Annotated in this window: 84 protein-coding genes and 1 tRNA gene (2 of these 85 cut by a window edge); 4 read left to right on the forward strand and 81 right to left on the reverse strand. The window is 46.2% G+C overall.

Going from position 1 to position 115,343, the window contains the following annotated elements:
* The 16 genes from T456_RS0113695 to ilvN (T456_RS0113770) all read right to left on the reverse strand — a co-directional run.
* Positions 1–6,333, reverse strand: partial view of a type II secretion system protein gene (locus T456_RS0113695; RefSeq protein WP_024866586.1) — the 5' portion only. Its footprint begins 1,953 nt before the window's first position; only the first 6,333 of its 8,286 coding nucleotides appear in the window; the start codon lies at positions 6,331–6,333; the stop codon falls past the left edge of the window.
* Positions 6,334–6,399: 66 nt separating this feature from the next.
* Entirely contained in the window at positions 6,400–8,391 is a 1,992-nt protein-coding gene (locus T456_RS0113700; protein ID WP_024866587.1) for a hypothetical protein, read from the reverse strand.
* 48 nt (positions 8,392–8,439) lie between these two features.
* Positions 8,440–9,096, reverse strand: a complete 657-nt coding sequence (gspM, locus tag T456_RS0113705) for a type II secretion system protein GspM (protein ID WP_024866588.1) — start codon at positions 9,094–9,096, stop codon at positions 8,440–8,442.
* Positions 9,096–10,736, reverse strand: coding sequence for a pilus assembly protein PilM (pilM, locus tag T456_RS0113710; protein ID WP_024866589.1), 1,641 nt, complete (start codon positions 10,734–10,736; stop codon positions 9,096–9,098). The genes gspM and pilM overlap by 1 nt, the downstream gene beginning before the upstream one ends.
* A gap of 32 nt (positions 10,737–10,768) precedes the next feature.
* On the reverse strand, positions 10,769–11,569 hold the full coding sequence (locus tag T456_RS0113715; protein ID WP_024866590.1) for a prepilin peptidase: 801 nt from the start codon (positions 11,567–11,569) through the stop codon (positions 10,769–10,771).
* 49 nt (positions 11,570–11,618) lie between these two features.
* Positions 11,619–12,839 (reverse strand): type II secretion system F family protein, encoded by a 1,221-nt coding sequence (locus T456_RS0113720; protein ID WP_024866591.1) that lies wholly within the window; start codon positions 12,837–12,839, stop codon positions 11,619–11,621.
* Positions 12,840–12,854: 15 nt separating this feature from the next.
* Positions 12,855–13,907 carry a type IV pilus twitching motility protein PilT gene (locus tag T456_RS0113725; RefSeq protein WP_024866592.1) on the reverse strand — a complete coding sequence of 351 codons (1,053 nt, stop codon included), beginning with the start codon at positions 13,905–13,907 and terminating at the stop codon, positions 12,855–12,857.
* A gap of 20 nt (positions 13,908–13,927) precedes the next feature.
* A complete protein-coding gene (locus tag T456_RS0113730; RefSeq protein ID WP_024866593.1) occupies positions 13,928–15,646 on the reverse strand; it encodes a GspE/PulE family protein in 1,719 nt (572 codons plus the stop codon).
* 218 nt (positions 15,647–15,864) lie between these two features.
* Positions 15,865–16,218 carry a type II secretion system protein gene (locus T456_RS0113735; protein ID WP_024866594.1) on the reverse strand — a complete coding sequence of 118 codons (354 nt, stop codon included), beginning with the start codon at positions 16,216–16,218 and terminating at the stop codon, positions 15,865–15,867.
* Positions 16,219–16,418: 200 nt separating this feature from the next.
* Complete coding sequence (locus tag T456_RS0113740; protein ID WP_024866595.1) at positions 16,419–19,091, reverse strand: YfhO family protein; 2,673 nt, start codon at positions 19,089–19,091, stop codon at positions 16,419–16,421.
* A 106-nt stretch (positions 19,092–19,197) separates the two neighbouring features.
* Complete coding sequence (locus tag T456_RS21540; protein WP_024866596.1) at positions 19,198–20,499, reverse strand: hypothetical protein; 1,302 nt, start codon at positions 20,497–20,499, stop codon at positions 19,198–19,200.
* A gap of 121 nt (positions 20,500–20,620) precedes the next feature.
* On the reverse strand, positions 20,621–21,112 hold the full coding sequence (gene leuD, locus T456_RS0113750; protein WP_024866597.1) for a 3-isopropylmalate dehydratase small subunit: 492 nt from the start codon (positions 21,110–21,112) through the stop codon (positions 20,621–20,623).
* A 15-nt stretch (positions 21,113–21,127) separates the two neighbouring features.
* Entirely contained in the window at positions 21,128–22,399 is a 1,272-nt protein-coding gene (gene leuC / locus T456_RS0113755; RefSeq protein WP_024866598.1) for a 3-isopropylmalate dehydratase large subunit, read from the reverse strand.
* Positions 22,400–22,495: 96 nt separating this feature from the next.
* Positions 22,496–24,973, reverse strand: a complete 2,478-nt coding sequence (locus T456_RS0113760) for a YfhO family protein (protein ID WP_197026902.1) — start codon at positions 24,971–24,973, stop codon at positions 22,496–22,498.
* Positions 24,974–25,073: 100 nt separating this feature from the next.
* Complete coding sequence (gene ilvC, locus T456_RS0113765) at positions 25,074–26,102, reverse strand: ketol-acid reductoisomerase (RefSeq protein WP_024866600.1); 1,029 nt, start codon at positions 26,100–26,102, stop codon at positions 25,074–25,076.
* Between the two features lie 26 nt (positions 26,103–26,128).
* A complete protein-coding gene (gene ilvN, locus T456_RS0113770; protein ID WP_024866601.1) occupies positions 26,129–26,632 on the reverse strand; it encodes an acetolactate synthase small subunit in 504 nt (167 codons plus the stop codon).
* Positions 26,633–26,981: 349 nt separating this feature from the next.
* On the opposite strand from ilvN (T456_RS0113770), the gene T456_RS22570 reads away from it, so the two are divergent.
* On the forward strand, positions 26,982–27,146 hold the full coding sequence (locus T456_RS22570) for a hypothetical protein (RefSeq protein WP_155838113.1): 165 nt from the start codon (positions 26,982–26,984) through the stop codon (positions 27,144–27,146).
* Between the two features lie 20 nt (positions 27,147–27,166).
* Here the strand turns inward: T456_RS22570 and ilvN (T456_RS0113780) are convergent, their stop codons facing one another.
* From ilvN (T456_RS0113780) to T456_RS21545, 25 genes are all read right to left on the reverse strand, one after another.
* Positions 27,167–27,649 (reverse strand): acetolactate synthase small subunit, encoded by a 483-nt coding sequence (gene ilvN / locus T456_RS0113780; protein WP_024866602.1) that lies wholly within the window; start codon positions 27,647–27,649, stop codon positions 27,167–27,169.
* Positions 27,650–27,664: 15 nt separating this feature from the next.
* A complete protein-coding gene (ilvB, locus tag T456_RS0113785; RefSeq protein WP_024866603.1) occupies positions 27,665–29,290 on the reverse strand; it encodes a biosynthetic-type acetolactate synthase large subunit in 1,626 nt (541 codons plus the stop codon).
* A gap of 25 nt (positions 29,291–29,315) precedes the next feature.
* Complete coding sequence (locus T456_RS0113790; protein WP_024866604.1) at positions 29,316–31,847, reverse strand: homocysteine S-methyltransferase family protein; 2,532 nt, start codon at positions 31,845–31,847, stop codon at positions 29,316–29,318.
* Entirely contained in the window at positions 31,825–32,919 is a 1,095-nt protein-coding gene (locus T456_RS0113795) for an acyltransferase family protein (RefSeq protein WP_024866605.1), read from the reverse strand. The genes T456_RS0113790 and T456_RS0113795 overlap by 23 nt, the downstream gene beginning before the upstream one ends.
* Positions 32,909–33,382 carry a hypothetical protein gene (locus T456_RS0113800; RefSeq protein ID WP_024866606.1) on the reverse strand — a complete coding sequence of 158 codons (474 nt, stop codon included), beginning with the start codon at positions 33,380–33,382 and terminating at the stop codon, positions 32,909–32,911. Before T456_RS0113800 ends, T456_RS0113795 begins: the two co-directional genes overlap by 11 nt.
* Positions 33,379–33,810 carry an ATP synthase F1 subunit epsilon gene (atpC, locus tag T456_RS0113805; RefSeq protein WP_024866607.1) on the reverse strand — a complete coding sequence of 144 codons (432 nt, stop codon included), beginning with the start codon at positions 33,808–33,810 and terminating at the stop codon, positions 33,379–33,381. The genes T456_RS0113800 and atpC overlap by 4 nt, the downstream gene beginning before the upstream one ends.
* 3 nt (positions 33,811–33,813) lie before the next feature.
* Positions 33,814–35,205 carry a F0F1 ATP synthase subunit beta gene (gene atpD, locus T456_RS0113810; RefSeq protein ID WP_024866608.1) on the reverse strand — a complete coding sequence of 464 codons (1,392 nt, stop codon included), beginning with the start codon at positions 35,203–35,205 and terminating at the stop codon, positions 33,814–33,816.
* A gap of 21 nt (positions 35,206–35,226) precedes the next feature.
* The gene (atpG, locus tag T456_RS0113815; protein WP_024866609.1) at positions 35,227–36,162 is read right to left on the reverse strand and encodes an ATP synthase F1 subunit gamma; all 936 of its coding nucleotides are present in this window, start codon (positions 36,160–36,162) and stop codon (positions 35,227–35,229) included.
* Between the two features lies 1 nt (position 36,163).
* Positions 36,164–37,921: a F0F1 ATP synthase subunit alpha gene (gene atpA, locus T456_RS0113820; protein WP_024866610.1), complete on the reverse strand. Its 1,758-nt coding sequence runs from the start codon at positions 37,919–37,921 to the stop codon at positions 36,164–36,166.
* On the reverse strand, positions 37,914–38,405 hold the full coding sequence (locus T456_RS0113825; RefSeq protein ID WP_024866611.1) for a F0F1 ATP synthase subunit B family protein: 492 nt from the start codon (positions 38,403–38,405) through the stop codon (positions 37,914–37,916). Before T456_RS0113825 ends, atpA begins: the two co-directional genes overlap by 8 nt.
* Before the next feature lie 26 nt (positions 38,406–38,431).
* Positions 38,432–38,650, reverse strand: coding sequence for an ATP synthase F0 subunit C (gene atpE / locus T456_RS0113830; RefSeq protein ID WP_024866612.1), 219 nt, complete (start codon positions 38,648–38,650; stop codon positions 38,432–38,434).
* Between the two features lie 24 nt (positions 38,651–38,674).
* Entirely contained in the window at positions 38,675–39,358 is a 684-nt protein-coding gene (locus T456_RS0113835; protein ID WP_024866613.1) for a F0F1 ATP synthase subunit A, read from the reverse strand.
* A gap of 98 nt (positions 39,359–39,456) precedes the next feature.
* Positions 39,457–43,497, reverse strand: coding sequence for a hypothetical protein (locus T456_RS0113840; protein ID WP_024866614.1), 4,041 nt, complete (start codon positions 43,495–43,497; stop codon positions 39,457–39,459).
* A gap of 1 nt (position 43,498) precedes the next feature.
* Positions 43,499–45,970: an MMPL family transporter gene (locus T456_RS0113845; protein ID WP_024866615.1), complete on the reverse strand. Its 2,472-nt coding sequence runs from the start codon at positions 45,968–45,970 to the stop codon at positions 43,499–43,501.
* 242 nt (positions 45,971–46,212) lie between these two features.
* On the reverse strand, positions 46,213–51,276 hold the full coding sequence (locus T456_RS0113850; protein WP_024866616.1) for a hypothetical protein: 5,064 nt from the start codon (positions 51,274–51,276) through the stop codon (positions 46,213–46,215).
* A 47-nt stretch (positions 51,277–51,323) separates the two neighbouring features.
* Positions 51,324–51,641, reverse strand: a complete 318-nt coding sequence (locus tag T456_RS0113855; RefSeq protein ID WP_024866617.1) for a PilZ domain-containing protein — start codon at positions 51,639–51,641, stop codon at positions 51,324–51,326.
* A 238-nt stretch (positions 51,642–51,879) separates the two neighbouring features.
* Entirely contained in the window at positions 51,880–53,244 is a 1,365-nt protein-coding gene (locus tag T456_RS0113860; protein WP_024866618.1) for a PFL family protein, read from the reverse strand.
* A 14-nt stretch (positions 53,245–53,258) separates the two neighbouring features.
* Positions 53,259–53,531, reverse strand: a complete 273-nt coding sequence (locus T456_RS0113865; RefSeq protein ID WP_024866619.1) for an ACT domain-containing protein — start codon at positions 53,529–53,531, stop codon at positions 53,259–53,261.
* A gap of 69 nt (positions 53,532–53,600) precedes the next feature.
* Positions 53,601–54,629, reverse strand: coding sequence for an HD-GYP domain-containing protein (locus T456_RS0113870; RefSeq protein WP_024866620.1), 1,029 nt, complete (start codon positions 54,627–54,629; stop codon positions 53,601–53,603).
* Positions 54,630–54,721: 92 nt separating this feature from the next.
* Complete coding sequence (locus T456_RS0113875) at positions 54,722–55,519, reverse strand: MBL fold metallo-hydrolase (RefSeq protein WP_024866621.1); 798 nt, start codon at positions 55,517–55,519, stop codon at positions 54,722–54,724.
* 25 nt (positions 55,520–55,544) lie between these two features.
* Positions 55,545–57,725, reverse strand: coding sequence for a cell division protein FtsA (locus T456_RS0113880; RefSeq protein WP_024866622.1), 2,181 nt, complete (start codon positions 57,723–57,725; stop codon positions 55,545–55,547).
* A 1-nt stretch (position 57,726) separates the two neighbouring features.
* Entirely contained in the window at positions 57,727–58,356 is a 630-nt protein-coding gene (coaE, locus tag T456_RS0113885; RefSeq protein ID WP_024866623.1) for a dephospho-CoA kinase, read from the reverse strand.
* Positions 58,343–60,505 (reverse strand): DNA polymerase I, encoded by a 2,163-nt coding sequence (polA, locus tag T456_RS0113890; RefSeq protein WP_024866624.1) that lies wholly within the window; start codon positions 60,503–60,505, stop codon positions 58,343–58,345. The genes coaE and polA overlap by 14 nt, the downstream gene beginning before the upstream one ends.
* Positions 60,506–60,627: 122 nt before the next feature.
* Positions 60,628–60,954, reverse strand: coding sequence for a zf-HC2 domain-containing protein (locus T456_RS0113895; protein ID WP_024866625.1), 327 nt, complete (start codon positions 60,952–60,954; stop codon positions 60,628–60,630).
* 671 nt (positions 60,955–61,625) lie between these two features.
* A complete protein-coding gene (locus T456_RS21545) occupies positions 61,626–65,516 on the reverse strand; it encodes a carbohydrate binding domain-containing protein (RefSeq protein ID WP_024866626.1) in 3,891 nt (1,296 codons plus the stop codon).
* A 220-nt stretch (positions 65,517–65,736) separates the two neighbouring features.
* Between T456_RS21545 and T456_RS0113905 the strand changes: the two genes are divergently transcribed.
* Positions 65,737–66,516 (forward strand): helix-turn-helix domain-containing protein, encoded by a 780-nt coding sequence (locus T456_RS0113905; protein WP_024866627.1) that lies wholly within the window; start codon positions 65,737–65,739, stop codon positions 66,514–66,516.
* Here T456_RS0113905 and T456_RS0113910 read toward each other — a convergent pair.
* From T456_RS0113910 to T456_RS21550, 4 genes are all read right to left on the reverse strand, one after another.
* Positions 66,504–67,112, reverse strand: a complete 609-nt coding sequence (locus tag T456_RS0113910) for a hypothetical protein (RefSeq protein WP_024866628.1) — start codon at positions 67,110–67,112, stop codon at positions 66,504–66,506. The genes T456_RS0113905 and T456_RS0113910 overlap by 13 nt on opposite strands.
* Positions 67,113–67,169: 57 nt before the next feature.
* Positions 67,170–68,609: a glycoside-pentoside-hexuronide (GPH):cation symporter gene (locus tag T456_RS0113915; RefSeq protein WP_024866629.1), complete on the reverse strand. Its 1,440-nt coding sequence runs from the start codon at positions 68,607–68,609 to the stop codon at positions 67,170–67,172.
* Positions 68,610–68,620: 11 nt separating this feature from the next.
* Positions 68,621–70,099 carry a DUF6937 domain-containing protein gene (locus T456_RS0113920; RefSeq protein ID WP_024866630.1) on the reverse strand — a complete coding sequence of 493 codons (1,479 nt, stop codon included), beginning with the start codon at positions 70,097–70,099 and terminating at the stop codon, positions 68,621–68,623.
* 176 nt (positions 70,100–70,275) lie between these two features.
* Positions 70,276–71,367: an HD-GYP domain-containing protein gene (locus T456_RS21550; protein ID WP_024866631.1), complete on the reverse strand. Its 1,092-nt coding sequence runs from the start codon at positions 71,365–71,367 to the stop codon at positions 70,276–70,278.
* A 97-nt stretch (positions 71,368–71,464) separates the two neighbouring features.
* On the opposite strand from T456_RS21550, the gene T456_RS0113930 reads away from it, so the two are divergent.
* Positions 71,465–72,076, forward strand: coding sequence for an NUDIX hydrolase (locus T456_RS0113930; RefSeq protein ID WP_035802197.1), 612 nt, complete (start codon positions 71,465–71,467; stop codon positions 72,074–72,076).
* A gap of 65 nt (positions 72,077–72,141) precedes the next feature.
* Here the strand turns inward: T456_RS0113930 and T456_RS21555 are convergent, their stop codons facing one another.
* The 19 genes from T456_RS21555 to T456_RS0114030 all read right to left on the reverse strand — a co-directional run bounded on the left by T456_RS21555 (position 72,142) and on the right by T456_RS0114030 (position 94,702).
* Complete coding sequence (locus T456_RS21555; protein ID WP_024866633.1) at positions 72,142–73,674, reverse strand: PP2C family protein-serine/threonine phosphatase; 1,533 nt, start codon at positions 73,672–73,674, stop codon at positions 72,142–72,144.
* A gap of 77 nt (positions 73,675–73,751) precedes the next feature.
* Positions 73,752–73,834 (reverse strand) — tRNA-Leu (locus tag T456_RS0113940).
* Between the two features lie 543 nt (positions 73,835–74,377).
* Positions 74,378–76,120, reverse strand: a complete 1,743-nt coding sequence (locus T456_RS0113945; protein WP_024866634.1) for a glycoside hydrolase — start codon at positions 76,118–76,120, stop codon at positions 74,378–74,380.
* A 391-nt stretch (positions 76,121–76,511) separates the two neighbouring features.
* Positions 76,512–77,102: a xanthine phosphoribosyltransferase gene (locus T456_RS0113950; protein WP_024866635.1), complete on the reverse strand. Its 591-nt coding sequence runs from the start codon at positions 77,100–77,102 to the stop codon at positions 76,512–76,514.
* Positions 77,103–77,156: 54 nt separating this feature from the next.
* Positions 77,157–77,891, reverse strand: a complete 735-nt coding sequence (locus T456_RS0113955; RefSeq protein ID WP_024866636.1) for a tRNA threonylcarbamoyladenosine dehydratase — start codon at positions 77,889–77,891, stop codon at positions 77,157–77,159.
* Between the two features lie 18 nt (positions 77,892–77,909).
* Positions 77,910–78,206, reverse strand: coding sequence for a hypothetical protein (locus T456_RS0113960; protein ID WP_024866637.1), 297 nt, complete (start codon positions 78,204–78,206; stop codon positions 77,910–77,912).
* A 71-nt stretch (positions 78,207–78,277) separates the two neighbouring features.
* Positions 78,278–79,933 carry a putative manganese-dependent inorganic diphosphatase gene (locus tag T456_RS0113965; RefSeq protein ID WP_024866638.1) on the reverse strand — a complete coding sequence of 552 codons (1,656 nt, stop codon included), beginning with the start codon at positions 79,931–79,933 and terminating at the stop codon, positions 78,278–78,280.
* 109 nt (positions 79,934–80,042) lie between these two features.
* Positions 80,043–81,773, reverse strand: coding sequence for an ABC transporter ATP-binding protein (locus tag T456_RS0113970; protein ID WP_024866639.1), 1,731 nt, complete (start codon positions 81,771–81,773; stop codon positions 80,043–80,045).
* Positions 81,770–83,494 carry an ABC transporter ATP-binding protein gene (locus tag T456_RS0113975; protein WP_024866640.1) on the reverse strand — a complete coding sequence of 575 codons (1,725 nt, stop codon included), beginning with the start codon at positions 83,492–83,494 and terminating at the stop codon, positions 81,770–81,772. Before T456_RS0113975 ends, T456_RS0113970 begins: the two co-directional genes overlap by 4 nt.
* Positions 83,495–84,076: 582 nt before the next feature.
* Positions 84,077–85,645 (reverse strand): RsmF rRNA methyltransferase first C-terminal domain-containing protein, encoded by a 1,569-nt coding sequence (locus tag T456_RS0113985; protein ID WP_024866641.1) that lies wholly within the window; start codon positions 85,643–85,645, stop codon positions 84,077–84,079.
* Between the two features lie 58 nt (positions 85,646–85,703).
* On the reverse strand, positions 85,704–86,078 hold the full coding sequence (locus tag T456_RS0113990) for a metal-dependent transcriptional regulator (RefSeq protein WP_024866642.1): 375 nt from the start codon (positions 86,076–86,078) through the stop codon (positions 85,704–85,706).
* A gap of 47 nt (positions 86,079–86,125) precedes the next feature.
* The gene (feoB, locus tag T456_RS0113995) at positions 86,126–88,477 is read right to left on the reverse strand and encodes a ferrous iron transport protein B (protein ID WP_024866643.1); all 2,352 of its coding nucleotides are present in this window, start codon (positions 88,475–88,477) and stop codon (positions 86,126–86,128) included.
* Between the two features lie 125 nt (positions 88,478–88,602).
* Positions 88,603–90,150 (reverse strand): ribonuclease Y, encoded by a 1,548-nt coding sequence (rny, locus tag T456_RS0114000; protein ID WP_024866644.1) that lies wholly within the window; start codon positions 90,148–90,150, stop codon positions 88,603–88,605.
* A 174-nt stretch (positions 90,151–90,324) separates the two neighbouring features.
* Positions 90,325–90,936, reverse strand: coding sequence for a regulatory protein RecX (locus tag T456_RS0114005; RefSeq protein WP_024866645.1), 612 nt, complete (start codon positions 90,934–90,936; stop codon positions 90,325–90,327).
* 115 nt (positions 90,937–91,051) lie between these two features.
* Positions 91,052–92,122, reverse strand: coding sequence for a recombinase RecA (recA, locus tag T456_RS0114010; RefSeq protein ID WP_024866646.1), 1,071 nt, complete (start codon positions 92,120–92,122; stop codon positions 91,052–91,054).
* Between the two features lie 252 nt (positions 92,123–92,374).
* The gene (locus T456_RS0114015) at positions 92,375–92,911 is read right to left on the reverse strand and encodes a J domain-containing protein (protein WP_024866647.1); all 537 of its coding nucleotides are present in this window, start codon (positions 92,909–92,911) and stop codon (positions 92,375–92,377) included.
* A 30-nt stretch (positions 92,912–92,941) separates the two neighbouring features.
* Positions 92,942–93,340 (reverse strand): GerW family sporulation protein, encoded by a 399-nt coding sequence (locus T456_RS0114020; protein WP_024866648.1) that lies wholly within the window; start codon positions 93,338–93,340, stop codon positions 92,942–92,944.
* Positions 93,341–93,359: 19 nt separating this feature from the next.
* The gene (locus T456_RS0114025) at positions 93,360–94,349 is read right to left on the reverse strand and encodes a DUF2953 domain-containing protein (protein ID WP_081749110.1); all 990 of its coding nucleotides are present in this window, start codon (positions 94,347–94,349) and stop codon (positions 93,360–93,362) included.
* A gap of 20 nt (positions 94,350–94,369) precedes the next feature.
* Positions 94,370–94,702 carry a hypothetical protein gene (locus tag T456_RS0114030; RefSeq protein ID WP_024866650.1) on the reverse strand — a complete coding sequence of 111 codons (333 nt, stop codon included), beginning with the start codon at positions 94,700–94,702 and terminating at the stop codon, positions 94,370–94,372.
* A gap of 133 nt (positions 94,703–94,835) precedes the next feature.
* Between T456_RS0114030 and T456_RS20300 the strand changes: the two genes are divergently transcribed.
* Positions 94,836–95,900 carry an HD-GYP domain-containing protein gene (locus T456_RS20300; RefSeq protein WP_024866651.1) on the forward strand — a complete coding sequence of 355 codons (1,065 nt, stop codon included), beginning with the start codon at positions 94,836–94,838 and terminating at the stop codon, positions 95,898–95,900.
* On the opposite strand, the gene T456_RS0114040 is transcribed toward T456_RS20300, so the two are convergent.
* The 17 genes from T456_RS0114040 to trpS form a co-directional block, all read right to left on the reverse strand.
* Complete coding sequence (locus T456_RS0114040) at positions 95,901–97,355, reverse strand: peptidoglycan D,D-transpeptidase FtsI family protein (protein ID WP_024866652.1); 1,455 nt, start codon at positions 97,353–97,355, stop codon at positions 95,901–95,903. It lies immediately after the preceding gene.
* Positions 97,318–98,724: an FtsW/RodA/SpoVE family cell cycle protein gene (locus T456_RS0114045; protein WP_024866653.1), complete on the reverse strand. Its 1,407-nt coding sequence runs from the start codon at positions 98,722–98,724 to the stop codon at positions 97,318–97,320. Before T456_RS0114045 ends, T456_RS0114040 begins: the two co-directional genes overlap by 38 nt.
* Positions 98,725–98,727: 3 nt before the next feature.
* Positions 98,728–101,016 carry a peptidase U32 family protein gene (locus T456_RS0114050; protein ID WP_024866654.1) on the reverse strand — a complete coding sequence of 763 codons (2,289 nt, stop codon included), beginning with the start codon at positions 101,014–101,016 and terminating at the stop codon, positions 98,728–98,730.
* A gap of 44 nt (positions 101,017–101,060) precedes the next feature.
* Positions 101,061–101,468: a cell division protein ZapA gene (gene zapA, locus T456_RS0114055; RefSeq protein ID WP_024866655.1), complete on the reverse strand. Its 408-nt coding sequence runs from the start codon at positions 101,466–101,468 to the stop codon at positions 101,061–101,063.
* A 47-nt stretch (positions 101,469–101,515) separates the two neighbouring features.
* Positions 101,516–102,547, reverse strand: coding sequence for a Holliday junction branch migration DNA helicase RuvB (gene ruvB / locus T456_RS0114060; RefSeq protein WP_024866656.1), 1,032 nt, complete (start codon positions 102,545–102,547; stop codon positions 101,516–101,518).
* Positions 102,547–103,170: a Holliday junction branch migration protein RuvA gene (ruvA, locus tag T456_RS0114065; RefSeq protein WP_024866657.1), complete on the reverse strand. Its 624-nt coding sequence runs from the start codon at positions 103,168–103,170 to the stop codon at positions 102,547–102,549. The genes ruvB and ruvA overlap by 1 nt, the downstream gene beginning before the upstream one ends.
* 21 nt (positions 103,171–103,191) lie before the next feature.
* Positions 103,192–105,309 (reverse strand): hypothetical protein, encoded by a 2,118-nt coding sequence (locus T456_RS0114070; protein WP_024866658.1) that lies wholly within the window; start codon positions 105,307–105,309, stop codon positions 103,192–103,194.
* Between the two features lie 71 nt (positions 105,310–105,380).
* Positions 105,381–106,238, reverse strand: a complete 858-nt coding sequence (locus T456_RS0114075; RefSeq protein WP_035802223.1) for an HAD-IIA family hydrolase — start codon at positions 106,236–106,238, stop codon at positions 105,381–105,383.
* Between the two features lie 4 nt (positions 106,239–106,242).
* Complete coding sequence (locus tag T456_RS0114080; protein ID WP_024866660.1) at positions 106,243–107,475, reverse strand: ion transporter; 1,233 nt, start codon at positions 107,473–107,475, stop codon at positions 106,243–106,245.
* The gene (locus T456_RS20305) at positions 107,472–109,424 is read right to left on the reverse strand and encodes a DEAD/DEAH box helicase (protein WP_024866661.1); all 1,953 of its coding nucleotides are present in this window, start codon (positions 109,422–109,424) and stop codon (positions 107,472–107,474) included. Before T456_RS20305 ends, T456_RS0114080 begins: the two co-directional genes overlap by 4 nt.
* A 15-nt stretch (positions 109,425–109,439) precedes the next feature.
* The gene (gene pgsA, locus T456_RS0114090) at positions 109,440–109,982 is read right to left on the reverse strand and encodes a CDP-diacylglycerol--glycerol-3-phosphate 3-phosphatidyltransferase (RefSeq protein ID WP_024866662.1); all 543 of its coding nucleotides are present in this window, start codon (positions 109,980–109,982) and stop codon (positions 109,440–109,442) included.
* The gene (rimO, locus tag T456_RS0114095) at positions 109,966–111,333 is read right to left on the reverse strand and encodes a 30S ribosomal protein S12 methylthiotransferase RimO (RefSeq protein ID WP_024866663.1); all 1,368 of its coding nucleotides are present in this window, start codon (positions 111,331–111,333) and stop codon (positions 109,966–109,968) included. Before rimO ends, pgsA begins: the two co-directional genes overlap by 17 nt.
* A gap of 4 nt (positions 111,334–111,337) precedes the next feature.
* Complete coding sequence (rpoZ, locus tag T456_RS0114100; RefSeq protein WP_024866664.1) at positions 111,338–111,646, reverse strand: DNA-directed RNA polymerase subunit omega; 309 nt, start codon at positions 111,644–111,646, stop codon at positions 111,338–111,340.
* A 45-nt stretch (positions 111,647–111,691) separates the two neighbouring features.
* Positions 111,692–112,315 carry a guanylate kinase gene (gene gmk / locus T456_RS0114105; protein ID WP_024866665.1) on the reverse strand — a complete coding sequence of 208 codons (624 nt, stop codon included), beginning with the start codon at positions 112,313–112,315 and terminating at the stop codon, positions 111,692–111,694.
* A 94-nt stretch (positions 112,316–112,409) separates the two neighbouring features.
* Entirely contained in the window at positions 112,410–113,297 is an 888-nt protein-coding gene (locus T456_RS0114110; RefSeq protein ID WP_024866666.1) for a YicC/YloC family endoribonuclease, read from the reverse strand.
* Positions 113,298–113,605: 308 nt separating this feature from the next.
* Complete coding sequence (locus T456_RS0114115) at positions 113,606–115,105, reverse strand: tagaturonate reductase (RefSeq protein WP_024866667.1); 1,500 nt, start codon at positions 115,103–115,105, stop codon at positions 113,606–113,608.
* A 161-nt stretch (positions 115,106–115,266) separates the two neighbouring features.
* Positions 115,267–115,343, reverse strand: the 3' portion of a protein-coding gene (gene trpS / locus T456_RS0114120; RefSeq protein ID WP_024866668.1) for a tryptophan--tRNA ligase. The gene runs 931 nt beyond the window's last position; 77 of the gene's 1,008 nt are visible here — the last part of the coding sequence; its start codon lies off the right edge, out of view; it ends in the stop codon at positions 115,267–115,269.

Here is a 115,343-nt window from a genome sequence, read left to right on the forward strand (position 1 = left end):
AAAGTTTGAATCTGTCAGCTCTGCATCAACAAAGTTGATATTGTAAGTATTCCTTTTAAGATAAATATGAATATCTTTCCAATCACCTCCATCCCCCGTCTTTGGTATATTCGTTGTGTAGTTATCATCGTTATTTTGCGAATATCCAAAAGTAGAATATCCGTCAACAAACTTTCGCCAATCTCCATTTGTCCAGAAAACTACGTTGCCGGATTTACCAACAGTCTCAATATCAGCCCTTCTTCTGTTAAACATATTGATGTTTGCATTCTGCGAAGGTAATGTCCTGTAATTGGTCCATGTAGAAGTGGGAAGATTATTCGGATCCACTTCCAGATAGAAATAGTAAGTTCCTGCATTTCTGCCTGGATAGTTAGGGTACAAATCTTTCTCGCGTGCAGCTGTGGCTGTAGTTACATCGCCAAAATACTTCAAACTATAATCATTGAAAATAGTAGTCGTTCCGGAACTGGAACCACCAATAACATATTGCTGTAGAGGTGTAGGTGTACCTGTTGAGCTCTTATATAAATACCACCATGGAATCAGACTATCACCATCGGAAGAGAATATCGCAGGTGCACCGTAAAGAGCCTTATAGTATACAGTAACTCCGTATTTAATAGTATTACCGTTCCTTACACTTCCGGTGTCATATTCATATCTATTATTTGAGTTTAATCCGCCATAAGTAACCTCAGTGCTTCCTGCAGCATTGTCATTCCTGTTGATTTCAGCTTTGACCATAGCATGAAGTCCGACTTTCACGTAATCATCATCATCGGTTTCACCTTCTGTTGCAACATTATGAGGATCTTGTAAAATCTGTTTTAGCTTTGTATGATCGTCTAAATCGCCCGAGTAGTTATACAGATTACTATTGGTCTTAAAGTCGTCCCACTGTGAGCGGATCTTATAGCTGGTATTATTCGGAACACTATAAGCATCATTATTGGTGCCACGGGTAATAAAGTGGAATCTGTATTCTACGGTAGTCAGATCATAGTACAGTGCAACAATCATTGTATCGCTGCCGGCAAAGTGATGAGTACCAAACTGCTTTGTATTTGCAGCATTTGGAACATATGGATTAAAGTTTTGCCCTTTTCCGTCTACCGAACCATTAAGATTATGAATGGCTTTCTTAAAGAAAATATTATTCCTATAATAGGGCTCAAGATAATTAATCAGATTGGCACCGGTGCTTTCCTTCGTAAGAAGTTCAGATATCGGGATTGGATTAGCAAGGCTTACCAACTGATTCTGTGCATTATACATCTGATTGGCTATACCATTATTAACTTTAAGCGTTGTGCCTTTATAAAGCTCGTACTGCTTATCAGATTCCCTAGCCGGGGCAATATCATCATATGGACTCTGGTAATAAATCTCAACTCTGAGGTATTTGGGATTTACAACCCACTGTGGTTCTACACGAACATCGCAATCCGGCATACTCAGTAAATCTTCTATACTTTCTGATTCAAGATCCGATTGCTCTACATACTGTCCATCAACCTTATAAAATATCTTAAATCCGGACAGCACAAATCCTTCCCGGGTGAACGCATAGGAAGTGTCGCCTCCGGTTTTTGACCAGTGGGACCAAGCGGCATAATGTTGTCTGTTAACATAAAACTCCAGGATAAAATCACCCGAAGATGCTATTTTAGGATTAAGAATATATGATACCAGGCCATTATAACCATTAACATAGGTTTCATAGTCATCTCTGTAATAATCATTCTCATTGAAATAAATATATATAGTACCTGTAAAAGTCTTAAGGTAATCACTATAACCGCCTGTTATACTATAATCAACTTCATGAGATGCTATTTCCCACAGTAAATCCTGATAAGACTGACCATAATACATCATCCAGCTGGGTTCTGTAGTACTGGACTTATATTGTTCATGAGGAATTAAGCTTCCGTCAAATTTGGCAGAAAGTGTATACCTATTCCTGTCATAGTATAGAGTAACTATGTCTCTGTCCGGTGTCAGATCGTAGTTCTTATCCGTCAATGTAAATCCTTCAAAAGTAGGATGGCCTTCCGGTTTCATCAGATAAGACAATCTGCCTGCAGAAGTTTCAATATCCTTAAATCCATCAGCACTTACTTTTACCTGATATACATGAGAAGCATCTTTATCAAGCGGTCTCTGCGCAAGATCCCGGCAAAAGTCTCTATAGTTGTCTATATAAGGAATATTGTTATCTTCATTGGGCGCAGTATTCCTGAATATCAGGTTAAGGATCTGACCTGATTTATTAGTGTTGTACAGAATAACATAGTCAAATGTTTTATTAGTCGAAATGGTAATCTTGCCATCATTATCTTTATCAACGTTTTTGATTACTCTGTCCTTAAATTCGACTGTATTTCCGTCAGCATCTTTTGCAGGATCTATCCTGACAATAGAGTAAATAGGACGCGTCTCTGTAACATTTTGATAGTACTTACCAGATATCAGTTCTTTGCCTAATAATTTGTCAAAGTCAAGCAGCTCATATCCGGCATCAGTAAAGTCATCAACTTTTCTGGTAATCTGATTCTTATCAGAAGCCGCAATTATAGTGCCATCATCAAGGGTTACTTTTTTACCCGCTCTTATGTCATCAAGAACAGCGAGCTTTTCTTTATAAGTATTGGCATTAGGAAATCTTTCTGCCAAAACCATCTCCGCAATATAATCTTCCGTCAGTTCCTCATCAGATGCCAGCTTGCTATGCGAAGCACCTACCTTATCTCTTATTGCAGTCTGGTCAGCATAAATAAACTTATAAGCATCAACAGGTGATGTATAAGTAACTTCAAAAAGATCGTCAGATGCTAGTTTTGAAGATTTTGTATAGATGTCTTCAAGTGAACTTTCTTCCTTCTCAGCGTCAGCCTTGGGAAGCTTATACTCACGATGGGAAAGAGTAACTATGTATGGCTTATTAAGCCTATAAACAGCGTATATCCTTCTGGTCTTCTTGTAGGTGTTTGCCTCATCCTCATCAAAAATACTGTTATGGCTGGCGCACTGATATCCATAGACATTCTTATCAGATATAGATGTCTGCACAACTATATCTCCGTTTATATTATTAGATACATAATCAAATTTCTTAGATCTGTCAAAAGCAGACGAAGAAGTAAGCGGAGCTGAAGCTGTATCAGGATCAAAATATCCAACAAACTTGTATCCACTGAATACTTCGCGGGATCCAACGTTAATCTGGTATTCGTTTGATGCCCCATTTCTAACAGCCTTTACTTTCCTGTGCAGCTTAATGCCCGTGTTTCCGATGCCGGCGACCTTTGTCTCAAGTCCGGTCATATTATCGTTGTACATCATATACCAAACTTCAATGTCAGTTTTGTCACTATCAATTATGAGCCAATCATTATGGTGTTTAAGAACAGTCTCGACAGAGCCGGCTCCCACTTCCATAATCTTGTTGACTTTAAGAGCAGGGAACGGATAGCTCTGCAGTATTGATGTAGCACCAAAGAAAGATGACAGAGAATAAGGAACCGTGTTTCCAACGCCCTGCCCCTTATTAAAGCTTCCGGACAACAGAGATGCTGTCTCATTCTCTTTCTTATTATTGGCAAGTTCTGAAGCAGTTATACTTACAGCATTATCTGTCGCTTCAAATGTAGTTTCAGAATATACATAGTATGCGACGCCACCGGAAACAGGTGCTACAGGATAATAGCTATGTTGAGTTACGGTTGGATAATTGGATATTGTGCCATTACTGTTTATTTGATGATCTTCATCCTGCTGCGCAGTACCAGCAAAAAGACTTGTGTCAGCAACGTTATCAAAGTTAAATACAGTGTAGGAATTTGTTACAGTACCGATTGTAACGGGTGCAAAACCTCCTGCATTATCAGCATTTCCTACAAGGAATCCTGCTGTGTAACAGGAATTAAAGTTAGATGTTGAACCGCAGCCTGCTGCAAATCCACCAACATTTTTACCGGAGATATAGAAATCAGTATATGATCCTGTCACAGAAAGAACGCCGGTTGTATTTCCGACAAATCCGCCTGAATAGCCCGTTGAAGAAAGCACACCTGTAGCAAAGGTATTGGATACGGTTATGTTTTTGTTGGACGCTCCAACAAGACCACCGGCATTACCACCACCGTTGATCCATCCCAGACTAAATACCAGTGAAGGTTTAAGCTCATGAACATACTTAAACTCTACAAGGCGTTTCAGATCATTATAAGTAACTGTTACTCCTGAATTGCCAATAACGCCGGCAAATTCCAGACTGACCACACCTGCCGTATCACCACTTTCAGATGAAGCAGGCATATAATATTCCGAATCAGATATATTGATAATACTGCTTGAATATCCTATAAATCCGCCGGCATCTCCGGATGAAGCTCTTACTGTGCTTCCGGCCACTGCTGAGTCTGTACCGATTGTAGCCAGAGTATTATTACTGTTTCCGACAAGTCCTCCGGCATTACCTGAAGATGAAGTTATCTCCGCTCCCGATACCCTGCATCCGTTGAGAGTAAGATTTGCTGATGCATGCGAGTAACCGATAATACCGCCTGCCTCTGTGGAAGCATCAATCTTGCCTCCGAAGACATAAAGATGTCTACCGGAAAATTGACCAGTCACCAGACCGGCAAATGCACCCGCATATCCGGCTGATGAAGTATTGCCGACATCAACCGAAAGTACGCCACAGTCTGTAACTGAAGCTGTTGATGCAATCTCACCTAAAAAGCCGCCGAGATTTGCAGATGATGCGCCGTCCACGCTGACATTATTCAAGTAGCAGTTTTCTATAGCAACAGTAAAACCACTCGATATTTTTGCGGCAAACATTCCGGCAGTTGCGGCACCGGAGTCCACTTTACTATCAGTGATTATGACATTCTTAATACTGCTTACACCGGTCAGTTCTCCGAATATTCCGGAGCCTGTTCCTGCAAGCTGATTAATATCCAGATTCCTGATTATATGATTTTGTCCGTCATAAGAACTAAGGTTAGTCGAATTCTTAGGAAGGAAATTGGTATAGCTACTAACATCAGGATATACGGAGAGCCAGTATTTATTAAACTCATCCAGATTAGCAGCTCTTGTAACTGCGGTTTCCGAATTAAAATCAATGTCTGCTATCTGTACCGCATTCAGTCCTGTAACCTGCGTATTACCAATATTCTGAAGGTGTCTTCCATACTCAATGTATGCTTTACCATCTGAATATGCAGCAAAAAGACTGTTATCCACGTCATAATCCTGCACCTCAGGTACTACACCTTCATTACTTACCAGTTTAGCAATTAGATAGAAATTATCACCGGGAGTTACAGAAGATGCATGTCCATTAACAGTCTTAACCGTGTTGTCGCTGCCTGTGAAGGCATTATCATAAAGAGTGTCAAGCAATATATCCCAGGATGCGCTTAAATACTTGTTATCTAAATAATCGTCACCGTCATCAGCATCTGACTTACCGTTGTAAAAACCGTTCGCTTTTGAATTAAGTCCCGGACCTGAGATCAACTGACTGGCAGGTATGGTATATGTGGGTGTAACCGGAATTGCCCCACCGGTTGTTGCATCCATAATAGTAAGGTTTATTGATACTTTATTCAGGAAGTTTACAACTTCAGTCTGGTTAGAGAGATTATCTTCCCATCCTACTGAAACCCTTACATGGGCGTAAAGATTTTCTTCATTTACGATATCAACATCAACTGAAGTATTTCCTACCTGCTTATCTTCTTGCTGCAGATCTGCAAGTACTTTATCACCGTACCAGCCGAATTTATTCTTTCTTCCATCAAATGATCTGTCTATTAGGGCTTGTATAATGGATTCCAAAGTGGTGGTTCCATTAATACCACGGCCAAAACTTCCAATTCCCTGATCATTTTCTTCAGCATATACCACATTAAGAACACGGCAGGTAGACGCCTGATATTCTATAGCCCACATATTACTGAGTATATCTGAGCTGACGGTATTATCCTCCATGATGGCAAGATAAGCATCATTTCCCACGTCACTGCTGCTTATATACATAAGCTTTTTGCTTGCATCAATGGTATTGCCTTTTTCTAAGACATCCTCTTTTCCGTAAGCATAAAGTTCACTGAGTCTGTTCTGAGCTGCGTGGAAAATTGTCTCAGCGGTTTTATCAAGCTGAGTCTGCTTCACGTTCCTGTACATAGAAACGGCACTGACACCCACAAAGCCGGCTAAGATGGCAATAATCGCCGCAACCAGCAGTACTTCAGCAAACGTGAAGCCTGCTCTTTGTCGTCTTTTTTTAGTACTTGTTCCCATGTATTTGCTCATAATATTACCCTCCTGAAAGATAAAAACGAAATCATTCTTTCAGTTAATACCCTGCTGCTTACGGGATCATTCTCCCTCTTCCTGCGTCTTTGGAACGTCCGCGTCCATATTCGCAGGCTCGCCGTTACCGTTGCCGTTGTCGCCTCCGTCGCCGGTATTATCATCTTTATCCAAAGGATCTACTACATCTGAAGGCTTAGCTGTCTCGTCAACGTTATCACCATCATCGGTCTTTTTGTCGTCGTTATTTCCTTCGCCACCATCTCCTGTCTGCGAAGGGTCAGCTGAAGGCTGGCCATCAGAAGGCTGCCCGTCCGAAGGCTTAATATCAGAAGAATCTTTATCGGAAGGATCCTTGTCTGAAGATTCCTCTTCATCCTCGCCATCCTCTTCCTCGTCGGTCTCTTCCTGTTCAGTCTCTTCGTCTTTATCCTCTTCCTCTATTTCCTCTTCGTCTTCGGTTATCTCATCAGCATCATCTGAAATCTCAACCTCGCCATCATCCCAGATGGTGACTGTATACCAATTCTGATAAATTCCCATATCACCGTCAAATGCAGGCGCACTGCCGGGATCAAATACAATATTTCCGTCTCTGTCAGCAAACTTAATCTTATTGATCTCTACATTTGAAGGATCAAAGCCCTCTTCTTCGTATTCGGAGAGCAGTATCTCCCTTTCAGAAGAATCCGTATCCTCTTCATCCCAGAAATCGGAAGCAAAGTAATATCCGATGAAATAGCGGTTTACTACGCCGTCCATATCCTTTTCATCGCTGTGGATTTCCTCAGTGGTATCCTCAGGGATTCCACCTGTAACCTCTGAAATATTGGAAATCGAAGATAGGAGCTCCGGATCGCTGTAGGCCTGTCCGTCAGAGAAATAAATATTGGCACCGCCATCGCTTCCGTCAGCTGTAAGTACATGATAGAAGCGGGCTCCATACTCCTTGTTTCCGCCCAAAACACCAATGCTATCCGGAATAAGATTTCCACCTTCATCGATAAACCTGACTAATGAGCCTTCTTCATAGTAGTAACCAGCAAAGTGTCCTCTTGCTCCATTACTATCTTCATCGTATGCAAGCTGACCGAGAATATCACCTATATTGTCAAATACTTCTGTCTTCTGATAATCGCTGTAAAGTGTTCCATCATCAATATCTGAATAAACATCAATGGTGTCAGCCCCTTCAGCTGCCAAAGAAAGGACATAAACATAGTCAGCTTCTATACTTGCTCCGCTGATCATGTTTATATAGTCTCCGGCAGACAAAACTATGGAACCATCGATATCAATAAACTGTCTTCGATCATCTCCATTTTTAATATAAAAACCGGTAAACATGGGTGAACTATCATCTCCTGCTTCCGGTACCAGAGATGCCATACTTGTTAACTGATTCAGATTTTCATCGTAGAAGTAATTTGAGTCATATACAAAAGCTACTTCATTTGTGCCATCAGAAACACTGCCTCTTTCGAGATAACCGATATCGCCATCTGAAGAAATCGTGAAAGCCGGTAATTGAGAATGAATTCCGCCCACTTTTGCAACGTAAACAGATTCTCCGTTCACATCCAAAGGATTTATAAAAATGGTTCCCGAATCAGCTTCCATCGTGTATCCCGATTCAATTGTTCCATACTTGAAAATTGCGGGCATTACGTCAGACAAATCTGAAAGTTCGTCATTTCCCGAATCATCAAGATATAGCTTGCCATCGATCAGGAAAAACTCCCTCTCTTTGGCTGAAAGATGATTGTTACCATTCTCATCCGAATGACTCTTTAAATACTCCTTAACATCATCATTGTAGGCAAGAAGATTTCCCTTTTCGTCAAAGAGCTGGATGTATTTGCCGTTAGAGTCGGTGGCATATTCACCATCCTCATCGATCATAAGATATGTGGAAAATTTAACCGGCCCTGAAGCATTTACATGACAAACAGCCCGGGGGGAACATATCACCACCAGGCTGCCAAGGGCAGACACAGAAACAACCTTAAGTCCCTTAATAATTCTGCGACTTAAAATCCTTCCATAATCTTTTTTCATAAAATCACCCCTCATAAAGTAAAAACTAAAACTAAAGAAAAACTGCTTTTAATTACCGAGAGATCCCGGCTCATACTCGTAGGTTCCAACGACCTCCTGTTGCTGCTCCTTTGCTGAGTCTTCAGGAAGCTCTGCATCAGCCACACCGCCGAACATGGTTTCATAGAAAGTTGCAACGCAGCTGGCTTCTACTTTACCGTTTTCAAAGGTTTCCTTCTGCTCTACAGGCTTGACGGTAAGGTCGCTGATAAGGCACCGAAGGTCACTGTGCTCAAGTATATTTAGGATGTTCTCTGCTTCGCTATAATGATCCACAGTAAACTTCAAGGAAAACTCTCTTCTTATCTGGTTTCCCTCCCTTGTAATACTGGTAAATCCAACATAATAATCCTCAGAAGCTGCCAATGTACTGTTCAGGAAAACAAGCTCCTGCTTACCTGCACTGTAGCTTGGCATAATGCTGATAATATGTCCGTTCTGTGCATATTCCTCTACGGATTTCTGCATTCTCTGAATCTGCGCCACTTTCGCATCCAGAGTCGCCAGCTGAATTTCAAGTGAAGCCGCATTTTCCTTGGATCTGTTTATCCTGTCGGTTACAGGCTGAAAGATAAACAGATAATACAGAGCCGCCAGAATGATCAGAACAAGAATTACCAGCAATGTTTTTTCTCTGGATGACAGTTTTCTTGATAAAATGTTCATTACTCGCCCCCCTGCTCATCAGCTTTAAGTGTTGTCAGATAAATATTGATCTCTGCATTTACTATGGTGCCTGCATTGGAAGTATCGACAATCTCTCCTTCCAGCTCCCCTGTTTCATCAAAGGATGGAGCCTCCTGAGTCGATGTCGTACTTACTTCCGACGTTTCCTTCTGAGCCATGGCCAGCGAACAACTCTCAACTATTTCCTGATCCGAAAGGGCTGCGGTAAGTTTGCTCATGGTGTTAAGGGAATCACCTGTCACTCCCACCACCAGTGTTGTACCCTGGAGGTTCATGGACTTGACTGATACTCCCTGACTTGCTATAAAATCAGCAAGTTTTGCTACATCCGTTCTGCTGACTCTTCCCCTCTCTTCCTCTGTCATGTCATCCCAGGTGTAATGGTAATACTCAACGGAGAGTTCCTCCGATTTTTTTATAAATGCAGTATCTGCATCCACCCTGGTCTGTAGTTCAGCTTCATATGCCCTTGCCCTGTTAAGCTCGGCATATTTGTCTACTATTCCTACCTTTACTGCAAGAACCAGTAATGCTATGGCAGCTACTATACCAAGAGCAATCAGTTTCCAGTCAGTCTTCTTAACATCGGCATAGGCCTCGCTTTCAAGAATACCCACATCCTGTAATACGCTCTTGAGAACTGTCGCTGAAGCAAAACTTACGCTCAGTTCAGGTCTGTCCGCTTCTTGCGGGAACATGTCATTCATGGTATAGACCGACTTGTCTATTCTCTCTTTTAGAAGTGCTACAAGGGGCTCCGTCAAAGCACCGGGGCCACAGATAACCACATCCCTGAGCTTCGCTGTCATATCGGACATATCATAGTAGTTAAGACCTTTTATTACTTCCAGTGATATATCTTTATACGAATTAACTGCGCTTCTGGAATCCTGACAATTTTGGAAGTTATTTCTTAAATATGTTTCGGCAATATTCACGTCAACATTTAGTTCATCCGCAACAGACTGAATTATTTTATTTTCACCTATATCTATGATGTGGCTGAGCCTGTATGCCTCGTCCCTGAACATGCGCATGGTAATGCGATTACTTCCTATATCCAGGAAGCACATATCCTTTTTGGCCTCTTCCTGATCTTCAACATCAGCCAAGAGCGCCTCATATACAAGTGTCTCAGGTACAGCTCTCACAAGCTTAAGTCCTGCGAGCCTCAAGATTTCACCAATCTTTCTGATATATTCAACAGGAACCGCATAGGCAAAGATGCTCACATTTCCTGAAGCCTTTTCGTCTTCGGGACCTCTTTTTATGAAATCAAAGATGAAATCCTTCGCATCTCCAAGAATGTAATCATTGAACTCGTAGGGTATGTTGAGTTGAAGCTGCTCATCGGACATGTTGGGCATCTCAAAGCTTCTGATAAGGAGGTCAGTATCAGGAATGATAAAGTTAGCCTTCTTGGCCGATATTTTGTTTTCCTTCATCTTCTCCTTGAGAAACTCAGCAAAGAGATTCTCCGAAAGGATCTTGTAGTCATCCACAATGTTGTTTGGAACGTCAGTCCAGACAGTCTTCTGGATTTTGCCTCCTTTCATGATCGAGAGTGAAAGCTTTCCGTGCCTTACGTCGATACCGAGAATTCCATCATTTTTTGCCATTTGTGTACCCCTTTTATATACTTATGTTTTCATTACATAAAAAAGCCAAGATACCAGTTTGTGAGCATATCCCCAAATATCATAAGAAGATACCCGCTAAGTGCTATTGAAGGCCCGAAAGGGAATTCCTTCGAAGCAGTTTTAATAAATATCTTCCTTGCTCCAGCAAACAAAAGTCCTATTATACAGGACAAAAGAACCAGCTCATAACTGCCTGCATATCCAAGATAAAGTCCCAGCAGGGAAAAGAGCTTTATATCTCCACCACCCATGCTGTCTCTTCCAAGGACCTTGTCCATCACTACGCTTATAAGAAGCATCACCGCGCCGATGATAACACCTGCCAGCAGATGGTGAAGAACCCATTTTATATCGTGTATTCCAAGCAAAAACTCCGCTGCTGTAAATATTATCCAGGAGACAGCTCCCGTTATAAGTGTTCCGTCCGGGATCTCAAAGGTCTCCAGGTCTGTGAGGGCTATCACGAAAAGACATCCCGTCAAAAACCAGTATTTGAAAAAAGAAATTGCAGCTCCGAGGTTTAAGTCAAATATCCCTATGTACAGTCCAAGGCTAAGGGTCATAAAGAAAAGTTCCGTTATGGGGTATCTTACAGATACCTTCGCTCCGCAGTATTTGCACCTGCCCTTGTGGATCAGGTAACTAAAAACCGGAATAAGGTCCGTGGCAGCCAACTCATGGGAACAGCTCATACAGTGGCTTCTCCCCTTTACAAAATCTTCTCCTCTTGCAATGCGCATCGCTGTGCAGTTAAGGAATGATCCAAAGACCAGTCCGAAAACAGCCGTTAATACGCCGTAATAGATCAGCAATTGTATTTATCCCCCACTCTCTAGTAGTAATTATCTGTAAGCCCGGGTATCACATACTTCCGTACATTGTGAACATAGCCATGTAAATTGCGATAACAATAAATCCGGCGATACCTGCGATAAAGATAAGAAGCGTAGGCTCGAGCTTTGATATGGCGCTTTGAACCGCCGTTTCAAGCTCATTGTCATAATATTCTGCGGTAACATCCAGCGTGTGCTTCATCTCACCGGTCTCTTCACCCACACCCACCATATCGGTAAGAATGTCAGGCATGATCTCGGTCTCTCTCATGGAATCCACAACAGTGCGGCCTTCCTCAATCCTAAGTACCATTCCTTCCACTTTTTCTTTGAAAAGGTCATTGGTCATTACCTGGCTTGTAATGTGTATTGCTTTTGTTATAGGAAGTCCCGCTCCTATCATGGTAGCCATGGTATTGGCAAAAAGACTTGCTGCGTTGAGCTCTGCTATATTTCCAAGGACCGGAAGTTTAAGCTGAAGTCTTGCCAGATTCATCTTGCCGCTTGGAGTCCTCTTATAGAGGATAAAAGCTACAATGATAGCTGCAATGATTATTATCATGTAAAGAAAATACTTACTAAAGAAATTGGAAGTTCCGATAAGAATCCTGGTCATAAGAGGAAGCTCGGTCCCAAGATCTTTAAAGATTGCCGTAAATGTGGGAACAACCTTCACCATAAGCACCATTACAACTACTACCGCTACAGCAAGAACGAACAGAGGATAGCCCATGGCAGCTCTTACCTTGGCTCCCATCTTGGTCTGCTTGTCAAAGTGCCTTGCCATGGAATCAAAAGCTCCGGCAAGATCACCTGCAGCCTCTCCCGCTCTTATGGTCTCTATGAAAGTAACCGGGAAAAGATTCCCTCCGTGATCCTCAAAGGATGAAGAAACCGAACGGCCCGCCTCAACATCATCTCCTACCATCTGAAGGATCTTCTTAAGCTTTTTGTCGGAGATCTTGTTTGTTATCAGCCTGATGGCTCTTGAAATAGGAATACCTGCCGAAAGGATGGTTGACAACTGGTTGCACATAAGTGTGAATTCCTTGTTGTTGAGCTTGGAGCTTCCTATCTCAACATTAAGGAAATCAGGAAGTCCAAGGGCTCCCTTTAATTCTTTGATATCAAGGACCATATCATATTGCTGTCTCACCTTGGATGTGGCATCAACCTGATTAACGGCCTCTATCAAACCGGTAACTTTTTCGCCTGTGGCTGAAAGTGCTGTGTACTTATAGCTGTTCACCTACGTTACCCCCGTTTAGTTCATGTTTCTGGTTACATAGTCCTTATTCACACAATAATGAAGAGCATTTTCTCTTGTTATCAGGCCCTTTCTAACCAGCATGACAATAGCCTGATCCATGGTTTGTCCGCCAATCTCTGCACTGGTGGCAACCGCATTGGCAATCTGAGGTGTATTGCCTGTACGGATAAGATTTCTTATGGCATCCGTAACGATCATATATTCCGCAGCCAGGGCTCGTCCTCCGCCCTTTTTCTGTATAAGCTGCTGGGTAAGTACTGCCTGAAGAACCATTGAAAGCTGAAGTCTTATCTGCTGCTGGGCTGCCTCAGGAAAAACCTGTACCATACGGTCTATGGAATCCGATGCAGATCCCGTATGCAGTGTTCCGAATACCAGATGACCGGTCTCAGCAGCTGTAATGGCTGTTTCTATGGTATCCCTGTCACGCATCTCACCGATAAGTATTACGTTGGGGTCCTCACGAAGAGAGGCCCTAAGCCCCATGGCAAAGCTCTGGGTATCCTTACCTACTTCTCGCTGGTTAATAGCGCATAAGTCAGGCGTGTACATATACTCAATAGGATCTTCCAGTGTAACGATGTGTCGCTTATAGTTGTGGTTGATATTGTCCAATATTGCAGCAAGAGTTGTGGATTTACCGGATCCTGTTTCTCCGGTTACCAGAACGATCCCCTTGTGGAGCTTAGGAAGATCCATTACTGCGGGAGGAAGTCCAAGAGTATCAAGTTCAGGGATGCGCTCCGAAAGAATACGAAGAGCAAGGCTTGGAACTCCCTGCTGTTTAAACAGATGAATACGGCAACGATTCCCCGCAAAACTATCTGCTGCGTCCAGCTCTCCTGTTGTCATCAGTTCATTGAAGTATTTTTCGGTCTTAGCAAGCTTTTTAGCAAGAGAAATACAGTCTTCCTCTGTTACAGGAGTATCCTCCATATTTTCGAGATCTCCACTCTTTCTGTATTTTGGCGGAAGTCCACAAACAATATGGATATCCGATGCCCCTTCTTCTTTGGCTCTTTTTACCAGCTGTTCAATATCGGTCATGATTTCGCCCACCTTTATCTTTAATCGTTTTCGTTGGTTATCCTCATAACTTCATAAGCTGTTGTAATTCCCTCAAGTACAAGTCTTGCACCTGCATCCTTAAGAGAAACAAAGTTATTCTCGGGCTTCAAAAGTTCCGCTTCAATAGCTTTTCTGCCTGCATTTCTGTAGATAAGCTCCCTTACCTCGGGAGTTATAAGCATGATCTCGAATACCGCGATTCGTCCGGAATAACCGGTGTTGTAGCAGTGCTGGCATCCCCTGCCGTATCTGAACTTAAGGCCCGGCTGCATTTTTAAGTTGAGTCTTTCAACTTCGTCCCTTTGGGGTTCATACTCCTCGCCGCAATAAGGGCAGATACGTCTTATAAGTCTCTGGGAAATTACACCTCGCAGGGTTGCGGATACAAGGTAGGGTTCAACTCCGATATCAATAAGACGGTCTACTGCACCTACAGCGTCATTGGTATGAATGGTACTGATAACGAAACGTCCTGTAAGGGCAGCCCTCATACAAATCTCAGCAGTCTCACCATCACGGATCTCACCTACCGACACGATATCCGGGTCCTGACGAAGGATAGCACGGAGACCGTTAGCAAAAGTCATGTTGGTCTTGGGATTGATCTGTACCTGATTAAGGCCGTCCAGGTTATACTCGATAGGATCCTCCAAGGTAACAAGGTTTACGTCCCTGGTATTAAGTTCGTTGAGCATTGCGTACATGGTAGTGGTTTTACCGGAACCGGTAGGACCAACCAGGAGCATAACGCCGTTCTTGTAATGGATAAGCTTCTCATACTTCTCCATATCGTCCGGCCTAAGTCCCAGCATTTCTTTATCAATGTTAGTGTTGGATTTGTCCAGAAGACGACATACTATCTTCTCTCCCCAGGCAATAGGAAGAGTGGACACACGCATGTCGATACTTTTATTTAAGACGCTTGCAGCAAATCGCCCATCCTGAGGAACTCTCTTTTCAGCAACATCCATTCCGGACATTGTCTTTACTCTGGCGATTACTGAAGCAGTGATGTTCTTTGGTACCGTAAGGATATCCCTCATGATACCGTCAATTCGCATACGAACATCCATGTCGTTCTCTCTGGGCTCGAAATGGATATCCGATGCACGCTCCTGAACGGCGCGCTCTATGATAGAATTCACCAGACGGATTGTAGGAGCGCTCTCGGCGTCTCCCGTTATCACGTTTGATGAGATGATAAAGTCAAAGTTAGAAAGCGAAGCTTCGGATGGATTTTCTTCATCTCCCTGTTCCTTCGCGTAATCAGCGATAGCTTTGTTGGCAGTCTCATTGCCATACAGCGAGTTGATGGCATGTTCAACCGCAGCCTTGGTAGCAATAAGGGGAACAACCTTTAAACTGGTTGCCTTCCTTACTTCGTCCATGGCGAAATAGTTTAAGGGATCTTCCATTGCAACAAACAGGGTATCCCCCTGCTTCTGCAGCGGAACCAGATGGTTCTGTCTGGCGGTGTTCCTTCTGACAATACGCGTCATCTCCCCGGAGATATTCCTCTTGTTGAGATCCACGTAGTCAACTTCAAGCTGAGTAGCCAGAGCCTGGGCTATATTCTCCGGTGTAACAATCTTGTTGCTGATAAGGACTTCCCCAAGCTTCTCGTGGGTGAGCTTTTGCATGTCCAATGCAAAGTCAAGTTCGTTGTCAGTGATAAGCCCCCTCTCGATCAAAAGCTCGCCAATTCTCCTCTTAGCCATCTTATCCCCCTTCGCTGATTCGATTAATCTGAGTTTTAGGTCGTTGTTTAACTGACAGTTCCTTATATACAAAATATCCTCAGCGCATCTGAACGGTTTCCGGCTTGAAACCAGACAGTTTCGCTAAGGTCTAATCTCAATATGTTAATCGCCCCTCCTCGGCTCCTATGACGAGGAGGGGCATAAAGCATACTGCGCAATCAATATACTATTTTTTATCAGTTAATGTCACCATCTATGGAGAAACTTACAGGTGAATTACCTGCTCCGCTAAGGGACACTTGGACTGTATGTGATGACGCAGTAACTGTAGCTGTAGCTCCCTGCAAATCAGCTGCGTTTACAGCTGATTGAACTCCTGAAGCGGTAGGTGTTGTTCCAGATCCTAAACAATCTGCTACATATTCTGCATACGCTGATCTTGCATTAGCAGTTCCAGTTGCCAACTTAGCATTATTAAGCTGAGCAGTAAATACAGGTATAGCAACCGCTACCAAAACTGCGATAATAGCTACAACAATAAGTAATTCAGCAAGTGTGAAACCTTTTCTGTCTCTGATTTTTTTCATCATGTCTTCTTTCTCCCTTCATTATTTAGGTATTTTTGTGCACTCCCCCTAATAATTTGGGAGTACCTAAGCAGCTTCGAAAGTCCAGCACCTTTCCAAGCATATCTCAAGTTAATTTTATATCTTACGCATAGGTACTGCAAGGCTAAAATTCGTTATTTAGACATATTTTATATCAAATAATGTAATATTATCTGATTATTTCACACAAATTTTTGGATTTTAATATTTCTTTCATAAAAGAACACCTGAAACGCAAAAACAAGGACAGATATTATGCTAAGAATCTTCCCCACAAGAAGGCCTGGAACAACATATTCTAGCCTAAACGAATGCTCTCCCGCAGGAACCTTTGCTGAAAGGAAAATATCTGCAGTTCTAAATGTTTCTTCCTTAATACCATCTACAGTCAATTTCCAGCCCGTATCATATGGGATGGTAAACATGATAAGCTGTGTATCATCTACTGTAGCATCACCTACTAAACTAGTATCACTTATTTTCGTTATTGAAGATTGCCTATTTCTAAGTGTTTCTGAACATTTTTCAAGAACCGAATCATCCGAATAGTAGATCTGCAATCCCTCAAGCGTTATCGCCAAAAATGCTCTTGTCACATTTTCATTAAAGTAAAGCCTTCCAGACACCTCTTCTCCTTTTCGATAAGTTCCGATGTACTTTAATGCATCTTCCATAGTCCCGAATCCATCGATAATAGCTGCAGAATCATACATATACACTGATCCATCCCTTGCTGCTTGAAAACTGATCTCTATATAGGAGGTATTTGGATAAATTACATTTCCATTCTCATCAGTCACAGATTTGTTACTCTTATTTTTAGAATTCTCATTTTCATCTTCGTCTGTAAATATACTCATCTCTTCTGAGAACAACTTTGCTTCTTCGCTATTCATCGCAAATGATTCTATAGAGTTATGTATTGCGACATTATAATTATTTTCTCTGATAAATATATTTTCATCAGATCCCGTCATTGCCTTCCAAATACAATTCTGTATATCAAAAATATCTTTATTTGATTCTAAATCAATATCCTTGACTTCATCATTGCTAACTACTAGTAAATCCAAAGCAAATGGATTTTCATAAATGCTGTTTCCCTCAATCGCATTCATTTTTTTTATATAATTTTTCTCTTTCTCCAGGTCTCTTTTTGAAATAACATACTTAATTCCTAAAAGAGAATCCGTTGCAGCCGTCACGCCACTCCCGTAACTGTTTGCTTTTTGCCCGGTCCAATTAATGCCAAGCTTCTGAAGATTACTTGTAACTACATAGGATGAATAGGTAGCATGTCCCACTCCGTTGTAATGGAACAAAAACGGATCCTGCCCCATTCCCTTCGTCATTTGATCTTCGATTTCCAGCCTGTAAAAATCTTTATCGCTTTCCAAAAGTCCATAAACCGGAGGTTGTCTTATAAAAATATCATTTCTAAATTCTGTTTCCCCACTCCCCCACTCATCCAATATCTTTTTCTCTGAGGTGTAATAATTTATATACAACTGCAGACTGACACATAAAAGCATTATAAGAATAAGGCTTCTTTTGTCCGATCTTTCCGGTCTGAATCTGTAAAATGCATAACATGACAGAATAAGAGAAAGAATCAGAAGATCCGCAACTACATTTCCTCCGGAAATAAACTCGTATGAGACAGAAAAAATAACAAGTACAGATAGCACAAGAATAATAAGTGCCTTCTTAAGGTCCTTCAGATCGAGTTCATAGATATACTGCATTTCTTTTGCCGCAATGAGTAGTAAGAAGAAAGAGAAAACAAATGACTGCCTGTGATTGAACCAGGTATTACTGGAGAACCCCTGAAATATTGCTTTAAATGTCTTTATGTAAAAGCTAAGCCCATAGGCAACCAGAATAGCTGAAACCGCTATCTTCTCTCTTTTTGAGATCTCTTTATTCAAAAAATACAGTATTACCAGCAAGATCGTGAGTACTCCGCAAAATATAACAGGATATCCGTTTATTATCTGTGATGTGCTGTCGGCACCAGAAAAGAGTTTTGCTGCCATTTGCAAAATAGGTCCGTTATCCTCAAAAGCAAAATCACTGATATTAGTTGTTTTAATCCTGTCCGTGCATGACAATAACGCCGGAAGCCAAACAATGCTCCCAAGGAATCCTCCGGTTACCGATGCTATGGTATATCTTACAAAAATCTCTTTTCTTTTCCCTATAAGCTTGCTATTCATAACATAGAGATATGCAGCAAATACAAATACCGATGCCATGCAGACAATAAATCCCATTTGGAAACCTGATAGCACTGTATAAGCGATACTTATCGTATATAACGCCGTCCTCTTCTCTTCTATAAGTTTGACAAGTCCAAGAACCATCAGAGGAAGAAATACTACACCCATATGAAAAAGCGGATTGTAATTATATACAACCATATATCCCATCAGAGCATAGGAAGTAGAGAAAATAATATTTGACGCGTGCTTTCCAAGTATTCCAGAAAGGCAAAGAAACATAGTAAGGCCACACAAAGAAGTATCAAAGATAATTGCCGCACTGAAAGCTTGAGGCATATAATCCCAGCCGGCAATAAGATAGAATAATGAAATTGGATGAAAAAGCTGTGTACTGTTCAGAAGAGCAATATTAGATCCTATGCCATCAGAAAAAGAATAATACATACTATGTTCACCCTTTAACACAGTAGTAAAATAGCTGAGCCAGGGTGTGTAATAGTAGTATGAATCGCCAAACAAAAGCGTGTTATTCCCAAATGGAGTAACCTTAAGTGCAGCAAGAGCTGCTATGGTAATAAGAGCTGGCAGAAAAAAGGATGCCACTACCAATAGAATATACTTTTTACGACTCATTAATCATCTCCCCCGAACAAATAATAAGTGAAAACCCACTCCCCATAACCGGGAAGCGGGTTTAGTATTCTAAATGCATTTTTATCGTAACATAGTTAAATAGCCATTAGGTTTTCGCTGCTCTCTTCAGCAGCGCAATATATGCCTTGTACTTGATCCTGAATCTAGCATCCGAAGTAACCTTCTCAAGAGCTTCATCGCTGATCCCGGGATTCTTGGTCACAAGCTTTGCTACGCGCCAGTCATTGTCGTTCTTAAGATTCATAAGAGCTTCTTCCGGAGCGTTGGGATTCCTTACAACATTCTCTCTTACGATCCACTCTTCGTCCTGGGAAAGGCGAAGCAGAGCTTCCTTGGGAGCGCTCTTGTTGCTGGCAACGGCCTTTCTGATATAGGCATCGTTGTAGCCGGAAAGATATTCAAGAACATTTTCGGGAGCGCTGACATTCATGGCCACGTTCTCGCATACTCTCCAGTCCTCATCTTTTGCAAGCTTTGAAAGTACCTGATCAGGGGTCTTCTCATTTCTGGCAACAGCCTTTCTTACGTAGCCGTCATCGTCCTCTGCCAGATATCTTAATATTTCATCTGAAGCTTTTTTGTTTCCTGCAACGGAAGTACGAATGGACTGCTTAACATCTTTTGCAAGCTTATCAAGGATATCCAGAGAAGTATTGGGATTCTCCGCAACAGCTCCTCTTACGCTGGTCTCCGGGTCATTCAAAAGAGCATTCAAAACGTTTAAAGGTGCCTTGTCGTTTTTGGCAACATTCTCACGAACCGCACTCGAGATGTCACGGGCAAGAACCGTGAAGGTTGCCTCGGAGTTTCCGCTGTTCTTTGCTACCGCTGCTCTTACATCTTCTTCCTTGTCTTTGGCAAGCTTCTCCAGGACAGAGGCTAAAACACTGGGATTCTCTGCAACTGAAAGTCTTACGGAATCCTCTTTATCCTCTGAAAGCTTCTCCAGTATAGTCACAGATGTTCCGGGATTGCCGGCAACTCCGCTTCTTACCACATCGCTGGCATCTGCTGCAAGCTTCTCCAGGGCACTTGCGGGAGTATTCTTATTCTGAGCTACTCTGTATCTGATAACATCGCTCTCATCATTAGCGAGAGCTTCCAGAATCTTCACAGGTGTATTGGCATTTTCTGCAACTCCCCAGCGAACAGCATCATTAAGATCCTTGGCAAGGAACTCAAGAGTCTCCAGGGAAGCATTGGGATGAGCTGCTATTCCTCGAAGAACGGCAAGATTGGTCTTATCAAGTTCGTAGAGTTTATCAAGGACCTCAGTGGGGGTATCTTCGTCTCTTATGATATCCTCGCTTACAACAGCCCACTCTGCATACTTGTAATCATGGTCAAAAAGCTCCAGTACATCACTAATAAGTTTGCCGTACTCCATAGTTATCCTCCAATTAAGCGAAACAATGATGAACAGTCCCCAATAAAACAACGATATATACTATCATAATACATTTGAAAAAAGAACGCCACAGCAATAACGCTGTGACGTTCAAATAAATTCAATTTTTAGAATTGATGTAGTTGATGAGCCCTTCAGAATCTATGATCTTCTGCATGAATGGCGGGAAGGCCTGGCCCTGGAAGCTCTTGCCTGTGGTCTCGTCCGTGATAACGCCTGTATCAAAGTCGATGCTGACCACATCTCCTGCATTTATATTCTCTGCAGCCTCCTCACACTCAATGATGGGAAGACCGATGTTGATGCTGTTGCGATAAAAGATCCTTGCAAAGCTCTTTGCGATAACACAGCTTACACCCGAAGTCTTGATGACCAGCGGTGCATGCTCTCTTGAGGATCCGCAGCCGAAGTTCCTGTCAGCCACGATCACGTCACCTTCCTTGACCTTGTTTACGAAATCCTTGTCGATATCTTCCATGCAATGCTTAGACAGCTCTTTTGCATCGGTAATTGCCAGATAACGGGCGGGAATGATAACGTCCGTATCTACATTGTCTCCATATTTAAAAACTGTTCCCTTAGCGGCTTTCATAATTCTCCTCCTTTATCAAAGTCCAAGCTCGGACGGCTGTGAGAGTTTGCCTGTTGCTGCACTGGCTGCGGCAACCGCAGGTGAAGCCAGGTAAATCTCAGAGTCAATGGCGCCCATTCTGCCGACGAAGTTACGGTTTGTGGTGGAAACGCATCTCTCTTTGGAGGCGAGAACACCCATGTGTCCGCCAAGGCAGGGACCGCAGGTAGGTGTGGATACGATGGCTCCGGCCTCGATGAAGGTTCTAAGAAGCCCCTCTTCCATAGCCTGAAGATATATGTTCTGAGTTCCGGGGATCACGATGCAGCGAACACCGGGAGCTACCTTTCTTCCCTTAAGAACCTCTGCTGCAGCACGAAGATCTCCGATTCTTCCGTTGGTGCAGGATCCGATAACCACCTGGTCGATCTTGATGTCTTCTATTTCATCGAAGGTCTTTGTATTCTCAGGAAGGTGAGGATAAGCAACCGTGGACTTAAGTGTAGACAGGTCTATGGTGTACTCCTCATCGTACTGGGCATCGGTATCAGCCTCGAACACCTTGTACTCCTTGCCGGGAGCGTGCTCCTTTAGATACTCTATGGTGATGTCATCCACCGGGAATATTCCGTTTTTGCCGCCGGCTTCAATAGCCATGTTTGCAATGGTAAGTCTGTCATCCATAGTGAGGTTCTTAATGCCCTCTCCCACAAACTCCATGGACTTGTAAAGAGCTCCGTCAACGCCGATCATTCCGATGATATGAAGGATGACGTCCTTGCCGCTCACCCACTTTGAAGGCTTGCCTACGATATTGAACTTAATGGCGGAAGGAACCTTGAACCAGGCCTTGCCTGTTGCCATTCCGGCTGCCATATCCGTAGATCCGATACCTGTTGAGAAAGCACCAACTGCGCCGTAGGTGCAGGTATGTGAATCAGCACCGATAATGAGGTTTCCGGGAAGTGTCAGTCCCTGCTCCGGTAAAAGAGCATGCTCAATACCCATCTGTCCCACTTCAAAATAGTTGGTGATGTTGTTCTTAATAGCGAATTCTCTTACGCACTTGCAGTTCTCCGCAGACTTGATGTCCTTGTTGGGAACGAAGTGATCGGGAACCAGCGCGATCTTATCCTTGTCAAAAACGCCGCTCTTAGTGAACTTAGCCATTTCATTGATAGCCACAGGACTGGTTATGTCGTTACCAAGCACCAGGTCCAGATCAGCCTCGATAAGCTGTCCTGCCTCCACATGGTCAAGTCCTGCATGGGCTGCCAGAATCTTCTGGCTCATTGTCATACCGCTCATAGCAATAATCTCCTTAGGCCTTAATTTTTATCAATACATTTCTACTAAATATAACATACTATTTTCAACAGCAACACATAACAAATTTAATCGTTTTTATTGACCTTTTTTAACATTCTGTCTGTGCAACGCAACATAGATTCCCAGCATACAAAAGCCTATAACACTCATAAACAGGCCCTCGAAGAATCCTTCCGGCGAATAGGTCACTCTTATGTCATGTACTCCTCCGGAAACCGGAATCGCCATTAGTCCGTAGTCCGCCTTATATACCGGCGTCCTCTCGCCATCCACCTGACAGCGGAAGCCCTCGGTTGCAGGAACCGAGAAGAACACCAGCGTGTTATCCTTAAGCATCGACGTCTTAGCCGAGAATCCGTGGGTATCCGTCTCAAACTCGGTGCAGGCGCTGCCCGCCCTGGCGATGCAGTCCCCGGTGAACCTGAAGTAGCTCATCTCATCCTCAAGGATATCTGACGCCGTAAGCTCCCTCATATTGATGGTCCCCGCAAGTTCATCCACGGTTTCATCGGGAAGGATCAGAGCCCTTACAAGGTCATAGTCATGCTCCTTGGCCTCAAGCTTCTCCCACTCCGACTCTCTAATATAGAAATCAAAGGTAAATCCCATAGGGATGAAATTGCTGTTCTCAAAAATGTCGAAGCCGTTCTGGGTATCCACATAGTTGTACCCCTCGGTCCCCTCACCGTCGTTAAACACACGGTTCTTGCTGATCTCGGCATTCTCAAAGTAATACCTTCCGGACAAAAGAGCTCTCACTCCCGCCCTGCTCACCGGAATATTGGTCTCCACGGTCCTTGTGATGTCCGCCGTTCCTTTAAGGAAATCGAAGATCTCCGAGGGCACCGTGCTAAGGAAGCAGTGAATGGAAGGGATCCCCCAGACCATGTCGTAGTTGGTGGATGTGCTGTCAACCTCGCCCCTCGCAAACTTCCTCTGATCCACCTCTACAGTATTAAACAGCATCTGCTCCTGCCACTTCTCTTTTCCCCGGTCACTTATGATGGAGCTTCCGTTCCGAACCGGAATATAGGTGGCAACGATGCAGCTTACAACCACCAGGAAAAGAACCATCACATCCCGATAGGTAATGGCACTGCGCTTGATGCCGCTGCCCATTCTCCTTGCAATACCCTTGGTCTTAGGAAGCACAAAGTTCGCAATATACAAAAGTATGCACAGGAACAGCGTTCCGAACATATCCCACAGGAAGATCCTGTTATTATCCGACATCTTAAGGAACACGATATCTCCGGCTTCATCCCTTGAAGGAAGCAGATATACCACAACAAAGAACAGGAACAGCAATATGGCCGCCACCGTGCCCTTCTTCATCTGGGGTGTCTTGCCCCGCTCGGCTGCCCTTGCGGTGAAAAGACACATCATTAGAATCGGCATATAGAACCAGCGGGCGTAATAGGCGCTGTTGAAAAGCGAAAACGAGGAATTAAGGACCGGGATCATTGCCATAGCAAAGCAAACCAGCAGCAGTCTCTTTTCCCAGGTTCTCTTCTTCCTGTTCATGAGGAAGAACGCCACGACGCCGGATATTCCGTACATGGGAAGGTAAGCCGCCAAAGATGCGTTCTTGACGGTCTTGGTATAGAAAAGAGTTCCCTTGCCTATGATATCAGGGAGCATGGCCAGGGATTTGATAATATCCCAGATAAGCTTCTCGCTGGGGTAGATGAGCATATCGTAGCCGGTGACGAAATTGTCCAGCCTTGTATTTCCTCTGATGCCGGCAAAGGCCTGCATGAGGAAAAAGCCTGCGATAAGAACTCCCGTTATCCCGCCAAAAAGTGCCCTTCCAAAGCGCAAGAGCGACAACGAAAGGTCGGTTTTGTCAAAGTATCTAAGGAAATAATAGATAACCAGGAACAGTACCTGTCCAAAGAAGAAATAGTAATTCACTATGGACATGAAGGCCGTCATCAGGGCAAAAAAGATAAAGGGTCTGCCGGATATTCTGATGAAAGAACCGCTCTCTCCGGCTTCTGCTTCCATGAGGTTTTCAAAGCACAGGAGAAAAATCGGGAAGAAACATACCGCATCCGTAAAGTGGTTGAACACTATATTGCAGGCGTTGAATCCCGAGAAGGCATATAAAAAGCCGCCGATCATGGCATAGGTATATTTGCGAACATATCTTCGTATGTAAAGATATGCCGCAGCAGCCGCAATGCCGTATTTGATGGCCATAAGCCCCGGCATAAGATATGGGATTGCAGTTTCGGGAAACAGCGTGGTTATCCAGAAAAAGGGACTGCCCCACAGATAGAAGGAGAAATCTCCCGACATGGTTCCGCCAAGATCAATGTTCCAGTTCCAGAAAAACTCTCCGTTTCTGACTGCCCTGTGGGCAAGGATATAAAAAGGGATCTGCTGAATATTGTAGTCGCCGTAATAAAAGAAGGGTAAACCTCTCCTAATGAGGATCGGCAGAATAGCCAGAAGGTACATAAGGAAGCCGGCCGCGAACATGGTCGCGGGAACATACCAGCTCTTTTCCCCAACATTATCCTTGATGTAATCCTGCCGCAATGCTTTCACAGGCATACTCTCCCCTTGTTACAAATAAATTAAGAGTGCCACCGATAATGAAGGGGCACTCTTAAAGTTTAGTCCAATTTCAGTGCTTTTTCAATTAGGCTTAGTTGTTGATAAGCTTGTCAGACTCGTTGTTCCAGCTGTAGAGCTTTCTGATCTCAGCGCCGATCTTCTCTGAAGGATGCTCAGCGTGGAGCTTTCTCATAGCCTGGAAGTGAACCTGTCCGCCTGCCTCTGACATGTCAAGGAGGAATTCCTTAGCGAAGGTGCCGTCCTGGATATCTGAAAGGATCTTCTTCATGGTCTTCTTGGTCTCATCAGTGATGAGCTTGGGACCTGTTACATAGTCGCCGTACTCAGCTGTGTTGGAGATTGAATATCTCATTCCTGCAAAGCCTGACTGATAGATAAGGTCTACGATGAGCTTCATCTCGTGAACGCACTCGAAGTATGCGTTTCTGGGATCATAGCCTGCCTCAACAAGAGTATCGAAACCTGCCTGCATAAGTGCGCAAACACCGCCGCAAAGAACAGCCTGCTCACCGAAGAGGTCAGTCTCTGTCTCTGTTCTGAAGGTTGTCTCAAGAAGGCCTGCTCTTGCGCCGCCGATTCCTGCGCCATAAGCCAGAGCCATATCAAGAGCCTTGCCTGTTGCATCCTGCTCTACAGCTACAAGGCAAGGAGTTCCCTTGCCAGCCTGGTACTCACTTCTAACTGTGTGTCCGGGAGCCTTGGGAGCGATCATGGCAACGTCAACATCCTTGGGAGCCTTGATAAGGCCGAAGTGTACGTTGAAACCGTGTGCAAACATAAGCATGTTGCCGGGCTGAAGGTTGGGCTCGATGTCCTCTTTGTACATCTTGGCCTGCTTCTCATCGTTGATCAGAATCATGATGATATCAGCCATCTTGGCAGCCTCTGCTGTGTTGTAAACCTTAAGTCCCTGAGCCTCAGCCTTAGCTTTGCTCTTGGAGCCTTCATAAAGTCCAACGATTACGTTGCATCCTGACTCCTTGAGGTTAAGGGCATGTGCGTGTCCCTGTGAGCCATAGCCGATGATGGCAATTGTCTTGCCCTCCAGCAGTGAAAGGTTACAATCTTCCTGATAAAAAATACGTGCTTCCTGTGACATAATATTCTCCTCCATATCGTTATTATTTATTCATCTATGTAGATGACTTTATCAGTTCCGCGTCCGAGACCTGCAATTCCGGTCCTTGCCAGTTCAAGGATCTCATATCCTTCAAGGAGCTTAAGGAAGGCGTCCACCTTGGACTGATTGCCGGTGATCTCGATGATAAGTGAATCAGGGCTTACATCTACGATGTTGCCTCTGAAGATATTGGCTGTTGCGAGAATGCTCTGTCTCTTGTCCGCTTCAGCCCTGACCTTCACCATGGCCAGTTCTCTGTAAACACTGTCCTCCGGGAGCAGTTCATGGATATCTCTGACATCCACCAGCTTGGCCACCTGCTTCTCGATCTGATCGAGGATCACATCGTCTCCTGTGGCAACAATTGTAATTCTGGTGAACCTGGGATCAGCCGTAACTCCCGCAGTAATGCTCTCAATGTTGTATCCGCGTCTTGAAAAGAGGCCGGATATCCTGGACAGAACACCTGAGGTGTTGTCTACGATCAATTGGAACACTTTTTTCTGCATCTGCTGCATTTTCAGCTCTCCTTTAAGCCAATTCAATCCCTGTATTCATCGGCATCCTTTTGCACTTTAAAGTGTAAAGTTTCGCATCTGTTTACACCGGTGATTTTACTGCTTTTCAGTATTGTTTTTGGCTGTTTTTGAATCAATTAAGTCAAATTATAGCACTCTTAACACCAAAGTCAACAACTTTTTCTTCTGCACTTTACATTGTTAATATTTTATAGCGTTAAAGTATAATCCTCGAAACAATAAAACATAAATAATTATTAAATAATTGCCACCGGCATTCTATCCCTCGTATAAAGAGATATAATAAAAACAGCAACCCCGATTTGAAAGGAGAGGCAACATGGAAAAGGATATCAAAGCAATGGAGAACAAAGACCTTGAGAAGGAACTTAAAGATCAGAAGGTTTCTAAGGAAAATCTATCTGACGATGAGCTTGATCAGGTAAACGGCGGCCTGGATGTTCTTCAGACCATACAGACAATAAAGGATATTATCCTCAAATAAAAAACAGTAAAGCTTTCGCCTTACTGTTCCTTACATTTAGTCAGGGCCACTGTTCCGGTCCTGGCTATTTCTACTATGCTTACGCTCTTTAGCATCTCGATAAAGAGCTCTATTCTCTCTGAGGTATCGCAGATCTGGATCACCATCATGTTCTTGGACATGTCGACGATCTCAGCTTTCATGATGGTGCAATTCTCCATGATGTCCCTGCGGTTCTCTTTGTTATATTTGACCTTTATGAGCATGAGTTCCCTATTGATACTCATGCTCTCTTTAAATGTCTTGACCTTGATGACATCAATCTTCTTGTTGAGCTGCTTCTCAATCTGCTCAATGGTCCTCTCATCTCCCGTGGAGACAATGGTCATGCAGGAAACGCTGTGATCTGCGGTCTCACCTACAACCAGTGAATCGATATTGAAATTTCTTCTTGAGAAAAGACCTGCCACTTTAGAAAGTACACCGGCTCTGTTTTCTACAAGTACTGAGTAAATTCTCTTCATTGGAAAACCTCCTGGTTATTTAACAAGTGCCATGGGATCCACATCAACCTCCATGAGGCATGAACTGTCATCCGCAAGAAACTCTTTAAGCTTACTATCAACGTCACTGCTTCCGTCAACTTTGATAAAGCCCATTCCGTAGGCCTCGGCAATCTTGGAAAGCTCCGGATCGCCTTTTAGCTCTACCATGGAATAATGATCATTGTAGGCAAAGTGCTGGTGCTCTCTTACCATTCCAAGGAATCCGTTCTTCATAACAACGATCTTAACGTTTATGCCGTACTGTCTCATGGTGGCCAGTTCCATCATGGACATCTGGAAAGCGCCGTCGCCTATTACCGCAACAACCTGCTTGTTTTTGTCCGCCATCTTGGCGCCCATGGCCGCAGGGATGGAATATCCCATGGTTCCCATACCGCCGGAAGTAAGAAATCTTCCGTTTCTGACAATATGATAAGTGCAGGACCAGATCTGGTTCTGTCCAACATCCGCAACGTAAATACCATCGTCCTTCATGGCATCCGAAAGCTTTGTGATAAAGCGCCCGGGATCCACAAACTCTTTTGACGAAAAGTCTCTGTCAGAGGACATCTCTTTCTTGTACTGATTCAGAAGTTCCACCCATTCCTTGTGATCATCGGAGTGATCGTCATAGGTAAGGAACTCATTAAAAATATTCTTGATATCGCCAACCAGCGGGATTGTAGGGCCGACGTTCTTGCCGATCTCCGCAGGGTCAACATCTATGTGCACCATGACCTTGTTCTCGGTGATAAGGTCAGGCCTGTTCACAGCTCTGTCCGCAACTCTCGCACCGACCATCAGCAGCAGATCCGACTCATTCATGGCTCTGTTGGCATAGGAACGGCCGTTATTGCCCACCATTCCAAAGTACAGAGGATGCTCAGAGGGCATAACACCGATTCCCATCATTGTGGAAACCACCGGCACATCATTAAGCTCTGCAAACTTTAAGAGCTCATTGGTGGCGCCGCTTAAGTGAACACCGCCGCCCACACAGATAATGGGCCTTTTCGCCTTCTCCACTTCCTTGATGACTTTTTTGATCTGGACTGTATTGCCCTTGACTGTAGGCTTGTAGGACCTCATGGAGATGGTCTCGGGGTATGAGAACTTGGTCTCCAGCTCCGCAGTCTGAACATCAAAGGGAATATCAATGAGCACCGGGCCTCTTCTTCCGGTTCCCGCAATATAGAAAGCTTCCTTGAACACTCTGGGGATATCATTTACATCCCTGATAAGATAGCTGTATTTGACAAAAGACTCTACGGCTCCGGTGATATCAGCTTCCTGGAACACATCACTTCCAATCATGTCGCTGTTAACCTGACCGGTAATGCACACAAGAGGAATGCTGTCAGCATAGGCTGTAGCTATACCTGTTATGAGGTTTGTGGCGCCGGGGCCCGATGTGACGGCACAGACTCCCACCTTGCCGCTGATCCTGGCATATCCGCTGGCACAGTGTGCGGCGTTCTGCTCTGTCCTAATCAGCACAGTCTTAATATCCGTGTCCAGAATCTTATTCCAGAACGGATCGATGGCAACTCCCGAATATCCAAAGATAACCTCGGTATTTTCCTTTTCCAGGCATTTTACAATGGCCTCTGCTCCTGTCATTGCATCTCCTCCAATCAGTTACAGTTTATCCAATTCTTAAGATCTTCTTGATAACTCTTACTGCCTCGGCAGCATCCGCTGAATAGCCGTCCGCGCCGATCTCCTGTGAATACTCCTCGGTAACGACCGCTCCGCCCACCATTATCCTAGCCTTCACCTGCTCCTTGCGGGCAAGTTCGATGACATTCTTCATCTCCTTCATGGTGGTGGTCATCAGGGCTGACAGCGCGATAACGCACGCGTCGTTGTCCTTGGCGGCCTTTATGATAACCTCTGCAGGTACATCCTTGCCAAGGTCGATCACGTTAAATCCGTAGTTCTTGAGCATCAGTGCCACAAGGTTCTTGCCGATATCGTGAATGTCTCCGTGAACCGTGGCAATGATCACCGTGGGAAGCTTCTTATCCGGGTCCGCATCCTTCTGAAGAAGCGGTTCCAGAATCCCAATGGAAATCTTCATGGCCTCAGCCCCTGCTATGAGCTGCGGCAGGAAGAATTTACCCTTATCGAAGTAATCTCCCACTTCGTTGATGGCGGGCATCAGCGCCTCATCCAGAATAGCCTTGGGCTCAACCCCCATTTCTACGGCCTTTTTGGTGTCCTTTTCTATCTTGCGCCTTGCTCCGTCGATAACATCTTGTTTTATTATATCAATAATATTGTCCCCGGGAAAAGAAACATCTTCTTTCGCAGGGGCTGTTCCTAGCATCTGAGTGGCAACCGAGACCGAAGCTACAGGGTTGTTTGCAGCCTCCCTGGCTGCTTCTTTGGCCGCTTCCCTGGCCGCTGCATAGAGCTGCATTCTCTGGATATACCTAAGATCTGCACCTTCCTTGTTCATGAGAAGGTCTGAAGCAAATGCGGCATTCACCAGCATCTCCTGGGCAGGGTTCGCAATGGCCATGGTAAGCCCCTTCTCAATGGCCATGGTGAGGAACGCAGTGTTCACGTTGCTTCTCTCAGGCAGGCCAAAAGAAATATTGGACAGTCCACCCACAGTGGCAAAGCCGTTTTCATGACAGTACTCTATAGTGTCAAGGGTGTTAAGGGCAGCCTTAGGGTCAGCGCCCACTGTGGCTACAAGCCCGTCAACAATGATGTCTTCTATGGTAAGGCCCATATCATAGGCTTTCTGCGACAGCTCTTTTATATTGGATATCTTCTCATCTGTGTCCTTGGGAAGTCCCTCGGGGCTTAAAGGAAGCAGGATGAACATTGCACCATACTTTCTTGCCAGGGGAAGGAACGCCTCGGCCTTGCCCTTCTCCAGTGAGATTGAATTGATAAGAGCACGTCCCGGATAAATACGAAGGGCTGCCTCCATAACCTCGGCACTTGAGGAATCTATGCAAAGGGGAAGGTCCGTGATGGTCATTACTTCTTCCAGAACCTTCAGCATCATGTCTTTCTCATCGATGCCGCCCATACCTACGTTGATATCAAGGATTGAAGCCCCTTCCTGTTCCTGGCTTCTGGCAAACTCAGATACCATATCAAGGCTTCCTTCAAGAAGTTCCTTCTGAAGCTTCTTCTTACCCGTAGGATTTATGCGCTCTCCCACGATCATGAACAGATCATCCAGGTCAAAAGACAAAGCTCTTCTCTCGGAACACAGGTACCTGTGCCCGTTTATCTTCCTTGCAAGAGGACGGCCTTCTTCATCAACAGGCTCGATCTTCATTTCGCCTTTATATCTTGCGCTGAGTCCTGCTATAAACTCAGGGGTTGTTCCGCAGCATCCGCCGATAATGGACGCTCCGGCCTTTATAAGCCTCTCCATCTCCTCAACAAAGACTTCAGGAGCCATGTCATATTCCGTTGAACCATCGGGAGTAACCTTGGGAAGTCCCGCATTGGGCTTGGCAATTATGGGAATATTGGTAACCCTTGCCATATCCCTTATGATCTCTTCCATCTTGTCAGGGCCGGTTGAGCAGTTGGCACCAACAGCGCAGGCTCCAAGTGACTCAAGGCAGATAGCTCCCGCTTCCGCAGTACTTCCAAAGAGAGTTCTTCCGTCAGCTTCAAAGGTCATGGTCACCATAACGGCCATATCGGAAATTTCCTTGGCAGCAATAAGTGCAGCTCTGCATTCCTGAAGACTCATCATGGTCTCCACAACGATAATGTCGCAGCCTGCCTTTTGAAGAATGCTTATCTGCTGCTTGTAAACCTCGATAAGTTCTTCAAAGTCCAGATCTCCCACAGGCTTAAGCTGCCTTCCTGTCATGGTGACGTCTCCTGCCACCAGAACATCCGGGCCGACAGCCTCTCTTGCCAGTTTCACAAGCTCTGTATTTATCTTCTCTATATCTTTTTCCAGACCGAATTCTGCAAGCTTTATCCTGTTACCTGTAAAGGTTGGCGCATAGACGATGTTGGCGCCGCTTCCTGCATATCTTCTCTGGAGATCCATCATAACGTCCTTATGCTCCAGTATCCAGGCTTCGGGGCACACTCCCGAGGGAAGTCCCGCCTTCATAAGGTTGGTGCCGGTAGCTCCGTCCAGGATCAGCACTTTGCCTTTGGCAAATTCAAGAAACTGTTGTCTGTTCATTCAAATATCCTTTCTTAACAACAAAGGGTATGATCGCAAATAATATAAGGCTGACAGCCATCACTATAAGGGGCTTCTGCCACATGGCATACATGGGAATGATCCCGTTTTGTGACAGAAGATCCAATACCGCTATAACAAGCACATGGTAAAAGTATATGTTGGAAGACCCCATTTTGCCAAGCTTCCAGAGAAACTTTCCGCAATAAGGCCTTAATTCCGCCACTAAAAGGATTCCGATAACAATGACCACCGAGCCGATGAAGATCTCCTGGCTCCCGAATATCCTGTCCTCGATAGCGCTCATGACCATACCGGCTATGATGAGAAAGGCTCCGGCTTTTCCGCGGTTCTTTGCTCTTATCGCCGGCTCTTTTCCCGAATCGGCATTATCTGTGGCCTCAAGCAGTTCCCCCATGACAACTCCAAGAAGCACAAAGGGCATTCCGAACAGGAGCCAGTTCCTTAGCATAAAAGGCGTGTGGATACTGATGTCAAAGGGCCTTATGGGATAATAGATCCTAAGCCACTGCCCGAAGAACAAAAGTCCTAAAAGCAGCGCCATGACCAGTGCCTTAAAGCGCTTCATCAGCGGCGCGAAGATGATGATCAGGACATATACATAAATAAGGGCAAACAGATACCACATATGGTCGAAAACATAGGATCCGTCATAAATGAATCTTCCGGAATTAAACAGGAAAAAGATAAACGCTTCATAGGCGTTGTACTTCATCGAGAACCATTCACCGATACTCATGCCCTGCAGCATATTTACGATCAGGGAAAAGAGCGTGTGGATGAAATAAACGATAGCGGTAACCTTAAGGAGTTTAAGGAGCCTTTTGGTCACAGCAGCCCTGATCCCGGGGACATCACCGCTTCTTAGCACAGTGCTGCCGGAAAAAAGAAATCTGCCTGTAACCGCAAAAAAGAAAGGAACCGCAAATCTTGAAAGGCTCCCAATCCCGTTGCCAAAAAAGCCGGGAATGGGAGCATGGATTGTGATTACAAAAAGACATGCTATTAACTTGATCAGGTAAAGAAATTCGTTGTCTTTTTTATTCGTCAACGCTGACCCCCTCTACAGAGGGAACTTCCCCGTGTAATACCTGAAGAATGACCATGGCTCTGTTGTTGGCTCTCTCATAGTACTGGGAAGCCAGGGCCTCATTGTCCTCGTCGAAATCTCCGTCATAGGCCATGTGATAGAACTCAGCGGCCTTCTCCATATAATCCGAAGCTTCACCGGGAAGATCGGAAATACCGGAAAACTCCTCCGGAACCTCTAGAGAAGCCATTTCCTTGTAGCTCTCGTTCATCTGGTCCAGCATATAAAGAAGCTCTTCCTTGGAGCCTTCTGCCTCAGGATCAAGGGCATTTATAGCCTGGTCATAATATGTAAGACTTGAATAGAACTCCTCCATCTTTTCCCTGTAGTTTTCAAGCGCAGGGTCGCTCTTCTTGCCGCAGGCCGTAAGAACTGTAAGTCCAATGGCAATGATCGCTATTTTACAAAACTTTTTTAATTTCAATTTTTCTCCCCATATTTAGAAGCAGCGTATAGTCTTGCCTTGGCTCTCGCAAGTCCGTCCCGGGACTTCTTAAGCTCTTTGGGCGACTGCTTCTGACGAAGGTGATCCATGGCAAAGTCGTAGGCTTCCCTGGCCCTTGCAATGTCGATCTCCTCCGGCCTTTCTACTGTATTTACTATAACTATGCACCTGTTGTCAACGGTAAACTGAACGCTTCCCAAACTGACAACACCGTACAGCCACTCCCCGTCAGGTTTTTTGATCTGAATGACTCCGTCATAAATTGCCAGTATCATCTCCTCATGTCCCGGCAGTATTGCCAGTTCACCATCGTCGCAGGGAAGGATTATCTCCTGCGCTTCATCCTGATAGAAGATACCGTTTACGGAAATAACCTGAAGGGTGAAGGTTTTTACCATATCACTCATGTGTTACGCCTCTATCTGTCTGGCTTTCTCAACGACCTCATCAATGGTGCCTACATTGAAGAATGCAGACTCCGGATACTTGTCCATTTCTCCGCCGATGATTGCCATAAAGCCTTTAATGGTCTCGGAAAGCGGAACATACTTGCCCGGAAGGTTGGTAAAGGTCTCTGCCACATGGAAAGGCTGAGACATGAACCTCTGAATCTTCCTTGCTCTGTGGACAGTGGCTTTGTCCTCATCGCTGAGCTCCTCCATTCCCAGGATGGCGATGATGTCCTGAAGTTCCTTGTACTTCTGAAGGATCTCCTGAACCTTCATTGCAGTGGAGTAATGAGCCTTGCCAACAACGCTCTCCTCCAGGATCCTGCTGGTGGAAGCCAAAGGATCAACCGCAGGGTAAATACCCTGTTCCACGATCTTACGTGAAAGAACCGTGGTGGCATCAAGGTGAGCAAAGGTCGTTGCAGGGGCAGGATCGGTAAGGTCATCCGCAGGCACGTAAACAGCCTGTACGCTGGTAACACTTCCAAGTCTTGTGGAAGTGATCCTCTCCTGAAGTGTTCCAAGGTCTGTAGCCAGGGTGGGCTGGTAGCCAACCGCTGAAGGCATTCTTCCCAGAAGTGAAGAAACCTCGGATCCCGCCTGTACAAATCTGAAAATATTATCGATGAAAAGAAGCACATCCTGGTGCTTTACATCTCTGAAATACTCCGCCATGGTAAGTCCCGTCTCTGCTACTCTCATACGGGCTCCCGGAGGCTCGTTCATCTGTCCGAAAACAAGGGCTGTCTTCTCAATAACTCCCGACTCGGTCATCTCGGACCAAAGGTCGTTACCCTCTCTTGAACGCTCTCCTACTCCGGTAAAGATAGAGTAACCGCCGTGCTCTGTGGCGATGTTCTGGATAAGCTCCTGAATAAGTACCGTCTTACCTACACCGGCGCCGCCAAAAAGTCCTATCTTACCGCCCTTGGCATAAGGGGCCATAAGGTCGATTACCTTGATTCCTGTTTCAAGGATCTCAACAACAGGGCTCTGATCTGTCATAGCAGGAGGCTCTCTGTGGATCGACCACCTCTCCTGTGTTGCGACTTCACCTTTCTTGTCTATCGGGTCTCCAAGAACATTAAAGAGTCTTCCAAGAACTTCATCTCCAACGGGAACCTTGATAGGACCGCCTGTAACTTCAACCTCCATGTCCTTATGAAGGCCTTCACTTGGGGATAGCATGATACATCTTGCTGTATTCTCCCCGACATGCTGGGCGACTTCCATGACTCTTTTCTCATCTCCCACAGTAACCCGCAGTGCATCACTGATGTATGGAAGATGGCCGTCATTAAACTGTACATCCACAACAGGGCCCATGACCCTGATTATCTTGCCGTTTTCCAAATCCGTTTCCTCTTCGAAAAATTATTTGTTTTGGGCTTCGGCCATTTTCCTGGCCTTTATTTCCTTGGCTCTCTTAAGAGCCTTGGCTCCGCTGACAACCTCGGTGATCTCCTGGGTTATCATGGCCTGCCTTTGGGTATTGTAGTTCCTTGTCAGAGTTCCCAGCATCTTATCCGCATTTTTGTTGGCGGAATCCATGGCCATCATCCTGGAGTTATGGGCACTGCAGAAGGATTCCACCAATGCGCCGTAGATAAATCCGGTGATGTAATTGGGAACTATATTATCAAGAACCGCTGACGGGCTTGGATCCATGCGAAACTCCTCAAGCATCATACCGGCAGGTGGTGCTTCTTTTCTCACATCCTCGATGATGTCCAGGGGAAGGAGTTTCTCGAACCTTGCCTCACTTGTTACGCCCTTCATGGTCGTAAATACGATATAGAACTCGTCTATCTTGCGCTCGTAGTAATAGTCAAGGATCTCCGCCGCAATCTTCCTAGCTCTGTGCAAAGTGGGATTCTGCGGTGTGAAGGAAAAGAACTCCTCAATCTCGATATTCTGAGAATTGAAATGATATCTTCCTATCTCTCCTATGACAAAGAGCTTCCACTCTCCCTTGAAGGCAGCGATACTCTCCTCTACGGTGCGAACCACGTTGTGGTTGTAGGAACCGGCAAGGCCTTTATCATCGGTGATGATGATGTAGCCTCTCTTTTTCTTCTCCTCGGGGATATCGCCCCTGGTCTCAAGAAAGATGTTATCAACGCCATCGGGAAGGTGCATGGCAACACTCTTTATCATATCCTGAGAGGCGTAGAAAAAGGGCTCTGTCTCAGAGAGCATTTTCTTGGCCTTCCGAAGCTTGGTCGAAGAGATCAGATACATCGCATTTGTAATTTTCCTGGTCTGATTGACACTGTCAATCCTGTCTCTTATCTCTTTGATATTAGCCAAATCACTGTACCTCTATCTCGCTGTTGAACTTATCCACAGCCTCCAGTATCTGCCTTCTGAGGGTCTCGGGAAGATCTCCTCCCTTGGTGATCTCCTTGCAGATATCTAAATGCTCGGTGTTAAAGTATGTGATCAGCTTCTCCTTATATTCCTGGATCTTCCTTACCGGAGTGTCGTCCATTCTGCCTGCTCCCACAGCCACAAGAATGATGACCATCTCATGCATGGCAAGAGGGTGCTCCAAGGGCTGCTTTAGCAGTTCCATAAGGATATCGCCGTGATTGAGCTGTTTCCTGGTTGTCTCATCAAGGTCAGAGCTGAACTGGGTAAACACAGCCATCTCTCTGTACTGAGCAAGGTCCACTCTTATGCTTCCGGTGGCCTTCTTCATGGCCTTAGTCTGAGCCGCACTTCCTACACGGGATACGGAAAGTCCAACGTTCACCGCAGGTCTTATTCCCGCGAAGAACAGGTCACTCTCAAGGAATATCTGTCCATCGGTAATGGAGATAACGTTGGTGGGTATATATGCAGCAACGTCTCCTGCCTGGGTCTCAATAATAGGCAGCGCAGTTATGGAGCCGCCTCCCAGGTCTGAAGAAAGCTTACTCGATCTCTCCAGAAGCCTTGAGTGGAGGTAGAATACGTCTCCGGGATAAGCCTCACGTCCCGGAGGACGCTCAAGCAAAAGAGACAGCGCTCTGTAAGCCACTGCGTGCTTGGAAAGATCATCATAAACTATGAGAACATCCTTGCCCTGATACATGAAGTACTCAGCCATAGCTGTTCCCGCATAAGGCGCAATATACTGAAGAGGCGCTGTATCTGCGGCGGTAGCGCATACTACTGTCGTATACTTAAGCGCGTCGTTCTTCTTAAGAGTCTGGATTATCTTGGAAACAGTGGATGCCTTCTGTCCTATGGCGACATAGATACAGATAACACCCTTTCCCTTCTGATTGATGATGGTATCAAGAGCGATGGAGGTCTTACCGGTCTGTCTGTCACCGATGATAAGCTCTCTCTGGCCTCTTCCTATAGGGAACATGGTGTCAATGGAAAGGATTCCCGTCTCCATGGGTTCATTGACGGACTGCCTTTCAAGGATTCCCGGAGAGCGCTCTTCAACCGCTCTGTAACCTGATTCCTTGATCTCTCCAAGACCGTCTATGGGAGTTCCCAGGGCATCAACAACTCTGCCGATAAAGCCCTCTCCCACGGGAACACCGGCTTCCTTGTAGGTTCTTACTGCACGGCTTCCCTCTCTTATACCTTTATCACTGCCCAAAAGGATACAGCCCACGTGATCTTCTCTGATATCCTGAGCCATTCCTCTTGTACCGTCTTCAAATTCAATTATCTCACCGTAAAAAGCGTGGTCTATTCCCTCCACGTTGGCGATGCCGTCACCAACCCAGGATACGGTTCCCACCTCTCTGTCTTTGACAGACAGTTCGAAGTTCTCAACCTTATCTCTTATCATGGAGATGATCCTGCCGGTATCGGTAGTACCAAGACCCGTCTTTATGGTATTGAGTTCTGCGCGAAGCTGTTTTGCTCTGCCCTTGTCACTCCAGTCATACTCGAAGTTGCCGCAGGTGACAATAAAGCCGCCTCCCACCTCGGGATCCTGAATGCACTGTATGTCTATCGGTGCACCTTCAAACTTATCCGAAAGGAGTTTCTTTATGCCCTCAAGCTGCTGCGGGTTCGGAGCGGTTACTGCATAGCGCAGTGTTGCGTTCATAGTATTATCCATTATGTGCTCCGGCTTCACTTATAAATTTGTCATACAGCTGGCTGTCGTCCTCAGCACTGTGCTTGGTTGCGGCAATCTTGGAAGCTGCATCGATAACCATATCCTTGAGCTCGCCCGCATACTCTTCTCTAGCCTTCTCAGCCTCAGCCTCGGCATTATGCTTTGCCTCGGTGATGATGCGGTCTCCCTTCTTCCTGGCATCAAGGACAATCTTCTCATACTCGTCGTATCCCTGCTTCTTGATGGATGCAAGAATAGTTTCCTTCTCTTCCTCTGCCTGAGATATCTTGCGCTCGTACTCTCTCTTGGTGCTCTTGGCTTCCTCAAGGGCGATGTCAGCAGCCTTGGTGGCGCTGTCCACTTCCTCCTGGCGCTTCTTAAGTATCTCATCGATCCTGCCAAACAGGAATTTCCTGACCACAAAATAGAGAATGAGAAGGTTTATGATTGTACATGCTATATTGAAGATACTGATATTTAACATGTTCTTCCCCTTTTCTTATTTTTTGATCATGAGAAAAGAATGATCATAATAGCTACTACGAATCCGTAAATAGCTGTTGCCTCTGCAAGAGCGCAGCCAAGAAGCAAAAGCTTCATGATCTTACTCTCAGCCTCAGGCTGACGTGCCACAGCATCTGTTGCCTTGGATGTGGCAATACCGATTCCAAGTCCTGCGCCAATTCCGGTAAATGCGGCGATAGCTGCTCCGATTGCTGTTAAGTTCATATTGATTTCCTCCTTAAATGATCTTTATTCCACAGCCTCTTTAATATAAAGGGACGTCAAAAATACAAAAACATAAGCCTGGATGCACCCGTCAAAGATATCAAAGTATACGCTCAAAGCTGCCGGCAGGATAACAGGAACCACGTGCTTTAAAAGTTCCATGATAACCGTAGCTCCCAGAATATTACCGAAAAGTCGCATGCACAAAGACAAAGGTCTGATACCCAGCTCCAAAACATTCATGAATGCGATGGCTGCCATGGGCTGTCCGAAACTCTTAAGCCATCCCTTGGGGCCTTTCTTGGCTATTCCGGCAATCTGAACGAGAATGATACTCATCAGGGCCAATGCAATTGTTACGTTGAGATCCATCGTGGGCGGTGTAAGCCCAAACAGTCCGACCATATTGGAGCAGGCTATAAATATAAGTACCGTGACGATATAAGTACTGTACCCTTCAGCCTCCTCTCCAAGCATTCCCACGGCTACTCCCCGAAGCCACAAAACTGCGGTCTCCAAAGCTGCCTGTCTCTTGGATATGTTGTGGACCTTAAGATTCCAGGTCATTACCAGGATCAGAATAATGAGGAAAGCAAGAACTATCCAGGAAACAAACACTGACTTATATATGTCAAAAAAGCCGTTTCCGAAAGGTACGTGGATAAACGTCTTGTCCTCCATCAATAACTCGTTGAGCATTTCTTTCATATCAGGTACCCCCTGAGAAAAAACTTACTTTCTATTATAGAAAGAAGGGACAGTTTCTGCAATGATAAACTGTCCCTTATATATTATCATATTATGCGTTATCGGTTTCCGTCTTCATCGGATTCATCGTCCAGATCAAGCACGTCATCCTCTTTGGAGGTGCGCCTTACTTCATCATTGGAGTCATCATAGAAGATCTGTTCCTTGTTCTCAATCTTCTGGGAAAGCTTATTGAGAACTCTGCTGATAAGTCCCGGAAGCTTGCCTCCGTTCTTCCTGATGTTATTCAGGACAATGAGAAGAATGATGATCAGTATGAGGAGTACAACAGCTGCCACAATAACAATGGTCCATGCTGCATCCTTGGCACCCTGAATGCTTACTGAAAGTGTAAGGTCGTTGCCTTCTACTTCATAAGTTGAGTACTCTCCGACAGTTCCCGTCTTCTTAAGAGCAACTCTGTCCTTACCTTCTCCAAGATAAAGAACCGGTGTTCCGCCAAGATATCCGCCCATGGCATTGGCAAGATCAGCAAATCTGTTGATAGCCTTGAATCTGATCTGGTGGGTCTTCTGGCCGTCATCAGGAATAGTAACCTTCAATACCTCATAATTATCAAGGTGAGCGGATACTTCCTCATCCGTAACATTGATGGTCTTCTCTACAACGAGCTTGTCATCCTGATGGAAAAGGCCATCTACAAGAAGCTCGGACTGATTAACGTCTCCTGAAGAATTGTTCTCAGCCAGTGTGGTCTTGTAGCGCTTATACTCAGCTGTAATTGTCACGTCACTTGTGAGCTTGTCTATTCCGTCAATATCCCAGTCTGCGTAGAATCCGTCTTTGGTATCAACGTTTGGATACTCGGAAACCTTGAGCTCATCGCCGTATTTCTTTACAAGTCTTGCAACCTTTTCTCTTCCGCCGTCAAGGTCTTCATCTTCCACTACGAAGTTAACGGTAAGATTACCAAACTCTCCGGGAAGGCTTCTGTAAGAAGTTTCAGAAGATGCTGTGTCTTTGCCTTCTGTACTGACAGCAATAACCTTGGATCCATCACCGGTAAGCTTCTCATCGGCAGGGTTTTCGGAGTTCTCACTCTCTGCTGCATTTGACTCCTCTGTTTTAGGAGCTTCTGCCTGAGTCTCTTTCTTCTCCTTCTGTACAAATACTCTGTTATTGATAACATCCGTATAGGAAACAGGCTCAGCCTTAAGCTTGTAGCTTACACGATCAAGACCTGCAAGGTCGTCACTTACAAAGAAGTTATTTCTGACCTCGGCCCCTTCAGCCACATGTCCGGCTATGGCACCTGACCAGTCGGTTGTATTGTCAATGTTTACAATGGTAAGACAATCCTTGATGTGCTTACCGTCTCCGGCGATTCCTCCAACATAGGAATTACCCTGCATTTCACCCTTTGCATAGCCTTCAACGATATAAGAAATTGAAGCGCCTGCTACACCGCCGACATACTGTCCGTCAGAAGCCTCTACTCTTGCATAGCTTCCGCAGTTAAGGATCGTACCCATATCCTGACGTCCGCAAACGCCGCCGGCATAATCCTTCTGAGACTTTACATCGCCGTAGTTACGGTTTCCTCTAAGTACGCACTTTGTAAGATAGGATCCGTTAAGACCTGAATCCTTAAGTCCTGTTACATCGCTCTCCTTATCGAAGTCGTACTCAATAGCCATTGTTCCGGCAATACCGGAAATATCAATATCGCCCTTTACATATCCGAAATTGAAGCAGGAATCAACGGTTGCATCCGTTGTTTTCTCAGCATCCTCAAGGGAATCATCGCTAAATATGTTGGTGTAATCCTTCTCAAGAACTCCGTCAAGAGCATCGGTATAGAGGTTAAGGATGTTGTTGAACTGATCGTTTACAGCAGAAAGATCGGTTACGATAACACCTGTAGCTCCGTTTACCTCCTGGTTGAGGAGTCCGAAGTTGTCGTTCATGGAAGCGAGGTTATCGGCAAGGCTTGTGGTATGCGCTCTGTACTCATCAGAGAACTGAGGATATACAATGTCTTCTCTGCCTGATACATTGCTAAGGATCGACTTGGTCTGCTGGCCGGCTTTTTCAAGGCTGTCGGAAGCGGATTCCAGATTGGCCATCGCTTCTGAGGTGTCTTTTCTGGTATCGGCACTCATCTCCTCTGCGTGATTAGCGTAAATACCAGCAAGAGTCTGAGAAGAAGTCTGAAGATCATCCTTATAAGCGTCCTTACCAATTTCTCCGGTTTTAGGACTCTGATAGTACTTCATAGCATGCTCATTAGCTTCTTCCTGAGCACGCTTAGTTGCATACTGATCCAGTTTGCTATCTGTCTCCTGCCTTGCATCTTCGCTGTTGGTTACAGGGAACTTATCTTTTTCACCTGTCGTAGGATTGGGGTTTGAATGTATCCAGGTTCCTTTAATAGCGGGACCGGTTCCATTTTTAATGTGCTCCTGTATGTGGTTGTCCAAATGATCCCAACCGCTCTCGTCAACCACATTGCCGTTCTCATCGTAATATTTAAGATCTGATGTAGAAGCAGAATAATCGAGGTCATTCTTTTCTGAAGAGACATATGTGTTGTAGTAAACATTATATGAATTATTGTAATTCTCTTCATATTGCTGCGCAGCACTTACAAGAGTAGCCTTAGATTCTTCGTACTGCCTGCGCTCATCAGGATCTGTAATATAGTTATCAATATTCAGATCCCCTGCAGCATCCTTCATCTTGTGTGCTGCTGCTTTGCCGCTTCCTGCAGCGTTTGTAACATTGTCGATAGGTCCGCCGTTCTTGGAAGATTCCTCAAGAACGTAATCTACTCTTGAGATAGCCTCTGTTGTTGCTGCAGAAGCATCATTTACGAAATCAACGGTACCGTTTGCAAGATATCTGGTATCCTCAACAGCCTTTCCTGTAAACTGCTGGATCACAGCAAGTCTTGCTGTTATGGTGTCTGACTGATTCTTGGTATCATTCAGAGTTGCTGCAACGGTGTCGTGAAGCTGAGCCACAGCCTCCTGAAGCTGATAAGCGATGTCGGTTGCAAAGTCTACAGTGATATAGGGTTCTGCCTGTCCGACAATTCCTCCGATATCCTTTCTGCCCTTAACGTTTCCGTTGTTGGTGCAGTTGTAGAGATATCCGGACTGTCTTCCTGCGATTCCGCCGATGTTATATCCAACGTGATCGTATCCAATCTCTCCGTTGTTGATGCAGCGTGAAATGATTCCGATTGACACGCCTGCGATTCCACCGATGTCTGTAACTGTTACGTCTGCATCTGCCTCGTCGTCTTCCTTATCAACACCGTTCTTAAGTACATTCAGAACAGTATTAAGCTTTTCCATGGAGTCGATGGTTATCTCTGTATCTGTATTGGTTGTATTTACAAGGGCTTCGTTCTTGCAGTTTGCGATATTACCGTCGTTCTTGCCGGCGATTCCACCTGTGAAATGAGTTCCGCTGATAAAGCCTTCAGCCGTACAGAATCTGATGTCTCCGGAAAGCTGGTTGATACCTGCAATTCCTCCTATATAGTCCTTGCCGTTAACAACTCCCTTGAAGCTGCACTCATTTATATATCCGGCATTCTCACCGCAGAAACCACCGATAATGGTGGTATCTCCGGTAGGCATAATTGAACCTGTAACATTAAGGTTCATAACTACCGCATTCTTCTGAATGTGTGTAAAAAATCCAACGTAAGACTGGCCTGACTTGATGTTAACCTCAGAAACGGTGTGTCCCTGTCCATCAAACACTCCGCCAAAGGAAGGAATACCGGTGAAGTTCTTGCCCACAAGGCTGATGTTCTCTGTAAGTACAACCTTCTTGTTGGCAGACCAGGTATCCATCTTACATTTCTCCGCAAAGCCAAGAAGCTCATCTGCTGTTCCGATCTTTATCTCTTCCATGGCCACGGGAATAAAGCTTGAAAGCTCATCTTCGATATCGGCATCAACGTCTACTGCATCCTCTTTTTCTTTTTCCTGGGTACCTGTTGTAACGTCCTCAGGAAGAGATCCGGCTTCCTGAGATACTCCGTTCTCATTCTCGGCAAAAGAAACTACTGCTGAAGTTGTAAATACCATAGCCGCAAGAAGGGCTGCAATTATCCTCTTTTTCATATTACACGCCCTCCTCTTCCAAAACCGGCGTTGTTGTATTATCTTCATCCTCAAGCATCTGAACGTCACCGTTCTCTATATAAGCACTTACGTTACCGCGAACCACAGCATGAACCACACCGTTTACGGTTCCGTCAATCTTACCACGGACAACGCCGTCAATTCTCATGGCGCCTGAAAGCTGCTTGGTCTGCAAAGGCATGTTCATAACAAAGGCTGTAAGTTCGATAACCTTATCACCAACCAGAAGGATCTGAGGAAGAACGAACATGGTAACAATGATGGAAATGATTGTTCCTCGTCCAAGAGCCTTTCCGATTCCATAGATAGCACAGTCGGAAGTCATCTTACCGATAAGAGTTCCCGCAACCGCCAGCATTGTACCGGAGGTAATGATCGTAGGGAAGGAAAGATTCATGGTATCGATAATGGCGTCTCTTTTGCCCATCTTCTCACGAAGCTCTGTGTATCTGCCGGCGATAACGATGGCGTAGTCGATGTTGGCACCCATCTGAATGGAACTTACGATAAGGTAGCCAAGGAAGAACAGATTGTCCTTGCGGATTGCGGGGATTGCGAAGTTCATCCAGATACATCCCTGAATAACCGCGATCAGCAGCACAGGCATACCTGCGGATTTGAAGGTGAAAAGAAGTACCACCAGAACCGCCAGGATGGAGATGATGCCTGTAACCTTGTTATCCCTGCTGAAGCACTTCTCAAGATCGTACTGGCTCACTGATTCGCCAACCACATAAACCTTGCCCTCTTCGTAGTGCTTCTCTCCTATGCTACGCATAGTATCGATGAATGCAAAGGTCTCGGGAGATTCCTCGGGAAGATTGAGATAAACCAGAATTCTGGAGTAGTCCTCGCCTCTAAGCTGATTCTTGGCAAAGGTCATCATCTTATTGGCATCTTCCAGCTTCTTCATCAGGTCATCGTTGAGGGTTACATATCCCTCTTTTACCTCCTGATAAACAAACATGAACATGTCGATGAGGGGAACCTTATAGTTTACAAGGCCGTTGATAGCCTTGGCATAATCTTCGTCGTTAACTGCGTAGGCTGCATAAACCAGCTCCGCAATTTCATAATCTATATCCAGGAGTTCGGAGAACTGACGGGGTGAAAGTTTGTCTGTAAGTGTATATCCGCCAAGGGCCTCGGTATTGGCAAGACCTGTAATGGAGCTCACTTCGTCTCTGGCAAGAAGATCTTCTATAAGAAGCTTCTCTTCTTCATAGTCTCCCGAAGGGAACACAAGAGCCACGAAGTTGTCTGACTTGAAGTTCGCCTTCTGCATATTCTGGGCTGCCTGAACCTCATTGGTAAGAGGCGGTGTGATCTTGGAATAGCCGAAAACGTAAGGTGTCCTTGCCTGAATGAAATAAGCGGCTATAATGACCACAACAAACAGCGGAGCCACAATAAATCTTGATGCATATGCAAATTTACCAACAAAAGGAATCTTGGGAATGAAATTCTTGTGCTGGGTCTTCTCCATGAGAGGTGCGAACACCATGATGATACCCGGCATAAGAAGGAATACTGAAAGAAGGCTTAAGACGATGGACTTCATAAGAATGATACCCATGTCCTTGCCGATTCCAAACTGCATGAACAGCATTGCGAAAAGACCGCCCATGGTAGTCAGTGAACTTCCGGAAATTTCCGGAATGGATTTGGAAAGAGCCAGAATGGTCGCTTCTCTGTAAGGAAGCTCTGCGTGTTCCTCTTTGTATCTGTTAAGGAAGATAACTGCGTAGTCTACCGACAGTGCCAGCTGCAATACGATGGTCACGGAGTCAGAGACAAAAGAGATAGTGCCCATTAGGAAGTTGGTTCCCATCTGTACAAGAGCTGCCGATCCGAATGTCAGCAAAAGAACCGGAACCTCCGCGTAAGCCTGTGATGTTAAAAGAAGCACAAATACTACGATAAATACTACAAGAATTGAGATGATGCTCATCTCGTGATCGATGAGCTTGGACTGGGGATCTCCCAGTGTAGATGAAAGGTAAGCATCATATGGTTCGAAATATGCGGTTACCTGATCAAGAAGTGCCAGACACTCCTCTTCATCCTCATCGTAATCAAAGGTGATGTCAAACAGAGCGGATCCGTTATTGTAATGCTTGTCGGTCTCATCCACTTCTGCGACAAATACTCCGTCAATGTCTTCCAGTTCATCCTTAATAAGAAGTGCCTGGTCATAGGATATATTAGCCACCATGACCTTGACGGATCCGTATGTCATGAACTGCTCTTCCATAAGATCCAGGCCCATCCTGGTCTCTGAAGTAGCAGGAAGGTATTTGTCAAGTTTGTTCTCAACTCCTACCCAATTTCTTGAAACAGCTGAAAATATGCAGAGAATCGCATAGATCAGAAAGAACAGATTGCGCTTATCGACTATGAAAGCGCAGATTTTGAGCATAAAACTATTGCCCTTTTTTTCGTTGTCGTTCATTCCCCTTGTCCCCTCAAACTTAAAATTGACTGCCGGTCAAACACCGACACAAAAAATTATAAACTAAATTTAGCTGCATTTCCATAAAAAAATACAAGATATGGTAACAAAAATTTAATAATTTTTTTATAATTTCATCGTTATTTTTCATAATGCAAAGAAAAGCTCCCCGAGGGACGGGGAGCTCTCCTTTGATTGTGTGTGTGAGGTGAATTTCTATTATAGCAACTTAATCGGGTCCATTATTTATTATCTGTGTTTACAGATTTTCCGGCCTTCTCCTTGGCATTACGTCTTCTGTAGATCTCCTCTACAGATACGCCTGTAATAGCTGCCAGGATGAGGAGCCACCACCATGAGAAGCCCTTCTTAGCTTCTACAGGGATTGTATCAGCCTTAGCTGTATCTTCATCTTCGATAGTTGCAACTACGGTATCCTCAGCCTCAGGCTGTGTCTCCTCTACAGGAGTCTCTGCCAGTGCAACTTCCTCATCAGCGATATCTACTGTAACTTCTGCGTTGCCGGTCCCACGGCCTCTTCCGGTATTTGTTCTTCCGGCGAGAACTGCCTGTGCTCCGTCAGCTGCTGCTACATCAGCGATAGCCTGAGGTGTAACTGCTACTACTGTTCCTGCATCGTCAGCATCATCATTTGTAGACTGATCATAAGATCTGGGAATAACAACCCTGAATGATCCGCCATTGTTAAATATCCTAACTGCCTCGTCTGCGGCTGCCTGTGCTCTCTCATAGTTCTCCTGAGCCTCGGTTGCTGCGTCTACTGCATTATCGTACTGAGCTTTAGCGTTTTTATATGCTGTCTGAAGACTATCTATAGCCTCAGCGCTTACGCCCTGCTGTGTCTTGAGGTTATTAAGAGCTGCTGCCATTTCAAGAACTTTCTGGTAAGCTTTCTTAACAGCTTCAAACTTCGCATTAGCAGCCTTCTCTGCATCTACCGCCGCAAACAGAGCATTTGTTGCATCAATAGCTGCCTGTTGCTTTTCTTCTGCGTTGCTGTTAGCGTTGTTAGCCAGGGTCTGGGCCCTTGTCAGAGCATCTTGTGCGGCTTCTACGAAATCATCTGCCAGTCCCTTGAAGTATTCTGCAGACTCAAGCTCACCCTTCTTAGCAGCTGCATCTCTTGCCCAGCCATCTCTGATAGCTTCAGCTGTATCAAGTTTGCCTTTTGCAGTAATAACTTCTCCTGCCGCTTTTTCAAGCTCAGCGAGGGCTTTCTTGCGCTCATTTTTCTTTGTGTTGTACTTGCTCTGTGCTGCAATGTATCTGTCATATGCAGCATCATATGCATCGCCCTTGCTCTCTGTATTTCTTACTGCTTCTTCATATGCTTTCTTAGCAGCATTGAACTCATTCTCAGCCTTTGTCTCAGCTGCCACAGCGCTGTTGTATGCAATCTGCTTTCTGGTCTGCTCACCTACTTTGTTATTGTAGGTTGCTATCTTAGTCCGGTAATCAGAATCAGCAGCGATAAACTCGAGGTCAGCTTTTCTATGCTCTCCCTGAGCATAGATCACAGCATTAGCCTGCTTAGTCTGCTCCTTAAGGGCTTCGATCAGAGTAATATTAACATCATAGGCCTCACCCTTAATCTGATTTTCATTCTTAGCAGCTTCATTATAACGCTCGAGAGCCTCTCCAGCTTCCCGCTTCAATGTTTCAAGTGTCTTCTTAGCCTCTTCGACTTTTGCGTTAGCTTTTGTTACCTTATCATCAGCATCTTTCTTTGCATTCTGAGCTCTAGTAAGCTCACCGGATAATCTCTCTACCTCATTGATAAGATCTGTGTATGCCTTATTTAACTTCTGAAGATCTTCTCCATCTTTCTTAGCTTTCTTAGCAGCTGCATCATAAAGTTTCCATGCATCATTAGCTTCTTTTGACTCTGCACCAAATACACCGCTTAAACGCTCCCATTCACGCTTAAGTTTGTCTCTGGTATCCTCAGCCTTCTCAAGAGTCTCCTTTGCCGTTGTGTACTTTGTATTCCACTCAGACTTCTGATTCTCTGCGTTCTGAAGATTATTTTTTGCTGTCTCGAGATCCTCTTCTGCTTTTCCCTGAGCCGTTGTATACTCGGAAAGCTTGCCTGACCAGGTAGTTACATCATTTTCAGCTGCTGTAACCCTACCATTAGCCTGTGAAAGAGCTCTTTCTTTTGCTTGTTTCTCATTCTGTGCAGCTGTTATTGTGTGGTTCTTATATGCATCGTAGAAGTCTGACTCTTTGTAGAACTCTTCTGAAGAAGCAATTCTTGTTGCAGGATATTCATACTCTACATCCTTTGTAGACTCGTGGTAGTATGTCTTTACTGTTGTTGTTTCAGTCTCGGTGTGTGTGTAGGTATAGTTCCTTCCGTTCCAATCAACGTCCTTCTCATCAACAGTGATTGTCTGGCCGTTCTTTTTGTAAGAATATGTTACTTCCGTATGCTCTGTAAGATATTCCCATCCAAATCCAACGAAATGATACGGTCCCAAAAGGCCCTGTCTTACATTCTTGTTAGGAATAACATCACCATTGTCATTTGTATAATACTTATTTTCGGTCCTTGTAACATTCTCTGTATAAGGTTTCTCTACTTCCTTCTCTTCTTCTCTGTAGTACTGCTTCTTGCTGCGGTCATATGTCAGATCATCTTTATTTACGTCTGCAACATTGCCCTTCTCATCTCTCATGCAAGGAACTTGCTGGGTTCCTTTTGCCATGTAATCCTCTGTTGTTACCTCATTGATGATCAGCCAGTGAGATGAGTTCTCCTTGCCGTTATAATTTGACTTATCCTCAAGGACGTAGTTGAACTTTTTGGTTACCTCATTGCCGTTCTCATCCTTGTATGTTGCAACAATATAGTCTCCGTCCACTTTCATAGAAGTGATATTGTCAGCTTTTACGCCGGTATTACGAAGCTTGAATTCAATAAGTTTCTTGGCAAGATTATCATCGGCATTCTTGAGATCTGCTTCGGTATGGTCCTCGTCATTAAATACAGCCATTTCTTTTTGCTGTGCCGTACGGATTGCAGCAATATATTCAGCCTCTGTAAGATTATTCTGAGCTGTAGTAAGTTCTGACTGTGCTCTTATTACGCCTTCCTTTGCCTGTTCAACTGCTTGATTGGCTTTTCCGAGTTCCGTAGCTGCAGTAGTAACAGCATCTTTAGCATTCTTAAGATCATCCTCGGCCCTCTTCTTAGCTCCTGCCTTCTCTTTAACAAGTTTCTCGGCATCATCGAGCTTTTCCTTTGCAGCCTTTACAGCCTTTGAAAGATCACTGTTAGGACCACACGCTTTTACTGCTTCATCATATTCTTTCTTAGCATCATTTTTGGCTTTTTCAGCAGCATCAGCCTCACCCTTGGCTGTGTTATAAGCTTTCTCCAGATCCTCAACATCTTTAACAAGTTTCTGATATGCTTTATTTGCATCATTGTAGGCCTTCTCTGCTACGTCCCTCTTGCCTACAGCTTCATTAACTTTACCCTGTGCTATATCAACAGCTGCCTTAGCTTCAGCTGCCTTGCCCTTCAGAGTCTCAACTTCTTTTTCCAAATTTGTTATTGCAGATTCCTGGGCTGTTACCTGAGCTGCTTTTTTATTGAGTTCACCTTCAGCAGCCTTTGTTGCCTTTACAGCTATCTCAACCGCCTCTGCAGCTTCCTTCTGCGCCTTCTGGGCATCTGTTACAGCTTTATCAGCATCAGTTTTAGCATTATTAGCTTTTTCAAGAGCAGTTAAAGCTTCAGCATGCTCCCGGGTCTCTCTGTCAAGAACCTTCTTTGCTTCACTCATTGCTAACTCAGCAGATGAAACAGCGTTGTTTGCCTTTTTAAGAGCCTCCCATGCATCATCAGCATTCTTAGAAGCCTTACCATACTTAATTACAGCTGCATCATAAGCTGCCTTCTTAGTTGCCTGATCACCTAATGCTGTAAAATATGCTTTCTCTTTAGCAAGTGCATCACCATAGGCAGCATCATATTCTCTGTCAGCCTTATCCAGTTCATCATTTGCAGTATTATAGGCAGCCAGCTTCTCGTTGAAGTTATTTACAGCATCATCGTACTTACCCTGAGCCTCATTAACTCTTGCCTGAGCCTGTACTACCTGGGCCTGTGCCGCATCATACTGGCCCTGCCAGAATTCAACAGTCTCTTCCCATGCCTCTTGAACGTCCTGAGCAAACTCAAGGGTCTTCTCAGCTGCTTTAAGCTCCTTCTGAGCCTTTGCTGCAGCACCATTTGCATTATTGCGTTCACTGATAGCCTTCTGATTATTCTCTCTGGCTGTCTTAAGGTTAGCCTGAGCAACCGAAAGAGCTGCCTCTGCCTCATCGTAAGCAGCCTTTGCTGCATCGATAGCATCCTTAGCGTCGCCGGCATATACTGTTTTTCCTTCAAGATCTTCTGCATTAAGACCATACTCTTCGATGATCGCATCAAGCTTATCCTGAGCTGCCTTAACCTTGTTAGTTGCCTCTGTATAAGCATTTCTTGCATCTGTAAGAGCCTTCTCAGCTGCATCAGCATCAGCCTTTGCATTTTCAACTGCCTTATCAGCAGCCTCAACCTGAGCCTGAGCTTCTACCACATCGTCGTTAGCCTTATCAACATTCTGCTTAGCCTGAACTCTTGCCTGATTTGCAGCTTCATAGGTTGAATAAACAGTTTCTGCAGCAGCCTTTACACTGCCAGCTGCCTTTTCTGCATCGTCAGCTGCCTCGCCGGCCTTCTTTGATGCATCTGCAGCATCCTCTGCCTCTGTCTTAGCTGCTTCTGCAAAGGTCTCTGCATAATTAACAGCATCCTCGCTAACTGTCTCTTCATATTCCTCAACAGCAGCTGTTGCCTGTCTATTTACATTATCAAGATTCTTTACATTGTTACCAATATTGTCGATAGCCTCTGATGCCTCGCCAAGTTTCTGGTCAATGACATTTTCATCGGCCTCAATCTGAGCATTCTCAGAAACGGGATTCTGAACATCTGCCTGCGCATTCTCAATAGCAGGAGTCTCTGCCTGAGTAGTCTCTTCCTTGCCTGTCTCGATTGCTTTCTCTACTTCAACCTTAGCTTCAACTACTTCCTTTGATACTTCTACATTCATGGGAGCTGCTACCTGTGCAGGAGCAACCTCTGTAGGAGCAGCAACAGGCTCTGATGCGCCATCTTCTGATGCAGCAACACCTTCATTAGCCAGAGCTGTTACGGGCTGGAGCATCATGCTTGCACTGATTCCAATGGAAAGCGCCTTGATTATCTGTCTGTCAATTGTTTTTCTCTTCATAAATTTTCCCTCTCACACACATTTTGACTCGATTTTTGGGTTACTGTTTAGATCGCTTCTTCCGATCCGATATGATCGAACAAATACTGCAGAACATCGTTGGTAAACTTCTTGGAGCAGAATGCTACTGTTCTGTTCTCGCCGTCTTCATCTTCTCTGATGCAGTCAGCGTACATGATCAATGTCTCTGCAACTACGATGACATCTTTTCCTACGAGAGAAGGCGTATCACCATTTACTGTGATTGCGATTCCCAGGGGGCTGATGTTCTTAACCTGTCCGTAGTACTTCTCCTGTGTATTTCTGTCTACGATCACACTGTTTGCACTGAAATCCACTCTGTTGATTTTTCTGCGTTCTTCCATTTTTGTTTTCACCTCTCCAATCTTTTGCAAAATTAAAGAGCCTTAACCAATGCGTACTTAATTTAGTTTCAGTGCACATATTAAGGCTCAATGTTACGGGCGTTCCTTAATACCAATATGGATTATACAGGAACGCTCATCATAAAAGCAATCATATTTTACTTTTTTAATGTAATTTATGATTATTTTATATGATATGATTTATTAAGTTTGTGATCCGGTGAAAATAAATTAGATATCAGTTCTTGAAACTGTGTACCGGTGCGGGGATTCGTCCTCCTCTGTTAACAAATTCATCGCATGAAAACTTATTGACAGGCATGATAGGTGCATATCCTAAAAGGCCTCCGAACTCAACTGTTTCGCCAACTCCCTTTCCAATGACAGGGATAAGGCGCACTGCTGTGGTCTTCTGGTTGATCATACCGATGGCCATCTCATCTGCTATGATACCGGCAATGGTGGTATCCTTTGTGTCTCCGGGAATCGCGATCATATCAAGTCCCACGGAGCATACGCAGGTCATTGCTTCCAGCTTCTCCAGGGTAAGAGCTCCTGCCTCAACGGCATTGATCATTCCCTGATCCTCACTTACGGGGATAAAGGCACCTGAAAGTCCTCCCACATAGGATGAGGCCATGACACCGCCTTTTTTGACCTGATCATTCAAAAGAGCCAGCGCTGCCGTTGTACCCGGTGCTCCCGGATGTTCTACGCCGATCTCATGAAGGATGTCGGCTACGCTGTCACCGATGGCAGGCGTAGGAGCCAGTGAAAGGTCAATGATTCCAAAGGGAACATCAAGTCTTCTTGAAGCTTCCTGAGCCACAAGCTGGCCAACTCTGGTTACCTTAAATGCAGTCTTCTTGATGGTCTCGCAAAGAACCTCAAAGTTCTCGCCTCTTACCTTCTCAAGAGCGGTCTTAACTACCCCGGGGCCGCTTACTCCGACATTTATGATCTTGTCAGCCTCGGTAACTCCGTGGAAAGCACCTGCCATAAAGGGGTTGTCATCGGGGGCATTACAGAATATAACAAGCTTTGCACATCCAAGGGAATCCGATTCCTTAGTGGCATTAGCTGTTTCTTTTACAATGGTGCCCATAAGCCTTACGGCATCCATATTGATACCGGTCTTGGTGGAGCCTACATTTACGGAAGAACAAACAACATCTGTGTTTGCCAGAGCCATGGGAATGGACTCTATAAGGAGTCTGTCGGCAGTGGTCATTCCCTTGCTCACAAGAGCTGAATATCCTCCGATGAAGTTTACCCCAACCTTCTTGGCAACTTCATCAAGAGTTTCCGCAATCCTGACAAAATCCTCGGGAGTCTTGCAGGCTGCGCCGCCAACTAAGGCTATCGGAGTTACGGATATTCTCTTATTTACAATGGGAACCCCAAACTCCCTTGCGATCTGGTCTCCGGTCTTCACCAGGTCTTTTGCCGTGTCATAAATCTTGTTGTAAATATTGTCACAGACCTTATCCAGGTCCTCATCTATACAGTCAAGAAGGCTGATGCCCAGAGTAATGGTCCTGACATCCAGGTTCTCCTTCTCGATCATCTCATTGGTTTCAACTACCTCATGTATGTTGATCATGTCTACCTCTCCTATCAGATTCTGTGCATGGAATCAAAGATCTCTTCGCGCTGGCACTTGATAACTACTCCGATGTCCTTGCCAAGAGCCTCAAGATCGTCGGCAACAGTGTTGAACTCCTTGTCTGTGCCTGACATGTCTACGATCATCATCATGTTGAAATAGCCGCTTACGATGGTTTGGGAGATGTCGAGAATGTTGATGTGAGATTCTGCCAGGTAAGTACATACCTTGGCGATAATACCTACTGTGTCTTTTCCTACTACTGTGATGATAGTCTTATTCATACTTCCTCCTCGATAAATCAATACTTTATATAAAATAACATAATACCTGTGTTTGTGTCATTGCTCAGTTTATAACTTTGCAATATCTTTTTCTCTCATGTTGTAATCTGTGTCCTCATCGATCATAGCGAGCATTATGTCTGCAAAGACAGGATCAAACTGCGTGCCTCTGCCCTTTACGACTTCCGCTCTGACCACATCCTGGCTTAAGGGATCGCGGTAGCTTCTTTTGCTGGACATGGCGTCATAGGCATCCGCAACAGCTATCATGCGGGCCTGCTCCGGAATGTCTTTTCCCGAAAGGCCATCGGGATATTCCTTTCCGTCATACCTTTCGTGATGATACCTGGCACCGGTGACCAGTTCAGGCATATCCTTGACCGCTGAAAGTATCTTGGCCCCCATTTCAGGATGGGCCTTCATAACGGCATATTCCTCGTCGGTAAGCTTGCCGGGCTTGTTGATAATGGCATCGGGAATACCTATTTTGCCTACATCGTGAAGCAGCCCCATCATGTAAATCTTGCTCTGGGCTTCCGGGTCATAGCCAAAACGTCTGGCGATCTCCCTGGAATATTCCGCAACTCTTCCGGAATGACCGTTTGTGTAGGTATCCTTGGCATCGATGGTCTCAGCAAGGGTTTTCACGATCTGAAGGGAAAGCCGCTGGTTCTCCATGGTCTTGCGGTATACCTCTGCGGTAAGATCATTCTGAAGCCTTACAAGCTGGATAGAATGTATCACCCTCAAAGTCAGAACCTTAGGAACAAAGGGTTTCTTGATAAAGTCCATGGCTCCAAGCTCAAGACCTTTTGTCTCTATTTCAGCTCTTTCTTCGCCTGTAAGGAATATCACGGGCGTACTTTGCTTTCCCAGCTCTTTTTCCAGAGCACGGAGTTTCGTAATGGTTTCCAGACCATCCATTTCAGGCATCAGAATGTCAAGGAGGATCATGTCCGGTTCCCCGATTCTCATATAATCAAGGAGAGCTTTGCCGGAATTCAGCATTATCACACGGATATCTTCCTGGGACAATATTCTGCTGACCAATCTTAAGATAACGCTCTCATCATCAACAACCGCAACAGTATATTCCATGCTCTATCCCTCCTGTAAAAAAGAGAAAGCCCTCCGTCTTAGATATTGTACCACCTGAAATGGCACATATCATACCGGAAGGCTCATATACATCAGAACTCCAAAACAGGCGACATATTGGATCTATCTGCCACCATAATGCGAAAATCATTTCCGTGATAGGGAGTATCCCCAAGCTCAATGCCAACCCGAACGGTCTCATAAGCCAGTTCGGGCATATTGTTCTCTTTAGACAGATGGCCGAGGAAGATTCCCTCCATGCCATCATGCAAAAGCCTGCAGAGCAGCTCGCTGCTCTTGTCATTGCTAAGATGTCCCCTGTCACTTAGGATCCTGCTCTTAAGGTAATAAGGGTAAGGACCTGTCTGAAGCATCCTGATATCGTGATTGGCCTCCAGCAAAAGTGCGTCACACCCGGTGAGGGCATCAACTGTATATTCATCATAGCAGCCAAGGTCAGTTGCCACTCCAACCTTCCTTCCGCCGCAAAAGATACGATAACCGCAGGGCTCGTAGGCATCATGGGAAATCCTCATGGGATTGACGGTAAGATCACCCACCATAACTTCCTTGTCTGCAACTACTCTTACAAACTCAGCTCCGGCGATCTCTCCTTTTTTGTCACTCTCTCTGATACCTTCAATGGTGCCGGCGGTGGCGTAAACGGGAATATCGTATTTCTTGAGAATAGTCCTGATGGCAGCGATGTGATCCGAATGCTCATGGGTCACGAAAATAGCGCTGATGTCGTCAAAAGACAGATCAAGCTGGTTAAGTCCCTCTTCTATTCTCTTCTTGCTGATCCCCACATCCACAAGAATATGGGTGTTATCACTTCCGATGTAGGTACAGTTCCCGCTGCTCCCACTGGCAATACTGGTAAAACGCATTAAAACAAATCTCCCAAAAAACTTTTTACTTCCAATATACTTCGATCTTGTCTCCCTCATGGATGGGCTGCATGTAATCAGGTGTTGAGCCGTTAAGGGTGGTGACAATGGACCTTCCGTTAGGCTTTGAAAGGTCAAAGTCGATGGCATCGAAGATATCTACAAATATGTAGTCTGCCTTACCGTGAAGGGTTATGGCAGAGTTATTTACTATAATATGAAGGTCGTGAGCCAGGATATTTTTAACTTCGTTTGCATCCTCCGGGGCCTCGGACTTCTCATAGGTTCCATCATCATCGGGAAGATCTGAGAAGCTAAGCTGTCCGCTTGCATCCGAGTGAAGTCTCTTCTCGTAATCCATATTCTCATAGGCTTCCTCATTGGCCTGGCTGATAGCTACTTCATCAGCGCTGGGGAAGTCCTTGTAGTAATCCATGATGGCTTCTTCCTGAGACTTGAACTCAACCTTGAAGTTCTCGTAAACAGGAGTATTGGCATCGCCCCTCTCGTTGTTGACGATGATCACTGTATCTTCCGTGAGCTCAATATCCATAAGTTCTGCGATCTGAGCTGCAGTGTTGTAGTCAAGGATCTTAACTTCATCACCGGGCTTGATGCTGTAGTAGCCGGTCTGTGCCTCACCGTTGACGGTGGCATACCTTGAGGCCTCAACATTCTTGCCGTTTACATTTACGCTGAACCTGGTCTTAAACTCAGGGATATTCTCAACTATAGCCTTACCGGGGTCACCTGCTGTTGAAGGAGTAACCTCAATGATATCGTTGGCGTGGATCTTGCTGTGAATGTCTGCGGGCTTGCCGTTAAGGGAAATAACCGCAGCTTCACCGGGTTCGCCTCTGGCCACTTTTTCTTTTCCGTTAACGGTGTACCTGAGCTCTTCACCTCTCTTCGGGAAAAGATCCTCATTAGGGAAGGAAGCCTGCATGGCAGCATCCACGATCTGAAGCTTGCCGTTGTCGTAGATCTTGGTCTGGGCTCCGTTGAAGGATACAAAGATAAAGTTGTTGGCCTCCTCGTAGTAGCTGATGCAGATACCAAGAGGTGTAACGAGAAGTGAATCCCTCTCGATGCCGTCGTTGTTGAGGAAGGTGATGTTCTTCATGACCTCCTCGCCCCTCAAAGCAACACGCTCCTCAGGGATATCCATATCTCTTGCGATGGCCTTGGTATAACCGGGCACACATCCGCCTCCGCCTACTACAAATACAGCGCTGACGGGCTTGTCGCCGTTGAGTTTTTTGATCTCAGTGGTTGCCTTAAGAGCCATCTCCTCAACCTTGGGCTTGATGATCCTGGCAATCTCTTTAGCTGTGATGGTCTTCTTAAGACCCATGATGTCTGTATATTCAACCTTGTCGTTGTGGCTTGCGCTGATCTTGATCTCATCTGCTGCATTAAAGTCCACAAGGCAGTGCTGGGCAATGATCTCTGTTATATCGTCTCCGGCGATTGGAAGCATTCCGTAGGCTGTGATGGAGCCGTCGTCTGTTATGCAGATATCGGAGGTTCCGGCACCTACATCCACAAGAGCAAGGTTCAGCATTCTGAATCTGTCGGGGATTGCAACCATCATAGCGGCTATAGGCTCGAGAGTCAGGTTTGCAACCTTAAGGTCCGCTCTCTCACAGGCCTTGTAAAGACCGTCAACGCAGTCATCGGGAAGGAAGGTTGCGATAAGCTCAACGCTTACCTTGCCTGCATTGTGGCCCTCCAGGTTAGCAATCTGATATCCGTCCAGATAATAATGCATTACGGAATATCCTACCAGATAAAACTTAAGGTCTGAAGTGTTATTTGCAAGGAACTCGGCATAGGCCTTCTCAACCGCGCCGGAATCCAGGTTGTAGATATCCTCATCTGTGATCTCGTGTCCGTCGGGATACTCATAGTCATAGGTTGTGCGAACGGTTCTGAGCACACGACCGGCCGCAGCGATGCAAACATCAGTCAGATGAATATCTGTCTGCTGCTCCAGTTTCTCCTTGACCTTTCTTACGGTCCCGCCAACCTTGCCGATATCATGGATCTGTCCGTCAAGCATTGCTCTGGTCTCGTGCTTCTCCACTGCCTGAGCGATAACATTGAACTGGCCGTCATTCATGTAACCCACGGTACCAACAACGCTTCTGGTTCCGATATCAAGACCGAATACCACTTTCTGATCTGACTGCTCTAAACTTGCCATCTCATTTTCTCCAATCCCCAAGTTTTTGATCTATCATAGCGGCTGTGACCTCAAAGTCCACGCCGTTATCTATCACAAAATCCGCATGCTTCCTGAATTCCTCATCAGAAAGCTGACTTGACATGATGCTGTCTGTCTTCTCATCAGAATATCCGCGGGAGTCCTTAAGTCTCTGCCGTCTTACGGCTTCATCCGCGTACACATACCACAGCTCATCTACAATGCGGTCATATCCGTTCTCTATAAGAAGCGCGGCCTCTACGAAAACGAAGTCCAACACGCCTCTGTCCCGCTCTTCATCTATTATATTAATAATAAATGTATTTACCGCAGGATGCAAAATGTTATTGACCTTCTCCAGCAGATTATTGTCGGCAAAGATCGCTTTTGCCATTTTCGCCTTGTCAATCTCCAGGTCGTCCCCCAGTATCTCTTTTCCCAGGAGATTCACCAGCTCGTCATAAGCCGGATACCCTCTCTTCTTGATGTCATTAGCCACCTGATCGGAAAAGATAATGCGGCAATTGCAGTGTTCTTCCAAATAGCCAAGGACTCTGCTCTTTCCTGCACCAACCCCTCCGGTGACGCCGACGATATTTGTCTTTCCTTTTACGAGCTTACTTTGCTTCATACCAGTCGCTTCCCGTGTGACAATCAACTTCCATGGGCACCGCCAAAGTTACAGCCTTCTCCATCTCATCCTTAAGAAGCTCTGTCACTTTCTCCACCTCATCGGGAGCGGTCTCGATAACCAGCTCATCGTGGATCTGCAGGATCAGTGCGGATTTCAGCTGTTCTCTCTTCATCCGGAAAAAGACATTGATCATGGCAATCTTCATTATGTCAGCCGCCGTGCCCTGAATGGGTGCGTTCATGGCAACTCTCTCGCCAAACTGCCTGAGGTTGAAGTTGCCGGATTTAAGCTCAGGGATGGGGCGTCTTCTTCCGAACATTGTAACGGAGTAGCCATTCTCCTTGGCCTCTGCGATCACTTTGTTCTGATAATCCCGAACTCCCGGATAGGTCTCAAAGTATTTCTCCATATACTCCTTAGCCTCGCCTACAGGGATGGACAGGTCCTGAGACAGGCCAAAAGAGCTGATCCCGTACACGATACCGAAGTTAACAGCCTTGGCATTTCGCCTCTGGAGAGGTGTTACCTCCTCGAAGGGTACATGGAAAACCTTGGAGGCCGTGATGGCATGAATATCGTCTCCCTCGTGATAGGCACTGATAAGTCCCTGATCCCCTGACATATGAGCCAGGATCCTGAGCTCGATCTGTGAGTAGTCTGCATCGGCAAATACGTAGCCGTCCTTAGGTACAAAAACCTTTCGGATAAGCCTTCCAAGCTCGGTTCTCATGGGTATGTTCTGAAGGTTGGGCTCTGTTGAGCTTATCCTTCCTGTTGCAGTAATTGTCTGGTTGAAGCTGGTGTGGATCCTGTTGTCCTCTTCAATAAATGCAGCCAGGCCGTCTGCGTAGGTGGACTTAAGCTTCGCCAGTCCTCTGTATTCAAGGATATCCGCAACAATGCTGTGGTCCGGAGCAAGTTTCTCCAAAACATCCGCCGCTGTGGAATATCCGGATTTGGTCTTCTTCTCTGCAGGAAGTCCCAACTTCTCGAAAAGGATCTCTCCAAGCTGCTTGGGTGAGTTGATATTGAACTCGCACCCGGCAGCCTCGTAGATTGCCTTCTCCAGCTCGCCAATCCTCACGGAGAGCTTGTCTCCGTACTCTTTAAGTGCGTCCCTGCGGGCTATGATTCCCTCTTTTTCCATTGCGAAAAGAATGTATGAAAGAGGCATCTCTATATTGTAGAAAAGTCCGGTCATGCCGGTCTTATCAAGTTTCCTGCGAATCGGCGCTGCTGCGCTTCTGCACACAAATGCTATCTTGCAGGCATAGTCTCCAACTGTCTTCTCATCGGCTTCGGAAAGAGAAGTCTTGCCAAATACGTCGGCTCTTTTCTCCAGAGGGAGCTTTAAGTACTCGGTGCTGATGTCAGACGGGCTATAGTCGTTCTTGATGGGATTTGCAATGTAGGCACCGATAAGAATGTCAAAGCATCTTGGCTTAGTCCGGTAGCTGGCATCCTCAAGGTCTGTGCCCTTGGTCCTGTCTTCTATCTCTGCAGGGGCAAAAAGCCTGTAGCTCTCCTTAATATCAAAGGTGGACAGGCTGCAGGTCTTACTGAGCCCGGTGAGCTTCTTGCCTAGATAGTCCTCGGTGATGAAATTGATGACCGGGATGTAGTAGGCGTTGTCATCAGCAAAGCAAAGGGAAAGTCCCAGAATACTGCCCTTCTTGCTCTTGTCGGGATTGTCGGTAAGAACGTAATAACCGATGTAGTTTGCGGGATCTGCCGCGCCGTATGCTTCCGCCTTCTTGAATATCTCCTCCACCTCGCTGTAATCCGAGGTGATGTTGGCTGTTATGCTGATAACCGCCGGGGCCTCAAAGCTTCCGCCCGGGGCAAAACGCGTAAGGCTCTCTTCCAGGAAAGATAAGTCCTGCTGCGAAAGAATGGTCTTATCTCCAAGGAGGTCACGAAACTTCCCGACCTGCCAGGATAGTGCCGGGGTGAGGGCGCCGGCGGGTTCTGAAGGGGCGATCTCGATGTTCTGGTATTCTCCTGTCCTCAGCAGGGACAAGATCTTGTAGAGGGCGCCGTAAATACCGCCGATGTGGTTACCTTCAGCGTCAGTAAAATCCGGGATTGAATAAAACGCATCCTGTATTAAATTCTCAAGGATAATTGTAAGTCTTCCTTCAGACATATATCTCCATTCCGATCAAAGGGGTAAGATCATAGGACAATTGCGAGTGTTAGGCAGGTCTAGGCAGATCTAGGCTGCGCTTAAAGGACTATTGTGAGCGTCAGGCAGATCAGGGGCTGCTATTAAAGTACTATGGCAAGCGTCAGGCAGATAACTGCCAGAGCAGCCACCGCGATCTCCAGAATATAACTGGTAAACACCAGGTTCCTGCGACGGCGAAGCCTTTTTCTGGCATCCTTGAGAAGATAATTCAGCTCTCCCGCAAGGTTAAAGGTATTGCCATCTTCAAGCCTCTGCATGCCGACTTTAACAAGGAACTGAATTGTCAGCTCCTCCTTGCATTCAGGACATGAGTCGATATGATCCAGGAAATCAGATAAATCCTGATTATCCAGATCATCGTCCAGAAAAAGCGGTATTAACTTGTCTGCGTCCTTACATGTCATCATGATCAGTCTACTCTTCTAGATATTGTATTTCCAAAAGGGCATTTTACATCTAATTGTACAAGATATAGAATACCACAAATGGGCTGATTCTACAACTACGGTCATCATTCACAGAAATGAATAACGAATGTGCCTATTACAAAATTTAAGCGGTAATGCGGCACATGGTGATCAGAGCGTCTGCGGTTTTATATGCCACAAATTCAAATTTTGAATGATTTAGGCTCATAAATTACATCTGCAATGTGCCGAAAACTTGGGATAAAGATATATGCAGCACAGAAAAGAGCGCAGGAACGGATTATACATGTGCCTAATACAAGACATAAGTATGTAATGCAGCACAGGGAGATCAGGACGTCTGCGTTTTTTATAAGCCGCAAATTCAATTATCGAAGGATTTAGGCTCACAAATTACATTTGCGGTGTGCCGCACTTTTACATACAAATACAATTAGGCCCACACATGGTAATCAGTTAGATCATGCGTGAGCCGAACAGCCTGTGAATAGTTACCGGCTGCCTGGAACCTGCCGGTACTGTTCGCATGGTAATTGAAAAAGAGGCCTCGCCCGGATGATCCGATCCTGATAATCTGATCAACTCCTTGGCAAAGGCCACTTTTTCAAAGGGTTAGTGAATTATGTGTAGAAGTGTATAAATCAACAGGATTATTTCTTCCTGAAGACTCTGATATAAGCAAATCCGCCTGCTGCTATTGCTGCAGCGATTGCCGCAAGGATCACAATCAGGAGGGTATTGGATCCCTGCTCGGCAGGTGCTGCTGCGAGAGGTGTTTCCTCTTCCGAAATATCTGCTGACTTCGCAGGAGTTTCCTCAGCTGCGGGCTTCTCATCATTAAGGACTACAGACTCCTCTGTCTTTGTTGCTTCCTCTGTGGTTACTGCTTCAGTCTCAGTGCTTGCTGCTGCGTTGTCTCCGGTTACTGCATCACCTGCAACTGCATCACCTGCAGCTGCATTACCTGTTGCCGCATTATCTGAAGAAGCATTTGCATTTGCGTTTGAGCCTGTGACAGTGCTCTTGCCGGAAGACTTTACGGGAGTTCTTGCCTCACCAAGAACCTGAGGTGCTGCGGTATTTGCTGATGCTAAAGCTGTACCTGCAGCTGCTGTGGAGGTATTAGCCTGGTTTACAGGTGCGCTCGCTGCGCTACTTCCACCATTGTTTGCGCCGCCATTGCCGCCGTTTCCACCACTTCCGCTTCCGCCAGCGCCATTTCCGGAAGTCCCAGGCTTAGGCACTGCCGGCTCGGGCGTATCTGTTCCGGGCTCGGGATTCGGCTTCACTTCTCCGCCTTCAGCCTCTCCCTTAACCTCATAAAGAATGATATCGTCTACATAAACATTGTGCTTCTCAGAAATTCTCTCACCTGCTACAGCTCCCATGGTCACATTGAATCTTGAAGCGATATCAGTAGGATAATTCATGGTAAAGGTATTCTCAAAGGTCTGCCACTGAGGTCCGATCTCTACAACGCCTGTTCCGCTGTAGCAGGACCAGTTGCCCTCGAACTGCTGGAGCATGTAGGAAACCTTTCTCTCAATGTCCGATCTCATCCTCAGTGAGAAGAAATATGTCTTACCCTCTTCCAGAGTTACGCCATCCTGGTTCAGCTGAACGTACCAGTCTGTGTCGCCGGTATCGTCAATTGTAATTGCAAAGGTATTGTCGTTGCCGTTCATGTTGTCAACAACGTAGGTTGCCTTAGCTCCGTCGTTGAGGTAAGGAGCAAAACCTGTCAATCCTGCATTGAAGGAACCGTTTTTGATAAGAGCAGCCTCTCCCAGGAATACGTTGTCAATGTAGTAAGTACCGGGTTTTACGAACAGAATCTCAATGTAGGATTCTTCACGGGTTTTTGAGTTTTCGACAGAAATCTTCTTTGCATATTTTCCATTTTCTCCTTTAAGTGAAGGTGTATATTCTGTTCCGGCAACATCCAGCCTTACGCCGTCTGCTGCGCCGTCTTCAGTTCTTGCATCAAAGCTGACTTCATAGGTGCCGTTTCCAAGGGGTGACAGCTGTGTCTGCTTAAGTGTTACTGTTTTGCCTTCAGGTACTTCAACCTTGAGCTCTCTTACGTTTCCTGAATTTGTAACCGAAATATTCTCAGCATCCTCATCGGAGAACTCCCAATAGCCGAGTCTTCTATCGCCCTGGTCAAAGGATCCGTTGTAGATGTAGTTGCCGTCAGGTCTAATGGTCTTTGACTTGTCCTCAGAGATCTCGTCTCCCGACTTATGTGTAAGTCTTACGTTGGAGATTGTTACAGGTGCTGTGGTGCCCCGGTTTCCTAAATTGAATTCCAGTGATCCGTTGGCGTCAGTCTTCTTTTCCATGGTAAAAGAATATGTGAATGACTGCTTCTGTGTGCCAACCGCAACGGTTGTATCCTGCATGTATCTTGTCCAGCCTCTGTCAGGACCTTCCACATCGATAACGATATTTCTGTCCTCGGTTGATACTGCATCAAATGTGAGCTCATACTCCCATCCCTTGTACATGGGGATGTTCTCCTGCTTGAGCTGAACGCTGTGATTCTGTCCGCCTACAACAGAAGGCGTGATTGTTATCGCATTGTCTTTTACCTCGTAAGTAGTACCGGCGGCATCACTCTCAAGGTGAAGCTTCCAGTTATCGGGATCAGCCCCTGCCGCTCCGTCAAAAGAGATATCTTCTGCAAAGTCACCGTTTACTACAAAATTGCCTGTAGCATCGGCCTCTCTGAACTTTACTTCGCTCTTCTCAGGCTTCTTAGCCTCTTTTTCAAGTCTTGCATATTCTTCAGCAGACTTCTGATAAACCTTTACATAGTCGATCTCATATGCTTTGTCATTCATCTGCGCATATTCAGCCTCCCCCGGATATCCTACCCAGCTTCCGCCTACTGCAAGGTTAAGGATGATATAGAAGTTCTGGTCAAAAGGTGCGGGATATGTGATCTGGTTGTCATCATCGGTTCCCGTGTACCAGTCATCTGTTGAATAAACTTCTTCTCCGTCAACGTACCAGGTTATCTTGCCGGGATCCCAGTCAATGGTGAATACATGGTACTCATCAGAGAAGCTGTTGCCTCCGAGAACCTTGGAGCCCTGATTTTCCTTATGTCCTGTGTCTGCACTGTAACCATAATGGATTGTGTGATAGGACTTTCCTGTATCCTGTCCCATTACCTCCATGATGTCGATCTCGCCGCACTTAGGCCACTGGCCGTAAAGGCCTTCGTCCGTTGCCATGAGCCAGAACGCGGGAAGATATCCCTTTCCTGCAGGCACCTTGGCTCTTGCTTCGAAACGGCCATAGGTAAAGTCGTGCTTGTTCTGGGTTGTAATACGGCCTGAAGTGATCTCACTCTGTCCGGCGCCGCCGCTTGCCTGGGAGCCCTTAATAAGGCTCTGTCCGCCACCGCCATACCACTTGTATGAAGGTACGCTCATGAAGTTGATTTCAACGTACTTATCAACATTTGAAGATGCTGTCATTGAGAATCTATAGGTGTGGCCCTGCTCCAGCTTAATTCCGTTCTGATTGAGCTGTACATGCCAGTTCTCATTGCCGCAATTGTTTATGGTAATATTTGCTTCGCCGTCAAAAGAGCATGTGCCCTCGCCGGGTGCATTGAATCCGCAGTACCAGCCATCTCCGCCGTTAAATCCGGGATTTGTCAGCATCTCATCTGAAAGGTGCTCCTCGATTGATCCAGTCAGTGCTCCGTCATCGCCTTCAGCACCTGTAAATTCAGGAGTTACAACTACAGTCTCCGTGGATACTGCAGGATCGGCAGTTTCTTCTGTTTCTTCTGTTTCTTCTGCTTCATCCGTTTTCGCAGTCTCGTCTTCTGCTGCAGCATCAGAGGTGTCATCTGCCTTATCCTCTACTACGCTGCCTGTAACTGCAGTATCGCTGCTTTCCTCTTCATTGGTCTCATCAGCTGTATCGCTCTCAGCTGCCTTAGCATCTTCTTCATCCTCAGTTTCATCCTCAGCTGCGACTTTCTCTTCCGCTAAAAGAGCAGTCTTTTTTACCTCAGCTGCCTTTGAAGAATCTTCCGTAACTGCCAGCACTTCCTTAAGAGAAGCGTCCTTTATCACTACATTGGTAGGTGTGGGAGCATCAGCAATTCCGCTGATCTTTCCCATGTTGATCTGAAGTGCGATGTCCTCGGTGACTTCATCCCATACCGTAAATTCAAAAGAAATATATGTGTCCTGTGCCTGCTCGCTTACCGCTTCCTCTGAGCCTGCCTCGTAATGGGGCTTGATATAGAGGCTTCCGTCCTTCACCTCAATGTTGCCCTCGTCAAGAGACGTGTACCTTTGAAGCTCATTGTTAACCCAGCCGGGCTCGTGGGTCTCCACATTCCAGTCGGAAGTGTTAAGACTGTTACCGTCGAAGTTGTCCTCCCAGACCAGTGAATAACCGTCATCTTCTGCGGCAACGGAAGTGCTTCCCGCAAATGCATTTCCACTGAGGGTGGTCACTGCAAGAGCTGCAGCCAGAAGACCAACAACTGTTTTCCTGAAATAAACCTTTCTCATAAATCCTCTCCTTGAAACAAAGCATTTATAAATAATTTATAAACAGATATTAAACGTTTAAGTTGATTTTCTATACAAAAAAAGAGCCAAAAATAACATTTTCATGACATATAATGATATAATCATCACAAGAAAATATTATTTTCGCTCATTCCATAAGCGACGCAGCTACAGCCGCCCGATGCGGCCGCCCTTTCACTACGAAAGCAGGATCACGACCATGAAAACAGGAAACGACTGGGTAAAGGTAGAATTCCTAAGCCCCGAATCAGATATGATACACCGCCCACAGACCGACGAGCTTCTCTTCTACAGACAGGTAGCTTCCGGGGATGTGGAGGCAATCACGGAGAACTGCAGACAGCACAGATTCCTGGACAAGGAAGGTGTAGGTACCCTCTCCAAGGATCCCGTGCTCAATCTTAAATATCATTTTGTTGTTACCGCCGCCCTGGTCTCCAGAATATGCACCGAGAACGGCATGGAGATGGAGCAGTCCTTCAGGCTCAGCGACTACTATATAGGTAAGCTTGACTTCGCAAGTAACGAGGAAGAAATCGAGAAGTGGCATAACAAGATGGTCCTTGATTACACCAGGCGCATGCAGCTTCTTAAGCAGAGTTCCTCCCTCTCCCGCCCGGTTTCCGAGTGCATGAACTACATCTATGCCCACATCAAGGACAGGGTCACCATTGACGATCTTGCTGCAGTCACAGGCAATTCGCCCAGCTATATCTCAAGGCTCTTTAAGAGCGAGGTGGGCGTTCCCGTCAGCGACTACATAAGAAAGGTCAAGCTGGACAAAGCCAAGAATCTACTTCGCTTCTCTGACTTCACCCTTGTAGAGATCGCCCAATATCTGTCCTTTTCCTCCCAGAGTCACTTCATCAAACTCTTTAAGGAAGAGACAAAAATGACACCAAAAAAGTACCGCAGTATGTACTACGGTACTCATTGGAAAGGTTCTGATGATGATTTTACAGGCGATCAGCTGATGTGACCGTCAAAAACAACTGCCATGGAAACCTTGTCTCCACGTATTGATATTGTTACATCTTTGGCCAGGTTGGCAATGATGGACTTCTCCAGCTCATCCTTGGCCTCCTGAACAAATTCTGTGTCATCACTCTTATTGACTTCTGCAATGTAATCGCTCATTCTCCACACATCTTCCGGAGTTGAATTCATGGAATCGGCGGATGTAAATCCAAAAAATGAGTAACGTGACAGCATAGCCTCTCTCTCATCCATCGGTAAAAGAGCCAGCTCAAAAGCCTCTCTTATCTTGCCGATAACACCCTTTGCTGCGGCGTTCTCCTTGGTGGAGGACAGTTCCATAAGCTCCTGTCTCTTCTTGGCAAACATGATAGTCTCTGTATCAAGATGAAGAGTAAAGATATTGCTCTCATTCTCAATCCAGTACTCTGCCTCCATCTCACCTGTAATGGATCTGAACAGGTTCATAAGTTCCTCGGCCACAAGACGGATGCGAAGATGTGCCTTCTTGGGAAGGTTTCCTGCGTACTGCTCCGTGAAATCCAGTGCCTTTTTTGTAAAATCCTGATTGGTCCCGATGACCATTATATCTGACTTCATAAGCATAAGCTCCTTTCGGACGTTTTAATTAATTATATGCTTATTTATGATCGCATTTCAATGTTCATGTTCCAACTCGGCAGTTTTTCTCTGGACAAGTTCAGCAGAGATTTCTTTTAACTTCTCATCATTTAAGATGTATTTCTTTTTGAACCAGAAAATAGCAAATACAAGTCCGATGATGGGGATGATAGTCATGGTCATTCTAAGCCCCATCTTCTGGGATGCTGCAACACCCAGGGAATAGTCAACGGCTGTTGCACCCTCTTCTGTGTCGTTAGAAAGAGCCAGAATCTGAAGCGCAAGAGCTGCGATAAGTGCGGAAATACCTGAAGCAAGCTTTACAACGAAGGTCTGCATTGAGAATATTACCGACTCATCTCTTCTGTAGTTCTTGAGTTCACCGTAATCAACGGTGTTTGCAAGGAATACTGTTGTGATAACCGCAAGCATTCCGTTGGCTGCAAAGATAAAGAAGCCGGGAACAAACAGAAGGAAAACATTGCTCATGGATGTGGATGCAAGAACAAGAAGTGAAATGTATCCGGCAATGGCCATTCCCATGCTTATAAAGTAGATCTTGATCGATGTAAAGAATCTTCTGAGGAAAGGATACAGGATCATCATGGAAAGGATCTGTATTCCGCCGCCGAAGGTTGAGAACAGTGTGTAGTCGCCCTTCCAGCCTGTTCCGCCAAAGTCATACTTAAAGAAGTAGATAACCAGGTTTGATGTGATATAGATCGAGCAGTTTACCACAACGATGGCTACAACAACCGCCATTGCCTGATCGTTCTGAAGAAGCGCCTTGAACATCTCTCCGATTGAAGCTGTCTTCATCTCAACTGTGGACTTCTCTTTAACATTGATGCAGCAGATAACTGTAAATATAACAAAGAGAATGGCTACGATGATTGCAAAATATGAGAAACCGATTCTCTCAACTTCCCTGTCTGAAATTCCGGCTCCGCCGAACATGTGGCCCAGAGCTGAAACAGAGATAACTGTTACGATGGTGATAAGAGCAGAGCCTACACCTGCGCAGGAACGGGCAAGGGTTGTGAGGCCTTCACGCTCTTTGCCGCCCTCTGTGAAAGCAGGGATCATTGACCAGTAAGGGATGTCCATCATTGTGTAGGTTACGCCCCAAAGGATATAGGTAACTGCTGCAAATGCAACCAGTCCGCCGGGTGTAAGTGACGGAGGTGCTGAGAACATAAGAGCCAGCACGATTGCATTGGTTACTGTACCGATAAGAAGCCAGGGTCTGAACTTACCCCATTTTGTCTTGGTCTTGGCAACGATAGCTCCCATGATGGGATCGTTAAAAGCATCAAATACTCTGGCAACCATAAGGATAACGCCCATTGCTGCCGCGCTAACTCCCAGAATGTCCTGGAAATAGTAAAGCACATAGGATGCGGAAAGCATGTACACCATGTCTTTTCCCACAGCACCCAGTCCGTAAGAAGCCTTTGCGGCTCCCGTAAGTTTCATCTTCTCGTCCATTATTTACCTTCCTCCTTGAGCTTTACAGCAAGCTCAACTACTTTTTTCGCCCCGTCATAAATTCCGGCTTTATTGTTATCAACTATGCATCCGCACATCTCGTTTAGAAGCTCTGTGTGCAGGAACTGCTCCAACATCTGAATGGTGTGAGGGATGTCCCTGCACTCCAGTGTTCCGTCGCCGATCTCGGCTGAGTGGATGGCGCCCCACATCTCGTGCTTGCCCACTCTCTTGATGAAGAGCTTGGGTACCGGGTAGAATGCCAATTCACTTGGCTTTGTAACCAGTACGTCGCAGCTTCTCATAAGAAGGTTCGTTGCGTATACCGCCTTGAAGATGTCTGCGTGATAGAATCCGTGGATTCCTGTAACTTCAGTAAGAGGCAAAAGAGCCTTCTCTGTAAACTGAAGTGTATCCTCCCAATTGTCCATGTGCTCTGTGGAGAGTTCCCTCATACCCGGGATCTCTTTTACCAGCTCATCCCAGACGTTTCTGTAATCTCCCACGTTCACATAAAGAGCAGCCTTGCCCTCTTTGATGTAAGGGATCAGGTGCTTTATTATCTCTGAGAAGATCTCCTTCTGAGCTCCGGCTCCGCCGATGGTCAAAAGAAATCTCATGGGCTTTCCGGTCTCTTTTCTGACCATTCTTGCCTCGCAGTCCTTATCTATATTGCTAACAAGCTCATAGTCTATGTAATGTCCTGTGTAAACCAGGCTGTCCTGAGGCATGGGCTTGCAGACATTCTTCTTGTCCATACCGTTGAGGATCCTGTAACCCATGTATGCGTTGCGGCACTGGATCGTATGAACGCTGCCCTCTGAAAGGTGAAGCGCCATAGGCCAGTTGTCGGGGATCGCATTTACAACATATTTCATTCCCGCATGGATGGCTGCCTGAGCGGGCCATACGTGGGTTGCGATAACGGGAATGTCCTTGGGAACATTTCTGTAAACGGGAGCCATAAGCTCTGCGTTCTTCTGATCTGCTGAATTATAGGTCAGAGCCCTGAAGCCCTCGTAGTTGGTGGGCTCCCAGACCAGCTTGTTGAAAATGGGATTCTTGGAAAGCCTTGATCCCAGTGAATACAGATCGTTCTGTGCACCGATGACCTTGGTGCAGGTGGTTTCCTTATAGGAATTAAGATCCATCCAGTAAGGTGTATAGCCAAGGTGCCTTGCATAGGAAGCCATGGCCATTGAAATGCGGTAGTGGCCGAAGCCCATACGGATGTTGCCGACGATGATTCCCTTATCTGTATCTATCTGTCCCTCATTTGACGGGATCTTAGAAGTTACCACTATATTTTTTACCCCGAGAAGAGGTCCGATAACTTCGTTGTCCTCTACCTTTATCTTGTAATCCACAGAAGAATCATCTCCGTACTTTTTCATGAATTTCTTCTTGGATTTAACAGCCTTGTTGTAGGCCTTTCCACTGATAACATTACCAAAAATAACCTTCGACTTATCTGTCATGATACCTTCCGTTCTGCAGACTCCGGCTGAGCCGGGCGCTTTGTGAGAATATTTCCTGTTTCTCGGAAACCATTTTCGTGTTTTTGGTTTCCATGTTTTTATAGTATCATTATCGGCATAAATCTAGCAAGAAACGCTTTTTACAATTTTCGTTTCCCGATTTTGTGCAATATTACTCATATGATGGAGACGATGGAAAGATTCCTGTTCTGACTAAGATCCACAAACTGATCTCCGACTTTAATCGTGGGCCTTGAAAGATGGTCCGGATTAACAAAAATTATATCCCCGGACTGACCGTTATTCAAAAGAACGCGGTTTGCTATGAATGTATTTACCACGTTGCTAAGGAAGGTCATGATAACATTTGGACTGTACTTATCAATTCCGTTGTCTTCAAAGTTAGCTATGATGGTAAAAGGACATACCGGTGCCCTGTAGGTCCTTGTGGCCGTAAGAGCTTCATATACGTTGGCAACCGTAACTATGGAAGCAACTTCGTCTATCTGATCATTCTTGATATGGAAGGGATATCCGCTTCCGTCTCGCATTTCATGGTGCATCAGGATACAGTTCTTTATCCTCTGATCGATGTCCATGTTCTTAACAAGATCATACCCTTTTATAACATGCTCTCTCATGGCCTTCTGCTCGTACTCTGTTAAAGCCTCAGTCTTATTGACAAGATCCGGAGGCATGAGAACCTTACCGATGTCGTGAAGAAGTCCGCCTGCCGTTGCGATCTGTATGGTCTCGGTAGGCAATCTCATCCAGGTGGCAAGTGTATTGCAGATAAGGGACACATTAAGACTGTGCATGTAAACGGCATCACTGCTGTCCCTCAGGTTATGGAGCATGTCAAAAACGCCTGCGGATCCGCCCGCTTCAACGAACAGGTGATAGACAGGCTCTGTAAGCTTATCTACATCAAGAGGTACGGACTCATTGGCAATAAGCCTGAAGGATTCCTCAAGCTTTTCAGCGTTCTCCTCAATGTGCTGTTTGAATCTGATGAAACTCTCCGTATTCTTAAGACGCTGGGAATAGGAAAGATTGGGGTCCACCTTCTCCTTCTTCTCGGTAGATGCGGCCACAGGTTTCTTCTCATTCTCAACGAAGATATTATAAAGGGAATGGGCCTTGATCTTCTCAATGCCGTTACTGTCAAGAACCGTGCCCTTTGTCAGGACCAGTCTGTCGTCAAGGGTATAGATATTCTCAGATACCACCATCCCGGGTTCCAGTTTGTTAACGGAAACTAGTTTCATTCAGGCCTCCATTCATAATGAATCATCATTTATAATTATACCATATATCGTAATGGAATTAAAAATGATATTGTGCTATCATACACGAGGAAAAAGAATGAATCAGGAGATAGTCATGTCAGATAACTTAAGTTGGAAACTGTATAAAGAGGAACACGTTATACAGGATGAATGGATAGATTTCAGAAGGAACATATACGAACTGCCCGACGGCACCAAGATTGGTCCCGTCTACAATTATTCTAAGCACAGCTTTTCTGTTGTGGTGGCTCTGGATGAGGAAGGCAGATACATCTGCGTTAAGCAGTACAGACACGGCCTTGATGAGATCACCACTGAGTTCCCTGCCGGCGGCATAGAATATAAAGAGAAAAGCGATGTCCCCTATATCACAGATAAGAACATCATCGCTACCGAAGAAGAAGCTTTTGAAACCGCCAAGCGTGAGCTTCAGGAGGAGACCGGCTATGTTTCCGAGGACTGGACACATCTTATCACCGTTCCCGCCAATGCCACTCTCTCCAACAGCAACGTGCACATCTATCTTGCAAAGGGCTGCAAGCACGTCAGCGGCCAGCATCTTGATTTTTCGGAATTTTTAAATGTGGAGCTGCTCTCCGAGGATGAGCTCAAAAACCGCATCTTTGGCGGCGACTTCAAGCAGTCCCTTCACATCCTTGCCTGGTACATGGCCAGGGAAAAGATGTAACGGCTCCGCGTATATCCTGGTCCTTGCGCATGGGCAGAGGCCGGATGTAACGGCTCCGCATCTACTTATTTCTTACCGTTATACTTAAGGCACAGCATTGTTATGTCATCGAACTGGTCCGCATCTTTAACGAATCCGTCCACATGCTTTTGAACATTGGACAGGATCTGCTGCGGGTCAGCGTCTTTATCAGAATTCAGGGCTTCAAGCAATCTCTTTTCCCCAAATAACTCATTGTTGATATTGGTAGCTTCCGTAACTCCGTCGGTATACACGAACAGCATATCTCCGGGGTTAAGCTCAAATTCATGGTCCTTGTATTTGATGCCGTCCAAAGTTGCCACCGCCGGCGAATGCCTGTAAACCACCAGCTCGTACTCTCCGCCTGCTTTCTTAAAGGCCGGGTGCTCATGTCCCGCGTTCACAGCCACGCCTTTTCCCGTGGTGATATCAAGGATTGCCAGCCATACGGTAACGAACAGCTCAGCGCTGTTGCCCTCGCATAGCTGCCTGTTAACGTTGATCAGAGCCTCGGAAGGGCTGTCTCCCGCCTGTACTCTGTTCTTGATCAGGGTCTTGGAAACCATCATGAACAGCGCAGCCGGTATGCCTTTTCCGGAAACATCAGCCATGACCAGAGCCAGATGATCCTCGTCAACCATGAAATAGTCATAGAAATCACCGCCCACTTCCTTGGCGGTATTCATGGTAGCAAAAAGGTCGAACTCCTCTCTGTCGGGCCTGTAGGGGAAGATCTTGGGAAGCATGTTCTCCTGAATCGCGGAAGCCAGAGTAAGGTCCCTGTCGGCCACGGCTCTTTCCCGCCCCTGGGTCACGTTAAGCACGCAGTACATCATAAGGATGGTGAGCATTACTGTAACGGGTGTGGGTGAAAGGCCGTAAATTCCCGTTGTTATGATACCCATTGAAGCCGGTGCTATGGCAAAAACAAAGAAGGTGTAGATCTGGAACCGCTGCAGCTGCTTACGCTCCACCACTACTGCCGTGAGGGCCGAGAACAGCGTGAACAGGGCATAGACCAAAGACACGATGTACAGAGGGCTTCTGTGATAGAATCCCATTTCGTCCACGGTGAAGTATATTCCGTTAAACAGATTAAGAACCCTTAAACCAAGGGCGATATACAGCCCCACTTTTGAGATGGTCCCAAGCTTCTTGACGATTCCCTTGTTCACCTTAAGATAAGTCATGGTGTAGAGCCAGAAGAAATAGGCCTCCATGGGAGCGCAGAAATAATAGATCGTATTGTCGATGATGTTCAGGATCCTGAGATTGGGGACGCCGTCCAGGAGCCATGCGCAGGCATCGGCAAAAAGGCCAAGATAAGCCACGTTGATGAGAGACAGCAGGTGCTTTAAATTTGCTCCCGACTTCTGCACATCAATCATACAGCAGATGTACAGAACGTATCCGATCATCATACCCACAACATCTATTCCGATGTTGATAAGATAGATGTCCACCAGGTTGTCGATTCCTCTTAGATAAACAAGAACTCCAACCACCACTACAAATATCAAATATATGGCTGAAATAATAAACGCTTCCGCTCTTCTGTGCTTGGTCAAACCTTCCATGATTCCCCGCCTCATAAGTTTAATATTATAAAAAAACTGATAACCAAAGCCTCCCCTGGTTATCAGCTGTTATATAGTGCCGGCAGTGGGACTTGAACCCACACGTGGTTACCCACAACAGATTTTGAGTCTGCATCGTCTGCCATTCCGACATGCCGGCGCGTGGCTGCAGGCGGTCACCGCATACAGCCTTATTAGTTTATCACAGGGGTGATAAATGCGTCAAATAAAAGTTATGGTTTATATGATTAGTTTTACTACATGGTTTTTAATGCGCTGCCTTTTCTGCGCTGTTTTTTATGCGTGATTTTTTACTGCATGCAATAGGATTTCAATTCTGTACAGTAAGCACTTTTTTTCATTACTGTACAGATATCAAAAGTATGATTTGTACAGTAAAAAATATAGTAATCCAGGTTGAGGTGCTCTAAATCATTACTGTAGGAAATATAAAACTGAATCTGTACAGTAAATTTAACACCAATTTACGGCATAAAATGGAAAAGTGATTTTGTACAGTTATATCTTTACTGTACAGAATAGGAAAGCAAAGCTGTACAGTAATCCCCCATTCTTGCTCCGGAGAATCTATTAAATTCCTTTATAGCAACAAACAGCAAGCGAAAATTCATTATATCTGCTTTATAATACTTGCTTTATAATACTTGCTTCATAGCATCAGCTTTAAAATGCAGCATCATCTTCACGATGCCAGCTTTACAATATAGGTCGTAATTGAGTATCCCTTTAATAACGCGGAAAAAGAGCCTTCATTAACCGCTATTTCATCGGAATCCGAAACATCACTCCAGTTCTCGCCGCTCTCCATATCCCCGCTGGTCCTGATAGCCTCAACGCTTTCTATAGGTCTCTCGAAACACCCAAGGTCAAAGTTCTTAGTGACATCATCGCCTTTGGGATTAACCGCAACGATGACCACGGTATTCTCCTTAGGGTCAAAGGCTGCCAATGTATCTTTTCCCGAACCTATAATGCAGTAGCCGGGTTTGATATATCTTGTAAACTGCCCGAAGCCGTAGTATTTTTTCCCAAGAAGAAGTTCTTTGCTGTCGTGGTCTGCTATGGCTATTCCCCAGAAGGGCTCTCCCTCTGAAAGAATGCGGTCCGCTTCCGTGCGGGTCAGGGTATCAAACTCATTGTTTGAGTCTATATGCATGTCTGCGGCGTTCCACATGATCCAGGCAGAAGGGTACATTCCGTTTACATCAGTTATGATGGCATCCGCAAAGCCAAGAGCTGCCTCCATGGCACCGGAGTTCTTTCCAAGAGAATAGGTTCCGTCAACCTCGCTCATCCACAGGTTTTTGCCTGCGTCAAGAGCGGTTTCCTTGAGCTTTTTCCGTTTGTCACCCATGTAGGAATGGGTATCTATTCTGTCGAGAGCCTCTTTTGCCTGATCCGAGAGCTTGTTAAAAGAGCTAATGGAAGTATTGATGCTGGTCTCATCCGATCCGCAGATCAGCGTATCTATGCCTTTATTCTTTAATTCCTCATCAAGGGCAACGATTATATCTGACTGGGATTTGCCGGGACTGAAGTGGCAGCCCTCCTGCTTCTCGCTAAAGGCTGTCCAGTAATTGGTAGCCGGCTCGTTCATGGGGCTTATGCTCTGAACGTCGGCAATACCGCTGTCTATAAGATGCTCCGTCACATCCGCAAGGTAACTTGCGAAGGCATGGTAGGAATCTTCCCTGAGATTATCCGTAGAGCCCTTGGGGCTTCCCGAGCTGCAGCCTGTAACCGTCATAAAATACGGCGGCGAATTAGAGAAAGCCTCAACGATAAAATCCTCTCCGTAGCTCTCCCTGGCTGCCTCAAGGACATTTAACTGATTCCCATCCGCATACCAGCTATAGTTCCAGGCATAGCCGCACTCAAAATCAGCTCTTGCATAATTCTGCTCATAGTACTCTTTGGTATTGGCCACAAGATCGATCTTCGTGACGTCAATGGCATATCCCGGCACTATGGAGTCGGATCTTTTTATATGGGCCTCGTGAAGGAAATCACTGCTTGAGGTTCCATTCGCGGTAGCTCCGTCTGTGGTGCCTGTTCCGTCTGTGGTAACTGCACCGTTTGTGGCTCCTGTCCCGTCTGCAGCTGCTCCGTCTGTTACGTTATCGCCACCGCCGATATTGTATCTTCCGATGTTAAGACCAAGACCCTTTTCCCGGTCAAAAAAGGCTTCTGCTGAAGCCTTAGTCAGCTCATCACTGTATCCTACTCTGTTGGCCCACCAGCAAAGACTTGTTCCCCATCCCTGAAATTCACCGTACCCATCGGAATCCGTGTCATTAAAGGTCTGGTGATCACTGATATCCAAAACTACTGTTTCGCCGCTCCCGGCGCTCTTATTCACATTTGAAGAAGCTCCACATCCGGTCAGTGACAGTACCAGAAGCAGAGCCACAATTTTAGCTTTCATAAATTTGATAACAATTCCTTTATTATTTTTTTCTATGCGTCGGACTTACAAGATTACGATGATTTCGACAAGGCGCTTCCGACGCATTTGTCTGATATGGTCCTTTGCGTCGGTGGTTTTTACGAAATAATGTACAGAATTCCCAAAACGCAAACGCTATCCCGACAACCAAGTGCTCAAAAAGGCTATTTATCGAAATAACGTCAAGTTTTTGTGATATTTTACCGACGCAATCATCTTGTAGAATACTTTGCGTCGGAAAGGACTCAATTCACATGCCCCTCGCCCGACATCATCCGATCTCTTCCTGATCAAACGCCCGACATCATCCGATCTTTTCCTGCTCAAACGCCCAACATCATCCGATCTCTTCCTGCTCAAGCGCCCAACATCATCCGATCTCTTCCTGCTTCCTGAAGGTGATCTGCCCATCTTCAGTCATGCTCTCGATGATGGCAAGGGAAGTAACCTCGTACCCCATCTTCCTTAGGTCATCGCCGCCGTTCTGGAAGGCCTTTTCAATGCAGATACCGATTCCGGCAATTCCGGCTCCGGCCTGATTGCAGATATCAACGAGCCCCTTCATGGCATTGCCCACTGCAATAAAGTCATCCACAAGAAGCACTATGTCGGACTTGTCCAGATAAGCCGTGGATACTGTGACATCATACTCCTTGCCGTAGGTAAAAGAGCTGATTCTGGAGACATACACATCTGACCCGATATTTAGACTCTGAGACTTCTTGGCAAATACCACCGGCACATCAAAGTTCCTGGCAACCGAGCAGGCAACTGCAATACCGGAAGCCTCTATGGTAAGGATCTTGGTGATGTTCTTGTCCTTATACTTCCAGTAGAGTTCCTCTCCCAGCCTGTCCACCAGCGATACGTCGATCTGGTGATTCAAAAAGCTGTCCACCTTCAGAATGTTTCCGGGATAAACACGACCTTCTTCAGCGATGATCTTCTCTAAAAGCTTCATAACTTCCTCCTTTGAGTCAACGGGGACGTTTCACTTTGTAAGTCCTATTGGGACTTATTTTATCAGATCCTTAACCACTTCACTTGCTATAACAAGCCCTGCCACAGACGGGACGAATGCAACACTTCCCGGTACGGAGCGCCTTGAGGAGCCGCTCTTTTCAAGCTCCGCCATCTCCTGCGCCATCATCTCGGGATCAGGCGTTAAGGGCGCCTCAGAAGAGTACACAACCTTAAGCTTCTTAACCCCTCGCTTTTTAAGCTCGCGCCTCATAACTCTTGCCAGAGGGTCTCCTTCCGTCTTATATATGTCCGTAACCTTTATCCTTGTGGGATCCAGCTTGTTGCCGGTTCCCATGGAGCTTATCACTCTTGTTCCAAGCTCCGTGCATCTCATTATGATGTCTATCTTGGCAGCCACAGTGTCTATGGCATCCACCACATAGTCGTATTTATCAAATTCAAACTCCGAGGCAGTTTCGGGAAGGTAAAAGCACTTATGAACCCTGACTTCGCACTCCGGATTTATATCCAGTATCCTGTCCTTAGCGACGTCCACTTTGGCCATTCCCACAGTGCTGTGAAGGGCTATTATCTGTCTGTTGATATTGGAAGTTGCAACCTCGTCATTGTCCACAACATCGATGCTTCCTACGCCGCTCCTTGCCAGGGCTTCTACCACATAGCTTCCAACGCCGCCAACGCCAAAAACACAGACTCTGGAACCCTTAAGTTTCTCCAGTGCCTGCGCTCCCAGTATAAGCCCGGTTCTCTTAAATTCTTCCGTCATCCATACTCCTTCAACGTGTTACATGAAGCAGTGTTCCTCGGTAAGATGCAGCCTGTTGTCGTTGACAACCGCCCCGGTGATCTCAAGGCGCACGCCCTTGGCTCCGAGTTTCCTTCTGCCTTCCAGGATAAGATGCACTTTCCTGTCCTCGGTCATGTACTCCTCAAAAACCTCATCGTATGTATCCGCCTTATCCAGAACCTTCTTAAAGTCCCCGATAAAAGCCGGAATGATTATGGCCCCTATGCTCTGTCCCTGCAGCGGACCATATACCCCAACTATCTCATGTAACAGTAATCTTCTAAGCTCCTCCATAGCTTTTTCGCTCCTGACCCCATAGTATTTTCATCAGCAGGTAACCCCTTACCGCCGATATATTCAAATCCTTACTGCTGTATTGCCTCAACGATTGCAGGAAGCAGCTGTTTCTTTCTGGAAACAACTCCGGGAAGTGAAACCGTATCTCCCTCAGCATTAAGGCCAAAGGCGCTGTTCAAGGTGTGAAGCGCCTTGCCGCCGGCGTAAACCACTCTTGATGACTCATCAATGATATTGGTGAGCATGAAGAACAGCATATCAAGGCCGTCCGCGCTGGTCACTGCCTCAAGCTCCGGCATGATCTTATCCTTGATCTCATCAAGCTCCTCTGCGCTCATGGAATTGATCTGACCGATACCTATAGTCATATCGTCTACCGTGAACTTCTTGAAATCCTGGTGAAGGATCTCTGTTGCGCTCTTTCCGCCAAGATTTGATCCCGCATGGAACATCTCCCTGGCAAAAGACTCATAGTCAACCTCTGCGATAGCTGCCAGCTCTTCACCGGCTTTTTTGTCCACTGCAGTGCAGGTAGGTGAACGGAACATCAGTGTATCGGAAAGGATAGCTGCAAGCAGAAGTCCCGCAGTAGTCTTATCCACCTCAATGCCATATTCCCTGTACATCAGATAGATGATGGTGCAGGTTGAGCCAAGGGGCTGATTCCTGAAGAATACAGGTCCCGCAGTCTCAATGGTGCGAAGTCTGTGGTGATCCACGATCTCCATGATCTCCGCCTCTTCTATTCCGTTTACAGCCTGGTTCTTCTCATTGTGGTCCACTAAGATCATGCGCTTTTTGTGGGCACCGAGGAAATTCCTTCGGCTGATCATACCGATGTAGTGATCGTTCTTGTCAAGCACAGGGAAATACCTGTGTCTCATGGATGCCATTACTTCCTGGATGTCCTCGATATAGTCGTCCATGTGGAAGCTCACCAGGTTGTCCTTCTTCATGATGTGATTGATGGGCATACTCTGGTTGATAAGCCTTGCCACCACGAAGGTGTCGTGAGGTGTAGTGATAACCTGTGTGCCGTGCTCTCGTGCCTGGCTCTGGATAGTCCTTGTAACCTCAGCGCCCTCGCAGACGATGATGCAGGAAGCACCAAGCTCGATGGCACAAAGCTGCGTCTCATATCTGTTACCAAGGATTACGATGTCGCCCTCTTCGATGACATTCTCCATCATCTCTGGGCTGGCAGCCGCAATAACAACCTTGCCGCGGTTAAGGGACTCTGTGATGTCTCCCACTATCATCTCACCGTCCAGGGTCTCCACGATGTTCCTGTAGCTGGTGCCCGCCTGGGAGAGAATGTGCGGATCGATAACATCCATATAGGTCTCAACAATATCGTTGGTGGTAACGATGCCCGACAGCTTGTCCCCGTCTGTTGCGCACAGTGTCACAACATCCGCATCTCTCATCTTGGCCCAGGCATTCTTCAGGGAAAGATCAGCCGTCACGCCGTCAAGCATTCTGATCTCCATATCCCTTACCTGCGTCCGCACATCCTTGATGTAGGCGGGAACAGCTACGTCAAAATGAGAAAGCACGAACTGTGTCTCCTCATTGAGGTGCCCCGCTCTGCAGGCAATGTAATTGCCGCCGAACACTTTATTCTTAAGATTGGCGTAGGTAATGGCCGCGCAAATGGAATCCGTATCGGGATTCTTGTGGCCGATCACGAACACCGGTCTGTTATTGGAATCATTGTTATTCATATATATCCTCCGGAAAAAGAACCTTCCTGTTTGATTTATCGTATATTACTAGTTTATAGGTATTGTGAGTCTTTGTAAACGTGCATCAAATCTCTTTTTACAAATATTCTCATCCCCACTGGCTTGTATACAGCTCATGATAGAAGCCCTTCTTTGCAAGAAGCGTATCATGGTCTCCCTGCTCGATGATATGGCCGTCCTTCATAACAAGGATAATGTCCGCCTCCCTTATTGTGGACAGTCTGTGAGCTACGATAAAGCTGGTCCTTCCCTGCATCATCCTGTTGAAAGCTTTCTGTATCCTGATCTCCGTCCTGGTATCGATGGAGGATGTAGCCTCATCCAAAATCAGCATTGGCGGAATATGCAGCATTACTCTTGTGATGCAAAGAAGCTGCTTCTGTCCCTGAGACAGATTGCCGCCGTTTTCGGTGATCAGAGTGTCATACCCCTTGGGCAGCCTCTTAATAAAGCTGTGGGCATGGGCAGCCTTGGCCGCCTCGATGATCTCTTCATCGCTAAACCCCTCTCTTCCGAGGGTTATGTTATCCCGTACCGTGCCGCTTCTAAGCCAGGTCTCCTGAAGCACCATTCCAAAGTTCGCCCTAAGGTCGCTGCGGCGAAGTTTCCTGATATCGTATCCGTCGATGCTGATGCTTCCCTTATCCGTGTCATAGAAACGCATAAGGAGGTTTATCAGCGTAGTCTTGCCGCTTCCCGTAGGTCCTACAATGGCAACTCTCTGGCCCTTCTTAATATCAAGGTTAAGGTCCTCGATGAGCTTTTTGCTCTTGTCATAGGAAAAAGATACATCGCTCACCGCAACGTCTCCTTTTGCCACAAGCTCTTTTGGCGCGCCCTCAAAATCAGGCTCCTCGGGCTGTTCCTCTATAAGCTGGAATACTCTCTCGGCGCAGGCCAGGGCGTTCTGAAGCTCCGTTACCACTCCCGATATCTCGTTAAAGGGCTTGGTGTACTGATTGGCGTAGCTAAGGAAAATGGTCAGTCCGCCGACACTCATGCCCCCTGCAATGCAGGCAAAAGCACCAAACAGCGCAACAGCCGCATAAACAATATTGTTGATGAACCTGGTGCTGGGATTGGTGAGGGACGACACAAAGGTCGCCATCACAGAGGTCTTCTCCAGCCTGTCGTTGATATCATCAAAAATCTCCAGGTTCTCATCCTCATGGGCAAATGCCTTTACCACGGAAAGATTACCGATCATCTCATCCACAAAGGCGGTCTGATCGGACCTTGCCTCGCTTTGCTCCTTGAACAGCTTAAAGGACCTGGTTGCAACAAACCTTGCCACAAGAAGAGACAGAGGTGTAAGTACAACTACCACGATGGCAATCCCGAAGTTTAAGTAGAACATGAACACCAGGGTTCCTACAATGGTCACAATACCCGTGAACAGCTGGCCAAATCCCATCAGCAGACCGTCCGCAAACATATCAACATCGGAGATGAGCCTTGAAACTATCTCTCCGGTGGGCTTGTTGTCCAGGTAATTGAAGGGCAGATTCTGGAGCCTTGAGAAGGCTTCTTCCCTCACATCCCTGACAACGCTGTATGTGATCTTATTGTTGGTCCTGTTCATCACCCACTGGCACAGAGCTATAAACATTACGATAACAGCCATTTTCAGCACGGTCGCGGTAAGAGACGCAAAGTCAACTTTACCCGTACCGGTGATCCTGTCGATGGCATTTCCCGCAAGGATAGGTACATACAGGGACAAAAGAGCCGTCACCACAGCCAGCACCATTGAAAGGGCTATAAGAAAATGATATTTTCCGGCGTACCGAAGGACTTTTTTCAGGGTGTTCTTCTTCATACCGCACCCTCCTTCCTGTACTGGGAATCATATATCTCTTTGTAGGTATCGCAGCTTTCAAGAAGCTGTTCATTGGTACCGATGCCCATTACTTTTCCGTCTTCAAGAACGATTATCTTATCGCAGTTAAGAACCGATGATGCCCTCTGGGAAACAATGAAGGTGGTGGGCGGATTGTCCATGGCCGCTATGGCTTCGCGTAGCTTTTTATCCGTCAGATAATCCAGCGCCGATGCACTGTCATCGAGGATAAGTATCTCGGGTTTCCGGACCAGTGCCCTTGCTATGGTAAGCCTCTGCTTCTGGCCGCCGGAGAAATTTTTTCCTCCCTGGGCTACCATGTGATCAAGGCCACCGGCTTTGCCCTCCACAATCTCTTTTGCCTGAGCTATCTCAAGGGCGCGGTTTATCTCATCGTCCGTGGCGTCGTTCTTGCCCCAGCGGATGTTGTCCCTTATGGTCCCATGGAAAAGAACTGCCTTCTGAGGCACTATGCCTATGCGCTCCCGAAGGTTCTCAAGGTCGTACTCTCTTATGTTCCTTCCATCCAGGATCACCTCTCCCTGTCTGGCGTCATAGAACCTGGGGATAAGGTTTATAAGAGTGGTCTTGCCGCTGCCGGTTCCGCCGATCACGCCGATCCTCTCGCCGCGTCTTACCGTAACATCAAGATCCTCAAGGGAGTCCTCGCTGTCACCTGCGTACCTCATAAATACATGGGAAAAGACAATGTGGTCGGGTGTCTTGTCAAACTCCTTAACACTGCCGTTTTCCATGGAGGACTTAAGCTCCAGCATCTCCTCTATCCTGTTTCCTGAAGCGATGGCCCTGGTCACGGTGATGATAAGGTTTGCAAACTTAATAAGTTCCACCAGGATCTGGGACATGTAGTTATAAAGAGCCACAACCTGGCCCTGGGTAAGGTCTCCTGCGTTTACTCTAAGTGCGCCTCTGTAAATGAGAAAGGCAACAGCAAGGTTAAGGATTGCATAGGTTGCGGGATTCATCAGGGCTGTGATGGTTCCCACGTGATTCTGCAAAGAAGTCAGGGAGTTGTTCTGCCCGTTAAAGTTCTCCTTCTCCTTCTCTTCAAGGCCAAAGGCTCTGATAACACGGACACCTGTGTGGTTCTCTCTTGTAAGGCCAAGGAGCTTATCAAGATGACTCTGGATCATGCCGTATCTTGGGATGCTCCAGCGCATGATAAGTCCCACCACCAAAAAGAGCAGGATTATTGTCACAAGGAAGATCAGTGCCATCCTTGTATTGATTGTAAAGGCCATGACCATGGCGCCGAATACCACGAAGGGTGAGCGAAGAAGCAGCCTTATGGTAAGGTTAACTCCCTGCTGAACCTGATTAACGTCACTGGTCATTCTGGTTATCATGGCCGAGGTTCCGATGCTGTCCATGTCTGAGTAGGAAAGCTTCTGGATGTTTTCAAAAAGTGCCCGCTTTACTTTCTTTGCAAAGCCAGCAGCTGCTCTTGCCGCAAAAAACTGTGCTGTCACGGCGCATATAAATCCAACAAGACATAAAAGCAGCAAAACAAGACACATCCTTATGACATAGCCTCTGTCTCCTCCTGCTATTCCCACATCTATCATGGATGCGATAACAAGGGGCACAAACAGCTCAAAGGATGCCTCCATAAGCTTAAACAGCGGTCCCAATATGGATTCTTTTCTGTAGTCTTTTAAGAATACAAGTAATTTCTTCATAGATTGTATCTGTAAACCTTTACGTTATATATTTCACCCTATTCACAAAAGTGTTTCTAAATGTGAATTGGTTTTTTTCTTGCGTTGGAAATGATTGGGCGCTGCGAGGCGCGGGGCATGTGAATTCTTTTAGGTTACATGGATCTTGCTTTTTCCAAACTTACGGGAAAAGACATCCCGGCATTTGCCATGAGAGCTCTCTCCGACACAAAGTATTCTACAAGATGATTGCGTCGGTAAAATATCACAAAAACTTGACGTTATATCGATAAATAGCCTGTTTGAGCACTTGTTTGTCGGGATAGCGTTTGCGTTTTGGGAATTCTGTACATTATTTCGTAAAAACCACCGACGCAAAGGTCCATATCAGACAAATGCGTCGGAAGCGCCTTGTCGAAATTATCGTAATCTTGTAAGTTCGCCGCATATATCCAATCACGCAATCTTGTAAGCCCTCAGCATATATCCGATTACGCTATCTTGTAAATCCTCATCATATATCCAATTACGCAATCTGCGAATCAGCCTATACCAGCCATGATTATTATCAACACAAATGCAAAAAGAAATTTTTTTTTCATTTTAGTAATTGATCCTGAGTCCCTTGGGATAATGGTTCTTGAGCATTCCTCCCGCAAGCTTTGCCCAGCCGATGCTGAAGCCGTCGCAGGTCACAAGGCACCAGCCCTTGCTCTTTGAAAGCTCAGGATGCTCCTCCCCGGAAATTCTGATGGATTGCCCATTCAGGAACTGCCTTATCTCAAGGCTGTCGCCGGCAAAGTCAACCGTCAGCGCAGCGTCATCCTTTTTCAGGAAAAGAGCCAGCGCATGGGAGGGTTCGAATCTGTCTTTTTTTACTGTACCAAGATGGAGCCCGGGACGCATTACCTTAAGACCCCTGATGCCCGGCATATCGGAAGGGATAAGGTAGAGCTGATCTCCGAAGGTCAGATACTCTCCCTTAAGATCCCGGTCTTTCAAGGTCTCTTTTTCAAACTCTTTGAAGATCTTTATCACATCAGATTTTGCCGCAGGATTTTTACCGCCGGGAATATAGGTTTTCTGGGCATTTTTATCTGTCTGACCATCTCTTTTAAAGACGCATAAAAAGTGCCCTTCCCCGCGAACCTTGTGGGGCCAGAGGCGAACAGAACCGCCCACCTGCTGCAGGATATCTGCGTCTCTGCTTGCGCTGCCGACGGTTTCATTATCAACGCCTGCGCTGCTAATGGCCTCACCACTAACACTTTCACCGCATCCAGTTTCCGAAGCCTCTGCGGCAAGTATATCCTCTCCTATGAATTCCGGCCGTCCGTTCTCCATGCCGCCGACAAGTTCCACCTTTTCCACCCTAAAATCCGGGTGCCTAAGAAGGAACTTCGCCACATTTATCTCATTCTCTTCCGGAGCAAAAGTGCAGGTTGAATACACCAGTCTTCCTCCCGGAAGCAGCATCTTAGCTGCGTTATCAAGGATCTCCTCCTGACGGGCCGCGCAGAGCTTCACGTTCTCAAGACTCCACTCCTCTGCGGCGTTATCGTTCTTTCGAAACATTCCTTCGCCGGAGCAGGGAGCATCCACCAGGATCTTGTCAAAGTACCCCTCAAAAACCTGCGAAAGATGCGCCGAATCCTCATTCAGGACCAGGGCATTTCCGATGCCCATTCTCTCTATGTTAAGAGAAAGAATCTTTGCTCTTCCTGCATTTATCTCGTTGGTCACAAGAAGGCCGCCGCCTTCCATCCTTGCTGCTATCTGAGTGGACTTTCCACCGGGAGCTGCGCAAAGGTCAAGGACCCTGTCCCCGGGCTTTGGATCAAGGAAATGCACCGGCGCCATGGCACTGGGCTCCTGGATATAGTAAAGCCCCGCCTCGTGATAGGGGTGCTTACCGGGAGATGCGGCTTCCGTGTAGTAAAAGCCATTCGATTCCCAAAAAACCCGGCCTTTGGAGGATATCTCTTTTTCATTGTCAGATGTACCTATTGCATTAGCAACTACCTGCGCCTGCTTTTCATCCGGAACCTTCAGCCCGTTGATGCGCAGCGCATGCACCCTCTCTTCCTCCTTATCAAAGGCGGTCAGGAACTCGTCATATTCTTTTTCCCCGAGGAGATCTTTCATCCTCTGCTCAAATTCATCAGGAAACATTTATCCTCCGCTTATAGCTTTCAAAAGGCAGAAGACCTGACGATCTTCTGCCCCATTATCACTTATCTGTTTTATGTTCTTTAATAAATTTCTTGATGCCCTTAAAGGTCTCGGGACTGATGACATGTTCAATCCTGCAGGCATCGTTCTCTGCAGTTTCGGCATCAACGCCGGCGGTCATCATAAGGAAGGTGGTTAGGTTGGTGTGCTTCTCGTAAACCTTCTTGGCAACCCTCATCCCCTCGGAAGTAAGGTTCAGTTCACCGTCATCCTCCATGGTGATAAGGCCGTTTTCCTTAAGTATTCCTACCGCCCTTGAAACACTGGGGCGGGAAAACCCAAGTTCATTGGCCACATCGATCGACCGAACCATTCCCTTGCGCTTCTTGAGTAGGTAAATTGTCTCGATATAATCTTCGCCTGATTCGTGCATAGAAGTTCCTCCCCAATACAATCTAACACGTTTCTCTAATTATATCCTTAAACACCGAAGGCTATCAAGAGCAACTTTACTAAATATGCGACAATCCACGCCACCAGACACTGCCACAAAACAGTGAATATTGCCCACTTTCCGTTCATCTCTCTCTTGATGGTGGAAACAGCTGCTACGCAAGGTGTGTACAGAAGGCTGAAAACCAGCATGGTTACTGCGCCTTGGGCTGTCAGAGCAGATGCGATTCCGCCCTCTTCCGCAAAAAGAACTTCCAGGGTTGATACCACACTCTCTTTTGCCATAAATCCTGAGATCAGGGATGTGACAATTCTCCAGTCCCCAAGTCCAAGAGGCGCAAATACGGGAGCAATGCTTCCAGCAAGTGTTGCAAGAATACTGGCGCTGGAGTCTTCAACCAGGTTGAAGTGAAGGTCAAAGCTCTGAAGGAACCACACGATGATGGTTGCAACAAAGATAACCGAGAAGGCCCTCTGAAGGAAGTCCTTGGCTTTCTCCCAAAGAAGCAGCCTTACGTTCTTGGCTCCCGGCATACGGTAGCTTGGAAGCTCCATTACGAAAGGAACTGCCTCGCCCCTGAAAATGCTGAGTTTCATAACAAGTGCCGCCAGAACTCCAACTATAATTCCAAGTACATAGAGCCCTGTCATGATAAGTCCGCCTCTTCCGGGGAAGAATGCATTTACAAAGAATGCATAAATAGGCACCTTGGCACTGCAGCTCATGAACGGGGTCAAAAGAATCGTCATCTTCCTGTCACGTTCGCTGGGAAGGGTTCTTGTGGACATTACCGCAGGAACGGTACATCCAAAGCCGATAAGCATGGGAACAATACTTCTTCCCGAAAGGCCGATCCTTCTCAGGATCTTATCCATAACAAAGGCAACTCTTGCGATATATCCGCTGTCCTCCATGAGCGAAAGGAAGAAGAACAGTGTAATGATGATAGGGATAAAGCTAAGTACGCTTCCAACACCTGCAAATACGCCGTCCACCACAAGTCCGTGGACCACCGGGTTTACTCCGGCTCTTTCCAAAAGAGCTGACACCTCAGCTGTCAATGCATCGATACCCATTTCAAGGATTCCCTGAAGGAAAGCACCTATGACGTTGAAGGTAAGGAAGAATACCAGCCCCATTATCAGAATGAAAGCGGGAATTGCTGTGTATTTGCCCGTAAGGATCCTGTCTATCTTCTCGCTTCGGATATGCTCCTTGCTCTTTCGGGGCTTTACAACCGTCTTGGAGCAAACCTTATCTATGAAATCGAACCTCATGTCTGCGATGGCAGCGCTTCTGTCAAGACCGCGCTCCTTCTCCATCTGCTGAATGATGTTCTCCAATATATCTTTTTCCTTGTCATCAAGGGAGAGCTTTTCAACAATGAGCTGATCTCCCTCCACCACCTTGGTAGCGGCAAATCTCTTGGGAATGCCCTCTCTTCTGGCATGATCCTCAATTAGATGCTCAACCGCGTGGATACATCTATGGACCGCGCCGCCATAGGCATTCTCATCGCAGAAATCGTTGATGAGGGGTTTCTCCTGATAGTGAGCGATATGTATGGCGTGGCTTACCAGCTCGTCAACGCCCTTGTTTAACGATGCGGAGATGGGAACCACGGGAACTCCCAGCATATCCTCCATAACGTTGATCTTGATGGTTCCGCCGTTGCCGCTGACCTCATCCATCATGTTAAGGGCCACAACCACGGGAATATTCATCTCAAGAAGCTGCATGGTCAGATACAGGTTTCTCTCGATATTGGTGGCATCAACGATGTTTATGATAGCCTTGGGATGATTCTCCAAAACAAAGTTTCTTGAAACAATCTCCTCACTGCTGTAGGGAGACATTGAATAGATTCCGGGAAGGTCTGTGACCATGGTGTTGGGGTGTCCTTTGATAGCGCCATCCTTCCTGTCCACGGTAACTCCCGGGAAGTTGCCCACATGCTGATTGGAACCTGTCAGCTGGTTGAAAAGAGTCGTCTTCCCGCTGTTCTGATTTCCTACAAGAGCATAGGTAAGAAGTGTGTCCGCAGGAAGGGGATTCTCATGCTTCTTGTCATGGAATTTGCCTCCTTCTCCAAGTCCCGGGTGAGAATAAGTATCGCCTTCAACGGCGGTCCTTACATCTCCCCCGATGTCATCCTTAACCCTTGTAACTTCTATCTTCTCTGCATCCGCAAGACGCAGCGTAAGTTCATATCCATGGAGCCTAAGCTCTATGGGATCTCCCATTGGAGCGTATTTAACCACCTTTATCTTCGCTCCGGGAATTACACCCATATCAAGAAAGTGCTGACGGAGAGCTCCCTCTCCACCAACAACGGTAACCTGGGCACTCTCGCCCACCTTTATGTCCTTTAATGTCATTAGAAAATCTCCACTACCCTAAAATTAGATTGAAGTCTTTTTTGACTTCCTGCCAAAAAGAAAAGAGGTTATCCTCACATGTATATAGGATAACCTCTTTAGTTCTTTTTTGCAAAAAGATATGATTACTTGGCGTAATCTGTTGCACGGCTCTCTCTGATGATATTAACCTTGATCTGTCCGGGATATTCCATCTCGTTCTCGATCTTCTTGGCAATCTCACGAGCCATGATAACCATATCCTCGTCTGAAACCTGCTCAGGAACTACCATTACTCTGACCTCACGACCGGCCTGGATAGCAAAGGAGTGATCAACTCCCTTAAAGCTGTTTGTGATATCCTCGAGTTCTTTTAATCTTGATGTGTAAGTCTCAAGTGTTTCTCTTCTAGCTCCGGGTCTTGCTGATGAAATTGTATCAGCAGCCTGTACAAGAACAGCTATAAGAGACTGGGGCTCAGTGTCACCGTGGTGAGCCTCTACTGCATTTATTACAGTCTGAGATTCCTTGTACTTGCGGCAGATGTCTACGCCGAGCTGTACATGTGAACCTTCAAGTTCGTGGTCGACAGCCTTTCCTATATCATGCAGGAAACCTGCCCTCTTTGCCACACGAACATCAAGTCCGAGCTCTGATGCCATAAGTCCGCACAGCTGTGCAACTTCTACAGAATGCTTCAGACAATTCTGTCCGTAGCTGGTTCTGAACATCATACGGCCCATGATCTTGATAACTTCCGGATGAAGTCCGTGAACACCTGCCTCGATAGCGGCATTCTCACCTTCCTCCTTGATCTTGGCGGCAACTTCCTTCTGTGCCTTCTCGACCATTTCCTCAATCCTTGCGGGATGAATACGTCCGTCCACGATAAGCTTCTCAAGGGCGATACGTGCCACCTCTCTGCGGATGGGATCAAATCCGGAAATAACTACAGCCTCAGGTGTATCGTCGATAATAAGATCAACACCTGTCATGGTCTCAAGGGTTCTGATGTTACGACCCTCTCTACCAATGATACGGCCCTTCATTTCATCATTTGGTAACTGAACGACAGAAATTGTAGTCTCGGAAACGTGATCTGCTGCGCAGCGCTGGATAGCGTTCACAACTATTTCCTTGGCTCTCTTATCTGCCTCTTCCTTAGCCTCAGCTTCCATGTTCTTGATCATGATAGCTGATTCATGCTTCACATCATCTTCTACGATCTTTAAAAGATACTCTTTTGCCTGCTCGGAGGTTAAGCCAGAGATTTTTTCCAGTTCCTGCAGTCTCTGCTCGTTTAGTTTCGCAACCTCGTCACTCTTCTTGTTTAAAGCCGTCTCACGGTCATTTAAACTCTGCTCTTTCCTCTCGATCGCTTCGGATCTCTTCTCGACGTTCTCCTCTTTCTGCTGAACACGCCTCTCTGCGCGCTGTACCTCGTTTCTGCGGTCCTTAACTTCCTTCTCAAGTTCGTTACGGGTCTTAAGAGACTCTTCCTTAACTTCAAGGAGTTTCTCACGCTTGGTTTCTTCAGCGGTCTTGAGGGCTTCGTCGATAATCTTTCTTGCCCTCTCCTCAGCACTGCCAATCTTGCCGTCCGCTACCTTCTTGTGATAATTCTGTGCAAGAATCCAGGTAACAAGAGCAGTGATGACAAGAGTTGCTACTACTGCAATTATAACAGGGATCATTACAGGAGCACCTCCTTATTCAATTTTCATTGTACAATATTTTGTATAGTTAGCTATAAATAAGCGCACTAATATACAAGATTACAACAGATTAATTCTACCTTGTATACAATTTGATGTCAATAGATGAAAGCGGAACATCAAACACATTTCTTGTATGTCGGCTTATTATTTTCAATCTTCAGAAATTGCTTTTCTTATAAGTGACATGGGAAAACCACGTCTTAAAAGAAATCCCATTATCTTCTGTTTCTCTTTGAGGTCGCTGTTATCCGGATCATAATGCTTCTTGATAAGAAGGCTCCTTATCTGTTCAAGCTCAGCTTCTCCGTCATCTCCGGCATACAGCTCTTCCATTGCATCTGAAATAATATCCTTGGCTATTCCCTTCCCCATAAGATCCTGCATGATACGGGCTCTGCTGCGGCTCTCCATGTGATAGGAAATGTAGTCTCTTGCATAGCGGTCATCATCAAGGTATTTGTAGGACTTTACATAATCTATGGCCTCGTCAATGATGTCTTCGGGGTAAAGTCCCTCCTGCAGCTTGTCCCGAAGCTGCCTCTCTGTATAGTCCCTCTTCTGGAGAAGGTTCATGGCACGGAGCTTGCAGCGTTTTGGAAGAAGGTCCTCTGTTATCTGCCTGTAAGCGGCGTAGTCCAGTTCCAGCCCTTCCTTGACCTTATACTCCCTGAGTTCGCCCTTATATAATACAAAAGCAAACTCTCCATCAAGAAATATCTTAACCCTTTTCTTATCAAGCTCTCTAAGCTCTGAAACCACCATATTCAGGAAATCCCCCTATATTACAAATCCCCCGAAAATAAATGATTCTCGGGGGATTCTATCACTTTATTGTCTGCCCATGGCTGATACGACATGGCAGTTCAACTCATTACGATCAGGCCTTTGTTGCCTTCTTCTTAGCTGCCTTTTCTTCTGTATCCTCAGATGCTGCTGCAGAAGCTACGCCGCTTCCCTGAAGTCCGAAGTGCTCTCTAACCTTAGCCTCGATCTCATCGCGAACATCGGGGTTATTCTCAAGGAAGAGCTTGGCGTTCTCACGGCCCTGTCCGATCTTATCTCCGCCGTACTGATACCATGCACCGCTCTTATTGACAATATCAACGCTTGCTGCAAGATCAAGGATATCACCGGTTGCGGAGATTCCCTTACCGAACATGATATCGAACTCCGCCTCCTTGAAGGGAGGAGCCACCTTGTTCTTAACTACCTTAACTCTTGTTCTGTTACCGATAACCTCGCCGTTCTGCTTGATGGCCTCGATACGACGTACATCCATTCTTACTGATGAGTAGAACTTAAGGGCACGTCCACCGGTTGTGGTCTCGGGATTACCGAACATAACACCAACCTTCTCACGGAGCTGGTTGATAAATACTACTGTACAGTTAGACTTGCTGATAACAGCTGTCAGCTTACGAAGAGCCTGGGACATAAGTCTTGCCTGAAGTCCCACGTGGGAATCACCCATATCTCCGTCGATCTCAGCCTTGGGAACCAGGGCTGCAACTGAGTCAACAACTACTATATCGATGGCGCCGGAGCGGACCATGGTCTCTGTGATCTCAAGAGCCTGCTCACCGCTGTCGGGCTGTGAAATGTAAAGGTTATCGATGTCTACACCGATGTTCTTGGCATATACAGGGTCCAGAGCATGTTCTGCATCAATGAATCCTGCGATTCCGCCTCTCTTCTGTACCTCAGCGATCATATGAAGGGTTACTGTGGTCTTACCACTGGACTCAGGTCCGTAGATCTCCACGATCCTTCCCTTAGGGATGCCTCCAAGGCCAAGTGCAATATCAAGACTCAACGAACCTGTAGGAATGGTCTCTACATTCATGGTATCTGTTGAATCTCCCAGCTTCATGACAGCTCCCTTGCCGAACTGCTTCTCAATCTGACCAAGGGCCGCGTCTAATGCCTTCTGTTTCTCTTCTCTTTCCATACTGCCTCCTTCAAGAACATCCGTTCGTTATATCTATAATATAAAACAGATGTTCGATTGTGTCAATAAAATTTTAGAACAAAAATTCGAAAGATCTTTGCTTAAATAAAAAATGCTGAATTTCCGGCAGAAACGCCAGACATAAAATAGATATGTATTTCCCCATTAACATACACAAGTCATTGCCGGGACCGACAATGACTTGAATACAATAGCACATATTTACATTACTGTCAAAGCATCCCCAAAACCTTACGCCTTCATGCTGATGTCATACTGTCTGCACAAAACGCTGTACTCCTCGTTTATAAGCTGAACCATGTAGGAATCTCCGCTTATATTGTCGGGATGGAACATCTTCATGAGATCCTTGTATCTCTTCTTGAGGGTAAGGGCGCTGTTTACGCCTCTGAACAGAAGATCCAGAGCATCGTATTCATCCTCGCGCTGGTAAGCCTTTTCTCTCTCCAGTCTGATGAATTCGCTCTCAAGCTTCTTCTTGTCGGCATTGAGCTGATCAAACCCGTTGTTGAGGATCTTAAGTCTCTGATCAAACAGAGCCTTGTCATTGTTGAGCTTCTTGGTTGCGTTCTCAAGCTTCCTCTCAGCCGCATCCATTCTGTCCTTGAAGGCCAGTTCCTCCTCTTCGAGTCTTGCATATCTCTCGCAAAGAGCGCTCTCCTGGTTCTCCAGCCTTACACTCTCCTTGAAAAGCCAGACGCGAAGCTGCGCAAGCTCATCCTCAGTACCGTTTAAGATTATCTCTTCTAAATTTCTTCTCTCTTCCATAAGGGCCCCCACCTTTCGGAAAGGCTAGAATTACTGTTCCTTCTTCTCCTCGGGAAAAGCAATCTCTACTGCCGAATCACTGTCCATCATATCTTCCTTCTTGGAAGAAATACGGTCCATAACATCGGGAACAAGATCAAGGATCTTGGTAACCGCATCCTGATTCTTGATATTTACAAGCTTGGTGGAACCATTCTTGATAATAAGGACTGCGCTGGGTGACATCTTAGCTCCGAATCCACCGCATCCTCCATTCTTTTTATCGGCTGAAGTTGAGCCTGCCCCAACCCCAAACGAAACATCTACGAGGGGAAGAATAATTGTATCCCCCACCTTGGTGGGCTCCCCTACAACCGTCTTTGATGAAAGAATTGAGCTCATACCTGTAAGCAGTGACTCAACTACCCCGTTAAAATTACTTTCTGCCATAACTTCCTCCTGCTATATATTATGAATTGATTATCTTCTTAAATCGTTTGATAACTCTCTTAACGTCACGGTTAAGATAAACCACCGCCGCCGACCAGACTATGGTAAACAGTCTGATGTGGCCTTTCAAATGTACCTCACCCTCAAGGACCTTCTCCTCAAAATCCGGTGTGAAGTAAACCTTCTTATAAAGCTTGTGATAAAGTGCTCCGTAGGCTCCCATGAGTTCTGCCGTAAGAGCAGGATCCCCGCTTCCGAATACCACATCTGCCTTAAATTTATCAGGCATTATCATCTTAAGTATCTTCAAAAGCTTCTTCTTAACCAGGGTAAATGCCCTGTCAAAAGTCTCACTTTCAAGTGTGGTTTTAATCATACTTATCTTACCACAAACTCTAGATATTGTATATTGTAATTTTTCAAGCACATTTAGTGGTGTTTTCAGAATATTGTCGATGGAATCTATCACTTTCCAGATCACGTCCAGAATATTCTTAGGTTCACCATCTTCGGACTCATCCTCTTTTCCCTGGTCAAAAGAGCCTTCACCTTCGCCGGAGCTTTCCGAAGAAGCGGTATCCTCCGGCTTAGCACTTTCCTGTTTGCCGCTGTCTTTCTTGCCCCGCTTTTTCTTTTCCTTCTTGTCCTTCTTGTCTTCGGCCTTTTCGGAGTCCTTGCCCTCTTCCTTGGAGTCCTTATCCTTGTCCTTGCCGGGCTTCTCCTTCTTGGGAAGTATCTTTATTCCGAAGATTCTTAAGGTGAATTCCTTGTTCTCGGGGAAATCCAGACCTCCTCTTATCACAAACAAAAGCCAGGAGAACCGCACTTTGGCGGATATCTTCTCCACATCAAAGTTATCAAGATCCGACCGCGGCACCGAGGCGTCCGCCTTATAACGAATAGGTGCAAACAGCACCAGTAGTAACAAAAGAAGTATCACTGCCAGGATCACCAGCAGCACAATTCCAATTATCTTTAAAACAGTTAAAATTCCGGTTAACAGAAGCATATATACACCAACCCTTAAGTTTATTCTGAGACTGACCCAAGATAGTCCACAAGCCGCCCTTCGTACCCGGCGGATACGGCGTCCTCTGTGATCTTCACAATAAGATCCAGGGCTTCCTTGTAGCTTCCGGCTATTCCGTAGACGTAGGCCGGATTTGATTTATAGTAGGGTTGTTTGAGGAGCATGCTGTTCACAATATCAAGCTGGTCGCAGGATGACATGGCACGCATGATGCAGAAGGTGCCAAGACCGCCCTTGCCGTGAAACAGCTGCCACTTGGCATACGTGTGCTTTTTGACTGATTCCCCGAAATACAGATTCTTGTGGAATCTGCAAAATCCCCTATTTTTCATACCGCAAAAAAATCTCCCAAATATCGATATTTACAACAAAAATCGTTTGTATACGGTCCTATAAAACGATATACTTATATTATCATAATGCTCATAATTTTTGAATTACGTTCTTTCACCTTCGGAGGTGTGCATGAAAGTAATAGCAAGAATGGAACTAAAGCCCGGAATGGTGGTTGCCGAGGATATCCTTAATTACAAAAACGAGATAATCCTCACCGCCAATACCAGGATCAACGACACCATGATCGAGAAACTTGCAAGGCAGTCCATCATGGTTGTTCCCATAAAGGAAGAGATAGATTTCGCCACCACTCATTTTGAGAAGGTCCGTCTGAGTGAGGGCTTTAAATCTTTTGAATCCACCTACAATATCTATTTCCCCGTATATAAAAATCTCATGATGAGCGCTGTTACCAACAGAACTCCCATCAAGATGGAACAGCTCATGGAAGTATACAGGAATATCATAGTCTGCGCCAAGAGCGGCGAACTTCTTCTTGATTATCTCTACAACATGCTCCCCGGTGAAGACGACATGACCCATGCCCACTGCCTGAACTCAGCTCTTATTGCCGGTGTTTTCGGAACGTGGCTCGGTCTTTCCAACGAAGACATCAATCTGCTCATTCAGTGCGCCTTTGTGTACGATATAGGCAAGCTCAGCATACCCTATCAAATCCTGTGGAAGCCTGAGAGACTTACCTCAGAGGAATACAGACTGGTAATGCGCCACACCACCATCGGTCATGATTTCCTGGCGGGGTACGGCACTTTCGATCAGCATGTCCTGAATGCCGCTCTACAGCACCATGAGCGCTGCGATGGCTCGGGATATCCCAAGGCCCTTACCGATACCGAGATCGACAGATTTGCCAAATATATTGCCATCATCGATACCTACGAGGCCATGACCTCTCCCCGTTCCTACAGGCAAAAACTCAATCCCTTCCAGATCATAGCCAACTATGAAAATGAGGGCTTTGTAAGATACGACTTTGCAGCCATTAAGTCCATCCTCTCCCACATTGCGGGATCCCAGCTTGGCTTTAATGTGCAGCTCAACAGCGGGCAGATCGGAGAAGTCATATTGATAAACGAAAAGTCACTCTCCAGGCCTCTTATCAAACTAAACACAGATAATACCCTTATAGATATGTCAGCCAATCCTCAGCTTGCCATTGTATCTGTTTTCTGATCACCAGATACCGAAATAGGCATCAAAGATTCTTTTGGCGATGGGCACCGCATAGCTTCCGCCGCTGCCGGCGTTCTCCACTATGATGGTGACGCACACCTGAGGATCTTCAGCCGGAGCATAGCCTGTAAACCATGCGTGAGAATCCGAAGTTGAGGAATTAAATTCAGCAGAACCGGTCTTTCCTGCCGCAGTGTAGGAAAGGCCTTTTAATTTGCTTGCGGTACCCTCATTGACAACCGCCTCCATCATCGACCGCAGGATCTGACTCTGGGAAGAAGTCATAAGGCGCTTGCTCTCCTCAGTGGCATAGGACTTTATGATCTTCCCGTCATAGCTTTTTATCTCGCTCACAAGATGCGGCTTCATCATCACACCGTCATTGGCGATGGCACAGGTTATCATATTAAGATGGATGGGCGACATGGAAGTACTGCCCTGCCCGATGGCAAGCTGCATCACATCACCGTAGCTGGTGGTGATGTTGATGCCCGCGCTTGATTTGCTATATAACATATCAAGAGGCAGGTCCTTGTTAAACATCAGGCTGTTGAGGGTACTGCTGAAGGTCTGTCTGTTTATCTGAAGTCCGATATTTGCAAAGGATGAGTTACAGGACTCGGCAAAAGACTTAACAAAATCCTCACTGCCGTGGCTCTGCCCGTGATAACAGGAAATACTCTCATCCTCGTAGTTGAATCTCCCGCTGCAATTAAATCTGTAATCGTTGTAATCCTCAGGGTGATCCTTGATATAAGCCAGTGCCGTTACGATCTTGAAGGTAGATCCCGGAGGGTAAAGTCCCTGAGTTGCCCTGTTAAGAAGCTGGGCATCCCCCGAAGTATCCGCAAGAAGCCTGTCCCACTCGGTCTGAATGGTGTTGGGATCAAAGTCAGGTTTGGACACCATTGCCAGTATCTCTCCGGTCCTCGGGTCAGACACAACAATGGCTCCCTTTCTGGCTGACAGGGCATTATAAGCCACTTCCTGAAGGTTCACATCAAGAGTTGTATAACAGTCATTGCCCGGGTACTTCTGCCCTTTTGCATCAAGGGCCACCTTTGAGGGAAGGTCCGCGCTGGTATTTATCAGATAGTAGTTGGCTGCGGCCTCGATCCCGGCCTTGCCGTTACTGGCATACCCCACCACGTGGGCGAATTCATTGCCGTAGGGGTACACCCTTGTCTCTTTTCCCTCCTGATCAGTCTGTGTATAGGCCAGCACGTCTCCGTCTCTTGAATAGATGCTGCCCCTTATATTCTGATCCAGAAGGATCTGCTGTCTGGTATTGTAGCTGTTGCTCATGAGCACAACCTTGTTGGCATAGGAATAATAGCAGATGTAAACCAGCATTGCGCAGAACAGCCCCACGTAAAAAACAGAGAGAACGATTATGGGATAGGATCTGATCTTTCTCTTATTCTTTTGTTTCGTTTCCGGTTTCAGGTTTTCCATTTTCTGCCTCAATATTCTGTCTCATCTGCTGCTGGCGCCTCTGTTTCCTGCGTTCCATGGCCTCGTATCTCTCGTCGGTCCTTATCATGCACACACCCTCCACTATCATCATCATGATAATGGTGACCAGCACCGAGGTTCCGCCGTAGCTTACAAGCGGCAGCGTCACACCGGTCAGGGGGATGAACTTGCATCCGCCTCCGATGGTGAGAAAGGTCTGGAAAATATAAGCAACGCCCGCTCCGCAGGCAATGAGTCTGTAATACTTATCCTTAATGTAGTAGCCCTCCTGCATAATCATCAGGAAGGTGCTCACGCAAACCAGGGCCATGAACACAGCAAAAAGAACCCCCAGCTCCTCCGCGATGGCAGAAAAGATGAAGTCCTGCTCAACGTATGGTATGGATTCCGGAGAGCCGCCGTAAAGCCCAAGTCCGAACCATCCTCCGCTGCTGATTCCAAACAGTGACTGGCTCAGCTGATAGCCCGAGGATGCAATATCCTTGAAGGGATCAAGAAAGGCCTGGACCCTGACCCTTATATGGGAAAAGAGTCTGTAGGCAAACATGCTGGCTGCCACTCCAAGCCCCAGTCCCAGAGCAAGGTAGCCGATATTGTTGGTGGAGATATAAATAAGCGCCAGGTAGATCACAAAGTAGATCAGGGCACTTCCAAGGTCCTTGGACAGCACCAGGATTATCACGTGGACCGCTGCCACCGCCGATGCAAGAAACAGCTGCCATATATTCTCGGCCTGATAGAGGGCCCCCGCCATAAAGAACAGGAAAAGAATCTTCACCGCCTCGGAAGGCAGGAACGTGATCCCGGCTATGGTGTAGGTAATCTTGGATCCGTTGGTGGCAGCTCCGTACAAGAGAACCGCACCGATGGTCATAACTCCCACAGCAGCATAAATCCAGGTAAAGCGTTTCAAAAAGTCAAACCTGAAAATGATCTCCGGCACAAAAAATCCGATTATAAAAGATGCGGTCACGATAAAGAACTGCTTGATGGCCTTGTCATAGGAAAGCCTTGTGAGAATTATCATGCTTATCATAAGCAGCATGCAGCTGTTGTTAATGATGAGCCTGTTGCCCTCAGGGTAGATGACGTAGAAAAGCATCAGCACCGCGGCAAAGATTATCACCTGAAAGGCGAAGAAAAACATGTACACCGGCCGCCCGCTCTTTGCCACCACCTGAATGAAACAGGATATCTGCACCACAAACATGAACAGTATCTGAAGGGCATAGATCATCCTTCTCTTTTTCTCTGTGGTGTACTTAAAGGTCAGAAAGGCCAACACCGTATAGATCAAAAGAGACAGTGCTATGACATATTTAGATATCTCGGTTACGTATAATTCCATATATTATTCAACTTCGCGGCCAAAGTGTCCTGTGGTATAGCTTCCGTTCTCAAACACTTCCGCCCCGCTCCTGCCGTTATAAAGATCTGTGTAATACTTAAGGATCTCCAGTGTTCTTTCCTTACTCTCCACTGTAAAATCAATCCTAAGCTGCCCAAACAGCCCGGGCTTTCTCACATCCCCAAGCTTCTTGTGAAGTGAAGTGGGATGAACGTTATGTATCACGTTGTAGCAGCTTCTGCAGTTACAGGTAACAGGCATCACATTACCAAGTCTGTCGGTTATGCTCACTGTTTCCGAATAGAGCTGCCCCATCTTGCCGCTGCATTTGTCAGTAGTCTTCTTGATGCACCCTGCACTTATCATCATGGGTACATGTCCGTATATGTTAAAAGAAACATCAATATCAGCCACTTCTTTGACAGCCTTTGTCATATCACAGGCTTCCCTGAAGGTAAGCTCGTAGGGCACTGTGATCTCATCTATCATGAAACCGTCAGGGCCTTTGTTGGCATTAAGGAGAAGCTTAAGGGCATCGCTGTTCCAGACATATAGACTGTAATCTCCGATTACCATGCCTATAAAGTTCATCTCCCTGATAAGTCCAAGCTGCTCTAAGTTTCGCGCAAGAACACCGTCAAAGCCTTTGGACTCAAGCTCTGACACTACTCTCCGGACTTCCATGCAGCCGTCAAACTGTTCATGTCTTGTGACATAGGGAAGCATGACGATGAGCTCATTCTTAAAGCCCTCAAACTCGCTCTTATCAAGTTCAAGGAAAAGGTTGCTGTCTACATATATTCTCTTAACCGCATCGGAACTGCTGCATTCCGATAAAACCGCCTTAAGCTGGTCACGGGTCATAACGGACACACTAAGACCGCCGGTCCTGCCATCATTTTTATTGCTATGGGCGCTGTAATAATCCCTGTCTATATCTGTCTCATAGGAAGTGAAGCGAACAGACTCTGTTCCCTTTTTGCCCTGGCAAGCAAGAAGGATCTCCATTTCCGAAACCGCAGACCTTCTGAGCTCATTGAGCTCGCTTACAGGCATGAAGATACCTGTTCCCGCGCCGTTATCGTCAATGTTTATCTCCGTTCTTCCGGCTGAAAAACCGGTATTTCCAAGCTTACTAAGCTGCTTCAGGATATCAGCCTCAGCCATTGGTCTTTTGGATGCAGCCTGGACAGGATTTCCGTAAACCGTTGCCGAAAGCTTCCCTTCGCCGTCATTGGAAGGAGCGGCGATGGTAAGTGCAGCCTTCTCTCCCACCTTAAGGTCACACTTCATGGTGATCTCTTTCTTCAAAGTGGAAGTAAGGTACTTCTGCCTGACATCTTCAAGAATGCTGTCGGAAGTGGCACTGTAGGCCGGTGATGAAATGGTCACCATATCCCTGCCGTTGTGTTTGTGATAATATCCCTCGCTGATGCCGGTTCTCTGATAGAGCGCCCTCAATGTCTCCATATCCTCTTTGGATACAGTAAATTCAGCTTTAGGGTCAGCGTAATATCTGTCTATATATTTCCTGTAAAGGGCCGTAACACCCGCGGAATACTCGGGTTTCTTCATACGTCCTTCTATCTTGAAGGAGTCAATCCCGGCCTCGATAAGTTCAGGAATGATACCTATGGTGCTCATATCCTTAAGGCTCAAAGGATAGCTCTCCCCGCGGCTTCCCCTGTATTCATAGGGAAGTCTGCAGGGCTGAGCGCAGCGGCCTCTGTTGCCGCTCCTTCCGCCAACCATGCTGCTGAAAAGGCAGATTCCCGAGTAGCAATAGCACATGGCGCCGTGAATAAAGGCCTCAACTTCAATGTCAGCCTCTCTCCTTATTTCCGCCATCTCCTGAAGACTCAGCTCTCTTGCGGGAACAACCCTTACGCAGCCAAGGTCCTTAAGTAGCTTAGCTCCGTGAACACCCGTAACTGTCTGCTGGGTGCTGGCATGAAGCTCGATATCCGGGAACTCGTCCCTGATAAGGCGCATAACGCCGTAATCCTGCACGATAACACCGTCCAGCTTCTTCTCCGCAAAGGGAACCATAAAGTCATAGAGCTCACCAAATTCCTTCTGCTTGATGAGAGTGTTGACTGTCATATATATCTTTTTTCCATGGATATGGGCATAAGAAATAGCGTCAAGAACCTGATCCCTGTCAAAGTTGTCAGCATAGGCTCTTGCGCCGAATTTGGAACCCCCAAGATAAACGGCATCGGCACCTGCGTTGAATGCCCCCACCATTGTTTCATAGCCACCGGCCGGTGATAATAACTCTACTTTTTTCATATTTGCATAAATAAGGGCTGCCCTATAGACAGCCCGTAGATTTCTTACTTCTTGTTACCCTTGACCTGAGTTTCCAGCTGAATGATCTTCTTGGAAGAATCATCGAGCTTGGCCTGCAGGTTCTTGCCGTTCTTCTCAGCGTTCTCCAGCTTGATCTGCGTAGCGATAAGCTGATGCTTGAGATCGTAGAGCTCCTTCTCCTTCTCGGAGAGCTGCTCCTCCATCATCTCGATCTGCTTCTTGGACTTGAAATAATCGTCTGCTATATTCAGCTGTAAAAGAACATTCTGAGTATCGATGGGCTGTCTCTTGAAGCCATCAATCTTGTTGTACTCAGCTATCTTATTATTGATATAGGAGGCAACCTTCTGGAGGTACTCCTCACTCTCGTATCCGCTTAAAGTAAAAACTTTGCCCCCGATGATAACCTCGGTATCTGTCTTAGATGCCATGTTACTCCCCTCACGCCGATATATTTGTTGGTAAAACGTCTATACCATTATAAATCCCCATCACCGGGCATTTCAAGCCCCAAATGATGATATGCGGTATCCGTAACCACCCTGCCTCTGGGAGTTCTGTTGATGAGTCCGTTCTTGATAAGATAGGGCTCGTAAACATCTTCTATTGTACCGGGATCCTCACCGATCGCTGCCGCCAGGGTATCCAGTCCCACGGGGCCACCCGCGAACTTGTGGATCATAGTAAGAAGAAGGTTTCTGTCTGTGTGGTCAAGTCCAAGCTTGTCGACATCCATAAGATCCAGAGCCGTCATAGCCACGTCCTCTGTGATCCTGCCGTCATACTTGACCTGTGCAAAGTCCCTTACTCTCTTAAGGATCCTGTTGGCGATTCGCGGTGTTCCGCGGCTCCTCCTTGCCATCTCAAGAGCCCCCTTCTCATCCACCTCTACGTCCAGTACCCTTGCGGACTGAAGGATGATCTCGCAAAGCTCATCAATGTCGTAGTATTCCATCCTGTGGATCATGCCGAACCTGTCTCTTAAAGGAGCGGAAAGCATTCCTGCTCTTGTGGTGGCTCCCACCAGTGTGAAGTGCGGGAGGTCAAGCCTTATGGATCTGGCTGTAGGGCCCTTTCCTATCATGATATCAATGGCGTAGTCCTCCATTGCGGGATAGAGCACTTCCTCCACCTGTCTGTTGAGGCGGTGTATCTCGTCCACAAACAGAACATCGCCTTCCTGAAGGTTGTTGAGGATAGCTGCCATATCTCCCGGCTTCTCAATGGCCGGTCCGCTGGTGATCTTGATATTAACCCCCATCTCATTTGCGATGATCACGGAAAGAGTGGTCTTACCAAGTCCGGGAGGGCCGTAGAAAAGAAGGTGATCCAAGCTGTCTCCCCTCTTCTTGGCCGCTTCTATGTAGATCTTAAGGCTCTCCTTGATCTTCTTCTGTCCGATATAATTGTCCAGACTCTTCGGCCTTAAGGATCCTTCTATTTTGTTGTCTTCCACATTGGCCTCTGCATCAAGGCCTCTTGCGGAAGTTACTATCTTACGTTTCTCCATCAGAACATCTCCTTAAGAGCAAGTTTAAGCAGCTTCTCTGTATCTGAAGCCGCATCCTCGTTGGCTTTCAGAACCTTCCTTACTGCCTTCATGGAATCGGCGGAGTTGTAGCCAAGAGCCACCAGAGCTGCCACTGCCTCGTCCCTTGCAGAGGAAGCCTCTCCGGAGAGGTCATCCATGGATACTGCGCCTGAGCCGCCGCGAAGCATGTCATCCTCAGTAACCTTGATCTTGTCACGAAGCTCCAGGGTGATCCTCTCTGCGGTCTTCTTGCCTATGCCGGGAGCCCTTGATATGGAGGCGGAATCCCCTGCCATTATGGCGAATCTCAGGTCATCAGGCGTCATCACCGAGAGTATTGCAAGGCCTCCCTTGGGTCCTATTCCATTTACGGAAATCAGCATCTTAAAAAGAGCCAGCTCATCCCTTGAAAGGAATCCGTAAAGGGTAAAAGCATCTTCCTTAACATTGGTGTAGGTATAGAGCTTGACCGACTCTCCTACCCCCGGCATTCTGTCCATGGTAGAACCTGATATGAAGACATTAAAACCAACGCCTCCTACGTCCACAACGCACAGCCCCTCTTCTATATTCTCCAAAACACCGTTTACATATGCGATCATACTTCTATTTGCTCTTTTCTATTATTTATCTTTCCTGTCCTGATCCTTGTCCCGTTTACTCTTTCCGGAAAGCAAATACATTATCCAAATTGTCACAACAGCGGTAGCAATCCAGCCTATAACAGCCGGAACTCCCACAAGCTCCACGCCCTCAAATTTGATAAGCCCCATCTGGAACACTGTTGCCACAAGGATAAACGGAACTGCCAAAGCAGACAGCGTATTGAATTTGGACACCACTCTGTCTCTGGCTTCTCCCACCAGAAGAGAAATTTCTCCTGTCAGAGAATCCTTGAGCTTCTGAAGCTCATACTTATCATTAAAGAAATCATAGACGCTCTTCTCAACATAGTTGTCCTTGATGCTGGTATTCTGATGCTCCACCGAGATATTCAGCATCTTCCTGTTGAGCTCCTCGATCTTCTTCCTGTCGCTTATGGAAGTTGCACCAATCTCCCTTCCAAGCTCAAGCATCTTGTTCCTCATATCCAGAAGTTCAACAATATCCTCTATGAGCTCTGACCTGACAAACTCGTCTTTGCCGGTGGCATCAAGATAGCCCTCAATCTGGCTCTTCACAGCTCTCCCGGCATCCCCGGCCCTGCTGGTAGCAGCAAGGATCACCACATAGTTGAGGTCCGCATATATACAGGTCCTGTGATCAGGGAAAAGAAACTGCTCATCCCGGCACTCATGGTAAGTACCGCCGACTATATTCATACATATGGCCTTGAGCATCTCCGAATTATGTCTTATGAGCGATGCATCAAGCTCTGCATATATTATCCTGGCCGCTCCCTCGGGAATCTCATACCATGAAGCTGCACCGCTTTCCGCCTTCCCGTGCCCTTTGGCCGGGCTATCGAAAAGACCATCAGGATCACTCCAGATCCGTCCCTCTTTCTCCCACAGGTTTACAGGAATTGAGCTTTCTTCAAAATCACATTTCAGTTTGCTCTTATCACCATTCCACTTGTAGGAAATACCGATACTGTGTTTGACATTGCTGCCGTTGTTCCTGATGATCTCAACAATGTCCTCATATCTAAGCAGCGAGAGCTCCCTGGGAGCATCAAATATATCGCCCTTTTCGGAAATGAACCATGGGTCGGAAGTAGCAGCAAAAGGATAATTGCTAAAATGGGACTTGTCCGCCCTGGGCTTGCTGTAATCTCGCCTGTATCTGCCCTCAGCTTCAAAAAGCCTCTTCTCCTCTATCTGCTCCATCTGCTCTATCAAAGCAGCAACCGGAGTAAGATCCAGCTCGTGATTCTGATCTATATCGGGATTAATTGAACCAATAACCTGGGTAAAAGAGTCATTGTCTCCCTTTATGTGAAGCGGGAAGACTGTCAGTTTGCACCCTTCCTCCCTTGCATAAGCGTATCCGTCTCCGATACCGGAAACCTTTGTCCAAATGGCAGCCTTTACATCTTCCTGCCTGTTATCCCTTGTCCAGACCTTAACGTTGCCGATCCTGACAACGCCCGTCCTCTTCTCACTTTCATAAGCATCAGCGCCTTGATTGATGCGGCTGATTTCCTCCGGGAACTCTTCCTTAAGTTCCTGCGAGAAATCACAGGTAAAAAGATCCGTTTCCGGCTCCTTCATAAGCCTTGAAACTCCAATATCTATAAGCCTGATTCCCTTCTCAACCATAAACTGATGAGTCCCATGCTCTCCCTTGGGAAGATCTTCTCCAAGCTTACACATAACGGCATACAGTGTGGGATGGGAAACAATCTTGTTCTTCCCTCCATCAATGTAGTTAACATAGTTCTTGAGTTTATCTATAACTCCGCCTTCCCTGCTAAGAAAGGAAAACTCTTCATCTGTCTTCTCCAGATACTGCTTAATAAGCCAGAAACTTGAAATGCAGTCCATATCCGGGAACTCATGAATGTGAACGATTATCTCTTCGCCCCTTGACGCACAGCTCTTAAGATTCGATAAATACTCAAGATGGTCTGCTACAGATGAAAAGGCACTGTCGCACCCGCCCTGATGATGATCAAAGCAGCCCATACCAAGCCTGTTCCCAACATCGATCCAGACCTCGTTATCCATGACTTTATTGTTGTTATCTACGGATACTCCGTGTTTCTCAAAGGTGAAAATATACTGCAGATCTGCACTCATAAGATTCCCCCACAACAACATTATACCCGAACATTAGTTCTATGGCAAGCCCCAAAGATTTCTCCGGAAGGTCAAAGAAGTTCGCCCATTTCCTTGATGGAATCAAATATAACATCAGGCTGCACCTTGGAATCCGGCACTTCCGAAAGCTTCGTCTCACCGGTCAGCACCAGAATTCCCCTGGCTCCGTTGTTGACTCCCGTTGCCACATCGGTATAAATGCGGTCTCCCACAAAGGCAATCCTGCTCTTATCAACACCGGTTGCCTCAACTATCATGTCCACCGTCTCCTTAAAAGGCTTTCCCACAAACCTCGGGCTCACCTTGGTAGACAGTTCAATGGCCGCGCATATGGCTCCGCAGTCCGGGATAAAGCCGCCCTTTACGGGACAGTTTATGTCAAGATGGGTTGCCAGAAACTCTGCCCCCTGCATGATATAGACACATGCATTGGACAGCTTCTCAAAATTCAATGTTTTATCAAAGGCAACAACCACGATATCCGGAATGCTCCCGCACTCTGCGTGTGTCATGGCCGCCTTCTCATCTCTTTCCGATGTAAAAAGATCTATCCCCTCATCCCGAAAGCTCTTTTCCAGCTCGGGAGTCCCCAGAAGATAGACACTCTTTCCCGGTCTTGTGCTCTTCAAAAAACGTATCATCACGTCGCCGCTGGTCATGATCATGTCCCTTGTGATGTGACAGTTCATCTTTGCCAGCTTTTCGATATACAGCTCCGAGGTTGTCGACGAATTATTGGTGAAAAAGATATATCTTTTCCCGGATCTCTTCACTGCCTCCAGAAAATCCAATGCACCGTCAAGGATGTCATTTCCAAGGTAGAAGGTTCCATCCAGGTCCAGCACGAAAAGATCTGTCTCTTCCAGTACTTTCTTCTTAAGTTCCAAACTTTGTAACACTTGTGTCATATTTTTATACCAGATTCTGATTATTTACATGTTTCTCATAAAGCAGGACACTGTCTCCCGCTCTGATAATAAGGTTTCCGTTAGGAATCATGGCCTTGCCGTCTCTTCTTATCATGAAAATAAAACTCTGTCTCGAGATATCAAGGTCCTTGATCGCTACACCATTCCAGGAATGACCTTCGCCGATAGTGATGTCTTTAAGTGCGATGGGCTGTATCTCCTTGGTCTTCTCGGCGCACATGACAATAAGGTCATTTTTCTCAAGAACCGCACTGCCTCTGGGTATTATGGTCTCACCCCTTCTCTGAATGGCAACTATCATAATATCCTTTGGAAGTCCGATCTCACTGATCTTCTTTCCAACCCAGCCATCCCTGTCGGAAAGGCGTACTCTTATAAAGTGGATGTTCTCCTCCTCCGCAAAGGTGCCAACGGTCTTGAGCCTCTGATACTGCTCAACGAAGCCCGCGGAAATAATACCCGTAGGAATCGCCACCATGCCAACTCCAAGGAAGCTTATGATGATTCCCAGTATCTTACCGGTGATGGTCACGGGATAAATGTCTCCGTAGCCCACGGTCAAAAGAGTTGACGTAGCCCACCAGATTCCTGAAAAGGCGTTCTGGAAAATCTCCGGCTGAGCATCATGCTCTACGCTGTACATACAAAGGCTGGAGGCCATCATAAGTATCAGAATGATGAATACCGAGGCCATCAGCTGCTGTTTCTTGGATACAATGACTTCCGCAATGACATTAAGCTGATCGTAGTAGGAATTTATCCTGAAAAGCCTTAAGATCCTTGCCACTCTAAAGAGCCTGAACACGGCGCTTCCCATGGGAAAGAACACCGGCAGGTAATATGGCAGGAAAGACAGAAGGTCTATGATTCCCGCAAATGAGAATATATATTTTACAAGAGATTGTGATTCGGATAATTTTGGATATAAAGCTTTCGCAGTAAAAAGACGCAGCACATAATCCACTGCAAAGAAAAATACGGTTACTGCTTCAATAGTAAGGAGGAGCCCTTTATAGTGCTCCTCCATATAATCAAATGTGATTGCAAATGCAGCAAAAAGATTCAGCACAAGCGCTACTATGCTGATGATATCGTAAAGTCTGTTGATGGGCTCATCAACAACACCGGTGCTGACCATATTGAATATCTTGGCCCTTACACGGTTTACGTCTCTCCCCAAACTTTTACCGGGTTTACTTCCCTTAGTATCGGTCATTTCTTCTCCCTGTTTTTGCGCTTGCCAAAGCTCTCCATCACAAGGTCGCTTACGTCCTGAAGATAATCAAGGCTCCTCTTTTTGTTTTGGGCCTTAATGCTCTTCTTCTCAGCCTTGGACATGTTCATGGTGTCGCTGTCCTGACCCACATACCACGCCTTGGTAGAGCCCTCCCCCTTTATTGTAACTCTTCCGACATTCTCGATAGTCTCGGGTGCCTTCTTGGAATACTTTCTCTCGCCGCCGGTCTTCTCGGCTTTTGCAGAAGTCTTCCTATAGATTGACTTAAGTTCCTCAAGATCACCTATATCGGATCTGCCACTGTCTTTTTTCCTGGTGTCGGCTTTCCTGCTGTCCGCTTTTCCGGACACAGCCTTCTTATTATCAGCCTTTCGGCCCTCTCCCTTAGTAGCGTAGGACTTTCTGTCGTTTCTTCTGTCTTCACCGGCTCTGCCGCCGCGAGTTCTTTTGCCCTTATCTTCGCTGTCACGCCGACTGCGGCCCCTTCCGGCCTTGTCATCGCCGTCTCTTCTGCGAAGTCTCTCACCGGATCTTCTGTACTGATCCCTCTTGGAATCACGCTTCTCGAAGAGCACGAGATCCTGAATGTCTGCGCCCATCTTGAGCTTCATGAATCCTGCAGCAAGCTGCTCGGCTGTGTACTCGCCCTCATCAACCTTCTGATTGACAAATTCAAGAGCTGATGTGATATCGGAGTTCTCAATGATATCGATAACCTCGGCGAAAACCTTCTGGCTCTTTGCCCTTGTTATCTCCTTGGCTCCGGGAACTCTTCTCTCCTCGATCCTTGTATGGCACACCTTCTCGATCTCGCGAAGCTTGTACATCTCTCTTCCGCCCACAAGGGTAAAGGACTTACCGCTCTTGCCGGCACGTCCCGTTCTTCCGATCCTGTGAACGTAGTACTCGATATCCTCAGGGATATCAAAGTTAAATACCGCCTCAACACCGCTTACATCGATGCCTCTGGCTGCCACGTCGGTGGCTATAAGTATATTGATCCTGCCGTTCCTGAACAGGCCCATTACTGTATCACGCTGGTTCTGTGACAGATCTCCGTGGAGTCCGTCGCAAAGATATCCCTTGTCCTTAAGTGACTTTGAGAGCTGATCCACCATTCTCTTGGTATTGCAGAAAATAAGGGATCTTGCGGGATTGTAATAATCAAGAAGTCTTACAAGAACCTCTTCCTTCATCTTCTGGGGAACCCTGTAGTAAGCCTGGTCAATGGCTGCAACAGTGATCTCCTTGGGAGTCATCTTGATATACTGCGCATCCTTCTGATACTTCCTGGTGATCTGAAGGATAGGCTCAGGCATTGTCGCAGAGAAAAGAGCGGTCTGTCTCTCCTCCGGCATTCCCTGAAGAATGGTCTCAATGTCATCCCTGAAGCCCATATCAAGCATCTCATCTGCCTCATCAAGAACCAGAACCTTGACGCTTTTAAGCTTCATTGTGTGACGTCTCATGTGATCCATGACACGTCCGGGTGTTCCCACCACGATTTGTACTCCGGCAGAAAGAGCTTTTATCTGCCTTGATATATCCTGACCGCCATATACAGCAAGAACTCTGATGCCGTGCATGTACTTGGCGAAATCTCTGATGTCATCTGCGGCCTGCATTGCCAGTTCCCTTGTGGGACACAGAACAACAGCCTGCAGGTGCTTGCTCTCGGGATCGATCTTCTCTAGGATCGGGATTCCGAAGGCAGCGGTTTTGCCCGTTCCGGTCTGGGCCTGACCGATGATGTCTTTTCCCTCCATCATCACAGGGATTGCAGCCTTCTGAATGGGTGACATTACTTCAAAGCCCATCTCTGAAACTGCGCGGATAATTCTTTCATCAAGGCCTGAATCCTCGTATCTTACCTGAGCATCCTCTTTTGCCTTGTCTGTTACTTCAATTAAATCTAAATCTTTACTCATTAAAACTCCTAAAAATTACATGTCCCCACTCATGACATCCTTGTTCTTGATAAGGTAGTCGCACAGTGAAACGATGGTGAGGACCAGAGCGATCCACATCAATATCTGTGTGATAATAGGGAATGGTGCCATCTCCAGGTTCATGATCATGAAGATGACCATAAACATCTGGAATGTTGTCTTAAACTTGCCCCAGTAGCTGGCGGCAATAACTCTTCCGTTATCAGCAGCGATAAGTCTGAATCCGCTGATGATAAACTCTCTTGCAATGATGATGATAACGATCCACGCCGGGATCCTTCCAAGTTCAATAAGTCCGATCATGGCGCTGCAAACAAGAAGCTTGTCCGCAAGGGGATCCATGAACTTACCAAAATCAGTTACCAGGTTATACTTTCTGGCGATCTTGCCATCCAGAAGGTCTGTCAGTGAAGCCACGATGAAGATTGCCAGCGCAATCCACTTGAAAGCAGGATTCATGGCGTCATTCAAAAGAAAGAATACAAAAAAGGGAATCAAAATAACTCTGCATACAGTAAGCTTATTCGGTAAATTCATCTCTCAACTCTCCTATCAAATCGTATTCGTTGGAACCTGTTATCAAAACATTTACATAATCGCCGGTCATCAGCTCCCGCTGAACTCCGGTGATAAAAAGATACCCGTCGATATCCGGTGCATCCTTGTAGGTCCTGGCTACATAAGACAAGCCGTCCTCGTCCTCCGCATCGGTTATCCTGCCCTCAATAACGGCACTGACGGTCTTACCCACCATCTTCGTCGCATCTTCAAAGGCTATCTCCTGCTGAAGCTTCATAAGCTTGTTCCTGCGAAGGGTCTTGGTCCTCTCGGTAACCTGATCAGGCATCACAGCCGCCGGTGTGTCCTCTTCCTGAGAATAGGTGAACACTCCCAGTCTGTCGAACCTCATATCCCTTACAAGAGCCATGGTCTGCCTGTGATCATCCGCGGTTTCTCCCGGGAATCCGCTAATAAGAGTGGTCCTGATGCAGATATCGGGGATTTCCTCACGAAGGTGGGTGATGAGCTGCCTTATCTGGGCATTGTTGGTCCTTCTGCCCATGCGCCTTAAGACGTCATCAGAGCCGGACTGTATTGGAATATCCAGATACTTGCATATCTTGGGCTCATTCTTGATGGTCTGTATAAGCTCCTCATCAAACTCCTCAGGGTAGCAATACAGGATCCTGATCCACCTAAAGCCATCAATCTTACAAAGCTCTCTTAGAAGCTCCGGAAGCATCTTCTTGCCATAAAGATCGATACCGTAAATGGTGGTCTCCTGGGCAACTATGATAAGCTCGGTAATGCCGTTCTCTGCAAGCTGCCTTGCATCCTTAAGAAGGTCCTCCATGGGAACACTTCTGTAGGAACCTCTTACTTTTGGAATAATGCAGTAGGTACAGCGCTTGTCGCACCCCTCTGCAATCTTGAGGTAGTTGAAGAGTCCGCCTGTTGTGATGACTCTTTTCATTCCACCGATAGGCTTCCTGTTGACGTCATCGAAATAGTTCTTATGGGAAAAGAGCTTGTTCCTCTTAAGGGTCTCTTCAAGGGCCTTTACGACTTTGTCCGTGGATGTAACGCCAAGAATCTCGTCAACCTCCGGGATCTCTTTCTGGATCTCCTCACGGTACCTCTCAGCAAGACATCCGGTGACGATAAGAGCCTTGAGCTGCCCTGATTTACGGCGCTCAGCCAGCTCCAGGATAGCATCTATACTCTCCTGCTTCGCATCATTTATAAAGCAGCAGGTGTTAACAACTGCTGCTTCTGCTTCATTCTCGTCATCTGTAAAACTATGTCCACTGCCCGTGAGCATCCCCAGCATGACCTCAGTGTCAACCCGGTTCTTGTCACATCCAAGTGATACAAATAGAATTTTCATATTATCAGTTCTCTTCAGATCCCTCTGCCTCTTCTGCAGGCTCTGCTTCCTCAGTGTTCTCTGCAAGAAGAGCTGCCTTCTCCTCATCAGTAAGGATGCGGAGCTGTGCCTGATTCATCTCATCAACAGCGATTGAAAGGGGCTTCTGCTTGTCCTTAACCTTTACCATAGGCTCATCACCTGCGATGATCTGTCTTGCTCTCTTGGCAGTAGCCATAACTACTGAATATCTGGAGTTGATAACGGGCTGCTCGCCTTCCTCAACTTCCTTGTTTACAACGTTCATAAGATCAACATAAGAAGGGTGTATCATTTTGTTCCTTTCCTGCGGCAGTGCCGCAATTACAAGCTAAAAGTATTATAACTCATTAAGCTCATTTCTGATAGTGTCTATAAGTTCAAGATTTCTCATGGGGCTTTGATGAGCGGCACCTATGATCTGATGCAGCCTGTCAACGCACTCCTCAAGGTCATCATTGACTACGATATAATCATATTTCTCGATTCCGATGGATTCCTCTTTGGCTCTCTTAAGCCTCTGGGTTATAACTTCATCGGTCTCGGTTCCTCTTCCGCGAAGTCTCTTCTCGAGCTCCTTGGCTGAAGGAGGCATAACGAACAGTAAAACCGCATCGGGGTACTGCTCTTTTATCTGAAGGGCTCCCTGGATCTCAATCTCCAGGATAACATCTATGCCCTGAGATAGCTTATCTTCCACAAACTTTCTGGGTGTTCCGTAGTAGTGGTTTACATATCCGGCATGTTCGATAAGCCCGTTCTCTTTGATAAGCTTCTCGAATTCTTCATTTGAAACAAAGAAATATTCTCTTCCGTTCTCCTCACCGGGTCTTGGATCCCTGGTAGTTGCCGAAACCGAAAGTGCATAGCCGGGATATCTGGCTATAAGCGCCTTCATCAGAGTCCCCTTGCCGGCTCCGGAAAAGCCGGAAACAACAATGATAATTCCTTTGCGATTGCTCATCTTAAAATGTTCCTCTACTTATATATTACTATTATTAATATATATTGCGTGATATACGGATTGCTTCGCTTACGCTTACCTTTGAATTCCTATATCACTCTATGTTCTGTATCTGCTCACGTACCTTCTCAATATCGGTCTTAAGAGCGATACCTCTGTCTGAGATCTTAAGATCGGTGGACTTTGAAAGGATCGTATTGGCTTCCCTGTTCATCTCCTGTGCAAGGAAATCCAGCTTCCTTCCGATACCGTCCTTGTCATCTCCTGCAGAGAGTGTATCCCTTGTTGCAAGGATGTGGCTTCTAAGCCTTGTAAGCTCCTCATCTACGCAGATCTTGTCGGCAAAGATGGTAACCTCCATTGCAAGACGGTTCTCATCAACCTGCTTGTCCTCAAGAAGATCTGAGATCTTCTCACGAAGCTTCTGCTTGTATTCCTGAATGATTTCAGGGGACCTTTCTGCAATATACTCAACGTTCTCAAGCATTCCCTCGAGCTTGGATGTAAGATCCGTAGTAAGGAACTCGCCTTCCCTTGCTCTTGACTCCTGGAACTGCTTGCCGGCTTCGTTTAAAGCTCGCTTTATACCGCTCCAAACCTCTTCCTCGTCCAGCTCTTCCTCTTCCATGGTGAATACCTCAGGGAATCTGGAGAGTACAGATATCCTCACATCATTATCCAGGCCAAAATCATCAGCCATCTCCTTGAGATAGCCAAAATACTCTGCTGCTATAGCCTTATTATATTTTACCCGGGACTCTGATTCGGAAAAATCCTCGTAACTGATGAATACATCAACCTTGCCACGCTTCATGTAGCCTTTCAGCTCCGAACGGATCGCTGATTCAAAGGCATTGAATTTCTTGGGCATTTTGATATTGATATCCAGATAGCGGTTATTTACAGACTTAAGCTCAACTATATACTTGCGCTGACCTTCCGTGACTTCGCTTCTGCCAAAACCAGTCATACTGCAGACCATTATTAAGTTTCCCCCTTGCTTTGGGCTAAATTTTTACACAAGTTATTATAATATAACGCAATTTCAAGGTCAATGTCAACGAAAAAGGGTGGGCGTAAACTAAAAGGGAGCCGGAGGAAAGTGTGTCCATCTCCTGGGCCGCTTGCGCTCGATGATATCTGGCAGCGGTACTAAGCGACTAAAGAACAGTCGCTAAGTGCCGGCCGATATCAACGACCTGCGGAGGATGGACACAGTTTTCCTTCGGCTCCATAAAGTTAGCCAGAACTATTTCTAATTATTTATATAGTAGTAATCATTTCTGATTATTATAAGCAGCTGGCGTAGGCCTTCTTGGCGCCTTCGGTTCTGATAAGTTTCAAATCTGCGATTACAGTGTCTGTAAGACCCTCGATCTTGTTGAGATCCCGGTCCCACATCTTCTCGTTGGCAAGGACAGCTTTTACAAGGTCTTCTTCTGAGTCATTCCTGTGCTCATAGAAGAACTCAAGTGCCCAGCGGTCATCACTTACAGTATAGGTGTTGCCGGCAGGTCTTTTGCAAACAAGTCCGTTATCTGTAAGCTCCTGAACATCGTTTGAATAGAAGGCGATGTAGGCAGCCAGAGACATTGTAAGGCAAACAGGAAGCTTGCCGTTCTTGTCGATATACTGAAGGAATGAAGGCATATTCCTTGCCTTCCACTTGCTGGTGGAGTTAAGTGAAATGCTCATGAGCTCGTGGTTTACGAAGGGATTGTTGAAACGATCCTTCACAGCTGCAGCGAACTCGTTGAGGTCATTCTCATCAAGGTGATCTGTGAGTGTAGGGATAACCTCCTCTGAGAGCATCTTGTTCATGAAGCCTGAGATATCCTCATCCTGCATGCAGTCTCTTACGATATCCTGTCCTGCCAGATATGCACCAAGCACAAAGCCTGTGTGCGCTCCGTTGAGAATCCTTACCTTGCGGTGCTTGTAGGGCATAACGTCGGGAACAACGTGAACGTTCACGCCTGCCTTCTTGAAAGGAAGTCTGTCCTCAAGTCCCTCGGGTCCTTCGATGATCCAAACGCCGAAGATCTCTCCTACATCGATGAGCTCGTCATGATAGCCGTTCTCCTCTTCAAGCTTCTCAACTTCCTTGGCATCACGGATACGTCCGGGAACAATTCTGTCTACCAGGGTTGAGCAAAAGATATTGTCGTTGTTAACCCAGGTCTTGAAATCCTCTTCAAGTCCCCACTGGTCAATATACTGATTAACGCACTTTAAAAGCTCTTTTCCGTTATTATCGATAAGCTCGCAGGAAAGAACCACAACGCCCTTCTTACCGGCCTTAAAGCGTCTGTAAAGCACCTGTGTAAGCTTGCCGGGGAAGCTTGCTGCGGGCTGATCCTCGAATTTGCAGGAAGGATCATAGGCGATTCCTGCCTCTGTTGTATTTGAAGCGATTATATCAAGGTCGTCGCTCTCTGCGATCTCCATGATCCTGTCAAGGCCTTCCTTATCATAGGGGTTGAGACAGCAGTCGCAGGCTGAGATGACTCTTTTTGCATCTACCTTCTGTCCGTTCTCGCTTCCTCTAAGATACAGGGTGTAAAGACCCTCTTGCTTGTTAACAAGCTCTGTAAGCCCCTGAGAAATAGGCTGAACAAGAGCAACCTTGCCGTTAAAGCCCGCCTTCTCATTGCTGATATCAAAGAAATAGTCCACAAAGGCTCTCATGAAGTTTCCTTCCCCGAACTGCAGGACCTTCACAGGGGCATCCTTAAGAACATAGCCCTTATAGCCTGATTTTTCCAATACATCATAGTTTAAAAGTTCCATTACCATTCCTCCTGATTGCTGTAACCGCTTACAATCTTTTTCTGTGTGTAATTCCTACACATATTGTTATATCACTAAATGTAAGCGTTTACAAGTAATTTATTATTTAACAATTAAAAAAGCCGCCTCCGTCTCCGGAAGCGGCATAAATACTAAGTTAATCAAAGCTGGTAGAAACCGACCTTTTTGTAAACTTTTCTAAGTGTCTTGTTGGCAATGTAGGATGCTCTCTCAGCGC

This window comes from Butyrivibrio sp. FCS014 (genome assembly GCF_000526935.1).
Taxonomy (GTDB): domain Bacteria; phylum Bacillota; class Clostridia; order Lachnospirales; family Lachnospiraceae; genus Butyrivibrio.

Excerpts from the sequence above, each read along its gene's own strand:
- ruvB (WP_024866656.1), bottom strand. The coding sequence starts at position 102,547 with ATGGAGAAACGTAAGATAGTAACTTCCGCAAGAGGCCTTGATGCAGAG.
- T456_RS0113865 (WP_024866619.1), bottom strand. The coding sequence starts at position 53,531 with ATGAATAAGACTATCATCACAGTAGTAGGAAAAGACACAGTAGGTATT.
- T456_RS0113945 (WP_024866634.1), bottom strand. The coding sequence starts at position 76,120 with ATGAAAGCTAAAATTGTGGCTCTGCTTCTGGTACTGTCACTGACCGGA.
- T456_RS0114005 (WP_024866645.1), bottom strand. The coding sequence starts at position 90,936 with ATGGTGGTTTCAGAGCTTAGAGAGCTTGATAAGAAAAGGGTTAAGATA.
- leuD (WP_024866597.1), bottom strand. The coding sequence starts at position 21,112 with ATGAAAGCCGCTAAGGGAACAGTTTTTAAATATGGAGACAATGTAGAT.
- T456_RS0113875 (WP_024866621.1), bottom strand. The coding sequence starts at position 55,519 with ATGCGTTTTACCAGTATTGCCAGTGGGAGCAGCGGGAACTGTACCTAC.
- T456_RS0113870 (WP_024866620.1), bottom strand. The coding sequence starts at position 54,629 with ATGGAATATACTGTTGCGGTTGTTGATGATGAGAGCGTTATCTTAAGA.
- zapA (WP_024866655.1), bottom strand. The coding sequence starts at position 101,468 with ATGGCATCTAAGACAGATACCGAGGTTATCATCGGGGGCAAAGTTTTT.
- T456_RS0114040 (WP_024866652.1), bottom strand. The coding sequence starts at position 97,355 with ATGGAAAACCTGAAACCGGAAACGAAACAAAAGAATAAGAGAAAGATC.
- T456_RS0114030 (WP_024866650.1), bottom strand. The coding sequence starts at position 94,702 with ATGAAAAATAGGGGATTTTGCAGATTCCACAAGAATCTGTATTTCGGG.
- feoB (WP_024866643.1), bottom strand. The coding sequence starts at position 88,477 with ATGACATTAAAGGACATAAAGGTGGGCGAGAGTGCCCAGGTTACCGTT.
- atpC (WP_024866607.1), bottom strand. The coding sequence starts at position 33,810 with ATGAGTGATATGGTAAAAACCTTCACCCTTCAGGTTATTTCCGTAAAC.
- recA (WP_024866646.1), bottom strand. The coding sequence starts at position 92,122 with ATGGAAAGAGAAGAGAAACAGAAGGCATTAGACGCGGCCCTTGGTCAG.
- T456_RS0114080 (WP_024866660.1), bottom strand. The coding sequence starts at position 107,475 with ATGACCGATACTAAGGGAAGTAAACCCGGTAAAAGTTTGGGGAGAGAC.
- T456_RS0113960 (WP_024866637.1), bottom strand. The coding sequence starts at position 78,206 with ATGGAGGAGCTTAGAAGATTACTGTTACATGAGATAGTTGGGGTATAT.
- T456_RS0113855 (WP_024866617.1), bottom strand. The coding sequence starts at position 51,641 with ATGGAAGAACGCAGAAAAATCAACAGAGTGGATTTCAGTGCAAACAGT.
- T456_RS0113835 (WP_024866613.1), bottom strand. The coding sequence starts at position 39,358 with ATGAAAGAAATGCTCAACGAGTTATTGATGGAGGACAAGACGTTTATC.
- rimO (WP_024866663.1), bottom strand. The coding sequence starts at position 111,333 with ATGAAAATTCTATTTGTATCACTTGGATGTGACAAGAACCGGGTTGAC.
- T456_RS0113730 (WP_024866593.1), bottom strand. The coding sequence starts at position 15,646 with ATGGCTAAGAGGAGAATTGGCGAGCTTTTGATCGAGAGGGGGCTTATC.
- T456_RS0113845 (WP_024866615.1), bottom strand. The coding sequence starts at position 45,970 with ATGAACGACAACGAAAAAAAGGGCAATAGTTTTATGCTCAAAATCTGC.
- T456_RS0113955 (WP_024866636.1), bottom strand. The coding sequence starts at position 77,891 with ATGACGGAAGAATTTAAGAGAACCGGGCTTATACTGGGAGCGCAGGCA.
- coaE (WP_024866623.1), bottom strand. The coding sequence starts at position 58,356 with ATGAAGCAAAGTAAGCTCGTAAAAGGAAAGACAAATATCGTCGGCGTC.
- T456_RS0113840 (WP_024866614.1), bottom strand. The coding sequence starts at position 43,497 with ATGAAAAAGAGGATAATTGCAGCCCTTCTTGCGGCTATGGTATTTACA.
- pilM (WP_024866589.1), bottom strand. The coding sequence starts at position 10,736 with ATGGCAAAAAATGATGGAATTCTCGGTATCGACGTAAGGCACGGAAAG.
- T456_RS0113990 (WP_024866642.1), bottom strand. The coding sequence starts at position 86,078 with ATGCACGAATCAGGCGAAGATTATATCGAGACAATTTACCTACTCAAG.
- T456_RS0113965 (WP_024866638.1), bottom strand. The coding sequence starts at position 79,933 with ATGAATAACAATGATTCCAATAACAGACCGGTGTTCGTGATCGGCCAC.
- T456_RS0113975 (WP_024866640.1), bottom strand. The coding sequence starts at position 83,494 with ATGAAGAAATTACTTGTATTCTTAAAAGACTACAGAAAAGAATCCATA.
- T456_RS21550 (WP_024866631.1), bottom strand. The coding sequence starts at position 71,367 with ATGAAACTAGTTTCCGTTAACAAACTGGAACCCGGGATGGTGGTATCT.
- T456_RS0113790 (WP_024866604.1), bottom strand. The coding sequence starts at position 31,847 with ATGAACAGACAACAGTTTCTTGAATTTGCCAAAGGCAAAGTGCTGATC.
- T456_RS0113905 (WP_024866627.1), top strand. The coding sequence starts at position 65,737 with ATGAAAACAGGAAACGACTGGGTAAAGGTAGAATTCCTAAGCCCCGAA.
- ilvC (WP_024866600.1), bottom strand. The coding sequence starts at position 26,102 with ATGTCACAGGAAGCACGTATTTTTTATCAGGAAGATTGTAACCTTTCA.
- T456_RS0113700 (WP_024866587.1), bottom strand. The coding sequence starts at position 8,391 with ATGAAAAAAGATTATGGAAGGATTTTAAGTCGCAGAATTATTAAGGGA.
- T456_RS0114020 (WP_024866648.1), bottom strand. The coding sequence starts at position 93,340 with ATGGCAGAAAGTAATTTTAACGGGGTAGTTGAGTCACTGCTTACAGGT.
- T456_RS20305 (WP_024866661.1), bottom strand. The coding sequence starts at position 109,424 with ATGAGTAAAGATTTAGATTTAATTGAAGTAACAGACAAGGCAAAAGAG.
- gspM (WP_024866588.1), bottom strand. The coding sequence starts at position 9,096 with ATGAACATTTTATCAAGAAAACTGTCATCCAGAGAAAAAACATTGCTG.
- T456_RS20300 (WP_024866651.1), top strand. The coding sequence starts at position 94,836 with ATGAAAGTAATAGCAAGAATGGAACTAAAGCCCGGAATGGTGGTTGCC.
- T456_RS0113985 (WP_024866641.1), bottom strand. The coding sequence starts at position 85,645 with ATGTTTCCTGATGAATTTGAGCAGAGGATGAAAGATCTCCTCGGGGAA.
- polA (WP_024866624.1), bottom strand. The coding sequence starts at position 60,505 with ATGTCTGAAGGAAGACTTACAATTATCCTTGAGAATTTAATACAGGAT.
- ilvN (WP_024866601.1), bottom strand. The coding sequence starts at position 26,632 with ATGCAGAAAAAAGTGTTCCAATTGATCGTAGACAACACCTCAGGTGTT.
- T456_RS21540 (WP_024866596.1), bottom strand. The coding sequence starts at position 20,499 with ATGGAGTACGGCAAACTTATTAGTGATGTACTGGAGCTTTTTGACCAT.
- gmk (WP_024866665.1), bottom strand. The coding sequence starts at position 112,315 with ATGAGCAATCGCAAAGGAATTATCATTGTTGTTTCCGGCTTTTCCGGA.
- T456_RS0113920 (WP_024866630.1), bottom strand. The coding sequence starts at position 70,099 with ATGACAGATAAGTCGAAGGTTATTTTTGGTAATGTTATCAGTGGAAAG.
- T456_RS0113910 (WP_024866628.1), bottom strand. The coding sequence starts at position 67,112 with ATGAAGTCAGATATAATGGTCATCGGGACCAATCAGGATTTTACAAAA.
- T456_RS0114115 (WP_024866667.1), bottom strand. The coding sequence starts at position 115,105 with ATGGAACTTTTAAACTATGATGTATTGGAAAAATCAGGCTATAAGGGC.
- T456_RS0113825 (WP_024866611.1), bottom strand. The coding sequence starts at position 38,405 with ATGTTAAATATCAGTATCTTCAATATAGCATGTACAATCATAAACCTT.
- T456_RS21545 (WP_024866626.1), bottom strand. The coding sequence starts at position 65,516 with ATGAGAAAGGTTTATTTCAGGAAAACAGTTGTTGGTCTTCTGGCTGCA.
- leuC (WP_024866598.1), bottom strand. The coding sequence starts at position 22,399 with ATGAGCGGTATGACAATGAGCCAGAAGATTCTGGCAGCCCATGCAGGA.
- T456_RS0113930 (WP_035802197.1), top strand. The coding sequence starts at position 71,465 with ATGAATCAGGAGATAGTCATGTCAGATAACTTAAGTTGGAAACTGTAT.
- T456_RS0113895 (WP_024866625.1), bottom strand. The coding sequence starts at position 60,954 with ATGATGACATGTAAGGACGCAGACAAGTTAATACCGCTTTTTCTGGAC.
- T456_RS0113725 (WP_024866592.1), bottom strand. The coding sequence starts at position 13,907 with ATGACCGATATTGAACAGCTGGTAAAAAGAGCCAAAGAAGAAGGGGCA.
- rpoZ (WP_024866664.1), bottom strand. The coding sequence starts at position 111,646 with ATGATACACCCTTCTTATGTTGATCTTATGAACGTTGTAAACAAGGAA.
- T456_RS0113735 (WP_024866594.1), bottom strand. The coding sequence starts at position 16,218 with ATGATGAAAAAAATCAGAGACAGAAAAGGTTTCACACTTGCTGAATTA.
- T456_RS0114050 (WP_024866654.1), bottom strand. The coding sequence starts at position 101,016 with ATGAAAAAAGTAGAGTTATTATCACCGGCCGGTGGCTATGAAACAATG.
- T456_RS21555 (WP_024866633.1), bottom strand. The coding sequence starts at position 73,674 with ATGGAAGGTTTGACCAAGCACAGAAGAGCGGAAGCGTTTATTATTTCA.
- T456_RS0113950 (WP_024866635.1), bottom strand. The coding sequence starts at position 77,102 with ATGAAGCTTTTAGAGAAGATCATCGCTGAAGAAGGTCGTGTTTATCCC.
- T456_RS0113740 (WP_024866595.1), bottom strand. The coding sequence starts at position 19,091 with ATGAGTCGTAAAAAGTATATTCTATTGGTAGTGGCATCCTTTTTTCTG.
- T456_RS0114015 (WP_024866647.1), bottom strand. The coding sequence starts at position 92,911 with ATGGAAGAGAGAAGAAATTTAGAAGAGATAATCTTAAACGGTACTGAG.
- T456_RS0113850 (WP_024866616.1), bottom strand. The coding sequence starts at position 51,276 with ATGAAGAGAAAAACAATTGACAGACAGATAATCAAGGCGCTTTCCATT.
- rny (WP_024866644.1), bottom strand. The coding sequence starts at position 90,150 with ATGATCCCTGTTATAATTGCAGTAGTAGCAACTCTTGTCATCACTGCT.
- T456_RS0114075 (WP_035802223.1), bottom strand. The coding sequence starts at position 106,238 with ATGACACAAGTGTTACAAAGTTTGGAACTTAAGAAGAAAGTACTGGAA.
- T456_RS0113970 (WP_024866639.1), bottom strand. The coding sequence starts at position 81,773 with ATGAAGAAGAACACCCTGAAAAAAGTCCTTCGGTACGCCGGAAAATAT.
- atpE (WP_024866612.1), bottom strand. The coding sequence starts at position 38,650 with ATGAACTTAACAGCAATCGGAGCAGCTATCGCCGCATTTACCGGAATT.
- T456_RS0114045 (WP_024866653.1), bottom strand. The coding sequence starts at position 98,724 with ATGGAATTATACGTAACCGAGATATCTAAATATGTCATAGCACTGTCT.
- T456_RS0114025 (WP_081749110.1), bottom strand. The coding sequence starts at position 94,349 with ATGCTTCTGTTAACCGGAATTTTAACTGTTTTAAAGATAATTGGAATT.
- T456_RS0113915 (WP_024866629.1), bottom strand. The coding sequence starts at position 68,609 with ATGAAACTTACGGGAGCCGCAAAGGCTTCTTACGGACTGGGTGCTGTG.
- T456_RS0114110 (WP_024866666.1), bottom strand. The coding sequence starts at position 113,297 with ATGGTCTGCAGTATGACTGGTTTTGGCAGAAGCGAAGTCACGGAAGGT.
- atpA (WP_024866610.1), bottom strand. The coding sequence starts at position 37,921 with ATGGATAATACTATGAACGCAACACTGCGCTATGCAGTAACCGCTCCG.
- pgsA (WP_024866662.1), bottom strand. The coding sequence starts at position 109,982 with ATGAATTTACCGAATAAGCTTACTGTATGCAGAGTTATTTTGATTCCC.
- T456_RS0114070 (WP_024866658.1), bottom strand. The coding sequence starts at position 105,309 with ATGAGTGCAGATCTGCAGTATATTTTCACCTTTGAGAAACACGGAGTA.
- ilvN (WP_024866602.1), bottom strand. The coding sequence starts at position 27,649 with ATGAAGAGAATTTACTCAGTACTTGTAGAAAACAGAGCCGGTGTACTT.
- ilvB (WP_024866603.1), bottom strand. The coding sequence starts at position 29,290 with ATGACAGGAGCAGAGGCCATTGTAAAATGCCTGGAAAAGGAAAATACC.
- T456_RS22570 (WP_155838113.1), top strand. The coding sequence starts at position 26,982 with ATGGAAAAGGATATCAAAGCAATGGAGAACAAAGACCTTGAGAAGGAA.
- ruvA (WP_024866657.1), bottom strand. The coding sequence starts at position 103,170 with ATGATCGCATATGTAAACGGTGTTTTGGAGAATATAGAAGAGGGGCTG.
- T456_RS0113880 (WP_024866622.1), bottom strand. The coding sequence starts at position 57,725 with ATGGCAAGTTTAGAGCAGTCAGATCAGAAAGTGGTATTCGGTCTTGAT.
- T456_RS0113860 (WP_024866618.1), bottom strand. The coding sequence starts at position 53,244 with ATGATCAACATACATGAGGTAGTTGAAACCAATGAGATGATCGAGAAG.